This window comes from Pseudomonas sp. ADAK7 (assembly GCF_012935675.1).
Lineage (GTDB): Bacteria > Pseudomonadota > Gammaproteobacteria > Pseudomonadales > Pseudomonadaceae > Aquipseudomonas.
In genome coordinates this window covers 4,242,936-4,350,000 of the sequence record NZ_CP052861.1, presented here as the reverse complement: position 1 = coordinate 4,350,000, position 107,065 = coordinate 4,242,936, and the positions used below count along the sequence as shown (strand labels likewise).

75 protein-coding genes, 4 rRNA genes and 3 pseudogenes (2 of these 82 only partly in view) are annotated in these 107,065 nt (G+C 59.8%); 53 read left to right on the top strand and 29 right to left on the bottom strand.

What is annotated here, in order from left to right:
• From HKK53_RS19910 to HKK53_RS19890, 5 genes are all read left to right on the top strand, one after another.
• Nucleotides 1-108: ribosomal RNA gene (locus HKK53_RS19910) — 16S ribosomal RNA — on the top strand; it begins 1,431 nt to the left of the window's first position.
• Between the two features lie 300 nt (nucleotides 109-408).
• A 23S ribosomal RNA gene (locus HKK53_RS19905) occupies nucleotides 409-3,299 on the top strand.
• A 158-nt stretch (nucleotides 3,300-3,457) separates the two neighbouring features.
• Nucleotides 3,458-3,573, top strand: a 5S ribosomal RNA gene (gene rrf / locus HKK53_RS19900).
• Between the two features lie 108 nt (nucleotides 3,574-3,681).
• A 5S ribosomal RNA gene (gene rrf, locus HKK53_RS19895) occupies nucleotides 3,682-3,797 on the top strand.
• Together the 16S, 23S and 5S rRNA genes form the textbook arrangement of a ribosomal RNA operon.
• A gap of 306 nt (nucleotides 3,798-4,103) precedes the next feature.
• The gene (locus HKK53_RS19890; RefSeq protein ID WP_169372239.1) at nucleotides 4,104-5,984 is read left to right on the top strand and encodes a methyl-accepting chemotaxis protein; all 1,881 of its coding nucleotides are present in this window, start codon (nucleotides 4,104-4,106) and stop codon (nucleotides 5,982-5,984) included.
• A 57-nt stretch (nucleotides 5,985-6,041) separates the two neighbouring features.
• On the opposite strand, the gene HKK53_RS19885 is transcribed toward HKK53_RS19890, so the two are convergent.
• The 5 genes from HKK53_RS19885 to HKK53_RS19865 all read right to left on the bottom strand — a co-directional run bounded on the left by HKK53_RS19885 (nucleotide 6,042) and on the right by HKK53_RS19865 (nucleotide 13,124).
• Nucleotides 6,042-6,509 carry an SRPBCC family protein gene (locus tag HKK53_RS19885; RefSeq protein WP_169372238.1) on the bottom strand — a complete coding sequence of 156 codons (468 nt, stop codon included), beginning with the start codon at nucleotides 6,507-6,509 and terminating at the stop codon, nucleotides 6,042-6,044.
• A gap of 22 nt (nucleotides 6,510-6,531) precedes the next feature.
• The gene (locus tag HKK53_RS19880) at nucleotides 6,532-9,942 is read right to left on the bottom strand and encodes a non-ribosomal peptide synthetase (RefSeq protein ID WP_169372237.1); all 3,411 of its coding nucleotides are present in this window, start codon (nucleotides 9,940-9,942) and stop codon (nucleotides 6,532-6,534) included.
• Between the two features lie 13 nt (nucleotides 9,943-9,955).
• Complete coding sequence (locus HKK53_RS19875) at nucleotides 9,956-10,885, bottom strand: diiron oxygenase (protein ID WP_169372236.1); 930 nt, start codon at nucleotides 10,883-10,885, stop codon at nucleotides 9,956-9,958.
• Nucleotides 10,882-11,658 carry a DUF3050 domain-containing protein gene (locus tag HKK53_RS19870; protein WP_169372235.1) on the bottom strand — a complete coding sequence of 259 codons (777 nt, stop codon included), beginning with the start codon at nucleotides 11,656-11,658 and terminating at the stop codon, nucleotides 10,882-10,884. The genes HKK53_RS19875 and HKK53_RS19870 overlap by 4 nt, the downstream gene beginning before the upstream one ends.
• Before the next feature lie 758 nt (nucleotides 11,659-12,416).
• Nucleotides 12,417-13,124: a GntR family transcriptional regulator gene (locus HKK53_RS19865; RefSeq protein ID WP_169372234.1), complete on the bottom strand. Its 708-nt coding sequence runs from the start codon at nucleotides 13,122-13,124 to the stop codon at nucleotides 12,417-12,419.
• A gap of 267 nt (nucleotides 13,125-13,391) precedes the next feature.
• Between HKK53_RS19865 and lapG the strand changes: the two genes are divergently transcribed.
• Complete coding sequence (lapG, locus tag HKK53_RS19860; RefSeq protein ID WP_169372233.1) at nucleotides 13,392-14,084, top strand: cysteine protease LapG; 693 nt, start codon at nucleotides 13,392-13,394, stop codon at nucleotides 14,082-14,084.
• A 14-nt stretch (nucleotides 14,085-14,098) separates the two neighbouring features.
• Nucleotides 14,099-16,045, top strand: a complete 1,947-nt coding sequence (gene lapD / locus HKK53_RS19855) for a cyclic di-GMP receptor LapD (RefSeq protein WP_169372232.1) — start codon at nucleotides 14,099-14,101, stop codon at nucleotides 16,043-16,045.
• A 163-nt stretch (nucleotides 16,046-16,208) separates the two neighbouring features.
• On the opposite strand, the gene HKK53_RS19850 is transcribed toward lapD, so the two are convergent.
• On the bottom strand, nucleotides 16,209-16,547 hold the full coding sequence (locus tag HKK53_RS19850) for a hypothetical protein (RefSeq protein WP_054050336.1): 339 nt from the start codon (nucleotides 16,545-16,547) through the stop codon (nucleotides 16,209-16,211).
• A gap of 148 nt (nucleotides 16,548-16,695) precedes the next feature.
• Nucleotides 16,696-32,328 carry a LapA family giant adhesin gene (locus HKK53_RS19845; RefSeq protein WP_169372231.1) on the bottom strand — a complete coding sequence of 5,211 codons (15,633 nt, stop codon included), beginning with the start codon at nucleotides 32,326-32,328 and terminating at the stop codon, nucleotides 16,696-16,698.
• 358 nt (nucleotides 32,329-32,686) lie between these two features.
• On the opposite strand from HKK53_RS19845, the gene HKK53_RS19840 reads away from it, so the two are divergent.
• From HKK53_RS19840 to HKK53_RS19790, 11 genes are all read left to right on the top strand, one after another.
• A complete protein-coding gene (locus tag HKK53_RS19840) occupies nucleotides 32,687-34,039 on the top strand; it encodes a TolC family outer membrane protein (protein WP_169372230.1) in 1,353 nt (450 codons plus the stop codon).
• A gap of 42 nt (nucleotides 34,040-34,081) precedes the next feature.
• Nucleotides 34,082-36,238 (top strand): type I secretion system permease/ATPase, encoded by a 2,157-nt coding sequence (locus HKK53_RS19835; protein WP_169372229.1) that lies wholly within the window; start codon nucleotides 34,082-34,084, stop codon nucleotides 36,236-36,238.
• Entirely contained in the window at nucleotides 36,228-37,595 is a 1,368-nt protein-coding gene (locus tag HKK53_RS19830) for an HlyD family type I secretion periplasmic adaptor subunit (protein WP_169372228.1), read from the top strand. Before HKK53_RS19835 ends, HKK53_RS19830 begins: the two co-directional genes overlap by 11 nt.
• A 301-nt stretch (nucleotides 37,596-37,896) precedes the next feature.
• Nucleotides 37,897-38,784 (top strand): TauD/TfdA dioxygenase family protein, encoded by an 888-nt coding sequence (locus HKK53_RS19825; protein WP_169372227.1) that lies wholly within the window; start codon nucleotides 37,897-37,899, stop codon nucleotides 38,782-38,784.
• 17 nt (nucleotides 38,785-38,801) lie between these two features.
• A complete protein-coding gene (locus tag HKK53_RS19820; RefSeq protein WP_169372226.1) occupies nucleotides 38,802-39,827 on the top strand; it encodes an ABC transporter substrate-binding protein in 1,026 nt (341 codons plus the stop codon).
• 5 nt (nucleotides 39,828-39,832) lie between these two features.
• Nucleotides 39,833-40,693: an ABC transporter ATP-binding protein gene (locus HKK53_RS19815; RefSeq protein ID WP_169372225.1), complete on the top strand. Its 861-nt coding sequence runs from the start codon at nucleotides 39,833-39,835 to the stop codon at nucleotides 40,691-40,693.
• Nucleotides 40,694-40,713: 20 nt separating this feature from the next.
• Entirely contained in the window at nucleotides 40,714-41,580 is an 867-nt protein-coding gene (locus HKK53_RS19810; RefSeq protein ID WP_169372224.1) for an ABC transporter permease, read from the top strand.
• A gap of 158 nt (nucleotides 41,581-41,738) precedes the next feature.
• A complete protein-coding gene (locus tag HKK53_RS19805) occupies nucleotides 41,739-42,659 on the top strand; it encodes a LysR family transcriptional regulator (protein ID WP_169372223.1) in 921 nt (306 codons plus the stop codon).
• 139 nt (nucleotides 42,660-42,798) lie between these two features.
• A complete protein-coding gene (locus tag HKK53_RS19800) occupies nucleotides 42,799-44,334 on the top strand; it encodes an MFS transporter (RefSeq protein ID WP_169372222.1) in 1,536 nt (511 codons plus the stop codon).
• A 26-nt stretch (nucleotides 44,335-44,360) separates the two neighbouring features.
• On the top strand, nucleotides 44,361-45,422 hold the full coding sequence (locus tag HKK53_RS19795; protein ID WP_169372221.1) for an HlyD family secretion protein: 1,062 nt from the start codon (nucleotides 44,361-44,363) through the stop codon (nucleotides 45,420-45,422).
• Between the two features lie 119 nt (nucleotides 45,423-45,541).
• The gene (locus tag HKK53_RS19790; RefSeq protein ID WP_429528421.1) at nucleotides 45,542-46,993 is read left to right on the top strand and encodes an efflux transporter outer membrane subunit; all 1,452 of its coding nucleotides are present in this window, start codon (nucleotides 45,542-45,544) and stop codon (nucleotides 46,991-46,993) included.
• Here HKK53_RS19790 and HKK53_RS32670 read toward each other — a convergent pair.
• Nucleotides 46,974-47,240 (bottom strand): annotated as a pseudogene (locus HKK53_RS32670) (NYN domain-containing protein); the annotation flags it as partial. The gene HKK53_RS19790 and the pseudogene HKK53_RS32670 sit on opposite strands and share 20 nt — an antisense overlap.
• Nucleotides 47,241-47,819: 579 nt before the next feature.
• Here HKK53_RS32670 and HKK53_RS19785 point away from each other — a divergent pair.
• Genes HKK53_RS19785 through HKK53_RS19770 form a run of 4 tightly spaced genes read left to right on the top strand, consistent with a single transcriptional unit; the run spans nucleotide 47,820 to nucleotide 52,551 of the window.
• A complete protein-coding gene (locus HKK53_RS19785; RefSeq protein ID WP_169372219.1) occupies nucleotides 47,820-48,602 on the top strand; it encodes an efflux RND transporter periplasmic adaptor subunit in 783 nt (260 codons plus the stop codon).
• A complete protein-coding gene (locus tag HKK53_RS19780; protein WP_169372218.1) occupies nucleotides 48,599-49,918 on the top strand; it encodes an efflux RND transporter periplasmic adaptor subunit in 1,320 nt (439 codons plus the stop codon). Before HKK53_RS19785 ends, HKK53_RS19780 begins: the two co-directional genes overlap by 4 nt.
• On the top strand, nucleotides 49,919-52,015 hold the full coding sequence (locus HKK53_RS19775; RefSeq protein ID WP_169372217.1) for an HlyD family efflux transporter periplasmic adaptor subunit: 2,097 nt from the start codon (nucleotides 49,919-49,921) through the stop codon (nucleotides 52,013-52,015).
• A gap of 17 nt (nucleotides 52,016-52,032) precedes the next feature.
• Nucleotides 52,033-52,551, top strand: coding sequence for a GNAT family N-acetyltransferase (locus tag HKK53_RS19770; RefSeq protein ID WP_169372216.1), 519 nt, complete (start codon nucleotides 52,033-52,035; stop codon nucleotides 52,549-52,551).
• Here the strand turns inward: HKK53_RS19770 and HKK53_RS19765 are convergent.
• Together HKK53_RS19765 and HKK53_RS19760 are read right to left on the bottom strand one after the other, a co-directional pair.
• Complete coding sequence (locus HKK53_RS19765) at nucleotides 52,544-52,855, bottom strand: hypothetical protein (protein WP_169372215.1); 312 nt, start codon at nucleotides 52,853-52,855, stop codon at nucleotides 52,544-52,546. The genes HKK53_RS19770 and HKK53_RS19765 overlap by 8 nt on opposite strands.
• A gap of 53 nt (nucleotides 52,856-52,908) precedes the next feature.
• Nucleotides 52,909-53,532: a phage tail protein gene (locus HKK53_RS19760; RefSeq protein WP_169372214.1), complete on the bottom strand. Its 624-nt coding sequence runs from the start codon at nucleotides 53,530-53,532 to the stop codon at nucleotides 52,909-52,911.
• Nucleotides 53,533-53,727: 195 nt separating this feature from the next.
• Between HKK53_RS19760 and HKK53_RS19755 the strand changes: the two genes are divergently transcribed.
• The 7 genes from HKK53_RS19755 to HKK53_RS19725 all read left to right on the top strand — a co-directional run bounded on the left by HKK53_RS19755 (nucleotide 53,728) and on the right by HKK53_RS19725 (nucleotide 67,900).
• The gene (locus HKK53_RS19755; protein ID WP_169372213.1) at nucleotides 53,728-55,320 is read left to right on the top strand and encodes a glycosyltransferase family 39 protein; all 1,593 of its coding nucleotides are present in this window, start codon (nucleotides 53,728-53,730) and stop codon (nucleotides 55,318-55,320) included.
• Nucleotides 55,321-55,495: 175 nt separating this feature from the next.
• Entirely contained in the window at nucleotides 55,496-56,344 is an 849-nt protein-coding gene (locus HKK53_RS19750; protein ID WP_237150580.1) for a sulfotransferase family protein, read from the top strand.
• Nucleotides 56,345-56,392: 48 nt separating this feature from the next.
• A complete protein-coding gene (locus tag HKK53_RS19745; protein ID WP_169372212.1) occupies nucleotides 56,393-64,030 on the top strand; it encodes an Ig-like domain-containing protein in 7,638 nt (2,545 codons plus the stop codon).
• Between the two features lie 40 nt (nucleotides 64,031-64,070).
• Nucleotides 64,071-65,588, top strand: coding sequence for a TolC family protein (locus HKK53_RS19740; RefSeq protein WP_169372211.1), 1,518 nt, complete (start codon nucleotides 64,071-64,073; stop codon nucleotides 65,586-65,588).
• Nucleotides 65,572-66,177: an adenylyl-sulfate kinase gene (cysC, locus tag HKK53_RS19735; RefSeq protein ID WP_169372210.1), complete on the top strand. Its 606-nt coding sequence runs from the start codon at nucleotides 65,572-65,574 to the stop codon at nucleotides 66,175-66,177. Before HKK53_RS19740 ends, cysC begins: the two co-directional genes overlap by 17 nt.
• Entirely contained in the window at nucleotides 66,174-66,959 is a 786-nt protein-coding gene (locus HKK53_RS19730; RefSeq protein ID WP_169372209.1) for an aspartyl/asparaginyl beta-hydroxylase domain-containing protein, read from the top strand. Before cysC ends, HKK53_RS19730 begins: the two co-directional genes overlap by 4 nt.
• On the top strand, nucleotides 66,947-67,900 hold the full coding sequence (locus HKK53_RS19725) for a sulfotransferase family protein (RefSeq protein WP_169372208.1): 954 nt from the start codon (nucleotides 66,947-66,949) through the stop codon (nucleotides 67,898-67,900). The genes HKK53_RS19730 and HKK53_RS19725 overlap by 13 nt, the downstream gene beginning before the upstream one ends.
• A gap of 48 nt (nucleotides 67,901-67,948) precedes the next feature.
• Here the strand turns inward: HKK53_RS19725 and HKK53_RS19720 are convergent, their stop codons facing one another.
• The 5 genes and pseudogenes from HKK53_RS19720 to HKK53_RS19700 all read right to left on the bottom strand — a co-directional run bounded on the left by HKK53_RS19720 (nucleotide 67,949) and on the right by HKK53_RS19700 (nucleotide 70,369).
• Nucleotides 67,949-68,290 (bottom strand): DUF6124 family protein, encoded by a 342-nt coding sequence (locus tag HKK53_RS19720; RefSeq protein ID WP_169372207.1) that lies wholly within the window; start codon nucleotides 68,288-68,290, stop codon nucleotides 67,949-67,951.
• A 90-nt stretch (nucleotides 68,291-68,380) separates the two neighbouring features.
• Nucleotides 68,381-68,803: a DUF6124 family protein gene (locus tag HKK53_RS19715; RefSeq protein ID WP_442962294.1), complete on the bottom strand. Its 423-nt coding sequence runs from the start codon at nucleotides 68,801-68,803 to the stop codon at nucleotides 68,381-68,383.
• Nucleotides 68,804-68,812: 9 nt separating this feature from the next.
• A pseudogene (locus HKK53_RS19710) lies at nucleotides 68,813-69,037 on the bottom strand (DUF6124 family protein); the annotation flags it as partial.
• A 37-nt stretch (nucleotides 69,038-69,074) separates the two neighbouring features.
• Nucleotides 69,075-69,833 (bottom strand): slipin family protein, encoded by a 759-nt coding sequence (locus HKK53_RS19705; RefSeq protein WP_169372206.1) that lies wholly within the window; start codon nucleotides 69,831-69,833, stop codon nucleotides 69,075-69,077.
• Nucleotides 69,834-69,835: 2 nt separating this feature from the next.
• Nucleotides 69,836-70,369: an NfeD family protein gene (locus HKK53_RS19700; RefSeq protein ID WP_169372205.1), complete on the bottom strand. Its 534-nt coding sequence runs from the start codon at nucleotides 70,367-70,369 to the stop codon at nucleotides 69,836-69,838.
• 196 nt (nucleotides 70,370-70,565) lie between these two features.
• Between HKK53_RS19700 and HKK53_RS19695 the strand changes: the two genes are divergently transcribed.
• The 4 genes from HKK53_RS19695 to HKK53_RS19680 all read left to right on the top strand — a co-directional run bounded on the left by HKK53_RS19695 (nucleotide 70,566) and on the right by HKK53_RS19680 (nucleotide 72,054).
• Nucleotides 70,566-71,027 carry an aminoacyl-tRNA deacylase gene (locus HKK53_RS19695; RefSeq protein WP_169372204.1) on the top strand — a complete coding sequence of 154 codons (462 nt, stop codon included), beginning with the start codon at nucleotides 70,566-70,568 and terminating at the stop codon, nucleotides 71,025-71,027.
• 118 nt (nucleotides 71,028-71,145) lie between these two features.
• Nucleotides 71,146-71,391: a DUF2789 domain-containing protein gene (locus HKK53_RS19690; RefSeq protein WP_133840021.1), complete on the top strand. Its 246-nt coding sequence runs from the start codon at nucleotides 71,146-71,148 to the stop codon at nucleotides 71,389-71,391.
• A 146-nt stretch (nucleotides 71,392-71,537) separates the two neighbouring features.
• Nucleotides 71,538-71,783 (top strand): type II toxin-antitoxin system prevent-host-death family antitoxin, encoded by a 246-nt coding sequence (locus HKK53_RS19685; RefSeq protein ID WP_133840022.1) that lies wholly within the window; start codon nucleotides 71,538-71,540, stop codon nucleotides 71,781-71,783.
• Complete coding sequence (locus HKK53_RS19680) at nucleotides 71,773-72,054, top strand: type II toxin-antitoxin system RelE family toxin (protein WP_169372203.1); 282 nt, start codon at nucleotides 71,773-71,775, stop codon at nucleotides 72,052-72,054. Before HKK53_RS19685 ends, HKK53_RS19680 begins: the two co-directional genes overlap by 11 nt.
• Here HKK53_RS19680 and HKK53_RS19675 read toward each other — a convergent pair.
• Nucleotides 72,051-72,248: a hypothetical protein gene (locus HKK53_RS19675; protein ID WP_169372202.1), complete on the bottom strand. Its 198-nt coding sequence runs from the start codon at nucleotides 72,246-72,248 to the stop codon at nucleotides 72,051-72,053. The two genes, HKK53_RS19680 and HKK53_RS19675, sit on opposite strands and share 4 nt — an antisense overlap.
• Nucleotides 72,249-72,443: 195 nt before the next feature.
• Here HKK53_RS19675 and HKK53_RS19670 point away from each other — a divergent pair, with 195 nt between their 5' ends.
• The 13 genes and pseudogenes from HKK53_RS19670 (at nucleotide 72,444) to pgaD (ending at nucleotide 87,167) form a co-directional block, all read left to right on the top strand.
• A complete protein-coding gene (locus HKK53_RS19670; RefSeq protein WP_169372201.1) occupies nucleotides 72,444-72,872 on the top strand; it encodes a MarR family winged helix-turn-helix transcriptional regulator in 429 nt (142 codons plus the stop codon).
• Nucleotides 72,869-74,941 carry an FUSC family protein gene (locus HKK53_RS19665; RefSeq protein WP_169372200.1) on the top strand — a complete coding sequence of 691 codons (2,073 nt, stop codon included), beginning with the start codon at nucleotides 72,869-72,871 and terminating at the stop codon, nucleotides 74,939-74,941. The genes HKK53_RS19670 and HKK53_RS19665 overlap by 4 nt, the downstream gene beginning before the upstream one ends.
• Nucleotides 74,938-75,147, top strand: a complete 210-nt coding sequence (locus HKK53_RS19660; RefSeq protein WP_054050271.1) for a DUF1656 domain-containing protein — start codon at nucleotides 74,938-74,940, stop codon at nucleotides 75,145-75,147. Before HKK53_RS19665 ends, HKK53_RS19660 begins: the two co-directional genes overlap by 4 nt.
• Nucleotides 75,144-76,031, top strand: coding sequence for an efflux RND transporter periplasmic adaptor subunit (locus HKK53_RS19655; RefSeq protein WP_123516005.1), 888 nt, complete (start codon nucleotides 75,144-75,146; stop codon nucleotides 76,029-76,031). Before HKK53_RS19660 ends, HKK53_RS19655 begins: the two co-directional genes overlap by 4 nt.
• Nucleotides 76,028-77,476: an efflux transporter outer membrane subunit gene (locus HKK53_RS19650; RefSeq protein ID WP_169372199.1), complete on the top strand. Its 1,449-nt coding sequence runs from the start codon at nucleotides 76,028-76,030 to the stop codon at nucleotides 77,474-77,476. Before HKK53_RS19655 ends, HKK53_RS19650 begins: the two co-directional genes overlap by 4 nt.
• Nucleotides 77,477-77,558: 82 nt before the next feature.
• Nucleotides 77,559-78,194: an NADH:ubiquinone oxidoreductase subunit N gene (locus HKK53_RS19645; protein WP_149661548.1), complete on the top strand. Its 636-nt coding sequence runs from the start codon at nucleotides 77,559-77,561 to the stop codon at nucleotides 78,192-78,194.
• 126 nt (nucleotides 78,195-78,320) lie between these two features.
• Entirely contained in the window at nucleotides 78,321-78,584 is a 264-nt protein-coding gene (locus HKK53_RS19640; RefSeq protein WP_169372198.1) for a hypothetical protein, read from the top strand.
• Nucleotides 78,581-78,742, top strand: a pseudogene (locus HKK53_RS19635) (NADH:ubiquinone oxidoreductase subunit N); the annotation flags it as partial. The gene HKK53_RS19640 and the pseudogene HKK53_RS19635, both read left to right, overlap by 4 nt.
• Before the next feature lie 304 nt (nucleotides 78,743-79,046).
• Entirely contained in the window at nucleotides 79,047-80,552 is a 1,506-nt protein-coding gene (locus HKK53_RS19630; RefSeq protein WP_169372197.1) for a YdgA family protein, read from the top strand.
• A gap of 246 nt (nucleotides 80,553-80,798) precedes the next feature.
• On the top strand, nucleotides 80,799-83,279 hold the full coding sequence (gene pgaA / locus HKK53_RS19625) for a poly-beta-1,6 N-acetyl-D-glucosamine export porin PgaA (RefSeq protein ID WP_169372196.1): 2,481 nt from the start codon (nucleotides 80,799-80,801) through the stop codon (nucleotides 83,277-83,279).
• A gap of 12 nt (nucleotides 83,280-83,291) precedes the next feature.
• Nucleotides 83,292-85,289, top strand: coding sequence for a poly-beta-1,6-N-acetyl-D-glucosamine N-deacetylase PgaB (gene pgaB / locus HKK53_RS19620; RefSeq protein ID WP_169372195.1), 1,998 nt, complete (start codon nucleotides 83,292-83,294; stop codon nucleotides 85,287-85,289).
• Between the two features lies 1 nt (nucleotide 85,290).
• Nucleotides 85,291-86,643: a poly-beta-1,6-N-acetyl-D-glucosamine synthase gene (pgaC, locus tag HKK53_RS19615; protein ID WP_169372194.1), complete on the top strand. Its 1,353-nt coding sequence runs from the start codon at nucleotides 85,291-85,293 to the stop codon at nucleotides 86,641-86,643.
• Complete coding sequence (pgaD, locus tag HKK53_RS19610; protein WP_169372193.1) at nucleotides 86,640-87,167, top strand: poly-beta-1,6-N-acetyl-D-glucosamine biosynthesis protein PgaD; 528 nt, start codon at nucleotides 86,640-86,642, stop codon at nucleotides 87,165-87,167. The genes pgaC and pgaD overlap by 4 nt, the downstream gene beginning before the upstream one ends.
• Before the next feature lie 160 nt (nucleotides 87,168-87,327).
• Here the strand turns inward: pgaD and HKK53_RS19605 are convergent, their stop codons facing one another.
• Nucleotides 87,328-88,857, bottom strand: coding sequence for an FAD-dependent oxidoreductase (locus HKK53_RS19605; RefSeq protein ID WP_169372192.1), 1,530 nt, complete (start codon nucleotides 88,855-88,857; stop codon nucleotides 87,328-87,330).
• A gap of 141 nt (nucleotides 88,858-88,998) precedes the next feature.
• Here HKK53_RS19605 and HKK53_RS19600 point away from each other — a divergent pair, with 141 nt between their 5' ends.
• From HKK53_RS19600 to HKK53_RS19580, 5 genes are all read left to right on the top strand, one after another.
• Nucleotides 88,999-89,559, top strand: a complete 561-nt coding sequence (locus HKK53_RS19600) for a YbhB/YbcL family Raf kinase inhibitor-like protein (protein WP_169372191.1) — start codon at nucleotides 88,999-89,001, stop codon at nucleotides 89,557-89,559.
• Nucleotides 89,560-89,648: 89 nt separating this feature from the next.
• On the top strand, nucleotides 89,649-91,358 hold the full coding sequence (locus HKK53_RS19595; protein WP_169372190.1) for a vWA domain-containing protein: 1,710 nt from the start codon (nucleotides 89,649-89,651) through the stop codon (nucleotides 91,356-91,358).
• 17 nt (nucleotides 91,359-91,375) lie between these two features.
• Entirely contained in the window at nucleotides 91,376-91,957 is a 582-nt protein-coding gene (locus HKK53_RS19590) for an RNA polymerase sigma factor (RefSeq protein ID WP_169372189.1), read from the top strand.
• Complete coding sequence (locus HKK53_RS19585) at nucleotides 91,954-92,574, top strand: hypothetical protein (RefSeq protein ID WP_169372188.1); 621 nt, start codon at nucleotides 91,954-91,956, stop codon at nucleotides 92,572-92,574. Before HKK53_RS19590 ends, HKK53_RS19585 begins: the two co-directional genes overlap by 4 nt.
• A 19-nt stretch (nucleotides 92,575-92,593) precedes the next feature.
• Entirely contained in the window at nucleotides 92,594-92,866 is a 273-nt protein-coding gene (locus tag HKK53_RS19580) for a hypothetical protein (protein WP_169372187.1), read from the top strand.
• Between the two features lie 581 nt (nucleotides 92,867-93,447).
• Here HKK53_RS19580 and HKK53_RS19575 read toward each other — a convergent pair.
• The 4 genes from HKK53_RS19575 to HKK53_RS19555 all read right to left on the bottom strand — a co-directional run bounded on the left by HKK53_RS19575 (nucleotide 93,448) and on the right by HKK53_RS19555 (nucleotide 97,121).
• Complete coding sequence (locus tag HKK53_RS19575; RefSeq protein WP_169372186.1) at nucleotides 93,448-93,816, bottom strand: hypothetical protein; 369 nt, start codon at nucleotides 93,814-93,816, stop codon at nucleotides 93,448-93,450.
• A 35-nt stretch (nucleotides 93,817-93,851) separates the two neighbouring features.
• A complete protein-coding gene (locus HKK53_RS19570) occupies nucleotides 93,852-94,103 on the bottom strand; it encodes a hypothetical protein (RefSeq protein ID WP_169372185.1) in 252 nt (83 codons plus the stop codon).
• Nucleotides 94,104-96,218: 2,115 nt separating this feature from the next.
• A complete protein-coding gene (locus HKK53_RS19560; RefSeq protein WP_169372184.1) occupies nucleotides 96,219-96,458 on the bottom strand; it encodes a hypothetical protein in 240 nt (79 codons plus the stop codon).
• A 42-nt stretch (nucleotides 96,459-96,500) separates the two neighbouring features.
• Nucleotides 96,501-97,121, bottom strand: coding sequence for a hypothetical protein (locus HKK53_RS19555; protein ID WP_169372183.1), 621 nt, complete (start codon nucleotides 97,119-97,121; stop codon nucleotides 96,501-96,503).
• A gap of 654 nt (nucleotides 97,122-97,775) precedes the next feature.
• Here HKK53_RS19555 and drt3a point away from each other — a divergent pair.
• Both drt3a and drt3b read left to right on the top strand, forming a co-directional pair.
• Entirely contained in the window at nucleotides 97,776-98,999 is a 1,224-nt protein-coding gene (gene drt3a / locus HKK53_RS19550; RefSeq protein ID WP_169372182.1) for an antiviral reverse transcriptase Drt3a, read from the top strand.
• Entirely contained in the window at nucleotides 98,992-100,977 is a 1,986-nt protein-coding gene (drt3b, locus tag HKK53_RS19545) for an antiviral reverse transcriptase Drt3b (RefSeq protein WP_169372181.1), read from the top strand. The genes drt3a and drt3b overlap by 8 nt, the downstream gene beginning before the upstream one ends.
• A gap of 441 nt (nucleotides 100,978-101,418) precedes the next feature.
• Here drt3b and HKK53_RS19540 read toward each other — a convergent pair whose 3' ends face one another.
• The 8 genes from HKK53_RS19540 to HKK53_RS19505 form a co-directional block, all read right to left on the bottom strand.
• Nucleotides 101,419-101,784: a histone-like nucleoid-structuring protein, MvaT/MvaU family gene (locus tag HKK53_RS19540; RefSeq protein WP_169372180.1), complete on the bottom strand. Its 366-nt coding sequence runs from the start codon at nucleotides 101,782-101,784 to the stop codon at nucleotides 101,419-101,421.
• 69 nt (nucleotides 101,785-101,853) lie between these two features.
• On the bottom strand, nucleotides 101,854-102,042 hold the full coding sequence (locus tag HKK53_RS19535; RefSeq protein WP_169372179.1) for a hypothetical protein: 189 nt from the start codon (nucleotides 102,040-102,042) through the stop codon (nucleotides 101,854-101,856).
• Nucleotides 102,005-102,949, bottom strand: a complete 945-nt coding sequence (locus HKK53_RS19530; RefSeq protein ID WP_169372178.1) for a chromosome segregation protein SMC — start codon at nucleotides 102,947-102,949, stop codon at nucleotides 102,005-102,007. Before HKK53_RS19530 ends, HKK53_RS19535 begins: the two co-directional genes overlap by 38 nt.
• 93 nt (nucleotides 102,950-103,042) lie before the next feature.
• Nucleotides 103,043-105,949, bottom strand: coding sequence for a DUF927 domain-containing protein (locus HKK53_RS19525; RefSeq protein ID WP_169372177.1), 2,907 nt, complete (start codon nucleotides 105,947-105,949; stop codon nucleotides 103,043-103,045).
• Nucleotides 105,946-106,218 (bottom strand): DUF3077 domain-containing protein, encoded by a 273-nt coding sequence (locus HKK53_RS19520; protein WP_169372176.1) that lies wholly within the window; start codon nucleotides 106,216-106,218, stop codon nucleotides 105,946-105,948. Before HKK53_RS19520 ends, HKK53_RS19525 begins: the two co-directional genes overlap by 4 nt.
• A complete protein-coding gene (locus HKK53_RS19515; protein ID WP_123509313.1) occupies nucleotides 106,215-106,499 on the bottom strand; it encodes a hypothetical protein in 285 nt (94 codons plus the stop codon). Before HKK53_RS19515 ends, HKK53_RS19520 begins: the two co-directional genes overlap by 4 nt.
• Entirely contained in the window at nucleotides 106,496-106,657 is a 162-nt protein-coding gene (locus HKK53_RS19510; protein ID WP_169372175.1) for a hypothetical protein, read from the bottom strand. The genes HKK53_RS19515 and HKK53_RS19510 overlap by 4 nt, the downstream gene beginning before the upstream one ends.
• A gap of 376 nt (nucleotides 106,658-107,033) precedes the next feature.
• Nucleotides 107,034-107,065 carry the end of a hypothetical protein gene (locus HKK53_RS19505; RefSeq protein WP_169372174.1) on the bottom strand. It continues 274 nt past the right edge of the window, so the window shows 32 of its 306 coding nt (coding positions 275-306); its start codon lies off the right edge, out of view; it ends in the stop codon at nucleotides 107,034-107,036.

Here is a 107,065-nt window from a genome sequence, read left to right as displayed (position 1 = left end):
GTAGCTAGTCTAACCTTCGGGAGGACGGTTACCACGGTGTGATTCATGACTGGGGTGAAGTCGTAACAAGGTAGCCGTAGGGGAACCTGCGGCTGGATCACCTCCTTAATCGACGACATCAGCTGCTCCATAAGTTCCCACACGAATTGCTTGATTCATTGAAGAAGACGATAAGCCAGCCTTTAAGGTGGCTTGTGTCGTTAGAGTTTAGAAATGAATATTCTGAAATGAATATTGATTTCTAGTCTTTGATTAGATCGTTCTTTAAAAATTTGGGTATGTGATAGAAAGATAGACTGAACGTTACTTTCACTGGTAACGGATCAGGCTAAGGTAAAATTTGTGAGTAATTGCGAATTTTCGGCGAATGTCGTCTTCACAGTATAACCAGATTGCTTGGGGTTATATGGTCAAGTGAAGAAGCGCATACGGTGGATGCCTTGGCAGTCAGAGGCGATGAAAGACGTGGTAGCCTGCGAAAAGCTTCGGGGAGTCGGCAAACAGACTTTGATCCGGAGATGTCTGAATGGGGGAACCCACCTAACATAAGTTAGGTATCTTAAGCTGAATACATAGGCTTAAGAAGCGAACCAGGGGAACTGAAACATCTAAGTACCCTGAGGAAAAGAAATCAACCGAGATTCCCTTAGTAGTGGCGAGCGAACGGGGACTAGCCCTTAAGTGGCTTTGAGATTAGCGGAACGCTCTGGAAAGTGCGGCCATAGTGGGTGATAGCCCTGTACGCGAAAATCTCTTAGTCATGAAATCGAGTAGGACGGAGCACGAGAAACTTTGTCTGAATATGGGGGGACCATCCTCCAAGGCTAAATACTACTGACTGACCGATAGTGAACTAGTACCGTGAGGGAAAGGCGAAAAGAACCCCGGAGAGGGGAGTGAAATAGATCCTGAAACCGTATGCGTACAAGCAGTGGGAGCCCACTTTGTTGGGTGACTGCGTACCTTTTGTATAATGGGTCAGCGACTTATTTTCAGTGGCGAGCTTAACCGAATAGGGGAGGCGTAGCGAAAGCGAGTCTTAATAGGGCGTCTAGTCGCTGGGAATAGACCCGAAACCGGGCGATCTATCCATGGGCAGGTTGAAGGTTGGGTAACACTAACTGGAGGACCGAACCGACTACCGTTGAAAAGTTAGCGGATGACCTGTGGATCGGAGTGAAAGGCTAATCAAGCTCGGAGATAGCTGGTTCTCCTCGAAAGCTATTTAGGTAGCGCCTCATGTATCACTGTAGGGGGTAGAGCACTGTTTCGGCTAGGGGTCATCCCGACTTACCAAACCGATGCAAACTCCGAATACCTACAAGTGCCGAGCATGGGAGACACACGGCGGGTGCTAACGTCCGTCGTGAAAAGGGAAACAACCCAGACCGTCAGCTAAGGTCCCAAAGTTATGGTTAAGTGGGAAACGATGTGGGAAGGCTTAGACAGCTAGGAGGTTGGCTTAGAAGCAGCCACCCTTTAAAGAAAGCGTAATAGCTCACTAGTCGAGTCGGCCTGCGCGGAAGATGTAACGGGGCTCAAACCATACACCGAAGCTACGGGTATCACTTAGGTGATGCGGTAGAGGAGCGTTCTGTAAGCCTGTGAAGGTGAGTTGAGAAGCTTGCTGGAGGTATCAGAAGTGCGAATGCTGACATGAGTAACGACAATGGGTGTGAAAAACACCCACGCCGAAAGACCAAGGTTTCCTGCGCAACGTTAATCGACGCAGGGTTAGTCGGTCCCTAAGGCGAGGCTGAAAAGCGTAGTCGATGGAAAACAGGTTAATATTCCTGTACTTCTGGTTATTGCGATGGAGGGACGGAGAAGGCTAGGCCAGCTTGGCGTTGGTTGTCCAAGTTTAAGGTGGTAGGCTGGAATCTTAGGTAAATCCGGGATTCTAAGGCCGAGAGCTGATGACGAGTGTTCTTTTAGAACACGAAGTGGTTGATGCCATGCTTCCAAGAAAAGCTTCTAAGCTTCAGGTAACCAGGAACCGTACCCCAAACCGACACAGGTGGTTGGGTAGAGAATACCAAGGCGCTTGAGAGAACTCGGGTGAAGGAACTAGGCAAAATGGCACCGTAACTTCGGGAGAAGGTGCGCCGGTGAGGGTGAAGCATTTACTGCGTAAGCCCATGCCGGTCGAAGATACCAGGCCGCTGCGACTGTTTATTAAAAACACAGCACTCTGCAAACACGAAAGTGGACGTATAGGGTGTGACGCCTGCCCGGTGCCGGAAGGTTAATTGATGGGGTTAGCTAACGCGAAGCTCTTGATCGAAGCCCCGGTAAACGGCGGCCGTAACTATAACGGTCCTAAGGTAGCGAAATTCCTTGTCGGGTAAGTTCCGACCTGCACGAATGGCGTAACGATGGCGGCGCTGTCTCCACCCGAGACTCAGTGAAATTGAAATCGCTGTGAAGATGCAGTGTATCCGCGGCTAGACGGAAAGACCCCGTGAACCTTTACTATAGCTTTGCACTGGACTTTGAATTTGCTTGTGTAGGATAGGTGGGAGGCTTTGAAGCGTGGACGCCAGTTCGCGTGGAGCCAACCTTGAAATACCACCCTGGCAACTTTGAGGTTCTAACTCAGGTCCGTTATCCGGATCGAGGACAGTGTATGGTGGGTAGTTTGACTGGGGCGGTCTCCTCCTAAAGAGTAACGGAGGAGTACGAAGGTGCGCTCAGACCGGTCGGAAATCGGTCGTAGAGTATAAAGGCAAAAGCGCGCTTGACTGCGAGACAGACACGTCGAGCAGGTACGAAAGTAGGTCTTAGTGATCCGGTGGTTCTGTATGGAAGGGCCATCGCTCAACGGATAAAAGGTACTCCGGGGATAACAGGCTGATACCGCCCAAGAGTTCATATCGACGGCGGTGTTTGGCACCTCGATGTCGGCTCATCACATCCTGGGGCTGAAGCCGGTCCCAAGGGTATGGCTGTTCGCCATTTAAAGTGGTACGCGAGCTGGGTTTAGAACGTCGTGAGACAGTTCGGTCCCTATCTGCCGTGGACGTTTGAGATTTGAGAGGGGCTGCTCCTAGTACGAGAGGACCGGAGTGGACGAACCTCTGGTGTTCCGGTTGTCACGCCAGTGGCATTGCCGGGTAGCTATGTTCGGAATAGATAACCGCTGAAAGCATCTAAGCGGGAAACTAGCCTCAAGATGAGATCTCACTGGGACCTTGAGTCCCCTGAAGGGCCGTCGAAGACTACGACGTTGATAGGTTGGGTGTGTAAGCGCTGTGAGGCGTTGAGCTAACCAATACTAATTGCCCGTGAGGCTTGACCATATAACACCCAAGCAATTTGTGAACTCGAGAGAGACCAGATTGCGGTGTGTGAAGACGCAATGAACCGAAAGTTCGCAGCAAAAAAACACACAAATCTATCGCATACCCATTCGCTGGAGCGTGAACCTGAAAAGGCAAACGAGCTGGCTACCGAATTTCTTGACGACCATAGAGCATTGGAACCACCTGATCCCATCCCGAACTCAGCAGTGAAACGATGCATCGCCGATGGTAGTGTGGGGTTTCCCCATGTGAGAGTAGGTCATCGTCAAGATTAAATTCCGAAACCCCTATCTGCGTATGCAGGTAGGGGTTTTGTTTTAGTAGAAGTCACCGTTTTTTGCTGGCACGTTACTGCGGTAACGGGCTGGTCACAGAATTTCTTGACGACCATAGAGCATTGGAACCACCTGATCCCATCCCGAACTCAGCAGTGAAACGATGCATCGCCGATGGTAGTGTGGGGTTTCCCCATGTGAGAGTAGGTCATCGTCAAGATTGAATTCCGAAACCCCTGTCTGCTAGCGCAGACAGGGGTTTTGTCGTTTTGGAGCAGATAAAGCGCCGAGCGACAGCAAAGGAATTAAAAGCTAAGCCAGACGCTCTAGTACGCCGTTCGGCGGGAATCTGGCGTGAATGTCATCCATTTCATACAAACCCCTAAGATTTATCCTTCTCGTGCCGAAAAACTGGTGAGACATGCGTGCACCAAAGTAGAGCGGCCTCAGAAAGCCGTCTGCGCTGTTACATGGAATGTTGCAATCCGGAACGCATCCCCACTTTTTGCATAAGAAGTCCCATGAAATGAATCTCAAGTTCAGCCATAAAATCCTGCTGGCCGCTTCAGGCGTCGTGGTGCTGGCTTTCGCGTTGTTCACTTTGTACAACGACTATTTGCAGCGAAACACCATTCGGCAAAACCTCGAATCTTCTGTCCAGCAAGCCGGCGACTTGACCGCCAGCAGCGTGCAGAACTGGATGAGCGGCCGCGTGCTGGTGCTGGAAAACCTGGCGCAGAACGTTGCTCACCAAGGCGCGAATGCCGATCTGCCAGGATTGGTCGATCAACCGGCCTTTACCTCGAACTTCCAGTTCACGTACGTCGGCCAGGCCAACGGTGTCTTCACCCAGCGCCCTGACGCGAAGATGCCGGACGGCTACGACCCACGTCAGCGTCCTTGGTACAAGCAAGCCGTTGCTGCCGACAAAACCATGCTGACCCCGCCTTACATGGCCGCAGTCGGTGGCCTGGTCGTGACAATCGCCATGCCGGTGAAAAAGAACGGCGAACTGCTCGGCGTTGTCGGCGGTGACCTGAGTCTGGAAACCCTGGTGAAGATCATCAATTCGGTGGACTTCGGTGGTATCGGCCACGCGTTCCTGGTCAGCGCCGACGGTCAGGTGATCGTCAGCCCGGACAAAGATCAGGTGATGAAGAACCTGAAGGACATCTACCCAGGTTCCAGCGTACGCATCGAGAAGGGTAATCAGGAAGTCACCCTGAACAAGCAGGACCGCATCCTCTCGTTCACCCCAGTGAGTGGCTTGCCAAATGCCGAGTGGTACATCGGGCTGTCGATCGATAAGGACAAGGCCTACGCCCCGCTGAGCCAATTCCGCACCTCGGCACTGATCGCGATGTTTATCGCCGTGAGCGCCATTGCAGTGCTGCTGAGCCTTCTGATCAACGTGCTGATGCGCCCGCTGACAACCATGGGTCGTGCGATGAAAGACATCGCCCAGGGCGAAGGTGACCTGACCCGTCGTCTGGCCGTGGAAAGCAAAGACGAGTTCGGAGAACTGGGCGGTGCATTCAACCAGTTCGTAGAGCGGATTCACGCGTCGATTTCCGAAGTGTCCTCGGCGACCCGTCAGGTGCACGATCTGTCGCAACGCGTGATGGCCTCATCCAACGCCTCGATCATCGGTTCCGACGAACAAAGCGCTCGCACCAACAGTGTGGCTGCCGCGATCAACGAGCTTGGCGCCGCAACCCAGGAAATTGCCCGCAACGCCGCCGATGCTTCGCAGCACGCCAGCGGCGCCAGCGAGCAGGCCGACGACGGTCGTCAGGTGGTGGAAAAAACCATCCTGGCCATGACCGAGCTGTCGCAGAAAATCAGCCTGTCCTGCACCCAGATCGAAACCCTGAATGCCAGCACCGACAACATCGGGCACATTCTGGATGTGATCAAAGGTATCTCTCAGCAGACCAACCTGCTGGCCCTGAACGCGGCTATCGAAGCGGCCCGTGCCGGTGAAGCCGGTCGTGGTTTTGCGGTGGTGGCGGACGAGGTGCGTAACCTCGCCCATCGGACCCAGGAATCGGCCGAGGAGATCCACAAGATGATCACCTCGCTGCAGATCGGTTCTCGCGAAGCGGTGACCACCATGAACGCCAGCCAGGTCTCCAGTGAAGAGAGCGTTGAAGTGGCGAACCAGGCCGGTCTGCGCCTGGTCAGCGTGACCCAGCGCATCGGCGAAATCGACGGCATGAACCAATCGGTGGCCGCGGCGACCGAAGAGCAGACTGCAGTCGTGGAAACCCTCAACGTCGACGTCAACCAGATCAACCTGTTGAACCAGCAAAGCGTGGCCAACCTCAATGAAACATTGAAGGATTGCGATGCTCTGTCGTTGCAGGCCAACCGTTTGAAGCAATTGGTCGACAGCTTCAAAATCTGATCTATCGATGTAAAAAAGCCCGCTGTGGATCACCTCCACAGCGGGCTTTTTCATGCCTTATGCAAACAGCTTCAACACATTGTTCATCGCGTCATCGGCAAAGCCCTGCACGAAATCCTTGAACCCCGGTAACGCCTCAGCGTCGCCCTGGGCCGGTTCAGCGATGATGGTCCAGGTCGCCCGCGATTTGCCTTCGCCCAGCGATTCCACATTCATCGCCGCCCACAAGTTCGCCACGCCCAAGGTGTTGTAGATGGTCGTCCAGGTCATGCTCAGCGCCTGGTCGTCCCGGGAGTTGAGTTGCTCGACCACCAGGTTGCCGTCCTTGAAGACTTTCTTGCGCAGGGACGACACGCCTTCACCGGTCATCTCGATGTGCGACAGCGCCGGGATAAAGGCGTCGAAGCCGGCAAAGTTGCCGACCACCGCCCAGACTTTCAACGCGTCCGCAGGCACGTCCACCGAGGACGCCACGTGGCAGCCGTGTGGGTTTTTGATCAGGGTATCGGGTTGCAGGGTTTTCATGGTTTTGCTCCAGTGGGGTGGTTCAGATGAAGTTGATTTCTTTGAGGTAATCGCAGCCGCGACGCAGCAGCGCCGGGGACTTTTGCGGGTAGTGCGCGCCCATCTGCCGGACGCCGGCCTGGGCGTTGTCGTGGCCGATCATCGAGATGTCGCCGATGTCTTCCTCAAAGCCGTTGAGGTAGAAGCCCAGCACGCCGAACAGCGCGTTGTCGCTGTCGACCCGGCCCAGTTGCTGCTGCCAGTCGGCGACGCTGACCATCGAGAATTCCCGACCCGCTTCGCGAAACGAATTGACGTAGGCATCCCAGCTCAGCGGCTCGGGGTTGTGCAGGTTGAACACCGCGTGTTCCGGCTGATAACGGCTGGCATGGAAAGCGATGAAGCGAGCGAGGAAGTCCACCGGCATCAGGTCGAAGTTCAGGGTGAACTCCGGCACCTGACCGAGCTGGATCGAACCCTTGAGCATCAGCATCAAGCGATTCTTGTGCGGCTGGCAGACGCCGGTGAGGCTGTTGAAACTGATGTTGCCGGGGCGATACAAGTTGACCCGCACACCACGCTCTCGCGCCCGTTCCAGGATCCGCTCGCCAACCCACTTGGACAGGTTGTAGCCGTTCTTGATGTAGATCGGTGGCGTTTGCGCGGCGGGCAATTCCAGCACCCGGCCATCGTCAGAAATCGTGCTGGACGCCGAAAGCGTGGAGACAAAGTTGAAGATCTTCTTGCTGCGCCCTTCGCACAAACGCAGGCATTCGAAGATCGGCTCGACGTTATCCCGCGCCAGCGACTCGTAATCGAGCACGTGATTGACGTTGGCCGCGTTATGCACCAGTGCGCCAAACTCCCGATCCAGACGCTCGTAGACGTCCTCCGCAAGCCCCAGCATCGGACGCGTGATGTCCGCCGCGTAAACCTGCACCCGATGCAAGTCCAGATGCTCCAGTCGGTTCTCGCGCAACGCCTGGGCAAAGCGCTCAGCCGCCGTTTGCCCACCGCCATCGCGCACCAGGCAAGCAACTTCGGTGGCGCCCCAGGCCAGCAACGCCTCGACGATGTGCACGCCGACAAAACTGTTGGCGCCAGTGACGATCACCTTGTGCACATCACCCATGCGGCTGACCGGCAGCGGCTGGATCTCCAGCTCACGGAAGGCATCGGCCATCGCCTGTTCGCTCAACACTTCTTCTGTGCCCGAGCCGCGCACCAGCGTCGCCAACTTCGCGATGGTCGGCAGTTCGATGAAGCGGTTGATCGAAATGCTGCGTCCGAACTCCTCACGCAGGCGCAACAACATCCGCGACAGCAGGATCGAGTGACCGCCCAGATTGAAAAAGCTTTCATCGGTGGAAATGTCGCTGGCCGGCAGCTCCAGCAACTCGGCCCAGATCTCCAGCAGCAACGCTTCATCGGCGCTGACCGGCAACCGACGGGCACTGTTCTCCAACACCGTCACCGGCAGCGCCAGCAGCGCCTTGCGATCAACTTTGCCGTTACTGGCGAACGGCATGCTCGCCAACTCCGTCCAGGCACCGGGTTGCATGTAGTCCGGCAGGAACTGCACGGCGTGGGCCTTCAACGCTTCGCGCGCGGCACCCGGTTGCTCTTCCTGCGGCTGGGCGAGGAACGCCAGGATCCGTCGCTGGCTGTCGATCACCACCGCCACCTGTCGGTACAACTGACTGTCGCGCAGGCAACGCTCGATCTCTTCCGGCTCGACCCGGAAGCCGCGGATTTTCACCTGATTGTCCCGGCGTCCGCACAGCTCGACACCGTCGCCGGTCCACTTCGCCATGTCGCCGGTGCGGTAGGCCCGCAGGCTTTTAGCGTTCGGCAGTTTCAGGTCCAGATAACGTTCGGCGGTTTGCTGTGGATTGTTCAGGTAACCCAGGCACACGCCCGGGCCGACGATGTACAACTCACCGACGGTCTGTTCCGCCACCGGTTGAAAGTCCTCATCGAGAATCAGCACTTGGCTGTTGGCAATCGGACCGCCGAGGGTGCGGTTGTTGTCGCCGGGCCGCAGTTGCCGCGCGGTGATCAGCACCGTGGCTTCGGTGGGGCCATAGAGGTTGTAGAGGTTGCCCTGGCGGGTCAGTCGCTCGATGACGTAGGGTTCGCAGACGTCGCCGCCGGTCATTACATGATCGAGCACCTGCAACTGATCCAGCGGCAGAATGCTCAACAGCGCCGGCGGCAGGAAGGCGTGGCTCAGTTGCTGATGACGGATCAGTTCGACCAGTTGCAAGGGATCACGCCGCTGATCATCGCTGGGCACGATCAACTCCGCGCCCTGCAGCAGTGTCGGGAAAATATCGATCAGCGAAGAGTCGAAACTCAGCGATGAAAACTGCAACACCCGACTCTGTTCAGTCAGTTGCACGTAGTCCGCATACCACGCGGTGAAGTGCGCGAGATTGGCCTGGCTGAGCAACACGCCTTTCGGGTGCCCGGTGGTGCCCGAGGTGTAGAGCGCCATGCAGGGCGCGTCGAGGGTGGGTCGTCGGTGCATTAACGGTTGTTCGAGATCCGCGTCGTCGATGTCGATACGGCTGATGTCCAGGCCCGGCACCTGACCCGCCAGGGGATGCTCGCCATCATGCAGCAACAACACCGCGCCGGCGTTCTCCAGGATGTATTGCTGGCGTTGCAGCGGATGGCTCGGCTCCAGCGGCAGGTACACCGCACCGCTGCCGAGAATTGCCAGAATCCCCGCATACAACGCGCTGCTTTTCGGCAGGCAGATACCCACCACCAACGAGCCTCGATGCTGATCCAGCAACGGCTGCAAACGCTGCTGGATCGCACGGCTGTAAGCATGCAACTGGCGATAGCTGAGCGAGGTGCCGGCGATGTTCAGCGCGGGTCGTGCGGCGCATTGGATAAAGCGCTGTTCCAGCCGCTCGATCATCGGGATCTGACCCAGTTGCAGTAGCCCATCGTGCGCGGTCATGTTGAGCTGATGGACGAACGCCAGGCGCTCAAGAAACAGCAGATTTTCCACCCGTTCGAAGTGCACGGGCGCCGTCGGCTCAGCGGATAAAAAATACTCGGCATCCCGGGAAAAACGGCTGACCAGCAGCGCCACGTGATCCACCAGTTCCGCCACCGCACGCAGACGCAACGCCTGGCCATTGCCGGACGGTTCCTCGGCAATCGGTACGCGGGTGAACAGCGTTGAACCATAGGTGCACAGCACGTCCAGGGTGGGCAGGCCCGAAGCCCCGCCGACACCCAGCTGCAACGTCAATCGCGGCACCTCACCGAAGTCGGGAAAGACCAGGCTGGCATCGTCGATCACCAAATCGACGCTGCCCAACCCTGGCTCGCTGACATCTGTCAGCCGTACCAGTGAATGTCCATGTTGTTCGAGCTCCAGCGCCAGGTCGGTCAAAGCCTGGCTCTGCCCTGTAAGCGCAATGTCGAGACGTCTCATGATGTTCTCCTCGTTAAACCAGGTAGTCGCCCAGGGCTTGCTGAACGCACGGCGAATCGAGCAACGAACTGCTGCGGAAAAACCGCACGATGTTGGCGACCAGCGGGTGATGGCGATTGATCGGGAAGGCCAACCCCGAGACTTCGCTCTTGAGTGCCCGGCGCGCGGCGTCACTGATCTGCAAGGACTCGATCAGGCGAAAGTCGAAGGACTTCTGGATGTCGTTGGTCAGGTAATGGCTGATGAACACCGGCAGGATCTGCGCGATACACTGACGGTCGGCTTCGCTCGCGGTGTGCCAGTAGATGCGCACCAGACGCGCCCAGAAGCTCGAGTGACGACCCTCGTCCAGCAAGTGATCGGCCATCAGCCCCTTGATCGACTGCTTGACCGTATCGTCCTTGGCGAACGCCGCCACATCGCCGGTGACGGTGTTCTCGGCGATGGCCACGCAGATCAACTCCACGGCGCTGCGCAGGTGTTCCGGTGCCAGGGCCACGGCGGCCGGAATCGCCCGGCTCAGCTCGATTTCATCCGGCAGTTCGATCGGCGTGATGCCGGTCATCGCCACGGTCTGCTGCATGAAATCCATTGCCACCAGCGCGTGGTAATCCTCGTCTACCACCACGGTCATGGCGTCGTAGCGGCAGGCGAACGGGAAAGCCACGGCGAAGCGGTTCTTGGCGATGCTGCGAGCGGTCTTGTCGACGATCTCTGTTTCGAAAATCACCACGTCGTTGATGAATTTGTAGAGCGTCTGCACCAAGGCGAAGTCCCGTTGCTCCGGGCACTCGCGCAGGAAGGTGTCGCTCAGCACCAAAGGTTGGCGGCTCAACGGGTAGATCAGCTTGTCGTCGTTCTCCAGCACGCGCCGGGGCCGGGTGCGGATGGTGGCGCGGCTTTCCCAGGCGTCGGCGAAAGATTGGTAGTCGGCAGCGTTCATGCGCTCACCTCGCCCAAGGATTCGCTCATGCTGACGCGCAAGCCATCCCACAGGGCGATGCGGCTTTCCACGGCGGCGATGGCGCTGGCGTAAACGTCTTCCTGGCGTTGCGGGTCGCCATCGACCAGCCGGGCGAGCAGTTTTTCGGCAGCCGGGCCGTGGTCTTCCGAGTCGACTTCGATGTGGCGTTCCAGGTAGTAGCGGAAGGTCGGTGCCTGTTCGATGCCAATGCCCCAGTCATCGAGAATCCGCTGGAACATCTGCGGAATCACACTCTCGCGACCATGCAAAAACGCGGCGGCGACACTATGGCCGGGGGCATGCAGGGCGGTGTGCAAGGTGTCGCGCACGAATTGCGCGGCGGCCGGATCGACATTCACGCTTTGCAGCGCCACGTCATAACTCACGCCTTCCTTTTGCAGCGCCACGAAGCGCTCGACGGCCGCGGTACTTGCACCGACTTCACGCATCGCATCCAGGTACAACTCGAAATGGCTGTAGTGACCATTGGCGGGACGATCATCGGACTCTTCGCCAAGCACAATCTCGTTGATCAGCCGTGCTGCCTGCGGGTCTCGCGGCGGCAGCCAGGGCAGTTGCACGCAGGTCAGTTCCTGTTGCAGGCGCTTGGTCAGCGACATGAAATCCCAGACCGCAAAGACATGGGTTTCCATAAAGCGCTGCAGAATAGACAGCGAATGTATTTCGCCAAAGATTGGGTGGGCGCTAAGTTCTGCTTTCTTTTGATTGAGACGGTCTTTAGTCGATTTCATGGACGAGCCTATAAGTTAACGGGAATACCAAAAGGGGACGTAATCAATAAGCGACAGTGGGTTAATGTTTTCTGTTGGCGAGCGCAGTCCTCAATCGAATTGATGTGTTTGAGCAATGAGGCATTCTTTGCAGGCCTTGCTGGATCAGGGATGTGCCTGGATCCAATGGCGGCGGAGAAAAACTAATACATCAATAAAGTTCTCGGCAAGTTATTTTTATATTATTTGAAAGTTCAACTTTCGCGGGCGCGACAAGTTCCAATAAAACTTCTGGCTTGAGTTTTATTTGGATGAAGTTGCTCCTTCCGGCTTATATAAGTCAGAATCGAAAAAGAGAGTGAATGCCTCACTCAGAGCAACTTTCAAACTGCAGTCGTTGGTGTGATCTGAGGGGATGGAAGTTGGCCGGGAATATGCCGTTGACTTCCTTTCCCGTGGCAAGACTCCTTCCGTAGGTTCTTGGTGCGTTGACTACGCCGTGGCTGCGGCGCGTCATCCGTCATTGTTGGGTTGGCAGGCCCAAGAGTGAGCGTAAATGACGGCAGCCGCTATCGTTGGTGCGTCATTCGCTGACGGCATTTATCGAGCAGGAAGGGGGAGTTGAAAGCAGGGCTCAGGACTGGCAGGAACGGCATCGCCCGGTCGGCCCGGTAGGTACGAATGAGGGATTTGTAAGAAAGTTATTCGCCGAGTAACCCAGGACGGGGATCAGCCAGACAAGGCGAGCGAAATGGCTCGCCTATGCGCGGGGTTGCGTGCTACTTCGAGGTTTTCTTCTGGGTAGCAGGATTGTCGAGGTAGCGCGTGATGACCTCGACACCGCGGTTGAGGTGATGCTCCAGCAGGGTTACCGCGCGTTCGATATCGCGGTCTTCAACGGCTCGCAGCAGGTCCCGGTGATCGCCCTGGGACAGTTTGCCCAGGCCCATCGCCTCCAGGTTGAAGCGCAGGAAGCGCTCTTCTTCGTTCAACCCGTCTTCCACCAGGCGCAATAGCCGGCGATTGGGTGCCTTGTTGTACAAGGTCATGTGAAACAGGCGATTGAGCCGACCGATTTCGGTGTAGTTGTGCTCGGTTTCCAATTCTTCGATGTAGCGCGCAGCGCGCTCGAAATCGTTAGTGCCAAGCAAGGGAATCGAGCGGCGCAGTGCTTCGGATTCGAGCAGGATTCGCAGCTCATAGGTTTCAGCGGCATCGCCCTGAACCAGCGCAGCGACCACGGCACCTTTGTGGGCGACCACATTGAGCAACGATTGCGCTTCGAGCTGGCGCAACGCTTCGCGCACCGGCATGCGGCTGACGCCGAACAGGTCGGCCAGGTCTTGCTGGCGCAGGGCGGTGCCGCAAGGGATGCGCCCGTCGAGAATGGCCGAACGCAGGGTCTCTTCGATGACCGAGCGCGCCAGGTGAGCGGGAATCGGCCCGTTGACCTTGATGCTGTTTAGAGGATTGGGCTTCTGTGTCACTACTGCGCACCCTGAATGACTGAAGTTGTTTTTGGATCCAAATGGACACTAGTGACTGTTATACACGTTGTCAAACCTTGTAAAAGATCGCTGCAACAATACCTCGACCGCATCACTTTGTAGGATCTGTCGTACGCTGCAATCTTTTTATGATCACTCACATATCAAGTCTAGCGTGGCGGCAGTGATTGCACCGTGCCATTGTCTTTTATCGGGCTAACCTTCACCATCAACCGATTCCCACCTGCCTACCCTGGATGCCTTGCATTGGCGGTACGTTTCGCGATCCCTCGGATGATGCGCTGGCTGTGCTGCGCGCTGCTGCTGGCCGGCGTCATGCTGGGCGGGTTGCATGCCGACTGGGATTTTTCCCTGATCAGTCGTCGTGCCCAGGCCATTTACGGGCCATTGGGCGAGGGGCAGCAACGCATTGATGCCTGGCAGCGTCTGCTGGCCACCCAGAAGCAGGTCGGCGAGATGGAAAAGCTCAACGTGGTAAACCAGTTCTTCAACAAACAGGTGCGCTACGAAGAAGACATCGACCTGTGGCACGAAGTCGATTATTGGGAAACCCCGATCGAAGCCTTGTGGAAAGGCGCCGGCGACTGCGAAGACTACGCCATCGCCAAATATTTCAGCCTGCGTCATCTCGGGGTGTCCAGTGACAAGCTGCGCATCACCTACGTCAAGGCGTTGCGTCTGAACCGGGCGCACATGGTGCTGACCTACTATTCGACCCCCGAGGCGATGCCGCTGGTGCTCGACAGTCTGATCAACGAGATCAAGCCCGCCAGCCAACGAACCGATTTGCTGCCGGTCTACTCTTTCAATGCCGAAGGCTTGTACCTGCCCGGTGCCAAGGGCAACAAGAAAGTCGGTGACACCAAGCGCCTGTCCCGTTGGCAGGATGTGTTGAAAAAAATGCAGGCCGAAGGATTTCCGGTCGAGACGACTAACTAGGAGCACGCGCTCAGATGTCTTTGTTCAAACAGCTGTTGATCGCTATCTGCCTGTTCCTTGTGGTCGCCTTCACCGGCAGCTTCATGGTCAGCCTGGAGAGCTCGCGCACCCAGTACGTCAACCAGTTGCGCTCCCACGCCCAGGACGCCGCCACGGCGCTCGCCTTGTCCCTGACGCCGAATATCGATGACCCGGCGATGGTCGAGTTGCTGGTCAGCTCGATTTTCGACAGCGGTTATTACGCGAGCATCCGCGTGGTCGACCTCAAGACCGACCAGACCATCGTCGAGCGCAGCGGCATTCCGGCGGTGAACAACGTGCCGGACTGGTTCGTCAAAATGATCGGCCTGGAGCCGGCCGGTGGTGATGCGCTGGTCAGCCGTGGCTGGGAACAGGCGGCGCGGGTCGAGGTGGTCAGCCACCCGATGTTCGCCCTGGCCAAGCTGTGGCAGAGCGCGCTCGGCAGCCTCGGCTGGTTGCTGATCTGCGGCGCCGTGAGTGCGGTGCTGGGCGCGCTGCTGTTACGTCGGCAACTCAAACCGCTGGACTACATGGTCAAGCAATCCCACGCCATCGCCCGTCGGGAATTCCTCAGCCTGCCCGAACTGCCGCGCACCCCGGAACTGCGTCGGGTGGTGCAAGCGATGAACCAGATGGTCGAGAAGCTCAAGGCGCTGTTCCAGGAGCAGGCCGAGCGCAGTGAAAAACTGCGGGTCGAGTCTTATCAGGACAACCTTACCGGGCTGGCTAACCGGCGCTATTTTGAAATGCAATTGAACGCCCGGGTGAGCAACCCGGAGCAGGCCAGTTCCGGTTATCTGTTGCTACTGCGGGTCAAGGATCTGGCCGGTTTGAACCAGCGCCTGGGCGGTCAGCGCACCGATGATTTATTGAAAGCGGTCGGCGAACAGCTGTCCCGTGAATGCGCCAAATACCCGGAAACCCAGAACCTCGTCACGCGGATTCGCGGTGGCGAATTCGCCGTGCTGGCGCCGGGTCTGGTGCGCGAAGAAGCGCTGCAACTGGCGCAGAATCTCGATAGCGCATTGGCCAGTTTGCATGCGACCGGCGCCACCGACGTAGCTTCGGTGGCGTCCATCGGGCTGGCGCCGTTTGTTCATGGCGACTCGCCGCAAGCGGTCATCGGCCTGGCGGATCAGGCGTTGGCGCAAGCTGAAGGTCAGGGCGAATCGAGCTGGGCGTGCCTGGATCACAGCGCCTCGGCGAGTGTCGGCGATGATCATCATGCGTGGCATAACTTGCTGGATGGGGCGTTGAATCAGCAGCGGTTCGAGTTGTATTTCCAACCGGTGGTGGCGGCGCAAGACCCCACGCTGGTGCTGCATTACAAAGTGCTGTCGCGCTTGCTCGACGATCAGGGCCAGACCATTCCCGCCGGGCGATTTCTGCCATGGCTGGAGCGCTTTGGCTGGACCGCGCGGCTGGATCGCCTGATGTTGGAATTGGTGCTCGAGCAAATGGCCGGGCATGAAGAATCCCTGGCGCTGAACCTGTCCTCGGCAACGCTGGCGGATCCGCAGGCGTTGAACAGGGTCTTCGAGATTTTGCGTCAGCACTCGAACCTGGGTGAGCGCCTGACCCTGGAAATCGGCGAAGAGCAATTGCCCGAGCAAGCGGTGCTGGAGCAATTGACCCGGCGCCTGCGTGAGCTGGGCTTCTCCCTGAGCCTGCAACGGTTTGGCGGGCGGTTCAGCATGATCGGCAACCTGGCGCGGCTCGGCTTGGCGTACCTGAAGATCGATGGCAGTTACATTCGGGCGATTGATCAGGAAAGCGATAAGCGTCTGTTCATCGAGGCGATCCAGCGGGCGGCGCACAGCATTGACCTGCCGCTGATTGCCGAGCGGGTCGAGACTGAAGGGGAGTTGTCGGTGATTCGCGAGATGGGCTTGTATGGGGTTCAGGGGCAGTTGTTTGGGGAGCCCAAGCCCTGGAAGTAATCCAAAGATCGTTCCCACGCTCTGCGTGGGAATGCCTCCAGGGACGCTCCGCGTTCCAGCCTCAGTGCCGGCGTTGCGCCTGACACCGTTGTGACGCAGAGCGTCACGGGCTGCATTCCCACGCAGAGCGTGGGAACGATCTAACGATGTAAAAAGACCGGGGTTAGATCAACCCCGTCTCATCATCATCGATCAAATGGCTCAACCCACCCAACGCTTCCCGGGCCTGGGTCCGGTCCATCAGTTTGGCCTGGGCAGCGGCCGGCAGGTCGGTGACGCGAATCACGCCTTTGCTGGTCAGCACCTGGATCAAGTCATCGAGTACCCGGATCATTTCCAGGTCGCTCTGCTTGAGCTGCTTGAGGCTGGTTTCCATTACTTCGTTGGCGTACCAGGCCTGGATTTCGTGGTTGTCGGCCGGCAGTGTTTCCGTGGCCTCGGCATAGGCCGCGGCTTCCACGCGCACCAATTGGCCTTGCGCATCGCGTTGCACGTAAAACATTGAGCATCCCTCAGAAATGGACCAGCGTCATGCTGTCAGCAGCATAGGCCAACTGTTGGCGAGTATGCGGTGCGGCGACGAAATCGTCACCGGTGAGATAGGCGCAAACGTAACGGCCGCCCCATAAGGGCGGCCGTTTTGCGTTGGATCAGCTGTTGTTGTGGTCGACTTTGATGGTCGGATCGCTACCGGCAATCAGGTTGTGCAGGTTGGCGGTAGACCAGTTGTTGCCTTCCAGTTTGATCGTCACGTCCGGAGTCGCCGCTGCAGCATCCGCCGAGTTGAACTTGCCGGCCGAGCTGACCTGCAACGACGAGACGCCATCGACGGTGGTGATCTTCAGGAAGTTGTCGATGGTGCTGCCGGTTTCGCCCTGCAACAAATCGCGCAGGTCGATGCGGTCACCTTCGCTGGCCTTGAAGTCCTTGATCACGTCGCTGCCGGTGTCGCCCGCCTTCCAGACGAAGGTGTCGGCACCCGAGCCGCCAATCAGGATGTCGTTGCCCGAACCGCCGATCAGCGTGTCGTTACCGGTACCACCGAGCAGAATGTCATTGCCCTTGCCGCCGTCGAGCAGGTCGTTGCCGCCCGAGCCGAACAGGATGTCATTGCCTGCGCCGCCCAGCAGCGTGTCGTTGCCATCGTGGGCGCCGGACACGTCGAACGCGGTGTAGTGCTCGGTAACGAACTGATGCACGTTGCTGGTGGTGACTTTGCTGACGTCCACGCCGGTCTGCTGGGCGACGAACGCCTGCATGGCCTGGTAACCCTCGCCGGCGATGCCGTTGAAGCTCACCAGGTCGCCGAACAGGATGTCGTTGCCGTCGCCGCCGTTGACCGTGTCGGAACCTGGCAGCGTCGCTTCGGTGTGACCGATGATCGAATTGGCCAGGTCTTTCGGGTCGATGTTGGTTTGTGGCGTTTTGTCCGTGTCGTAAGGTCTCAGATCGGTGAGGCTGACACCGCTGTTGAGGCCGATGGCTTCTACGTTCGACAAGTTGCCCAGCAACGCGAAGCTGCTGTTGGCGTTATCGGTGGTGGTCTGGGTGGTGCTGCTGCCGCTGCCCGCCAGGGCCGACAACTCGTAGGTGCCATCGCCCTGGGCGTGAACGGTGCCGAGGTTGCTGGAGCTCCAGCCCCACCACGAATTGTAGGTTTGCAGCGTCGCGACGCCCGCACTGTTGATGTTCAGGATGTGCGTGCTGTCGATGGTCGTGGAGAACGTATCGCCCGGCTTGTAGTTGCTGGTTTTCACCACGTCGTCGAGTTTCACGTTGCCGAACAGCGTCGGGTTGGTCTGCTCGCCGTTCTGGTAGTAGGTCGGCTTGCCGTCGGTGATGAAGTACGTAAGGTTCTTCGCCCCGGTGTTGGCCACCGCGTCAGCGCTCTGGAACCAGTTGGCCGTGGTCTTGAACACGTCCTCGTAGTTGGTGCCGCCGCCGGACGACATCGAGTCCAGCACGGTCTTGAGCGTTGCCAACGCATTCGGGTCGTTCAGGTTGACCGACACCGACTTGTTGACCTGGGTATCGAAGTCCACCAGGAAGATGTTCACCGTGCCCGAGTTGCCGCCCATGCTTTGCTTGAGGGTGTTGAACACCGAGGTCAGCGAGTCTTTGGCCGCATTGATCGACGACGCGCTCATGCTGCCCGAGCTGTCGACCATGAAGGCGATGTTGTAGTTGGTGCCCGGCACCACGGTCAGGCCGCCGATGTCGGCAACGATGATGTCGTTGCCGTCGGTACCGGTGACGGTGTCGCTGGCCGACGTGGCGGTGATTGCGTTGTAAGTCGCCGGGTAAACGGTGACCGGGATCTGCGCCGTGCTAATGGCCGAACCGCCCAGTGCCTCGGTGGAGGTGGAGGTCACGGTCAGGTTGAACTGGCCGTTGTAGTACGGCGGCGGGGTCACGGTCAGGGTGCCGAGGTTCCAGCCGGTGACATTGGCTTCGCCGGAGGTCGCGGTGGCGGTGAAGGTGTGACCGGCGCCGTCGGTGAGCACCGAGCCTGCCGGGATGCCGCCGATTTTCACGCTCAGGCTTTCGGAGCCGTCGGTGTCGGTCAGGGCCGTCTTGATCGCGGACAGGTGAACGCTGGTGCCTTCGAAACCGGTGTTGAGTTTGTAGCCATCGTAGTAACCCTCACCGCCGGTGCCGTGCAGGTCGGAGACCGTTACGCCGGAAGCGGCCAGATCGGCCACGCCGGTATAGAGCGGCACGCCGGCGCTGCTCAGGTCGACCGCAGCCGCGCCATTGACCGAGAGGTTGACGTCATAGCTGCCCGGGCCACTTTGGTTATGGTGGTAGATGTCCAGGGTGTAGTAGCCGCTGGCGGTCGGGGTGAACGACCCACTCAAGTTGCCGCCCGCACCCCACAAAGCGGACGCGACGTTCTTGCCACCGATGGTCACGAGCAGGCTGTCATCGCCCGAACCGCTGAAGGTGTAGGTCTTGCCGGCTTCGAGGTAGATCAGGCCGGACGTTTTGGAGGCGGTGCCCGCCGCGACACTGCCGTCGGACTGCACGTTGGTCACGGTGCTGCTGGAGTTAGGTGTACCCGCCGCGTCGATGACCGACTTGAGCGTGCCACTCGGCGCGCCGCTGCCGTCGGTGCCGAGGCCCGACAGACCGGTCCAGACTTCCTTGATCAACCCGGTGGATTTGACGCTGTTATCCGCAACAGTCAGGGACGGCGCATCGGCGACTGGCGTGATGTCGATTTTGATCGTGCCGGTGTTGCCCAGCAGTTGACCGTCGGTTGGCTGGAACTTGATCTGCGCGTAATCCGCCTGATTGTTGCCCAGGCCGGTGCCGCCGTAGCCGTTGGTCCCGGATTCGTTGGCGTCCGGGGTGAAGCGCAGCTTACCGGCGTCGATGTCAGCCTTGGTGAAGGTCTGGTTGGTGCTGACGTCGGTCCAGGTCGAGCCGTTCAGGTACTGCAACTTGCCTTCGCCCGGCAGCCCGGTGATTTTCACACCCAGGCTCGCGGCCGGGCTGTCGACATCGCTGACGCCGAAGGTCGACCAGCCGAGGATCAGCGGGGTGTCTTCGGTGCCGGTAACGTTGACTGGCGCAGCGGTCGGCGCGTCGTTGACCGCTACCACGTTGACCGTGGTGGTTGCGACGTTCGAGTAGTTGCCGCCATCGGTCACGGTCACGGTGATGGTCCGCGGCACGGTGCTCGGGTTTTCACTGTTGTTGGTGAAGCTGATGTTCTTGATCGCCTGCATGTAGTCGGCCAGCGTCGCGTTGCCCGACAGGGTCAGCGTCACGGTGCCGTTGGTGCTGTTGGCATTGATGGTGATGCCGTTGACGCTGTTGCCCAGATTCAGCGCATCGCCGTCCTGACGGTTGGTCAGCACGATGGTGGCGCCGGTCAGCATGGTGCTGTCGGGGTCGGTGATTTTCAGGTCGGTGTCAGCAATCGACACGCCCGCGCCCGTGGTGCCTTCGGTGAAGGTGACGTTGTAGTTAGCACCGGTGGCGCCGCTGGAATTGTTGGCGTCCAGGTCGATGACCGGTGGCGCATCGTTATCGATGATCGAGGTGCTGACGCTGCCATTGGTGGTGCTGACTGCCAGGTTCTCGAAGTTGCCGCCCGTGGCCGAGTCGATCTTGACCACGAAGTTTTCGGTGCCTTCGGTGATCTTGTCGTCAATGGTCGCCACGTTGAAGCTGGCGCTGCTGGCGCCGGCCGGAATCTTCACGGTGTACACACCGGTGAAGTCCGAACCGTCGGCGGCGGTGCCGCTGTAGACGATTTTCAGCGTCACGTCGGTTTGCGCCGGGTGGGTCAGGCTGACGGTGTAGCTGGCGGTCTGGCCTTCGGTCACCGAGGTGCTGCCGGTGATGCTGACTTGGGTGGTGTCGAGGGTGTCGGTGACGTTGGTCACGGCTGGCGCGGTGCTCGGCACCAGGTTTTCGAAACTGCCACCAGTGGCGTTGGTGATCGTCGCTTGAACGGTGCCGGCGTCCTTGTACACGTCATCAGCTGGAGCCGGAACGGTCACGGTGCCCGTGGTTTTACCAGCGTCGATGGTGATTACGGAGCCATTGCTCAGGGTCACGGTGACCGGCGAGCCAGCAGCGTTGGTCAGGGTGGCGGTGTAGGTGATCTGGCCACCTTCGGCGACCGACCCGGTGGCGGTCAACGACAGGTTGGTGGTGTCGACAGTGTCGGTGACGGTGGTGCTGACCGGGGTTTTGTCGGCGACGAGGTTTTCGTAGTTGCCGCCGGTCACGTTAGTGATCGAGTTGGTCAGCGGTGCGTGGCCGGTGAGCACGTCGTTTGGCGCGATAGCGGTCACGGTACCGGTGGTTTTACCGATGTCGATGGTGATCGTCTGACCATTGGCCAACGACACGGTAACCGGACTGCCAGTGACTGGCTGGCCGACAGTCGCGGTGTAGGTGACGGTGCCACCCTCAGCGGCGGTGCCGGTCGCGGTCAGTTTGACGGTCGAGGTGTCGATGGTGTCGGTGACGCTGGTCACGGCTGGGACAGTGCTCGGCACCAGGCTTTCGAAGTTACCGCCGGTTGCGGTGGTGATCGTGGCCTGAACGGTGCCGGCGTCTTTGTACACATCATCAGCCGGAGCTGGAACAGTCACGGTGCCCGCGGTTTTACCAGCGTCGATGGTGATTACGGAGCCATTGCTCAGGGTCACGGTCACCGGGGTGCCCGCGGCGTTGGTCAGGGTGGCGGTGTAGGTGATCTGGCCACCTTCGGCGACCGACCCGGTGGCGGTCAACGACAGGTTGGTGGTGTCGACAGTATCAGTGACCGTGGTCGAAACCGGCGTCTTGTCGGCCACGAGGTTCTCATAGTTGCCGCCAGTGACGTTGGTGATCGAGTTGGTCAGCGGCGCGTGGCCCGTCAGCACGTCGTTCGGCGCGACAGCGGTCACGGTGCCGGTGGTTTTGCCGATGTCGATGGTGATCGTCTGGCCGTTGGCCAACGACACGGTGACCGGGCTGCCGGTTACTGGCTGCCCAACCGTCGCGGTGTAGGTGACGGTGCCACCTTCGGCAGCGGTGCCGGTCGCGGTCAGTTTTACGGTCGAGGTGTCGATGGTATCCGTGACATTGGTGACTGCTGGAACAGTGCTCGGCACCAGGTTTTCGAAGCTGCCACCAGTGGCGTTGGTGATCGTCGCCTGGACGGTGCCGGCGTCCTTGTACACATCATCAGCCGGAGCTGGAACAGTCACGGTGCCCGTGGTTTTACCCGCGTCGATGGTGATGACCGAACCATTGCTCAACGTTACGGTGACCGGCGAGCCAGCGGCATTGGTCAGGGTGGCGGTGTAAACAATCGAACCACCTTCAGCAACCGAGTTGGTAGCGCTCAGGCTGAGGTTGGTCGTGTCGACGGTATCAGTGACCGTGGTCGAAACCGGCGTCTTGTCGGCCACGAGGTTTTCGTAGTTACCGCCAGTGACGTTGGTGATCGAGTTGGTCAGCGGCGCGTGGCCCGTCAGCACGTCGTTCGGCGCGACAGCGGTCACGGTGCCGGTGGTTTTGCCGATGTCGATGGTGATCGTCTGACCATTGGCCAAGGACACGGTGACCGGGCTGCCGGTTACTGGCTGCCCAACCGTCGCGGTGTAGGTGACGGTGCCACCCTCAGCGGCGGTGCCGGTCGCGGTCAGTTTGACGGTCGAGGTGTCGATGGTGTCGGTGACAGTGGTCACGGCCGGAACAGTGCTCGGCACCAGGTTTTCGAAGTTGCCACCGGTTGCGGTGGTGATCGTGGCCTGAACGGTGCCGGCGTCTTTGTAGACGTCATCCGCTGGAGCGGCGACGGTTACGTTGCCGCTGGTAGCGCCGGCAGCGATGAGGATAACGGCGCCGTTGCTGAGGGTCACGGTGACCGGAGAGCCGGCAGCGTTGGTCAGCGTCGCGGTGTAAACAATCGAACCACCTTCAGCAACCGAGTTGGTAGCGCTCAGGCTGAGGTTGGTCGTGTCGACGGTATCAGTGACCGTGGTCGAAACCGGCGTCTTGTCGGCTACGAGGTTTTCGTAATTACCGCCAGTGACGTTGGTGATCGAGTTGGTCAGCGGCGTGTGGCCGGTGAGCACGTCGTTTGGCGCTACGGCGGTCACGGTGCCGGTGGTTTTGCCGATGTCGATGGTGATCGTCTGACCATTGGCCAACGACACGGTGACCGGGCTGCCGGTTACTGGCTGCCCAACCGTCGCGGTGTAGGTGACGGTGCCACCTTCGGCAGCGGTGCCGGTCGCGGTCAGTTTGACGGTCGAGGTGTCGATGGTGTCGGTGACAGTGGTCACGGCCGGAACAGTGCTCGGCACCAGGCTTTCGAAGTTGCCACCGGTTGCGGTGGTGATCGTGGCCTGAACGGTGCCGGCGTCCTTGTACACATCATCAGCCGGAGCTGGAACAGTCACGGTGCCCGTGGTTTTACCAGCGTCGATGGTGATTACGGAGCCATTGCTCAGGGTCACGGTCACCGGGGTGCCCGCGGCGTTGGTCAGGGTTGCGGTGTAGGTGATCTGGCCACCTTCGGCGACCGACCCGGTGGCGGTCAACGACAGGTTGGTGGTGTCGACAGTGTCAGTGACCGTGGTCGAAACCGGCGTCTTGTCGGCCACGAGATTCTCGTAGTTGCCGCCAGTGACGTTGGTGATCGAGTTGGTCAGCGGCGCGTGACCGGTCAGCACGTCGTTCGGCGCGACAGCGGTCACGGTACCGGTGGTTTTGCCGATGTCGATGGTGATCGTCTGGCCGTTGGCCAACGACACGGTGACCGGGCTGCCAGTGACTGGCTGGCCGACAGTCGCGGTGTAGGTGACGGTGCCACCTTCGGCAGCGGTGCCGGTCGCGGTCAGTTTGACGGTCGAAGTGTCGATGGTATCCGTGACATTGGTCACCGCTGGAGCGGTACTCGGCACCAGATTCTCGAAGTTGCCACCCGTAGCGGTAGAGATAGTCGCTTCGACTTTGCCCGCGTCTTTGTACACGTCATCGGCCGGGGCCGCGACGGTTACGGTGCCCGTGGTTTTGCCAGCCTCGATGGTGATCACTGCGCCGTTCGACAAGGTCACGGTCACCGGCGTACCGGCCGCATTGGTCAGGGTCGCGGTGTAGGTGATCTGGCCACCTTCCGCCACGGTGTCGGTCGCGGTCAGCGACAGCGTGGTGTTATCCACGGTGTCAGTGACGGTGGTTTTGGCCGGGTCGCCGTTGACGTCCAGTTTTTCGTAATTGCCGCCGGTGGCGTCCTTGATGGTGACGCTCAAGGAGCCGCCGCCCGCCAGGGCATCGTTCGGCGCGACAAAATTGACCGTGCCGCTGCTTTTGCCGATATCGATGGTAATGGTTTGGCCATTGGACAAGGTCACAACGACCGGTGCACCGGTGACCGGTGCGCTCACGGACGCGGTGTAGACGACAGTGCCGCCTTCGGCGACGCTCGACGTGGCGGTCAGCGACACGGTGCTGGTGTCGATGGTGTCGGTGACGCTGGTCACGGCAGCCGATGGATCTTTGACCAGGTTTTCAAAGTTACCTCCGGTGGCGTCCTTGATGGTCGCTTCGACTTTGCCGGCGTCTTTGTAGACGTCATCGGCGGGAGCGGCGACGGTTGTGGTGCCGATGGTGGCGCCAGCCGCGATAAGGATTACCGCGCCGTTGCTCAATGTCACGGTGACCGGAGTACCGGCAGCATTGGTCAGGGTGGCGGTGTAAACAATCGAACCACCTTCAGCCACGGAGCCGGTTGCACTCAGGCTGACGGTCGTGGTGTCCGAAGTGTCGGTCACGGTGGTGCTGACCGGGGTTTTGTCGGCCACGAGGTTTTCGTAGTTGCCGCCGCTCACATCCGTAATCGAGTTAGTCAGCGGAGCATGGCCGGTCAACGCATCGTTCGGCGCGACAGCGGTCACGGTGCCGGTGGTTTTACCGATGTCGATGGTGATGCTCTGACCATTGGCCAGGGTCACGACAACAGGGGAACCGGTCACCGGCTGGCCGACTGTCGCCGTGTAGGTGACGGTGCCACCTTCGGCAGCGGTTTCGGTGGCGGTCAGTTTGACGGTCGAGGTGTCGATCGTATCAGTGACAGTGGTCACCGCTGGAACCGTGCTCGGCACCAGGTTCTCGAAGTTGCCACCGGTCGCGGTGGAGATTGTCGCTTCGACTTTGCCGGCGTCTTTGTAGACGTCGTCGGCCGGGGCTGCGACGGTCACGGTGCCAGTGGTTTTGCCCGCTTCGATGGTGATGACAGCGCCATTCGACAGCGTCACGGTTACCGGAGTACCTGCCGCGTTAGTCAAAGTCGCGGTGTAGGTGATCTGGCCACCTTCAGATACGGAGTCGGACGCGCTCAAGGACAGGTTGGTGGTGTCGGCAGTGTCGGTAACGGTAGTCGAAACCGGCGACTTGTCGGCCACCAGGTTTTCGTAGTTGCCGCCGCTTACATCGGTGATCGAGTTGGTCAACGGCTCGTGGCCGACCAGCGCGTCGTTCGGTGCAACCGCATTGACGGTACCGGTGGTTTTGCCGATGTCGATGGTGATTGTCTGGCCGTTGGCCAGGGTTACAACTACTGGAGAACCAGTGACTGGTTGGCCGACTGTGGCGGTGTAAACCACGGTGCCGCCTTCAGCGACGCTATCGGTGGCCGTCAGTTTGACGGTGGAGGTATCGATGGTGTCGGTGACATTGGTCACTGCTGGAACCGTGCTCGGCACCAGGTTCTCGAAATTCCCGCCGGTCGCGGTGGAGATTGTCGCTTCGACTTTACCGGCGTCTTTGTAGACGTCATCGGCCGGAGCCGGAACGGTCACGGTGCCCGTGGTTTTGCCGGCGTCGATGGTGATTACTGCACCATTCGACAGCGTGACCACAACCGGAGTACCGGCGGCATTGGTCAGGGTCGCGGTGTAGACGATCGAACCGCCTTCAGCAACCGAACCGGTGGCGCTCAACGACAGGTTGGTGGTGTCGGCGGTGTCGGTAACGGTAGTCGAAACCGGTGACTTGTCGGCCACCAGGTTTTCGTAGTTACCGCCGCTCACGTCTTTGATCGAGTTGACCAGCGGCTCGTGGCCGACCAGCGCGTCGTTCGGTGCGACAGCGTTGACGGTACCGGTGGTTTTGCCGATGTCGATGGTGATTGTCTGGCCGTTGGCCAGGGTTACAACTACTGGAGAACCAGTGACTGGTTGGCCGACTGTGGCGGTGTAAACCACGGTGCCGCCTTCAGCGACGCTATCGGTGGCCGTCAGTTTGACGGTGGAGGTATCGATGGTGTCGGTGACATTGGTCACTGCTGGAACCGTGCTCGGCACCAGGTTTTCGAAGTTGCCGCCGGTCGCGGTGGAGATCGTCGCTTCGACTTTGCCGGCGTCTTTGTAGACGTCATCGGTCGGGGCTGGAACGGTCACGGTGCCGGTGGTTTTACCGGCGTCGATGGTGATCACCGCACCATTGGACAGCGTGACTACAACCGGCGTACCGGCCGCATTGGTCAGGGTCGCGGTGTAGACGATCGAGCCACCTTCAGCCACGGAATCCGTCGCGCTCAAGGACAGGTTGGTGGTGTCTGGCGTATCCGTAACCGAGGTTTCAGCCGGTTTGCCATCGATGTCCAGCTTCTCGTAGTTGCCGCCCTTGGCGTCGTCGATCTTGACGCTCAGCGAACCGCCGCCCGCCAATGCGTCGTTCGGCGCAACGAAGTTCACGGAACCGCTGCTCGCGCCGACCGGGATGGTGATGGTCTGGCCATTCGACAAGGTCACGACAACAGGCGAACCAGTAACCGGCGCGCTGACGGACGCGGTGTAAACCACGGTGCCGCCTTCGGCAACGGTCGAGGTCGCGGTCAGGTTGACCGTCGAGGTGTCGATGGTGTCGGTGACATTGGTCACCGCCGCCGTCGGATTGGTCGCCAGGTTCTCAAAGTTGCCGCCGCTGGCGTCCTTGATGGTCGCTTCAACCTTGCCGGCATCTTTATAGACGTCATCGGCCGGAGCCGCGACGGTCACGGAACCACTGGTGGCACCCGCGGCGATGAGAATCACCGCGCCGTTGCTCAGGGTTACGGTTACCGGAGTGCCGGCTGCGTTGGTCAGGGTAGCGGTGTAGACGATCGAGCCGCCCTCGGCCACGGTGTCGGTCGCGCTCAGGCTCAGGGTGGTGGTGTCAGGTGTGTCGCTGACGGCGGTATCCGCTGGTTTGCCGTCGACGTCGAGTTTTTCGTAATTGCCGCCGGTGGCGCCGTCGATCTTCACGCTCAGGGACGTGCCGCCCGCCAGTGGGCTGTTTGGCGCGACAAAATTCACGCTGCCGCTGGTTTCGCCCACCGGGATGGTGATGGTCTGGCCATTGGACAGGGTCACCACAACCGGTGCGCCGGTTACCGGAGCGGTCACGGACGCGGTGTAGACCACGGTTTCGCCTTCGGCGACGTTCGCGGTGGCCGTCAGCGATACGGTGCTGGTGTCGATGGTGTCATTGACGGTGGTGACCGCCGGGGTGTCGCTGGTGACCAGGTTCTCGAAGTTGCCACCGGTCGCGCCTTTGATGGTCGCTTCGATGGTGCCGGCGTCCTTGTAGACGTCGTCCTTCGGCGCATCGACGGTCACGGTGCCGCTGGTTTTACCGGCGTCGATGGTGATCACGGCGCCGTTGTTCAGGGTGACGGTCACTGGCGTGCCAGCGGCGTTGGTCAGGGTCGCGGTGTAAGTGATCTGGCCGCCTTCATCCACGGCGCCGGTCGCGGTCAGCGACAGGTTGGTGATGTCGGTGGTGTCGGTGACAGTGGTCGAGACCGGTGTCTTGTCGGCTACCAGGTTCTCGTAGTTGCCGCCGCTGACGTTGGTGATCGAGTTGGTCAACGGCGCATGGCCGGTCAACGCATCATTCGGTGCAACCGCATTGACGGTACCGGTGGTTTTGCCGATGTCGATGGTGATTGTCTGGCCGTTGGCCAGGGTTACAACTACTGGAGAACCAGTGACTGGTTGGCCGACTGTGGCGGTGTAAACCACGGTGCCGCCTTCAGCGACGCTATCGGTGGCCGTCAGTTTGACGGTGGAGGTATCGATGGTGTCGGTGACATTGGTCACTGCTGGAACCGTGCTCGGCACCAGGTTTTCGAAGTTGCCGCCGGTAGCGGTGGAGATCGTCGCTTCGACTTTGCCGGCGTCTTTGTAGACGTCATCGGTCGGGGCTGGAACGGTCACGGTGCCGGTGGTTTTACCGGCGTCGATGGTGATCACCGCACCATTGGACAGCGTGACTACAACCGGCGTACCGGCCGCATTGGTCAGGGTCGCGGTGTAGACGATCGAGCCACCTTCAGCCACGGAATCCGTCGCGCTCAGGCTCAGGTTGGTGGTGTCTGGCGTATCCGTAACCGAGGTTTCAGCCGGTTTGCCATCGACGTCCAGCTTCTCGTAGTTACCGCCCTTGGCATCATCAATCTTGACGCTCAGAGAACCGCCGCCGGCCAACGCATCGTTTGGCGCAACGAAATTCACGGAACCGCTGCTCGCGCCGACCGGGATGGTGATGGTCTGGCCGTTGGACAGGGTGACGACCACGGGTTCGCCAGTGACCGGTGCAGAAACGGAAGCGGTATAAACGACGGTGCCGCCTTCCGCCACGGTGCTGGTGGCCGTCAGGTTGACGGTCGAAGTGTCGATGGTGTCCGTTACATCAGTCACCGCTGGCGCTGGACTGGTGACCAGGTTTTCGAAGTTGCCGCCTGCTGCGTCCTTGACGGTCACTTCGACTTTGCCGGCGTCTTTATAGACGTCATCGGCAGGCGCGGCGACGGTTACCGAACCGCTGGTGGCGCCGGCGGCGATGGTGATGACTGCGCCGTTGCTCAGGGTTACGGTGACCGGAGTGCCGGCAGCGTTAGTCAGGGTGGCGGTGTAAACAATCGAACCGCCTTCAGCCACAGAGTCAGTGGCGCTCAGGCTGAGGGTTGTGGTGTCCGGGGTGTCGGTGACGGTGGTGCTGACCGGTGTTTTGTCAGCAACCAGGTTTTCGTAATTACCACCGCTCACGTCGGTGATCGAGGTGGTCAACGGCGCGTGGCCATTGAGCACATCGTTCGGGGCCACGGCGTTAACGGTGCCGCTGCTCGCGCCGACGGCGATGGTGATGGTCTGACCGTTGGCCAGAGTCACGATAACCGGGGCGCCGGTTACTGGAGCGCCAACCGAAGCGGTGTAAACCACGGTGCCGCCTTCGGCAACGGTCGACGTTGCGGTCAGGGTCACAACCGACGTGTCGATGGTGTCGGTAACGTTGGTCACGGCTGGCGCCGGATCCGTAGCCAGGTTCTCGAAGTTGCCGCCGGTGGCCTCTTTAACGGTGACTTCAACCTTGCCGGCGTCTTTATAAACGTCATCGGCAGGCGCAGCGACGGTCACGTTGCCGCTGGTAGCGCCGGCGGCGATGGTGATGACTGCGCCGTTGCTCAGGGTTACGGTGACCGGAGTGCCGGCAGCGTTAGTCAGGGTGGCGGTGTAAACAATCGAACCGCCTTCAGCCACAGAGTCAGTGGCGCTCAGGCTGAGGGTTGTGGTGTCCGGGGTGTCGGTGACGGTGGTGCTGACCGGTGTTTTGTCAGCAACCAGGTTTTCGTAATTACCACCGCTTACGTCGGTGATCGAAGTGGTCAGCGGCGCGTGGCCATTGAGCACATCGTTCGGGGCCACGGCGTTAACGGTGCCGCTGCTCGCGCCGACGGCGATGGTGATGGTCTGACCGTTGGCCAGAGTCACGATAACCGGGGCACCGGTCACTGGAGCGCCAACCGAAGCGGTGTAAACCACGGTGCCGCCTTCGGCAACGGTCGACGTTGCGGTCAGGGTCACAACCGACGTGTCGATGGTGTCGGTGACATTGGTCACGGCTGGCGCCGGATCCGTAGCCAGGTTCTCGAAGTTGCCGCCGGTGGCCTCTTTAACGGTGACTTCAACCTTGCCAGCGTCTTTATAAACGTCATCGGCAGGCGCAGCGACGGTCACGTTGCCGCTGGTAGCGCCGGCAGCGATGGTGATCACCGCGCCGTTGCTCAGGGTCACGGTGACCGGTGTGCCGGCCGGGTTGGTCAGGGTCGCGGTGTAGACGATCGAGCCGCCTTCAGCCACGGTGTCTGTCGCGCTCAGGCTGAGAGTCGTGGTGTCCGGGGTGTCGGTGACGGTGGTGCTGACCGGTGTTTTGTCAGCAACCAGGTTTTCGTAATTACCACCGCTCACGTCGGTGATCGAAGTAGTCAACGGCGCGTGGCCATTGAGCACATCGTTCGGGGCCACGGCGTTAACGGTGCCGCTGCTTGCGCCGACCGCAATGGTGATGGTCTGACCGTTGGCCAGGGTTACGATAACCGGGGCGCCGGTTACTGGAGCACCGACCGAAGCGGTGTAAACCACCGTGCCGCCTTCAGCAACAGTCGAGGTTGCGGTCAGGGTTACAACCGACGTGTCGATGGTGTCGGTGACATTGGTCACGGCTGGCGCCGGGTCAGTGGCGAGGTTCTCGAAGTTGCCACCAGTGGCGTCTTTAACCGTGACTTCAACCTTGCCGGCGTCTTTATAGACGTCATCGGCAGGCGCAGCGACGGTCACGTTGCCGCTGGTAGCGCCGGCAGCGATGGTGATCACCGCGCCGTTGCTCAGGGTTACGGTGACCGGTGTGCCGGCCGGGTTGGTCAGGGTCGCGGTGTAGACGATCGAGCCGCCTTCAGCCACGGTGTCTGTCGCGCTCAGGCTGAGAGTCGTGGTGTCTTTCGAGTCGGTGATGACGGTCTGTGCCGGTTCGGTGCTCGGAGTCAATTGCTCGAAGTTGCCGCCAGTGGTGCCGGTGATCGTGGTGCTGACGGTGCTGCCATTGTTGTAGACGTCGTTCGGCGGCGTATCAACGGTGACGCTGCCCGTGGTTTTGCCTGCTTCGATGGTAATGACCGAGCCATTGCTCAAGGTCACGGTCATCGGCGTGCCGGCCGGGTTGGTCAGGGTCGCGGTGTAGGTGATCTGACCGCCTTCGACCACGGTGCCGGTGGCGGTGAGGCTCAGGCCGGTGTTGTCGATCGAATCGGTAATGGTCGTAACGGCCGGCGTCGGGTTCGCCGTCAACTGTTCGAAGTTGCCGCCGGTTACGCCGGAGATCGTGGTGCTAACGGTGCTGCCATTGTTGTAGACATCATTGGCTGGCGTCGGAACGTCCACGCTGCCGGTGGTCTTGCCGGCTTCGATGGTGATGGTCGAGCCGTTGGACAGGGTCACGGTGACCGGGGTTTGCGCCGGATTGGTCAGGGTCGCGGTGTAAGTGATCTGCCCGCCTTCAGTGACAGTGGAACCCGCTGTCAACGTAACGGTGGTGTTGTCGACAGAATCGGTGATCGTCGTCACGGCCGGCGTCGGGTTCGGGGTCAACTGTTCGAAGTTGCCGCCGGTGGCGCCGGTAATGGTGGTGGTGACGATGCTGCCGTTGTTATAGACGTCATTGGCTGGCGTCGGAACGTCCACGCTGCCAGTGGTCTTGCCGGCTTCGATGGTGATGGTCGAACCGTTGGACAAGGTGACGGTAACCGGCGTCTGCGCCGGGTTGGTCAGGGTCGCGGTGTAAGTGATCTGCCCGCCTTCAGTGACAGTAGAACCGGCTGTCAGCGTAACGGTGGTGGTGTCGATCGAATCGGTAATGGTCGTGACCGCTGGCGTCGGGTTCGGCACCAGGTTCTCGAAATTGCCGCCGGTAGCGCCGGTGATCGTGGTGCTGACAGTGCTGCCATTGTTGTAGACGTCATTGGCTGGCGTCGGAACGTTCACGGTGCCGGTAGTCTGGCCGGCGCCGATGGTGATGGTCGAGCCGTTGGACAAGGTGACGGTGACCGGCGTCTGCGCCGGATTGGTCAGGGTCGCGGTGTAGGTGATCTGCCCGCCTTCAGTCACGGTGCCGCCCGCCGTCAGCGTGACGGTGGTGGTGTCGATGGTGTCGGTGACCTGAGTCGTTGCCGGTACGGTCGGCGGCGTCACGATGATGCCGGCGCCGCCCGTGGTGCCGGTGACGGTAACGTCGATCTGGGTCGGGTCGTTATAGACGGTGTCGTTCGGCGCCAGCGGCACGTTGACGGTGCCGGTGGTTTGGCCAGCCTGAATCACGATCACCGCGCCATTGGACAGGGTGATGGTCAGGTCGCTGGTCGGTGCCTGGGTCAGGGTCGCGGTGTAAACCAGTACGCCGCCGGCTTCGGTGATGGTCGGCGTGGCGCTCAGGCTCAGGGTCGACGCCTGCACGATGTTGGCGTTGTTGGTGGTCTGGCCGCCGATGGTGTTCTGCGTGGTCGCCCCGGCAGAGCCGATGCCCGCGGTCGGGAAACCAATGGTCGGATCTACCCGGCCAGCGGTGGCGTCCAACATCACGAAGCTATGGCCACCACCGGCCGCGCCGCCAGTACCGGCAGCGGTCGGGCCGGCTGCGGTGGCTTCGAGGTCTTGAGTCGGGTCGGCGCCGGCAACGATGGCTTGCTGCAGTTCTTCAACCGATGGCGCGGCTTGTGCAGTGGCTTCTGCCAGGTCGGTGCTGGAATCCGGATCGGTGCCACTCCATTGAGTGTCACGGCCCAGGTCCAGGGTCCGGCCATCGGCCAGTTCGAGCGTGACGGCGCCAGCAGCACCAGTGTCTACCTGATCGCCGACCATGAGCCGGTCGCCTTCAACGAGTACGCGGCGGACGCCCTCTGGGGACACCGCGAAAACCTGACCAACAATGCTTTTGACGATGGCAACAACACTGCTCATTGAAGACTCTCCGGGTGTCACGTTCAGTTGACTTCCATGGACCTGATGGCGAATTCGCCAAAGCAGTCTGGACGTACAGATTAAAATTTAGTGCATAAGCTTGACGCTGCAATTCGTCAATAATTTGGCTATATTCTTTCGCTATTTAGTTTATGCCAAACTATTGACCTTATGGGTGCCATCCTAAACAATCGCCCCAGTAATGTCACATTGATATTTAAGCGGCGACCTGTCCTACAGCGTGTGATCCAGTTCCTGTTTTGAACTTTCCGACATACGGTCATTACTGTTGCCATCATCCGACGCAGCGCCCCTATTTGCTGTGACTCAAGACAAGAAGTTCTGGGAAATTTTCTTCATGCGTTCGTACTTGTTCAAAGCCTTACCCTTCGCCCTTGCCGCCAGTTTCGTCCAAGCACAAAGCCTTCCAGAAGCCATGCAGCAGGCGCTGGATGTCCATCCGGAAATCCAGGCTGCGGTGAATAGTCGATTGGCCGCGGATTATCAGTTAAAGGCCGCCAAAGGTGGATACCTGCCACGGGTCGATCTGCTGGGCGGTTACGGTCGCGAAGGCACCGATAACGTCACCACCCGCGCCGACACCGGCAGCAATCATTGGGAAACCCTGAACCGCAGCGAGTCGAGTCTGCGTCTGTCGCAAATGGTTTTTGACGGTTTTGCGACGTCCAGCGAAGTGGGGCGTCAACAAGCCACCGTTAATTCGCGTGCCTATTCCTTGCTGGGGACTTCCGAGCGCACCGCGCTGACCGTGGCCCAGGTTTACCTCGACGTGCTGACCCGCCGCGAATTCGTGCGCCTGGCCGAAGACAACCTGAAGAGCCACGAGCGCATCTTCGACCAGATCAAGTTGCGCACCTCCCGCGGTGTCGGCAGCGGCGCTGACATGGATCAGGCCGAAGCCCGTATGGCCCAGGCCCGCAACAACCTGATCACCGAACAGACCAACCTGGCCGACGCCGAGACCAACTTCCTCAGCGCCGTCGGCCAGATGCCCGATCAGCTTGAGCGTCCTGCACCGTTCCTGGCGCTGCTGCCGGCCAACCTGAATGAAGCCCGCTCGCAGATGCTGGAAAACAGCCCGATCCTGCGCTCTGCCGAATCCGATATTTCCGCGGCGGAAAAACAGTACGAAGCCGCCAAGTCGTCGTTCTACCCGCGTTTCGATGCCGAACTGGGTCGTTCTGCCGACAACGATGTCGATGGCCAGAATGGCCACAGCAACGAATGGCAAGCCATGCTGCGCATGCGCTTCAACCTGTTTGCCGGTGGCAGCAACAAGGCGGATCTGGAGTCCAAGTCGTACCTGTCGAACCAGGCACTGGACATCCGCAACAACGCCCTGCGCGTGTTGAACGAAGAGCTGGGCCTGGCCTGGAACGCCCTCAACAACGCCAACGCCCAAGTGCCGATCGCCCAGCAATATGTCGATCACAGCACCGCGGTGCGTACGGCTTATCAGAAGCAGTTCAGCCTCGGTCAGCGGACCTTGCTCGACTTGCTCGACAGTGAAAACGAGTTGTTCACCGCGTCGCGTCGCCTGGCGGACATTAAAAACACTCAGTTATTTACTCAGTACCGAATCAAGGCGACCATGGGCGAGTTGCTCAAGAGCCAGGGAGTGGTCGCACCGTTGGCATCCGTTGTGCAGAACGACGTGAAGCCAAAGGTTCAATTGCCCGGTATGAATTGAGCAGGACCTTCATTGTTCAATTGTTAGCCAAGAGTGCCGAGCGTGGAATCAGAAGTCAGTCGAGTTCATCTCATTCACGATCCACGCGCGCTGCATGACGATCCGTTACTGGATGGTCTGCTGGCCCTGTGCACGCTGCACCAGAAACCGGCCAGCGCGGCCATGCTCACCACCGGCCTGCCGCTGCCCAAGCAACGCCTGAGCATCGAGTTGCTGCCCCGCGCGGCGGCTCGCGCCGGTCTGCAAGGCCGGGTGCTGCAACGCAAGCTGGAAGATATTCCGGCGATTGCGATGCCGGCGCTGTTGTTGCTCAAGGACGGTCGCAGTGCGGTGCTGCTCGGCTGGCACGGTGACGACCAGGCTCGCGTGTTGCTCAGTGAAACCGATGGCGGCGAAAGCGTGGTCAGCCGTGAACTGCTGGCCGACGACTACATTGGCAAAGTCTTCTTCGCCCAACCGCAACATAAATTTGACGTTAACCACGGCACGCTGATTCCGCGTGCACGTTCGTGGTTCCGCGACACCCTCAAGCGTTCGCGCTGGCTGTACGCCGACGCCATCGCCGCCAGTTTCCTGATCAACATCATCGCCATGGCCGCGCCGCTGTTCGTGATGAACGTCTATGACCGCGTGGTGCCGAACCAGGCCGAATCGACCCTGTGGGTGCTGGCGATCGGCATCACCGGCGCCTACCTGTTCGACCTGATCCTTAAAAGCCTGCGCAGTCTGTGCCTGGACCTGGCCGGCAAGAAAACCGACCTGATCATCTCGGCGACGCTGTTCGAGCGCATCGTCGGCATGGCCATGAAGTACCGCCCGGCCCGGGTCGGCAGCTTCGCCCAGAACATTCACGAGTTTCAGAGCCTGCGCGACTTCCTCGCCTCGCTGACCCTGACCAGCCTGATCGACCTGCCGTTTACCCTGTTGATCTTCATGGTCATCGCGATTCTCGGCGGCCATCTGGTTTGGATTCCGGTGCTGGCGTTCCCGATAGCGCTGCTGATCGGCTACGCCTTGCAGAAGCCGCTGGTAGCGACCATGGAACGCACCATGGCCCTCGCCGCCGAGCGCCAGTCGAGCCTGATCGAAACCCTCGCCGGCCTCGACGCGGTGAAGGTCAACAATGCCGAAAGCGAACGCCAGTACCAGTGGGAACAGACCATCGGCACCCTCAGCCGCCTCGAACTGCGGGTGAAAATGCTCTCCGGCCTGGCGATGAACATCACCTTGCTGATCCAGCAACTGGCCGGGGTGATCATGATCGTCTTCGGCGTGTACCAGATCATCGACGGTCACCTGAGCATGGGCGGCCTGATTGCCTGCTACATGCTCAGTGGTCGCGCGCTGAGCCCGCTGGCCTCGTTGTCCGGCCTGTTGACCCGTTACCAGCAAGCGCGGGTGACCATGGTTTCGGTGGACCAGATGATGGAGTTGCCGCAAGAGCGCAACTTCGAAGAACGTCCGCTGAGCCGCAAGGTCCTGCAAGGCGCCATCGAATGCCGTCAGCTGAACTTCACCTACCCGAACCAGCAGAACCCGGCGCTGAAGAACATCAACCTGATCATCAAGCCCGGCGAGAAAATCGGCATCATCGGTCGCAGCGGCTCGGGTAAAAGCTCCCTGGCCAAACTGCTGGTGGGCCTCTATCAGCCGGACGACGGCGCCTTGCTGGTGGATGGCGTTGATATCCGCCAGATCGACGTCAGCGAACTGCGCCACAACATCGGCTACGTGCCCCAGGACATTCAATTGCTCGCCGGCACCTTGCGCGACAACCTTGTGTCCGGCGCACGCTATGTCGAAGACGAACTGGTGCTGCAAGCCGCCGAACTGGCCGGCGTGCACGAATTTGCTCGTCTGCACCCGCAAGGTTATGAACTGCAAGTCGGCGAGCGCGGGCAGAACCTGTCCGGCGGCCAGCGGCAGAACGTGGCACTCGCGCGTGCGCTGCTGCTCAACCCGCCGATCCTGCTGCTCGACGAACCGACCAGCGCCATGGACAACACTGGCGAAGAACGCCTCAAGCAACGCCTTGCCGCTGTGATTGAAAGCAAAACCGTGGTGCTGGTGACGCACCGGGCATCGCTGCTGTCGTTGGTGGATCGCCTGTTGGTGATCGACCGTGGGCAGATTCTCGCCGATGGGCCGAAAGCCGTTGTGATGGAAGCGTTGAAGAAGGGGCAGATCAGTGTTGCTTAAGTCGGGTGTCAAAGACTCTATCCGCCGCTACTTCAAAGGCTCCGCCTCGCTGCAAGGCCAGCCATTGCCGGAAGTGAACAAAGCGCTGATCGAAGATGCGCCGCGCGTGGTGCGGCTGACCATCTGGGCGATCATCGGCTTCTTCGTGTTCCTGATGCTCTGGGCCAACTTCGCGGTGATCGACGAAGTGACCAAGGGCGACGGCAAGGCGATTCCATCGTCGAAGATCCAGAAAATCCAGAACCTTGAGGGCGGTATCGTCTCCGAACTGTTCGTCAAGGAAGGGCAGATCGTCGAGGCCGGCGCGCCGCTGATTCGTCTGGACGACACGCGGTTCGCCTCCAACGTTGGCGAAACCGAGGCGGATCGCCTGTCGATGTTGCTGCGGGTCGAGCGTTTGAGCGCCGAGGTCGATGACCGTCCGCTGAACTTCCCGGCCGACGTGCTCAAAGCCGTACCGGGCCAGGCGGCCAGCGAAGAGTCGCTGTACACCAGCCGTCGTCAGCAACTGCACGATGAAATCGGTGGCTTGCAGGAACAGTTGATCCAGCGTCAGCAAGAGCTGCGCGAGTTCTCCTCCAAGCAGTCGCAGTACCGCAATGGCCTGGCGTTGCAACGCCAGGAAATCAACATGTCCGAGCCGTTGGTAGCCCAGGGCGCGGTGTCGCCGGTGGAAGTGCTGCGGCTCAAACGCGCCGAAGTGGAAACCCGCGGGCAACTGGACGCGACCACCCTGGCCATTCCGCGCGCCGAGTCGGCGATCAAGGAAGTGCAGCGCAAAATCGACGAAACCCGCGGCAAATTCCGCAGCGAAGCCCTGACCCAACTCAACGAAGCCCGCACCGATTTGAACAAGGCCCAAGCCACCGGCAAAGCGCTGGAAGATCGCGTGAGCCGTACGTTGGTGACATCGCCAGTGCGCGGGATCGTCAACAAACTGCTGGTGAACACCATTGGCGGCGTGATCCAGCCGGGCGTCGACCTGGTGGAAATCGTGCCGTTGGACGACACCTTGCTGGTGGAAGCCAAAGTCCGCCCGCAAGACATCGCCTTCCTGCACCCGGGGCAAGAGGCGACGGTGAAATTCACCGCGTACGACTACACCATCTACGGTGGGCTCAAAGCCAAGCTTGAGCAGATCGGCGCTGACACCATCACCGATGAAGACAAGAAAACCACCTACTACATCATCAAGCTGCGCACTGATCGCAGCCACCTGGGAACGGACGAGAAACCGTTGCTGATCATTCCGGGGATGGTGGCGTCGGTGGACATCATCACGGGGAAGAAGACCGTGCTCAGCTATCTGCTCAAGCCGATCATTCGGGCGCGGGCTGAGGCGTTGCACGAGCGGTAGGCAGATAAACCTTGTGGCGAGGGAGCTTGCTCCCGCTGGGGCGCGAAGCGACCCTAAAAAAAAGGACTGCTGCGCAGTCCAACGGGAGCAAGCTCCCTCGCCACAGGTAGCTCATCGCTAGTTCTGCCATATCGTTATTCACTAACGGTATTTAAATTTCAATTCTTATGACTATAAAGTCACTCTCCTGCGTACCTGCCGACCAATCGGCGCGCCGCACGACACGAACCAACACGGGACCTCCGTGAGTTTCTGATCGACGCGCGCGCCCTTGAGCGTGCCGTGCGTGGGAGTGATTCAAATGTCAGCCGTCTCTACGTCGCAAAGCATCGCACCGCAAACCTTCGACATCCGCCCGTTCAGCGGCGCCGTCGGTGCCGAAATCATCGGCCTGGACCTGTCCCGCCCGATCAATGACCAGGACTTCGCCCGCATCCACCGCGCGCACCTGGATCATCACGTCGTTGTGTTCCGCGACCAGCGCATTACCCCCGAACAGCAAATCGATTTCAGCCGCCGCTTCGGCGTGTTGCAGATCCATGTGCTGAAGCAGTTCCTGCTGACCGGGCACCCGGAAATCCTCATCGTTTCCAACATCATCGAAAACGGCGTCTCCGTCGGCCTCGGTGATGCGGGCAAGTTCTGGCACTCGGACCTTTCCTATAAAGAACTGCCGAGCCTCGGCTCGATGCTGCATGCCCAGGAATTGCCATCCGAAGGCGGCGACACCCTCTTCGCTGACATGCACAAAGCCTGGGACGGCTTGCCCGAGGCGTTGCGTAAAGCCGTTGAAGGTCGCTCCGCCGCGCACTCCTACACCGCGCGCTACAGCGAAACCAAATTCGAAGGCAACTGGCGCCCGACCCTGACCCCGGAGCAGCTCGCCCAGGTCGCCGAAGTCGTGCACCCGATCGTTCGCACCCACCCGGAAAACGGGCGCAAAGCGTTGTTCGTCAGCGAGGGTTTCACCACGCGCATCGCCGGCCTGCCGGAAGATGAGAGCAAACAACTGCTCGACGAGCTCTACGCCCACAGCGTGTTGCCGCAAAACATCTACCGCCATCAGTGGCAGCCCCACGACCTGGTGTTCTGGGACAACCGCTCGCTGATTCACCTTGCCGCCGGTTGCCCCAGCTACCTGCGCCGCAAGCTGTTTCGCACCACCATCCAGGGCGACGCGCCTTTCTGATTTGTCGGAGATCCATCATGTCCAAACGTCTTTCATTGGCACCGCTGGCTGCGGCCATCGGCCTGGGTTTCAGCCTGCTCGCCAGCAGCCTGTTGGCACCGACCGTGGCCCAGGCTGAAGGTGAAATCCGCATCGCCGAGCAGTTCGGCATTGTTTACCTGCTGCTCAACGTGGTCCGCGATCAAAACCTGATCGAGAAGTACGGCAAGCAGGAAGGCATCGACATCAAGGTCGACTGGACTCAGCTCTCGGGCGGCGCGGCGGTCAATGATGCGTTGCTATCCGGTTCCATCGACATTGCCGGCGCCGGCGTCGGTCCGTTGCTGACCATTTGGGATCGCACCCACGGCAAGCAGAACGTCAAAGCCGTCGCTTCGTTGGGTAACTTCCCGTATTACCTGGTGAGCAATAATCCCAAGGTCAAAACCATCGCTGACTTCACCGAAAAGGACCGGATTGCGGTGCCGGCGGTCGGGGTTTCCGTGCAGTCGCGCTTCCTGCAATACGCGGCGGCCAAGCAGTGGGGCGACAAGGAATTCAATCGCCTCGACAAATACACCATCGCCATTCCACACCCGGACGCGACGGCTGCGCTGATTGCTGGCGGCACTGAGCTGACCGGGCATTTCTCCAACCCGCCGTTCCAGGATCAGGCGTTGGAAAACCCTAACGTACATGTGGTGCTCAATACCTATGACCTGCTCGGCCCGAACTCGCCGACGGTGCTATTCGCCACCGAGAAATTCCGCGACGAGAACCCGAAAACCTACAAGGCGTTCGTCGAAGCCCTGACCGAAGCGGCGCAATTCGCGCAGAACGATAAAGGCGCAGCGGCGGACACTTACATCCGCGTGACCAAGGCCAAAATCGACCGTGCGGCGCTGCTGAAAATCATCGACAACCCGCAGTTCGAATTCAGCGTCACGCCGAAAAACACCTACCCGCTGGCGGAATTCCTCTACCGCGTCCGCGCGATCAAAAACAAACCGGATTCGTGGAAGGATTACTTCTTCCAGGACGCCAAACCGCTGCAAGGGAGCTGATCGAGATGAACGCTCCTTTGCAAGGCCACACGGCCAGCAACCCGATCGCGGCAGCCCAGGCGCTGCTGTCGGTCGATCACGTCAGCCTGGAATACCGCACGCCGCAGCGGGTTGTCCGGGCCACCCATCAGGTCAGTTTCGAGGTCGATCCGGCGGACCGCTTTGTCCTGCTCGGCCCGTCCGGGTGCGGCAAATCGACGTTGCTCAAAGCCGTCGCCGGGTTCATTCAGCCTTGCGAGGGTGAGATTCGTCTGCTGGGGCAAACCGTCGACGCACCGGGGCCGGACCGGATCGTGGTGTTCCAGGAATTCGATCAACTGCCGCCGTGGAAAACGGTGAAGCAGAACGTGATGTTTCCACTGCTCGCCTCTAAAACCCTCAAGCGCAAGGACGCCGAGGAGCGAGCGCTGCATTATCTGGACAAGGTCGGGTTGGCGGCGTTTGCCGATGCCTATCCGCATACCCTGTCCGGCGGCATGAAAGCGCGGGTAGCCATTGCTCGGGCGTTGGCGATGCAGCCGAAAATCCTCCTGATGGACGAACCCTTCGCCGCTCTCGACGCGCTGACCCGACGCAAGATGCAGGAAGAATTGCTGCTGCTCTGGGAAGAGGTGCGTTTTACGCTGCTGTTCGTCACCCACTCCATCGAAGAAGCGCTGGTGGTGGGCAATCGCATCCTGCTGCTGTCGCCGCATCCGGGTCGCGTGCGGGCGGAAGTCCACAGTCATCAATACGACTTGCACAGCCTCGGCGGCGTGGCGTTCCAGGAATCGGCGCAGCGGATTCATCGGTTGTTGTTCGATGAAGGTCAATCGCCGGAGACCGAGCGCGAGCTGGATTTCGCCGACATCCGCATCGCTTATTGAGCCATTGAGAGGATTGCCCGATGAGCCAGTTTTCATCTGCGCGTAAAGAGTTCGAAACCGACCTGCAACCGCTGCTCAGCGTGCCCGTGGAGCGTGAACTGCCCCTCGGTCAGCGCCTGTGGCAACAAGGCTGGCTGCGCAAAAGCCTGATCCTGATTTTGCTCGCGGTACTTTGGGAAATCGTCGCCCGCGTCCAGAACAACGACCTGTTGCTGCCAAGCTTCCTGCAAACCAGCAGCGCGCTGTATGACGGCCTGCTCAGCGGCGAATTGCTGGGCAAAGTGTGGATTTCGCTGGTCGTTTTACTGAAGGGTTACCTGATTGGCATCGTCCTGGCCTTTGCCCTCACCACGCTGGCGGTCTCGACGCAGTTCGGTCGCGACCTGCTGAGTACGCTGACCTCGATGTTCAATCCGCTGCCAGCGATTGCACTGTTGCCGCTGGCGTTGCTGTGGTTTGGCCTGGGGCAGAACAGCCTGATTTTTGTGCTGGTGCATTCGGTGCTGTGGGCTTTGGCCCTCAACACCTATGCCGGGTTTCTCGGCGTCTCTGAAACCCTGCGCATGGCCGGGCGCAACTATGGCTTGAAGGGTATGCGTTTCGTGCTGTTCATCCTGATCCCGGCGGCGCTGCCGTCGATTCTGGCGGGGCTGAAAATCGGCTGGGCGTTTGCCTGGCGCACGTTGATTGCGGCTGAGTTGGTGTTTGGGGCCACCAGCGGCAAGGGCGGGTTGGGTTGGTATATTTTTCAGAATCGGAATGAGCTTTATACGGACAAGGTGTTCGCCGGGTTGGCGGTGGTGATTTTGATTGGGCTATTGGTGGAGAACCTGGTGTTCGACACGTTGGAGCGGGTGACGGTAAAGCGCTGGGGGATGCAGCGCTAACCCCCAATCCGTAGGAGCAAAGCTTGCTCGCGATGAACGATAACGCGGTCTACCTGATACACCGCGGCGTCTCAATCGCGAGCAAGCTTTGCTCCTACGGGTAGATTCGCTGCTAGCATTGCGTCTGAATCAATCCTGATCAGCCAAGAGTGCTCAGCATGCAACTCCCGGACATGAACCTGTTGGTCGCCCTCGACGCTTTGCTCGATGAGGGCAGCGTGGTGGGCGCCGCGCGGCGGATGAACCTCAGCCCGGCGGCCATGAGCCGCACCCTGACGCGCATCCGCGAAGCCATCGGCGACCCGATTCTGGTCCGCGCCGGCCGTGGGCTGGTGCCGACCCCCAAGGCGTTGGCACTGCGTGAACAGGTGCGGGACGTGGTTGAGCAAGCGGCGCTGCTGTTCCGCTCGGCGGAAGCGGTGGAACTGAGCACGTTGCGTCGGCGCTTCAGCATCCGCGCCAATGACTTTTTCGTCGGCGTTTACGGCGGCAAGTTGTTCGACACCATGGAGCGTCAGGCCCCGCACTGCGAGCTGCGCTTCGTCCCTGAAGGCGATGGCGACGATGAGGCGCTGCGCGAAGGGCGGATCGACCTGAGCATCAGCAACAATCGCCCGGTGATGCCAGAAGTGAAGATCCAGAACCTGTTTTCCACTCAGTTCGTCGGCCTGGCGCGGGAAGATCATCCGCTGTTCGATGAAGAAATCACCGCTGAGCGCTACGCCGGGTTTGCCCACATCAGCATGTCCCGGCGCGGGATTGCCCGTGGGCCGATCGACACCGCGCTCAACGCCTTGGGGCTGGAGCGCCGCGTGGCGGTGATTGCGCCGAGCTTTCACGCGGCGATGTTTGCCTTGCCTGATTCCGATCTGCTGCTGCCGGTGCCGAAGGAAGCGCTGCTGAGCGTGCGGCGTTTGGGGTTGAAGCTGCGTTCGTTCACGTTGCCGATTCCATTGCCGACGCTGATGCTGACCCAGGCCTGGCATCCGCGGTTCGACAAGGATTCGGCTCATCGCTGGATGCGTGAGACTCTTAAGGCGTGTTGTGATGAGACGTGGTTGGCTGCGCAACCGGTTTGAAGATCAAGAGATGCGATTTTTTGATCTTGTCTTTTGATTGCTGCGTCTGGCGCACTTATAAACTGCCAATAAGTCAATTTTCGTAACGTCCCATCCTCCCTAAAATGCCCCGGTATTCACACACCGGAGCTCGCAGTAAATGACTTCCCTCACGGCCCCGGCCCCTCTCGCCGTGGCCAGCCCTGCCGCCATCACGCCGCCGGTATTCGGTCTGCGGATCATCATCGGTCTGGTGGGCGTGTTGCTGGCGGTGCTGGTGTCCGGCCTGAACGAGATGGTGACCAAAGTCGCCCTGGCCGACATTCGCGGCGCGTTGGCCATCGGCTACGACGAAGGCACCTGGCTGGTCGCCAGCTACACCGCGACCTCGGTGGCAGCGATGGCGTTCGCGCCGTGGTGCTCGGTGACGTTCTCGTTGCGCCGTTTCACCCTCTGCGCCATCGGCCTCTTCACCCTGCTGGGCGTGCTGTGCCCGTTCGCGCCGAACTACGAAAGCCTGTTGCTGATGCGCATCGTCCAGGGCCTTGCCGGCGGGGCGTTGCCGCCGATGCTGATGACCGTCGCCCTGCGTTTCCTGCCGGCCAACGTCAAGCTCTACGGTTTGGCCGGGTATGCCCTGACGGCGACCTTCGGCCCTGGCCTCGGTACGCCATTGGCCGGGTTGTGGACCGAGTACGTCGGTTGGCAATGGACCTTCTGGCAAATCATCGTGCCGTGTTTGATTGCCATGGCGGCAGTGGCTTACGGTTTGCCTCAGGACCCGCTGCGCCTGGAGCGCCTGAAGCAATTCAACTGGCGCGGTTTGCTGCTGGGGTTTCCGGCGATCTGCATGTTGGTGATCGGCATCCTGCAGGGCAATCGGCTGGACTGGTTTGAATCGAGCCTGATCTGCCTTTTGCTTGGCGGCGGGCTGCTGTTGTTGGTGCTGTTTTTGATCAACGAATGGTCGCAGCCGATCCCGTTCTTCAAGTTGCAGATGCTCGGGATTCGCAACCTGTCGTTCGCCTTGATGACCCTGGCCGGCGTTCTGGTGGTGCTGTTGGCGGTGGTGATCATTCCGTCCAGTTACCTGGCGCAAGTCCAGGGTTATCGACCGATCCAGACCGCGCCGATCATGCTGATCGCGGCACTGCCGCAGTTGATCGCGCTGCCGTTGGTGGCGGCGTTGTGCAACTTGCGCTGGGTGGATTGCCGCTGGGTGCTGGGGATCGGTTTGAGCATGCTGGTGCTGTCCTGCCTCGGCGGTTCGCAGCTGACCTCGGTGTGGATTCGTGATGATTTCTACGTCCTTCAACTGCTGCAAATCTTCGGGCAACCCATGGCGGTGTTGCCGCTGTTGATGCTCTCCACCGGCAGCATCACGCCGATGGAAGGGCCGTTCGCCTCGGCCTGGTTCAACACCGTCAAAGGCCTGTCGGCGGTGATCGCCACCGGCATCATCGATGCGCTGACCACCGCACGCCTGCATTTCCACTCGACCATGTTGGTCGACAGCCTCGGCAACTCGCCCCTGGCCGACAGCGACAGCGCCGGCCTTGCCCATCGACTGCATGAGCAGGCCGTGGTGCTGACCGCTTCCGATCTTTATCTGTGCATGGCGGGCGTCGCGGTTGCGCTGATCCTGCTGATTTTCTGGCTGCCGACGCGGATCTTCCCGCCCCGTGCGCCGACTTGAACGCTTCACTGAAACAGAAGGTTTTTATGACGACTTTTACCAAGCAAAAAGTGGCGGTCGGCGTGGCTACCGCGATCGCGGTCGGCGTGCTGATTTACTTGGTCGCACCGGGTCTGTTCGGCAAACGCACGCAACAGAGCACCAACGACGCCTTTGTCTCGGCGGACTTCACCTTGGTCGTACCGCGTGTCGCCGGGTTTATCAAAGAGGTGCTGGTGGAGGACAACCAGCAGGTCAAGGCCGGGCAGTTGCTGGCCTTGATTGATGACCGCGACCTACGCGCCGCCGCCCAGGCCGCAGACGCCGAAACCCTGGTGGCCAGGGCGCAACTGCAAAACGCCCGGGCAACCCTTGAGCGTCAGACCTCGGTGATCGCCCAGGCCCAGGCCACAGTGGTCTCGGCCAAGGCAGAAATGGCTTTCGCCGAGCATGAATTGAACCGCTACAACCACCTCGCTGGCGTCGGCGCCGGCACGGTGCAGAACGCGCAACAGGCGCGTACCCGCATCGATCAGGCGACCGCGCGGCTGGCCAATGCCACGGCGGTGCTCGCGGCGGAGCGCAAGCAAGTGGACATTCTTACCGCCCAGCGTGATGCCGCCGAAGGTGGACTGAAACGCTCGCAAGCGGCGCTGGAAATCGCCAGTTACGAACTGTCTTACACGCGCATCGTCGCGCCGCAGGACGGCATGGTCGGTGAGCGGGCGGTGCGGGTGGGCGCTTATGTCACGCCGGGCAGCAAGATTCTCGCCGTGGTGCCGTTGGCCCAGGCTTTTGTGGTGGCCAATTTCCAGGAGACTCAATTGCGGGATGTGCAGCAGGGGCAGGACGTGCAGGTGCGCGTTGATAGTCTCGGCGGTGAGATGTTGAGCGGTCGCGTCGAAAGCATCGCACCGGCCACCGGGGTGACGTTTGCCTCGGTCAAACCGGACAACGCCACCGGCAACTTCACCAAGGTCGTGCAGCGGATTCCGGTGAAGATCGTCCTCGATCCGGGCCAGCCATTGGCGGAGCGGTTGCGGGTCGGGATGTCGGTGGACGCGCGGATTGATACGGCGACGCCAATGCGTGAGGTGGCCAAGCGATGAACTCTCTCGCAATCCTGTGGCGAGGGAGCTTGCTCCCGCTGGGCCGCGAAGCGGACCCAAAAAAATCGACGAGTGCTGCGCACTCGAGCGGGAGCAAGCTCCCTCGCCACAAAAGCTGCATGCTGTCAGCCGCTATTGTTTTGAGTCTGTTGTCCCTGAGCGCCTGCACCGTCGGCCCGGACTTCCTCAAACCCGAGCCACAGCAAGTCGCCGAATGGTCAAAACCCGCCAACGCCGCGGAAAGCCAAGCGACGACGCAGACGATGGACGAGCGCTGGTGGGAAGTGTTCCACGACCCGAAACTCTCGGCCCTGAGTCAGCGCGCCCTGACCGATAACCTCGACCTGAAGCTCGCCAGCAGCCGCTTGCAGCAAAGCCGCGCCGCACGGCAAGTCATCACCGCCGACCGCTATCCCATGACCGCCGCCACCGGCAGCTACGGGCGTGAACGCAACAGCGGCGAAGGCCTGAGCGATCCTTCCGGCAAAAACGGCCACTCGGCCTTCAACCTCTGGGACGCCGGTTTTTCCGCCTCCTGGGAACTGGATTTCTGGGGCCGCGTGCGCCGCGAAACCGAAGCCGCCGACGCCACCCTCGAAGTCGCGGAAAACGACCGTCGCGGCGTGCTGTTGTCGGTATTGGCTGAAACCGCCCAGGACTACATCCAGCTGCGCGGCGTGCAGAACACCCGCGCTGTCACCGAGCAGAACCTCGACGTCGCCCGGCACAGCCTGAAGCTCTCGCAATTGCGCCTGGCCGACGGCGTTGCCACGGACCTGGACGTCGCCGAAGCCGCCGCGCAAGTGGCAGCCATCGAGTCGCGCCTGCCAGCGTTGGAGCAGCGTCAGTCACAACTGATCAACGCCCTGAGCCTATTGATGGGCGAACCACCGCAAGCGTTGCACGCCGAGTTATCCACAGACGCGCCAGTGCCGCAGACCCCGCGTCAGGTCGCCATCGGCCTGCCGTCGCAACTGGCCGAACGCCGCCCCGACATCCGCCAGGCCGAAGCCCGCCTGCATGCCGCGACGGCAAGCATCGGCGTGGCCAAGGGCGATTTCTATCCGCGGATCACCTTGTCGGGCAACATCGGTTCCCAGGCCATGCAACTGAGCGATTTCGGTTCCTGGAGCTCACGCTCATTCGGCATCGGCCCGCAATTCAGCTTGCCGCTGTTCGACGGCGGTCGCCTGCGCGGCATGCTCAACCTGCGCGAAGCCCAGCAACAGGAAGCGGCCATCGCCTATCAGCAAACCGTGCTACGCGCCTGGCATGAAATCGACGACCAGTTGACCGCCTACAACGCCAGCCAACTACGCCGCGACAGCCTCGCCGAAGCCGTCCGCCAAAACCAGATCGCCCTGCGCACCGCGCAACAGCAATACGTGGAAGGCGTGGTGGATTTCGTCAACGTGCTGACCGTGCAAGGGGAGTTGTTGGCGACTCAGCAGCAATGGGTTGAGAGCTCGACGGGCGTGTCGTTGGCGATGGTGGGGTTGTACAAGGCGTTGGGGGGAGGGTGGGAGTCGGTTTATCCGGTGGCGAAAGTCGCTACCAATAATCCGGTTTGATGGCTGGCGTCTTGCGGGTAGGGACCTTTTCTGGAAACTGGTGTGACTGGAGCTTTTCTGCAGATATGACTCTTCGCATCCAGTGAGCGTTTTCTTTCAACGATCCAGGCGATGGTCGGTTTAACCCTGCTCGATGAGGAAGAATGACTCCAACGGTAATGTCAGGAAAATCTTCACGAATAGCTCTAAGGGCAGGAGTCATGTCGGTGTCGCTGGATACCAGCACTAGCTGTTCGATACGTTCATGAACTTCGAGTGCGGCTTGTATGGAGTACCCGCGAGCAATCCATAGAACACGTTGTAGCCATCAGCAAAGAAAGCTGTACGCACAAACTTGATCCTCAGAAACGAAAAAACCGGCCTAGGCCGGTTTCTTCACCCCAACGGCCAGTGAATTTAATCTCTGCGTACGGGGTTCAGTAGGGCGATCCTAAGTTGTGTGGTGCCAAATACGTCAACCTTCGATTGACTGAGGCTCTAAACGACTGGATGAAATCCCGCACCGGCAACCCAGTTTTGGGTAGGTGCCGGGTTGATGGTCAAGTCACAATTGGCTTCATCTGTTAACGGTTGCGACAGGCAAGCTGCGAAGAGGGGAATAGTGTGCAGGGGCGAAGCGTCCATCCTCCCGCTTCAGTTTCGACTGAAGGCGAGTTCCCGTTTTCGTGTGGGATTTTGTACCCGCTCTCATTAAGTGGGAGAGCAAACGAACACTCTGAAAATTTTGTCCTTTTTGAAACAACACATTTCCACCCAATGCTGGCTATTCGCTTGACGCAACCCCCCGCTGTCGTAGACTCCGGTCATCCGTCAGGGAGTCACGGTTATGCCGCGTTTTGGAAGCTGGGTTATCGGATTGACCTTTGTAACGTGCGCAGTACAGGCGCAAACGCCTGCGCCAGATGATCCGTTGCTGGAAAACAACGCGGCCGGTGGCACCGCGCAGGCCAGCAGTGAAGCCCGCGGCGTTTTGCGGGCGCGGGATCAGGCGGTGCTGGCCAGCGAGTTGCCGGGGCGGATTGTCGAGTTGCCGTTCAGCGAGGGCGAGTCGTTCAAGAAGGGCGATACCCTGGCGAAGTTTGATTGCTCGGGTTTTCAGGCCCAGCTCAACGCGGCGCAAGCCGCCAGCCGTGGGGCCAGTGAAGAGCTGTCGCACAACAAGCAATTGGCCGCATTGAATTCGGTCGGGCGTTTTGAAGTGGCGCGGGCCGAGGCCAAGGTCAGCGAGACTCAGGCGCAATCCCAGGTTTATCAGGTGCAGGTCAAACGCTGCAGTGTGCTCGCACCGTTCGATGGCCAGGTCGTCGAGCGCAAGGTCCAGCGTTATGAAAGCGTGGCGGCCGGCGCGCCGTTGCTGGATGTGGTCGATAACCGCACCCTGGAAATCCATCTACTGATTCCGTCGCGCTGGATGGGCAAGCTCAAGCCCGGCCAGACCTTCAGTTTTGTCCCCGATGAAACCGGCCAGCCGCTGGATGCCACGGTCAAGCGCCTGGGCGCGCGGATCGATGAAGGCAGCCAGACCTTGTTGCTGGTGGCGACGCTGCCCAACGCTAACGGCTTGTTGGCCGGCATGAGTGGAACGGCGCGCTTCGCGGAGCTCAAGTGAACGCGCCGCTGACCGGCGGCGCCGAGCAGGTATTCGCCCGCTTTCTCGACCTCGAACGCCTGACCCGCGCCGCGCGCACCCCGGCGCAACTGGCCTACAGCCTGGTCAACGACGGCCAGGCACTGTTCGGTTTTCGCCATGCGGCGCTGTTGATTGCCGGCAAGGTGCAGGCCGTGACCGGCGTCAGTGCGGTGGACCCGAATGCGCCGTTCGTGGCGTTCGTCGAGCAAGCAGTGGCGCAGCTCTTCAAACGCGAAATCCTGAAACAGGCGCGGGTGATCCCGCACGATGGCCTCAGCGAATCGATCCAGGCCGACTGGCAAAGCCTTAGCGCCGCCCAGGTGTTCTGGCTGCCGCTGATCGATCATCAGGGCGAAGTCTTTGGCGGTTTGTGGCTGGCCCGGGACAATCCCTGGAATCCCTCCGAACAAGTTTTGCTCTCGCAACTCGGCGACACCTACAGCCATGCCTGGCTCGCGCTGCAACCGCGCAAACCGTGGCGGTTGCGCTGGACCCGTAAACGTCAGGTAGCGCTGGTGGCGGTGGCGCTGCTGGCCCTGTTGATCCCGGTGCGCCAATCGGTGCTGGCGCCGGCCGAAGTGGTGCCGTTGGGCGGTCGTGTTGTCGCCGCGCCGCTGGACGGGGTGATTTCAGAGTTCCTGGTCAAGCCCAATCAAACGGTGAAAACCGGCGACCTGCTGCTGCGCTTCGAAAACACCACGCTCAAGGCTCAGGCCGATGTGTCCCAGCGCGCCCTGGGCGTGGCCGAAGCCGAGCTCAAGGCCAATTCCCAACGCTCCTTCGCCGACGCCGAATCCAGTTCGAAAATTGACCTGCTGGCGGCGCGGGTCGAACAGAAACGCGCCGAGCGGGACTACGCCCGCGAGCTGCTTAAACGCAGCGAAGTGCGCGCCGAGCGCGATGGCATTGCCGTGTTTGCCGACGCCGAACGCTGGACCGGCAAACCGGTGCAGACCGGCGAACGGTTGATGGAAATCGCCGACCCGAACCAGGCCGAGTTGCGCATCGAATTGGCGGTGGGCGATGCGATTGCCCTGGAGCCGGGGGCAGAGGTTTCGCTGTTTCTCGACAGCGATCCCTTGCAACGGCATCTGGCCAAACTCGAACGCTCAGCCTACGAAGCGCAGCCCACGGCGGGCGGACAACTGGCTTATCGATTGGACGCAAACTTCGATGCGGCTCCGCCACGTATCGGCCTGCGCGGCACCGCGAAAATTTTCGGCGACCGTGCGCCGCTGGCGCTGTACCTGTTGCGTCGACCACTGGCCGGGTTGCGTCAAAGCGTGGGCCTGTAGATGAACCTGCCGAGCCTGCGGGCAGACTTGCAACTGCAAGCGGCGGCGCCGGCCCTCGACGGCTCGCCGCGCTGGACCCTGGCCGACCCGGTGCGCGGTCGTTATTTCAAACTCGGCGCGGCGGCGATGCGCCTGTTGCGTCATTGGTCCCTGGGCGATCCCGACAAGGTGTTGCAAGCGGCGAACCGCGAGCCGGGCCTGCCGTTGGATGGCACTGAGCTTGAGCAACTGCTGAATTTCCTCCGTGGCCACGACCTGATCACCGCCCTCGATCCGCAACAGCGCGCCAGCTACAGCCTGAAAGCCGCCTCCCAGCGCCAGACGCTGTGGCAGGTCCTGTTGCACCAATACCTGTTTTTCCGCATTCCGCTGTGGCGCCCGGACGCGTTTCTCAATCGCGCCTGGCCGTGGCTGGAGCGCTTCGGCCCGAATGCTTTGCGCTTCGGCTTGCCGGCCACCCTGATGCTGGGGGTGTTCCTGGTGTCCCGGGACTGGCAGCGATTTATCGCGACCTTCCCGCATTTGTTCAGCCTTGGCGGCGCACTGTCGTTCGGTGTGGCGCTGTTCTTTGCCAAGCTCTGTCACGAATTCGGCCACGCCTTCATGGCCAAGCGTGCCGGTTGCCGGGTGCAGAGCATGGGCGTGGCATTCATGGTGATGCTGCCGATGTTCTACACCGATGTCAGCGACGCCTGGCGGGTCAATGATCGGCGCGCCCGGTTGCTGATCGGCGCCGGGGGCGTGATGGCGGAATTGCTGCTGGCCAGCGTCGCGTTGCTGGCCTGGTCGTTCCTGCCCGACGGGCCCGGACGCACAGCGGCGTTCATGCTCGCCAGCGCGACCTGGATCACCACGCTGGTGATTAACCTCAACCCGTTCATGCGCTTCGATGGTTACTTTTTGCTCAGTGACTTCTGGGAAGTCGACAACCTCCAGGGTCCAGCCTTTGCCCTGTGCCGCTGGCGTTTGCGCGAAGCCCTGTTCGGTTATGGCGCGCCGGCGCCGGAGCCTTGGTCGCCGTCGATGCAACGCCGTTTGTTGATCTGGGGCTACGGTTCGTGGCTGTGGCGCGCGGTGCTGTTTTTCGGGATTGCGCTGGCGGTGTATCACCTGTTCTTCAAGCTGTTGGGCATCTTCCTGATGTTCGTCGAACTGGTGTGGTTCATCTTCCTGCCGATCGTGCGTGAATGGCGCGAGTGGTGGACCCGCCGCGATCAGGCCCACGCCCCGCGGGTGTTGCTGAGCACGCTGGGGTTGGTCGCGATTGTTCTGCTGTTGGCGGTGCCGTGGCGCAGTGCGGTGGAGTTGCCGTCGATGCTCGAGGCCGGTCGCGTCAGCACGTTGCATGCGCCGGTGGCGTCGCGGGTCAAGCAGGTGAACGTGCGCGATGGTCAGCTGGTGGCCCAGGGCGAGGTGTTGATTGAACTGGAATCCCCTGACCTCGACTCACGCCAGGCCATCGTCCGCCGGGAAATCCAGATCCAGCAATTGCAGATGCGCCGGCAGGCCAGCCGCAGTGAAACCGTGGCCGACGCTGGCATCGTCGAGCAGCGTCTGGCCGAAGCCGTGGCCGAGTATCGCGGACTGGCCGCGCAGCGCGAGCGTTTGCTGATTCGGGCCCCCCAGGCCGGCAAGGTGCGTGACCTGCTGCCGCAATTGAATGCCGGGCGCTGGTTGTCGCCCAAGGAGCCGCTGGCCAGGGTGGTCGAGGAGGGCGCGCGTTTGCGTGGTTATCTGGCCGAGGCCGAATTGTGGCGGGTCGCGCCCGGGGCTCAGGGGCGGTTTATCGCCGAGGACCCGATGCACCCGGCCGTCGCCGTGCAACTGAGCGAAATCGACACCAACGGTGCCGGGTTCATTGAGCAGGAAGCGCTGACGTCCGACCATCACGGGCCGATTGCGGTGCGCCGCGACCAGAGCCAGCGCCCGGAGCCGATTCAGGCGCAATACGCGGTACGCCTCAGGCCGCTCGACGCTATCGCCACCCCGACGCAACCGTTGCGCGGTGTGGTGGTGGTGCAAGGTCGCAGTGAGTCATTGTTGGGAACGGCCTGGCACCGGATGGCGGCGTTGGGTGTGAGGGAGAGTGGTTTTTAGCCCAGGGAGACTTCGCAATGCTGAACAGCAATTCCAATGACGTGGGTGATCTGGTGGTGCGCCCGTCCTGTGCCACTGACGGACCGTTTTTGCACAGCCTTTACCATGCAGCTCGCCCCGATCTGCAATGGATCGATGGCGAGCAAGAGCTGGTGGAACAGGTGATCGCCCAGCAATTCAAAGTGCAAGAGCAGGGCACCGGCGAGTCCTACCCCGACGCCATGCACTTCGTGGTGGAAAAACTCGGCACGCCAATTGGCGCGTTGACCGCCGATTTCGGCACCAATGAAATCCGCGTTTTGTACTTGGCGTTTATCCCCGCCGCGCGCGGTAAAGGCTATGGCCGCACGGTGCTGCAAGGGGTGCAGAAAGCCGCCGAACAGGTGCGCTGCCCGGTGGCGACGGTGGTCTGGGCCAACAATCCCCATGCACGTAGGCACTATCTGGCGTTGGGGTTTCAGGTCGAGGAAAGCAACGTGGCGGCCGAGCGGCTGGTCTGGTATCCCGGCCAGCCGCAGTCGGCGCTGGTCAGTTGACGGTGATATCGAAGTAGATGTGGCTGGCGTCGCGCCCCAGCTCCGGGGTGCGCGAGACGACGATGCCTTCAATCCGGCCCAGTTCAGGCAGCTCGATCGCGCAGGGGCCGTCGATGAAAGTCGTCTGGACCGGGCTGCTCAGCTCAACACCAAACGGCATGCGACCGCTGGCAGACATACGCGCATTGGGCTTATCCACCACCGACACGATCACCACCGGTATTTCGCTGCCATCGCTCAGGTAGAGCGGCTTGGAGGTGCCGAGCAACTGGCGGAAGTGGTCGCCGGTAATCCGATCAAGCATGGTCCTGCTCCCTGGAAAATGAAGGGTCGGGGCCATCGGCCCCGACACCGAGGTCAATTGCGTGAAGGGAAAAGCCCCTGAAGCGCGACACAGAAGTTCAGCACCAGCACCGGATTGACGATGCCCAGCGGTGTACCGCTGCCGATGGTTTGCGCGGTGGCGGTGACGTTGACGGTGCCGCCGACGGTGCTGTCGACACCCTTGAGTGCAATGGGGTTGGCGCCGAGTGCTGTCGAGAAGATCCCGGCAGAGTTCGGCCCCGTCGCCACGGAGGCACCGATGTAGGCATTGTCATTCGACGGCGCGGTGGTCGGGGTGCTGGCGACACTGGCCAGGTTGACCGTGGTCGAGGCGGTCAGGGCCGAGGTCGCGGTCGCGGTGATGACTGGCGCGTGGGGCGGCAGGTTGCCCACCAGCAGGCTGGTGTTTTCTGTGCCGATGACTTCACCGATCACTCGGTTCGTCAGGTTGACGCCTTGGCCCTGGTGCATCGGCAAGCGTCCGCACAGGTTGGGCAGCATGAAGGTTTGCTGCCCGTTACCGCCATAGATCACACCCAGTAAGGCGAACAAGGCGTTGTACTGGTTGACCGGCAGCGTCTGCCCGTTGGCTTGCATCCAACCGCTGGGAGCATAGGGGAAGCCGAAGGGAAGAATGGTTCCGAGAAACACGTCCATAGTTATTTCATCCATGTGGTTTTTGGAGGAGACCGTACTGGCTCGACGCTACTGTCCGGGCCACTCCTCAGCGTAGACGCAGATGCAAATGTCGCTGGATTGCGTTCTCACCGCGTTGGGGGCAGCATCGAGCGAACTCCCGGGCGTGCTCCAGGCTCCAAGAGTGATCAGCTTTTTTCGACCAGCGGGGAATTCATGAAGTACCGCAGGGAAACAGAAATTGCCGGCCGCCCTGACGGACATGCCGGTCGTACGCGAGCCTCGGCGTTTTCCCCTCTGCCGCAATGGCTGGTCGATTACGGCTTCTGGCTGATTCTGGTGCTGGCCGCGCTGGTGCGTTTCTACGACCTCACTGCTGCCGCCATTTGGGGCGACGAAGGCTCAAGCCTGTTGATGAGCCAATACTCGTTGGGCGATATCTGGTTTCACGCGGCCCATGACGTGCACCCACCGCTGTATTTCATGCTGTTGCACGGCTGGATCGAGCTGTTCGGCGACGGCATTTTTTCTATCCGCAGCTTGAGCGCGTTGCCCGGCATTGCCACGGTAGCGCTGGGGTTTTGGCTGGTGCGGCTGGTGGCCAATCCCCGTGCCGCGCTGCTCGCCGGTTTGCTGCTGGCGCTGCTGCCCACGGCGGTGCGCTACAGCCAGGAAGTGCGGATGTATTCGTGGCTCGGGCTGTGGTTGCTCGGCGCGACCGTTGCGTTGGTGTATTGGGTCAAGCAACCCCGGCATACGCGGCCTCTGGTGATCTATGCGCTGCTGATGACGGCGGGGTTCTACACCCATTACTTCACGGCGCTGTGCGTGATTGTGCATTGGGCCTATTTGCTGGTCTTGCGCCTGCACCCTACTCATCCGATGAAACACATCACGCGGCCGGCCTGGTGGCTGGCCAACGTCGCGATTGTGGCGCTGTTCATGCCCTGGTTGCCCGGCCTGATCGATCTGCTGCAGCACATGGATGAGCTCAAAGCCAATGGCGACGTGGGTTGGGAAACTGCCGTTACTCTCAGCTCGCTGCCGACGATGGTCTGGGATTACCTGATTCAGGACGATGGCGATAACTTGCCAGGGTTGATGTTCGCCGCCCTGCCGCTGCTATTGCTGGCGGTGATTGTGCTGACGGTCATGCGTGATCGCAGCCTCTACCGCTGGAGTGCCTTGCTCGCGATTTACACCGTGGTCCCGCTGCTGCTGGTGTTCGGCGTGTCGTTTATTTCGCCGGTGTTTATCGAGCGCTACCTGACCGCCTATGCATTGGGTCTGCCACTGATCATGGGGCTGGCCATCGACCGCCTGCTGGACGGTTTTCGCGTGTTGGCGCTGGCGTTGCTGGTGCTGTTGCTCGGCACCGAACTGGTGGGCGTGAAGACCAATGCCACGGTGGATGTGGATGACCAGACCAGCGTGATGGTCGAGTTCGTCAACCAGCATTACGTCGCGGGCGATCGCATCGTCATCAGCGACATGCTCTGGTACTTGAGCTATGTCTATTACAACCGCACCGACGCCGCGCCGTTGCTCTACACCCCACCCCTGGCCAATGGCAGCTCCAGCCGCCCGAATGCCTACGGGTTTGGCACCCTGATCGATGACCACGCGGAAAAAATCTACCTCGACCGCCTTACTGAACTACCTTCAGGTACGGGGCGTGTGTGGTTGATCAGCAGCACCGACCAACCCGACGAATTCGCCCCGCTGCCCTCAGGCTGGCAACAAATCAGTGAAAAGGCCGCCGGCAGTAACCGTGCGCGGTTGTTTTTGATGGCCGCCGGCAAGCGCTGAGCCGGACATTCTCTTTCTGGACTGATAATTACAAAAAACGGGTTTAACGCTTCAGCAGGTCTGGCCCGATCCTTTCAAAGGATACGTAGCTTTTTAACTTCGAATTGATATCAAAACACCACTAGTCGTTGCGTGATGCAAAGGATTACGATCGTCCTACAAAAGGAATTTGACGATGGTGAAGGGATTGCAACAGTTCCACTTTATCTCCGGTTTGCCGCGCTCAGGGTCCACCCTGCTGTCGGCCATTCTTTTGCAGAACCCGCGCTTTCATGCGGGGATGAGCAGCCCGGTCGGTACGCTGTTCACCAGCGTCCTGGAACAATGCAGCGCCGGCAGCGAATTCGGTGCAGTGATCGACACCCCGTTACGCCGTCGCCTGTTGCGCGGCCTGTTCGACTCCTTCTATGCCGAGCAGGCTGATAAACCCGTCATCTTCGATACCAATCGCCAGTGGTGCGCACGACTGCCGGCATTGCAGGACCTGTTTCCCCAAGCCAAGACCATCGCCTGTGTGCGCAACGTCGCCTGGGTGATGGACAGCCTCGAACGTTTGTACCGCGCCGACCCGTTCGAGAACACCAAACTGTTCAACGACGAAGTGGAGCGCAACACCGTCTACAGCCGTTGTGAAACCCTGGCCCAGCGCAATCGCCTGGTGGGTTTTGCCTGGACGGCGCTCAAGGAAGCCTATTACGGCGAAAACGCCGACTCATTGCTGATTGTCGATTACGACCTGCTCAGCCAGGCGCCGGAACGGGTACTGCGCCTGGTCTACGAATTCATCGGTGAGCCGTGGTTCGAGCATGATTTCGACAACCTCGTCTACGACGCGCCGGAGTTTGACCAGGCCCTGGGTGTCTCGGGGTTGCATCGGGTCAAACCCAAGGTCGCCTTGCAGTCCCGGCGAACGATCCTGCCGCCGGACCTGTTCGACAAATATGCCGAGCTGTCCTTTTGGCACGATGGATCATCCAGCGCCGCCAATGTCATTCGTATGAAATCAGACGCCGCGATCAATTGATCGCGGCTTTTTATTGGCTGTCATAAAAGTTCGATTTCGGTGAGCAGCATGTGGTGGAACAACGGCAAATCGCAAAAGGCCCAGGGCGCTCGCGTACTGGCATCGCCGATGATCATGTCCCTGGAACCGCGCATGCTGTTCGACGGCGCCGTCGCGGCCACGGTGGCCGATGCGGCCCAGCCCGAGAGTCACCCCACGGCTGAAGCGGCCAAGGCTCCCGCTGCCGATCACCCGGTTGCGAGCAAAGACACCCATGGCCAGGCGGACAACACCTCCGCCGCGACTCCCGCACCTGCGGCAACGCCCACTGCCGTACCTGGCCAAAGCGTGGTGTTCGTCGATTCGCGCATCAAGGACACCGACAGCCTGCTCAACGGCGTGGCCCCCGGCACCGAAGTGGTGACGCTGGACGCCAGCAAGGACGGCTTGCAGCAGATCGCCGCTTACCTCGACACCCACCAGGGCGTGAGTTCGGTGCAGATCATCGCCCACGGCAATGCCGGCGACCTGTGGCTGGGCAACGGCTACCTGTCGGCCGACAACGTCGCCGCCCGTAGCGATGTGCTGGCGCAGATCGGCAAGGACATGAACGTCGGTGGCGACATCCTGATCTACGCCTGTAATACCGGTGCCGGGGAACGCGGCGTGAGTTTTGTCGATTCCCTGGCGCAACTCACCGGGCGCGATATCGCCGCCTCTACCAACCGCACGGGCGTGGGCGGCGACTGGAACCTGGAAATCGCCACCGGCAGTATCGAAAGCCGCAGCGTGCTGTCGTCCGAGTCCATGGCCGGTTACCAGTACAGCCTGGCGACCCTCACCGTGCTCAATAACAGCGACAGCGGCGTGGGCTCTTTGCGTACCGCCCTAAACACTGCCGTGGCCGGTGACACCGTCACCTTCAATACCAGCATGATTATTGGGTTGAACTCGCAACTGACCCTCACCAAGAACGTCACCATTGACGGTGACCTGAATAACGACGGCATTGCCGACGTCACCCTGAACGGCCAGTACAAAACCCGGGTGATACAGGTTAACTCCGGCATCACGGCGACCTTCGATGGCTTGGTCATCAAGCAAGGCATGGTGGCCGGCGTGGGCGCGGCGGCGGGCACCGACGGCGCCGGGGCCATGGGCGGCGGTATTCTCAACTCCGGCAACCTGACCCTCAGAAACGTCACCGTGACCGATAACGCGGCCTCGGGCGGCGGCGGTGGCGGTGGTGTCACGGCGCCTTACGTCGGCGGTGCGGTCGGCGGTGGCGGTGGTGGTGGCGGTGCGCTGGGTGGTCAAATCGGCGGTCATGGCGGCACCGCCAGTTTCGGCACTGGCGTGTATGCCGGTACGGCCGGTGGGGCGGGCAGTGGCGGGAATGGCGGCACCTACAACGTCAATTACATGGGTGGCAAAGGTGGGACCACCGTCGGCGGCGCCGGCGGCATCGGCTCGTCCAACTACAGTAACGGCGGCGCTGGCGGCACGGCGACCAACGGCACGGTGTCCATCGGCGGCGGTGGCGGTGGCTCCGGTTGGGACCATCCCGGCCGGGCCGGCTCTTCGGCATCTGGCGGTATTTACAACGCATCCACCGGCACCCTGACAGTGGTCGGTACGTCCGTCATCTCCAACAACGTCGCGGCCGGTGGCGGCGGTGGTGGTGGCGGTGGCCTGGGCGGTTCCACCGACCCCGGTGGCGCGGCCGGCAAAGGCGTGGGCGCGATCTGGAACAAAGGCACGCTGTTGATGACGGCGGCCAACTTCGGCGCCATGGCCGGCAATGCCGGCGGCAGCGGCGCGGGTGGCCAGGCATCGGGCGGCGGCGGCACCGGCAGCTCTCCAGCCGCGGTGAGCAACATCTTTAACGACGGCGGTACGCTCAATACCAACTACGCGCCAGACGTGACCCCGCCCACCGTGTCCAGCATCGTGGTCGGCACCACCAACCTGAACTCCGGCGGCACCTCGCTGGTGACCATCACCTTCAGTGAGGCCGTAAACAACTTCACCAACGCCGACCTGACCGTGGCCAACGGCACACTGTCGGCCGTGAGCAGCAGCGACGGCGGCATCACCTGGACCGCGACCCTGACGGCGGCGGGCAATATCAACGCGCCGACCAACGCCATCACCCTCGACACCACCGGGGTGCAGGATTTGGCCGGCAACGTCGGCACCGGTTCCGGCACCTCCAACAACTACGTGATCCACGACACCGTGGCGCCGACGGCGAGCATCGTGGTCGCGGACAACGCGCTCAATAGCAGCGAAACCTCGCTGGTGACCATCACCTTCAGTGAAGCCGTGACCGGTTTCACCAACGCCGACCTGACCATCGCCAACGGCACGCTGACCGCGGTGAGCAGTAGCGACGGCGGCATCACCTGGACGGCAACCTTTACGCCGACCGCCGGCCTGACCGACAGCACCAACCTCATCACCCTGGACAAGACCGGCGTGCAGGATCTGTCCGGCAACGCCGGCACCGGCACCACCAATTCCAACAACTACGCAATCGACACCCAGCGCCCGACGGCGACCATCGTGGTCGCGGACACCGCGATGAAAATCGGCGACACCTCGTTGGTGACCATCACCTTCAGCGAAGCGGTGAGCGGTTTCACCAACGCCGACCTGACCCTCGTCAACGGCACCATGACGGCGGTAAGCAGCGCCGACGGCGGCATTACCTGGACGGGTACGTTCACGCCGACCACCAGTATTACCGACACGACCAACGTCATTACGCTGGACAACACCGGGGTCAGCGACCTGGCGGGCAACGCCGGCACCGGCACCACCAATTCCAACAACTACGCAATCGACACCCAGCGTCCGACCGCGACCATCGTGGTCGCCGACACCAACCTGAGTGCCGGTGAAACCTCGCTGGTGACCGTTACCTTCAGTGAAGCCGTGAGTGGTTTCACCAACGCCGACCTGTCCATCGCCAACGGTACGCTCACCGCGGTGAGCAGCAGCGACGGCGGCATCACCTGGACCGCGACCTTCACCCCGACCGCCAGCGTCAGCGATACGACCAATGTCATCACCCTGGCCAACACCGGCGTAGCCGACCTGCAAGGTAACGCCGGCAGCGGCACCACCAACTCGGGCAACTACATCGTCGACACCGTGCGCCCGACCGCCACCATTGTGTTGGCCGACACCGCGCTGAAAATTGGCGATACGTCGCTGGTAACCATCACCTTCAGCCAGGCCGTGAGCGGTTTCACCAACGCCGACCTGACCATCGCCAACGGCACACTGACCGCCGTGAGCAGCAGTGACGGCGGGATTACCTGGACTGCTACGTTCACGCCGACCACCAGCATCACCGACGCGACCAACGTCATTACTCTGGATAACACAGGCGTACAGGCCGCCAGCTCCGGCAACGTCGGCACGGGCGTCACCAACTCCGGCAATTACACCATCGACACCGTGCGCCCGACCGCGAGCATCGTGTTGGCCGACACCGCGCTGAAAATCGGCGACACCTCATTGGTGACCATCACCTTCAGCGAAGCCGTGAGTGGTTTCACCAACGCCGACCTGACGATTGCCAACGGCACATTGACGGCGGTGAGCAGCGCCGATGGCGGCATTACCTGGACCGCGACGTTCACGCCGACCGCCAGCATCACCGACGCGACCAACGTCATCACCCTGGACAACACCGGGATCAGCGACACGGCGGGCAACGCGGGCAGCGGCACAACCGATTCCGGCAACTACGCCATCGACACCCAGCGTCCGACGGCGACCATCGTCCTCGCCGACCCGGCCCTGAGTGTCGGTGAAACCTCGCTGGTCACCATCACCTTCAGCGAAGCGGTCAGCGGTTTCACCAACGCCGACCTGGCGATTGCCAACGGCACACTGACCGCCGTCAGCAGCAGCGATGGCGGCATTACCTGGACCGCGACCTTCACCCCGACCGCTGGCGTCAAAGACACGACCAACGTCATCACCCTGGCCAACACCGGCCTCGCCGACCTGGCCGGCAACGCCGGCACGGGCACCACCAACTCCGGTAACTACACCGTCGACACCGTGGCGCCGACCGCGACCATCGTGGTCGCCGACAACGCGCTGAACATCGGTGAAACCTCGCTGGTGACCATCACCTTCTCCGAAGCGGTGACCGGTTTCACCAATGCCGACCTGACGATTGCCAACGGCACGCTCGGCGCAGTGAGCAGCAGTGACGGCGGCATCACCTGGACGGCGACCTTCACCCCGACCAGCGCCATCACCGATGCGAGCAACCTGATCACCCTGGACAACACCGGCGTACAAGCCGCTGTCTCCGGCAACGTCGGTGTCGGCAGCACCGATTCGAACAACTACGCCATCGACACCGTGCGCCCAACCGCGACCATCGTCGTTGCCGACCCGACCCTGGCCCTCGGCCAAACCTCGGTGGTGACCATCACCTTCAACGAAGCGGTGACCGGCCTGACCCTCGCCGACTTCACGGTCGAAAACGGCAGCCTGAGCGGCTTGACCACCAGCGACAACATCACCTACACCGCGACTTTCACGCCGAGCGCCAGCGTCAACGACGCGACCAACATCATCACGCTGAACAACACCGGGATCGTAGACGTGGCCGGCAACGTCGGCAGCGGCACCACCGACTCCAACAACTACGTGATCGACAGCTTGCGCCCGACTGCCACCATCGTCGTCGCTGACCCAACCCTGAGCGCGGGTGAAACCTCGTTGGTGACCATCACCTTCAGCGAGGCGGTCAGCGGGTTCGACAACAGCGACTTGAGCGTCCCCAACGGTACGTTGAGCGCGGTGAGCAGCAGCGACGGCGGCATCACCTGGACCGCGACTTTAACGCCGACGGTCGGCGTGCGCGATACCACCAACCTGCTCAGCCTGAACAACGGCGGCGTAGCCGACCTTGCCGGCAACGCGGGCATCGGCATCACCAATTCGGCCAACTTCACCATCGACACCGTGCTGCCGACCGCCACCATCGTGGTCGCCGACAGCGCGCTTAACATCGGCGAAACCTCGCTGGTGACCATCACCTTCAGCGAAGCGGTGACCGGTTTCAGCAACGCCGACCTGACGATTGCCAACGGCACACTGACCGCAGTGAGCAGCAGCGACGGCGGGATTACCTGGACCGCGACGTTCACGCCGACCAACGCCATCACCGACACCAGCAACCTGATCACCCTCGACAACAGCGGTGTGCAAAACGCTTCGGGTAACGCCGGCAGTGGCACCACCGATTCGAACAACTACGCCATCGACACCGTGCGGCCAACCGCGACCATCGTCGTGACCGACTCGGCCCTGGGCGTCGGCCAGACCACCCAGGTGACCATCACTTTCAGCGAGGCGGTGAGCGGTTTCACCAACGCCGACCTGACCGTCGCCAACGGTACGCTGACCGCAGTGAGCAGCGCCGATGGCGGCATTACCTGGACCGCAACGTTCACGCCGACCACCAGCATCACCGACGCGACCAACGTCATCACCCTGGACAACACCGGTGTACAGGATCTGGCGGGCAACGCCGGCAGCGGCACCACCGATTCCAACAACTATGTGATCGACAGCCAGCGCCCGACCGCGACCATCGTCATGGCCGACACCGAGCTGCGGCCGGGGGAAACCTCGCTGGTGACCATCACCTTCAGCGAGGCTGTGAGCGGTTTCGACAACAGTGATTTGAGCGTCGCCAACGGCACCTTGAGCAACGTCAGCAGCAGTGACGGCGGCATCACCTGGACCGCGACCTTCACCCCGACTGTGGGTGTGACCGACGCGACCAACCTGATCACCCTGAACAATGCCGGTATCAGCGACATCGCCGGCAACGCCGGGACGGGGGTGACCAATTCGGGCAACTACGCGGTCGATACTGAAGTGCCGACGGCGACCATCGTGATCGCCGACACCGCCCTCAAGGCCGGTGAAACGTCCGGGGTGACCATCACTTTCAGCGAAGCGGTCAGCGGTTTCACCAACGCCGACCTGACCATCGCCAACGGCACCTTGAGCAATGTGTCGTCGAGCGACGGCGGCGTCACCTGGACCGCGACGTTCACGCCAACCGGCAACGTGACGGACACCAGCAACCTGATCAGCCTCGACAACACGGGCGTGACCAATGCGTCGGGCAACAGCGGCGTGGGCGTGACCGATTCCAATAACTACGCCATCGACACCGCGCGGCCGACCGCGACCATCGTCGTTGCGGATAACCGTTTGGGCATCGGCGAAACCACCACGGTGACCATCACCTTCACCGAGGCGGTTTCCGGATTCGACCTGTCGGACCTCAGCGTCGCCAATGGCACCTTGTCCAACCTGCTCAGCAGCGACGGCGGCAAGACCTGGACGGCGACCCTGACGCCAACCGCCAACATCAACGATGCCACCAACCTGATCCTGCTCGACAGCAGCAACGTGGTGGACGCCGCCGGCAATGCCGGCGCCGGGATCGCGATCTCCAACAACTACGCGCTCGATGCCACGCGGCCGACGGCGACCATCGTGGTCGCCAACCCGAACCTGGGCATGGGCCAGACCACGTCGGTGACGATTACCTTCAGCGAAGCGGTGAACGATTTCGACCTGTCGGACCTCAGCGTCACCAACGGCGAACTGGCCAACCTGGCCAGCAGCGACGGCGGCAAGACCTGGACCGCGACCTTCACCCCGACCGCCAGCATCACCGACCCGAGCAACTTCATTGCCCTGGACACCAGCAACGTCAGCGACCTGGCCGGCAACAACGGCGCCAGCGTGGCGGTGTCCAACAACTACGTGATTGACGGCGAGCGGCCGACCGCCACGGTGGTGGTGGCCAACCCGAACCTGGGCGTGGGCCAGACCTCGCTGGTGACCTTCACCTTCAACGAAGCAGTGAGTGGTTTCGACCTGTCGGACATCAGCGTGGCCAACGGCATCTTGTCCAACCTGGCGAGCAGCGACGGCGGCAAAACCTGGACCGCGATGCTGACCCCGACCGGCAACGTCAGCAACGCCAATAACGCGATCAGCCTGAACATCGCCGGCGTCACTGACGGCTCGGGCAATGCCGGCAGCGGCACCAGCCAATCGAACGGCTATGCGATCAACACCGTGTCGGTGCCGTCGTCACCGGTCGTGGTGGTGCCGCCGGATCCGGAGTTCCGTACCTCGCAACCGGTGGTCGTCATCGATCAACCGAACCTGCCGCTGCAACCGGTCATCTTCGCCGCGCCCACCGGCAATCTTGGCTCGCCGCTGACCTTTGCCCCGTTGTTCGAAGACCGGGTGATCGGCGACGGCATCCGGCCGCTGGGCGACATCTTCATCAATCGCGGGGCGCTGTCGCCGAGTTTTATCGCTCAAGTGTTCAGTAGCAGTGACAGCGCGGGCGACGGTTCGGGCCACGGTTTCCTCGGGTTTGGCGGCGGCGATGGCGGGGTGTTCGGCACCAGTACATTGTCCAGCTTGTTCCATCAGGACGGCGGCGCCGAGCGCGACTCGCTGAACTCCTTTGGCAATCATTCGATCCGGGCCGGGGATGTTTCCCAAGGGCTGCGCGGGGTGTTTGGCGCGCCGTCGCTGGTCCAGCAACTGCAAGAACTCAAAGACACCGAGCAACGGCAGGTCAACCGCCTGGCCGCCGCTTTGCAACAGGTCGGCATCAGCGAAATGCAGGCTTGAAAACACACAAATCTGTGCGTCACCCAGGGGCAATCCAAGGATGAAAAGAAGTCATAAGTTGTTCGGAGCCAGCCTTCTGGCATTGGCGATCAGCGGATGTGCAGTCAAGAGTGAGCCGATTGAACGCAGCGTCAGTGAGCAACGCGCCAAAAGCGACATGCAGAACATGTTCACCGGTCAGGAGCCCCTCAGCGGTCCGTTGACTCTGCACCAGGCCATGGCCCGTGCGGTGAAATACAACCTCGAAGGCCGGCTCAAGATCATGGAAGAGGCCCTGGCCAAGCGCCAACTCGACCTGGCCAGTTTCGACATGCTGCCGCGCATGGCCCTCGATGCGGGTTACGTCGGGCGTAGCAACGTCGGCGCCTCCAGCAGCCAGAGCGTGCTGACCGGCACCCAGTCTCTGGAACCGTCGACCTCCCAGGACCGCGACCGTCGCGTCGCCGACCTGACCATGGTCTGGAACGTCCTCGACTTTGGCGTCAGCTACATCAGCGCCAAGCAGCAGGGCGACCAGCGTCTGATCGTGCAGGAACGCCGGCGCAAGGTGATCAACACCATCGTCCAGGACGTGCGCTCGGCTTATTGGCGCGCGGTGGCCGCCGAACGTTTGCTGACGCAGATCGACAGCCTGATGGCGCGGGTCGATACGGCGCGCAAAAACAGCCAGAGCATGAGCGATCAACGCATCGGCGATCCGGTGGTTGCGTTGGGTTATCAGCGCTCGCTGATTGAAGCGACGCGTCAGTTGCAAGAGCAGCGCCGCGCGTTGTCCCTGGCCAAGACCGAACTGTCGACCCTGATCAACCTGCCGATGGGCACCGACCTGAAACTGGCGACCCCGGATGACTACGCGATACCGCAATTGAAAGTCGGCATGGCCAGCCTCGAACACGAAGCCCTGGCCAGCCGTCCGGAGCTACGCGAGCAGGATTATCAGACGCGCATCAGCACCGCCGAAACCCGCAAAGCCATGTTGCGGCTGTTGCCGGGGCTGGAATTTTCGGCCGGCGGGCATTACGACAGCAACTCGTTTTTGGTCAACGACAAGTGGGCCGACTACGGCGTGAAGCTGACCTGGAACCTGTTCAACGTGATCTCCGCTCCGGCCGCAATCAACGTGGCCAAGGCCGGCGAAGAAGTGGCCAAGGCGCGGCGTCAGGCGATGTCCATTGCCGTGCTGGCGCAGCTTTACGTGGCCAACGCCAACTACCAGGAAGCGCTGCATCAGTTCCAGACCAACCAGGAACTGTCGAGCATCGACGGGCAGATTCTCGGCCAGTTGCGTAACCGCCATCAGGCCGCGGGCCTCGGTGAACTGGACCTGATCCAGGGTGAACTCAACACCTTGCAGGCGGATTTGCGTCGGGACCTGTCTTACGCCGATCTGCGTAACGCCTACGGCCAGATCTTCGCCAGCGCCGGGCTCGACCCGATGCCGGATGAAGTGCAATCCACCGAAGTCCAATCCATCGCCACCGCGTTGGCCAACCGTGAAGCGGCGTGGGCGTCGGGCAACATTGCGCTGCCGGTGGCTGCACATGACCCGGCCCAGTAATTTGCTGGCGCCGACCGCCAGCATCAGCCGTGCACAACGCGAGGCCCGCAACGGCCATCGTGGCACGGCGATTTTGCTCACCGGCCTGCCAGCGGCGGGCAAGTCGACCCTGGCCCAGGCGCTGCACGCCGAGTTGTTCGAACGCGGGGTGCAGAGCGTGGTGCTCGATGGCGACGGGCTGCGGGTCGGACTCAATCGCGATTTGGGCTTTGCCGACAGTGATCGTCAGGAAAACATTCGCCGTGCCAGTGAACTCGCGGCGTTGTTGGTCGAGAACGGGCAGATCGTGATCCTGGCGATGATTGCGCCGCTGGTGGAGCTGCGGCAGATGTTTGCCCAGCGCCTGGGCGAGGATTACCACGAAGTCTGGTGCAGCGCCTCCCTGGCGGTGTGCGAGCAGCGCGACCCGAAAGGTCATTACGCCCGCGCCCGTCGCGGTGAGCTGGCGGGTTTTACCGGCGTCTCCGCGCCTTACGAAACACCGCCCTCCGCGTCGCTGGTGCTCGACACCGGCGTGCAGTCGGTCGAGGCCTGTCTCGACCGCTTGCTGACCTGGCTCGGCGAATGCGCGGTGCTGCCAAAACGATGAGCCGAGCCGCGTTCTCGCGCTTGCCGATAACGGTGGATTTGCCGTTGCTGTTGCAGGCGTTGGCGGCGATTGGCGAGGACGAGTGGCACGGCCATTTCAACAGCGCTTACTACGCCGGCGAGTGGAGCGGCGTGGCGCTGATTTCGGCGGCGGATGCGTTGACTGAACTGTCGCCGGGCCTGGGTGAACCGCAGTTGCGGGCGCCGTGGTTGCGCGATGGCCGATGGCAGCAAGCCTTGCGCGATTTGCCGTTGGAAATCGTCTCGGCGCGCCTGTTGCGGCTCGGGCCGGGCGGAAAAATCCATGAACATCGCGACTTTGACTTGGGCGAGCCGGACGCTGACTTGCGTCTGCACATTCCGCTTTTAAGCCCGCCTCAGGTGGATTTCCTGCTCGATGGTCAGCGCATGCCGATGGAGGCGGGGGAATGCTGGTTTCTCGATTTGTCGCGACCCCATCGCGTGGACAATCGCGACCGTTCGGCGCGGGTGCATTTGGTCCTCGATTGCCGTCCTGGTGTGTGGCTGGAGCAAACGATTATCGATGGGTTGCCGACGACGCCTTCACCTGATGTCGGGGAGGGTGCTTTGCAGCAATTTCAGCGGTTAGTGGCGGGGGATGCCGGGCTTTCGAAAGCGTTGCAGGGCTTGGCGGACACTGAGGTTTTTATCGCTCGTACTTTAGAACTGGCGGCTGAGCGAGGCCTGGTGGTTTCCCGGGAGGAACTGCGGGCGGCGATGCGCAGCGGCCGCCGTCAATGGAATGAACAATGGAACGCCTGAACCTGGAAGGCTGGTTGCCGATTCGGATCTGGCAGCAGGCCGGGGAGTGGCAGGTGGATTGGTGCTGGTTTGGTGATACGCCGTTGCATCAGCCGTTTTTTCGCGAGGCGGTGGACGATGCGTTGCGGCTGCCGTTTAACCAGGCGTTTCGGCGGCAAACGCCGTTGGCTGTGCTTGGCGACTGGCAGGCCGAGAGTCCGGGGTTGGCGCCGAGTGCGTTTATCTTTCACGCTTCGCGGTGCGGCTCGACGTTGATCAGTCAGATGCTGGCCCGGCTCGATAATCACATCGTTATCAGCGAACCGCCGCCGTTGGATGCCTTGCTGCGCGGTGATTTGCCGGCGGCTTTGCGGCGGGTTGCGATTGAAGGTTTGTTGTCTGCGTATGGCCAACGTCGGTGCGGTTCGGAGCAACGGTTGGTGATCAAACTCGATGCCTGGAACATTGCTGAATTGCCGCTGCTGCGCGAGTGTTTTCCTGAAACGCCGTGGCTGTTTTTGTACCGCGATCCACTGGAAATTGCCGTTTCCCATATGCGCCGCCCGGGCATGCACATGGTGCCGGGGATGATTGGCGTTAGTGGGCTGGATGACGAATTGCCCTTTGATAGTCGCGAAGATTACATCGCGCGGCGGTTGGAGCGGTTGCTGTCGATGGGGTTGGCGCATTGCCGTGAACTGGGTGGGTTGGCGGTCAATTACCGCGAATTGCCGGGGGCTATGGCGGGGCGGTTGGCTGGGTTTTTTCGGTTGGATGACGTGCAGCGTGAGCAGGTGTTTGCGGCGGTGGGGCGGCATGCGAAACAGCCGTCGGAGGTGTTTGTCGGGGACAGTGACAGCAAGCGGCGCGAGGCTTCGGCGTTGTTGATTGAGCGGGTAGAGCGTTGGGCGCGGGGGCCATACCAGGCACTGGAAGAATTACTCGTCGCAGCAGGCCTATAGCCCACTGATCGTTTCCACGCGGAGGGTGGGAACGATCAGGTGTAACGGCTAAACCTTGGCTTCGGCCTTCGCCTCGTGGTGATCCAGCAATCGTTCCACCAACAGATGCACGCCATCGGTCAGTCGGCTGATCGCCAGGGCTACAGAGCGGCGTGTGCCATCCACTTCGTCTGCCAGGCCAGCCGCGATGGCGCTGATGGACAGCAAGTCTTCGGAAGCATTGGCCAGCAGGGCTTCGGGGTCGTCGATGTCCGGGGCGACGGCGAAGAGCTGGTATTTACGGCGTTTGGCTGGTTTTGCATCAGCCGGGGGGAAGTAATGGGCGAAGGCGCGGTCGGCGGCTTCTTTCATTTTTTGATCGTTCCCACGCTCTGCGTGGGAATGCCTCAAGGGACGCTCCGCGTTCCAGCTCTCGAATGGGACGCTGAGCGTCCCGGGCTGCATTCCCACGCGGAGCGTGGGAACGATCAGGTGTTACGGCTAAACCTTGGCTTCGGCCTTCGCCTCGTGGTGATCCAGCAATCGTTCCACCAACAGATGCACGCCATCGGTCAGTCGGCTGATCGCCAGGGCTACAGAGCGGCGTGTGCCATCCACTTCGTCTGCCAGGCCAGCCGCGATGGCGCTGATGGACAGCAAGTCTTCGGAAGCATTGGCCAGCAGGGCTTCGGGGTCGTCGATGTCCGGGGCGACGGCGAAGAGCTGGTATTTACGGCGTTTGGCTGGTTTTGCATCAGCCGGGGGGAAGTAATGGGCGAAGACGCGGTCGGCGGCTTCTTTCATTTTTTGATCGTTCCCACGCTCTGCGTGGGAATGCCTCAAGGGACGCTCCGCGTTCCAGCTCTCGAATGGGACGCTGAGCGTCCCGGGCTGCATTCCCACGCGGAGCGTGGGAACGATCAGGTGTTACGGCTAAACCTTGGCTTCGGCCTTCGCCTCGTGGTGATCCAGCAATCGTTCCACCAACAGATGCACGCCATCGGTCAGTCGGCTGATCGCCAGGGCTACAGAGCGGCGTGTGCCATCCACTTCGTCCGCCAGGCCGGCCGCGATGGCGCTGATGGACAGCAAGTCTTCGGAAGCATTGGCCAGCAGGGCTTCGGGGTCGTCGATGTCCGGGGCGACGGCGAAGAGCTGGAAATCTCCGAAGGGATTGCCGGATTTTGATCTTTCCTCAAGGTTTCGAAGACAAATCCGCCATCCCCTTCAACAACTCAATCGGCAACGGAAAGACAATCGTCGAACTCTTGTCCCCGGCAATCGAACTCAACGTCTGCATATACCGCAACTGCATCGCCCCCGGTTGCCGCCCCAGCATTTCTGCGGCTTGCATCAGTTTCTCCGACGCCTGCAATTCACCCTCCGCGTGAATCACCTTGGCGCGCCGTTCCCGCTCGGCTTCGGCCTGTTTGGCGATGGCGCGGATCATCGATTCATTGAGGTCCACGTGCTTGATTTCGACGTTGGCAACCTTGATGCCCCACGCGTCGGTCTGGGCGTCGAGCACTTGCTGGATATCGACGTTCAACCGTTCGCGCTCGGCCAATAACTCATCGAGCTCATGCTTACCCAGCACCGCGCGCAACGTGGTCTGGGCCAATTGGCTGGTGGCCATGAGGAAGTCTTCAACCTGGATAATCGCCTTCTGCGGATCAAGCACACGAAAATACAGCACGGCGTTGACCTTCACCGAGACGTTATCCCGGGTGATCACGTCCTGGGGCGGTACGTCGAGAACGATGGTCCGCAAATCCACACGAACCATTTGCTGCACCGCCGGAATCAGCAGGATCAAACCGGGCCCCTTGACCTGCCAAAAGCGCCCGAGCTGGAACACCACCCCGCGCTCGTATTCGCGCAGGATGCGGAAGGTCGACCCCGCCAGTACGATCGCCAACAGCAGTAGCGCGGCAAAACCCAGTTGCAGGCCCATGGTTATTCTCCACCCGGCGCCGCGTCAGCCGCGGCCACTTCCAGCAGTAATCCCTTGCGCGCCACCACCCGGACCCGTTGTCCGGGTTGCAGCGGTGTGGCGCTCTGTACTTGCCACTTTTCGCCTTGCAGGTGCACCCAACCGTTGAAGGCACTGCCGGCCTGCAACGTCATAACCGGCGTCACGCTGCCAACGAGTCCGGCATCGCCACTGACGTTTTCACGCGGTCGGGTTTTCAGGGCATGGATCACCAGGAAAACCAGCAACAGGGCGCTGACCAGTCCCAGGCCGATTATCAACGGCACCGGCACGTCGGTGTTGGTCAGAATCACCGCGCCGGCGACAAACATCACCAAACCGCCGAGGCCGATCACGCCGTAATTGGGCAACGTGGCCTCGGCCACCAGAAACGCGATGCCAAACACGATCAGCCACAGGCCGAGAGGGTCGGGCACAAACAGCACAACGGCGTCCGCCGCGAAAACCGATCCGCTCAGCGCCAATAACAGCGCAACCGCACAACAACGAATGTTCACGTGACCCTCCGGGAGAGTCGGGGTGTTCTGTATACAGTCTAGCTGAGCCCCGAATTGTACGAATTTTGACCAGTTGTTGACGCTGCTCCGGCCAGCAGATTTCCCGCGCGCTGGCGCCAGCGGGCCTAGACTTTCAAGGGTGAAAAGCGGTTTAACCATCGTCCGCGAAACGTTGTTGCGGACACCGAGGTGCATCATGCGTATGGCAAGAACGGTGCAGGACAGCCTGGACAAGGCTCACTGCGAATTCGACATCGTCACCCACCCGCACTCGGCCAGCAGCCTGGAAACGGCTCGCGTGGCGAATATTCCTGCCGAACGGGTGGCCAAATCGGTGATCCTCGACGACCACCACGGCCATTACCTGATGGCCGTGCTCCCCGCCAGCCGTCACCTGGACCTGAGCAAAGTACGCGGCAGCGGCGAATGGCAAATCACCCGGGAAAGCACCCTGGCGCACCTGTTCAACGACTGCGAACGCGGCGCGGTGCCGGCGCTGGGCGAGTCCTATGGCCTGGACATGGTCATCGACCCGTTGCTGACCCGGCAGAAAGACATCTACCTGGAGGCCGGTAACCACAACAACTTGCTGCACATGAGCATGCCGGAATTCCTGAAAATGGTGCCGCATGCGGAGGTTTGCGAGTTGAGTCGTTAGGTTTACGGTGTCAGTGATATCGCCTTCGCGGGCAAGCCTCGCTCCTACAGGGGACTGCGTTCTCCTGTAGGAGCGAGGCTTGCCCGCGAACAATTTCCAACCACCCAGGAGCCCCAACATGGAATCCCCAACCCACAGCCTGCCGTCCCTGTTCAAACAACTCGGCCTGGATAACGATCCGGTCAGCATCGACCAATTCATCGCCACCCATTCACCACTCAAACCGGAACTGCACTTGGCAGACGCGTTTTTCTGGACCGAAAGCCAAGCTGCCTTTTTGCGGGACGAGATTCTGGATGATGCGGATTGGGCGGAGGTGGTGGATCAGTTGGATGTGTTGATGAGAAAGGGGCGGGGGGTGTAAAAAAATCTGGGAGAAAAGGGCGAAATGAAAAAAAAATCTGGTGAGTGGTAAAAAAATCTGAGGCTAAGGCCGTGCAGTAAGTTTTTTCTGAGTTGCTCAGCGGCGATCAATAGACCAGAATAACGACCTTAATTGAGGTCTTAATTATGCAAAATGTTCTGGCCGACATTGCTGTCAGCGTGTCTGAGTTAAAGAAAAATCCATCAGCGGTACTGAACGGCGCCCATGGTGGGCCTGTGGCAGTGCTGAATCACAATCGCGTCATGGGTTATATGGTTCCGGCCGATGTTTTCGAATCCATGATGGAACGCCTCGATGATCTTGAGTTGGCGGAAATTGTTCGCTCACGTAGGCATGAAACACCGATCCCGGTAAATCTGGATGACCTATAAGCTTGAGTTCCTGCCGTCCGCACGCAAGGAGTGGGACAAACTGGGTCATACGCTGCGCGAACAATTCAAAAAGAAACTGGCAGAGCGACTCGAACTCCCGCGAGTGCCGTCGGATTCGCTACACGGCATGCCTGACTGCTACAAAATCAAGTTGAGGTCGGCGGGGTACAGATTGGTGTACGAGGTTATTGATGAGCGTGTGGTGGTTTCCGTGGTGGCAGTTGGCAAGCGTGAGCGCAGCGCTGTCTACGACCGAGCAAAACAGCGCTAACTAGCCTGACCTGCTGACTTTGCCGCTTGCGCCCGTCTCGCGGCAAATTCACTTTCGATCTCTTCATTGCTGAAGCATTCGCCCTTCAGCGATAACCTTGCCTTGTCTACTTTCCTTTGCAGGAAACTGAGGTAGTGCTTTGAAACTGCGGGATCCAAGGTGTTATCGAGTTTTGATGCAGAGATTTTAGTCATTGATTCAGCCTCGGTCGGGACGTAGGGCGTTATGCGGTTCCGAATGCTACGGCGATTCATGCCTGGACCATGCGTGATGCCCTTCCACGAATTTGTTTCAAAACTTGACCACCCTTTCCCTCGAATGCGATATTGATAGTTAGCAAACTAACAGTGTGTCATTCCCCCGTGCCAAAAAACCTCGACGCTCTCCAGATGAACATCAGCAGTGCCATGGTGGTGGCCGCCAGGCATTGGCGGAAGATCTGCCAGACCACGCTGGTCAATTATGGAATCTCCGAAGCCTGCGCCGTCCCGTTGTTGATGATCGGGCGTTTGGGGGAGGGTGTGCGGCAGGTGACGGTGGCGCAGGCGGCGGGGATGGAGAGTCCGTCCCTGGTGCGGTTGCTCGATCAGTTGTGCAACTCCGGCTATGTGCGCCGCACTGAAGACGCCCACGACCGGCGCGCCAAATGCCTGAGCCTGACCGACACCGGTCGCGAGCTGGTGCAAGCGGTGGAAGTCGAGTTGGTGCGTTTGCGTCATGAGGTGCTGGAAGGCATCGACCAGAGTGATCTGGAAGCGGCATTGCGTGTGTTGCGAGCCTTTGAAGCCGCCAATCCACCGCTGGTGATCCACCCTTGAGCGGTTTCTGGACAGGCGTTCCCCCGGCGCGGGACTGGTTCTACGGTGTGCGTACTTTCGCCGCGTCGATGATCGCGTTGTACATCGCCATGCTCATGCAGATGCCGCGTCCGTATTGGGCGATGGCCACGGTGTATATCGTTTCCAGCCCGTTTGTCGGCCCGACCAGTTCCAAGGCGCTGTACCGTGCGGTGGGCACGTTCATGGGCGCGGCGGCGGCGGTGTTTTTTGTGCCGATGTTCGTGCAGAGCCCGTGGGTGCTGGTGGTGATTATCGCGTTGTGGACCGGGACGTTGCTGTTCCTGTCCCTGCACTTGCGCACCGCCAACAGCTACGCCTTGATGCTCGCCGGTTACACCTTGCCGCTAATCGCTTTGCCGGTGCTGGATAATCCGCTGGCGGTGTGGGACATCGCCGAAGCGCGGACCGAAGAAATCTTCCTCGGCATCGCCGTCGCCGCGGTGGTCGGCGCCATGTTCTGGCCTCGGCGGCTGGCGCCGGTGTTCAACGATTCGGTGAATAAATGGTTCACCGATGCCTCGACCTACAGCCTGCGTTTCCTCACTCGCGAGGTGAAACCGGAAGAAGTCAGCGCTTTGCGTTCAGCCATGGTCACGACCTTCAACAGCCTGGAATTGATGATCGGCCAGTTGCCCCACGAAGGCGCGCGGCCGCAAACGGTACGCAACACCAAGGAACTGCGCGGGCGAATGATCCACCTGCTGCCGGTGATCGATGCCCTGGATGACGCGCTCTATGCCCTCGAACGCCGCACTCCCGAGCTTGTGGATAAGTTCGCGCCGCTGCTGACCGCGACCACCGAATGGCTTGAACACAAAGATGCTGATCTCGAACGCTGGCAAGCGCTGAAGGATCAAATCGACGCGTTGCAACCGAGTGCCGAGGCGCTGGACGATCGCAAGCAGTTGCTGTTTTCCAACGCCTTGTATCGCCTCGGCGAGTGGATCGATTTGTGGCAGGACTGCCGCAGCCTGCAATACGCCATCCAGTGCGAAAGCCAGGACAGTTGGCGCGCGGTGTATCGGCACTGGCGCCTCGGTCGCCTGACGCCGTTTCTCGACCGTGGGCTGATGCTCTATTCGGCCTTGTCGACAGTCAGCGCAATCATTGTCGCCTCGGTGCTGTGGATCCTGCTCGGCTGGACCGACGGCGGCAGCGCGGTGATTCTGGCGGCGGTGGCGTGCAGCTTCTTCGCTTCGATGGACGACCCGGCGCCGCAGATCTTCCGGTTCTTTTTCTGGACGGCGATGTCGGTGTTGTTCGCCAGTCTTTATCTGTTTCTGGTGCTGCCGAACCTGCACGATTTTCCGATGCTGGTGCTCGCGTTTGCGGTGCCGTTTATCTGCATTGGCACGCTGACGGTCAAGCCGCAGTTTTACCTGGGAATGCTGCTGACGCTGGTGAACACCTCGTCGTTCATCAGCATCCAGGGCGCCTACGACGCGGACTTCCTCAGTTTCTCCAACTCCAACCTGGCCGGGCCGATTGGCTTGTTGTTCGCCTTTGTCTGGACGTTGATTGCCCGACCGTTCGGCGCAGAACTGGCGGCCAAACGCCTGACCCGTTTCAGCTGGCGCGACATCGTCAGCCTCACCGAACCGGCGACCTTGTCCGAACACCGCAAGCTTGGCGTGCAGATGCTTGATCGGCTGATGCAGCACTTGCCGCGTCTGGGCCTGATCGGCCAGGACACTGGCGTCGCCCTGCGCGAAGTGCGCGTGGCGCTGAACCTGCTCGACCTGCTCGCCTATACCCCGCGGGTGCTCGGCGTGCCGCAAGTGCTGTTGCATCAAGTGGTGGCGGAAGTCGGCGAGTACTTCAAGGCCTGCCTCAAGGCTGGCGAGCGTTTGCCGGCACCGAGCCCGTTGCTGATGACCCTCGACCGCACCCGTCGCGCCCTCAACAGCGAGTGCGATGACGAAGCCCGGCTACATTTGCTGCACGCCTTGAGCGGACTGCGCCTGGCCTTGTTGCCCGGGGTTGAATTCGTCGGCACGGGCGCACTCGAAGAACCGCTTCCCCATGGCATCGATGGAGCGCCTTTATGATCGGTGATCTGGATATCAGCGGGGTGTTCCTGCCCACGCTGCTGGTGCTGATGGGCATTACCTACCTGTTTTACCTGTTGGTGCACGGGGTGCTCACGCGCCTGCACTTTTACCGTCTGGTCTGGCACCGGGCATTGTTCAACGTGGCTCTCTACGCTTTGCTGCTCGGCGCCGTGGACTCACTCAGTCGATACCTGATGACATGAAAAAACCTTTTTTGACCATTGGTCGCGTGCTGCTGACCCTGCTGATCGTGTCCTTCGCCGTCGTCGTGGTCTGGCGCATGGTGATGTACTACATGTTCGCGCCCTGGACCCGGGACGGCCACATCCGTGCCGACATCGTGCAAATCGCCCCGGACGTGTCCGGGCTGATCCAGCAAGTGCAAGTGCGCGACAACCAGTTGGTGCAACGCGGCCAAGTGCTGTTCAGCATCGACCAGGACCGTTTCAAACTGGCCCTGCGCCAGGCGAAAGCCGCCGTGGCCGACCGCGAAGAAACCCTGGCCCAGGCCCAGCGCGAGGCCAAGCGTAACCGTGGCCTCGGCAATCTGGTGCCGGGCGAGCAACTGGAAGAAAGCCTGTCGAAAGTCGCCCGCGCGCAATCGGCCTTGTCCGAAGCGCTGGTGACGGTGGACAGCGCCCAGCTCAACCTCGACCGCTCGACCATCCGCAGCCCGGTGGACGGCTACATCAACGACCGTGCGCCCCGCGCCCAGGAATTCGTCACCGCCGGGCGCCCGGTGTTGTCGGTGGTGGACAGCAACTCGTTCCACATCGACGGCTATTTCGAAGAAACCAAACTGGACGGCATTCACGTTGGCCAAGGCGTGGATATCCGGGTGATCGGCGACCGCGCTCGCTTGCGCGGGCACGTCGAAAGCATCGTCGCCGGTATTGAAGACCGCGACCGCAGCAGTGGCAGCAACCTGTTGCCCAACGTCAACCCGGCGTTCAGTTGGGTGCGGCTGGCGCAGCGGATTCCGGTACGGATCGCCTTCGACGACGTCCCTGCGGATTTCCGCATGATTGCCGGGCGCACCGCGACGGTGTCGATCATTGATGACAAGACCGAGGAGCCGGCGAAATGAGCAAAGCCTCGGCTTTGGCGGTGGCCGGGTTAGGCCTGTTGCTGTCGGCGTGTCAGGTGGTCGGGCCGGATTATCATTTGCCGGACGACGCCGCTGTGCACCGCGAAGATTTGCAGGGCAATCTGGCGGCAAACGGCAAAGATGTCGTTTCAGCGCCGGTGCCTGGCGATTGGTGGCGCTTGTATCAGGATCCGCGTCTCGATCAATTGGTGCAGCAGGCCATGACCACCAACACCGATTTGCGCGTGGCAGCGGCGAACCTGTCCCGGGCCCGTGCGCAGGTCGATGAAGCGCAAGCAGCGGGCGGCTGGAGCGGCGGCGTGAAGATGGGCGCCCAGCGTTTGCAGGAGTCCGGCGAAGCGTTCCTGCTGCCGGAAAAAGTACCGGTGGCCAACGTCGGGGACATTGGCATTACCACGTCTTATCAATTCGACCTGTTCGGCACCTTGCAGCGTGGGATCGAGGCGGCCAAGGCCAACGCCGACGCCACGCAAGCCGCTGCGGATACGGCGCGCATCACGCTGGTGGCCGACGTGGTTCGGGCCTACACCCAAGTCTGCGCAGCTAATGAAGAGCGGGAAATCGCCCAGCACTCCCTTGATCTGCAAGCCCAGAGCACCACCCTGACCCAACGTCTGCGTGATGCCGGGCGTGGCGATGAAACCCAGGTCACTCGCTCGCAAACCCAATTCAAATCCTTGCGCGCCGACATGCCGCGCTATGAAGCGTCCCGTCAGGCCGGGTTGTTCCGTTTGTCGATGCTCTTGGCCACACCGCTGGATCAACTGCCGGCAGGCACCGACAGCTGCGCCGAACTGCCGAAGATTGCGCAATTGTTGCCGGTCGGTGACGGCGCCACGCTGCTCAAACGCCGGCCGGATGTGCGTCAGGCCGAGCGCCGTTTGGCCGCCGCGACCGCCGGCATCGGCATCGCCACCGGCGAGTTGTACCCGGACATCAGCATCGGCGCGTCCATCGGCACCGTCGGCCTGCTGGAAAACCTCGGCAAACCGTCGGCCAATCGCTGGGGCTTCGGCCCATTGCTGAGCTGGACCGTGCCATCCAACGGCTCCCGCGCCCGAATCCGCGAAGCCGAAGCCTCGACCCAAGGCGCGCTGGCGCACTTCGACGGCGTGGTGCTCAACGCGATCCGCGAGACCCAGACCGGCCTCGCCCAGTACTCCGCGCTGCTGCAACGCCGGGATGCCCTAGCCGATGCCGAGCAGTCGGCACAACTGGCGGCGGACCAGACCCACCGCTTCTTCCAGGCTGGCCGCGCGTCGTTCCTGGCCGACCTGCAAGCCACCCGCACCTACACCGATGTCACAGCACAACTGGCAGCGGCCAACACCCAGGTTGCCATGAGCCAGATCGATTTGTTCCTCGCACTGGGCGGTGGTTGGGAAAGCGGACGAACGCAAGCGTCACAGCCCGGCAAACCCTGAGGCCGTTGCTATGCTTTGAGTTGACGGGGTCGCGTGACGATCCCGTTAATCAAGGCTCGCGTTGGTCATGGGGACTCTAATAATGAAAAACCCATATGCTCCCGGCTTCTGGTGCGCTATTGCGGCATTGGTGTTGCTGTCGGCCACCTATTTCTACGGCATCATGCTCGCCCACCAGATCGACAAGGCGCTGGTGTTCCTCGACAGCGCGGCGGCACTGATTGCCGTGATGTCCATCGTCGTGGTCGCCTGGGCTTCGGTCCAGGGCACGCGCATCAAACGAAGACACCTCGAACAAGGCAAAACCCTGGTGCTCATTTGGGACACCAAGGTCGCGCTGCGCCGGGTCGAAACCGTGTTCGACCGCTATTTCTGGGGCAGCTACTGGCAACCGGGGCGCACGTTCCAGGAAGTTATGGGCGAACTCACCGGCACGCCGCTGGAAAAAAGCCTCGAAGCCCTGAAAACCCAATGCCTGGCCCTCGATAAGCAAGTCACCGAAGAAGGCTGGCACTGGCTCAACAACGCCCGCGAACTCTCCGACGTCGCCAACGCCATGGCCCGCGAACGCTATCAACTGGACTTCTGCGACCCACGTGCGGAAATCACGGGCGGGGCAGTGATCAATCGGGATTTTGAAGTGCTGGTCTATACGTGGACGGCGCGGCTTAAAAGCTTTGATCATCAGTTGGATGAGATTGAAGTGCAGTATTCATGAGTAATTCCGGAATAGGGAATGAACCTTTAATTAGAAAAAAATATAAAAAACTGTCAAATATGACAGATGATTACTTTTTTACAGAAAGTGATCATGTACGCTCCTAACCACGCAGGAGCAATTATCATGGCTTTCAGTGACAATTCCTTCAAAAATGTCTCATCAGGCGCTGCTCTGGAGCTTCACGAAGTTGCGAGTACGAGGCCTGGCGATACCGGTTCAAAACGAACTGGAACATTTGTCTCCGCAGCCAATGGAACATTAACTATTTATTGGACTACTTATTCAAAAAACCTTTCGATTTCCTATTCAAAGTTACTGGATGTAACTGTAGGTCGTAAGATACTCAATGAGGACGGGTCCTTAACAGAGAAACCGTTTTATTATTGATCCGCGAACGCTATCAACTGGACTTCTACGACCCGCGTGCGGAAATCACGGGCGGGGCGGTGATCAATCGGGATTTTGAAGTGCTGGTCTATACGTGGACGGCGCGGCTTAAAAACTTTGATCATCAGTTGGATGAGATTGAAGTGCAGTATTCATAATTTTTGTCGGCTGGACTGACGCCTTCGCGGGCAAGTCGCACCGCTCGCTCCTACAGGGGATCGCAATCTTCTGTAGGAGCGAGCGGTGCGACGATTCGACTTGCCCGCGAAGGCGTTTTCATGACTGCTGAAACTCTCGACCCCCGCCACCTGTCCATAGACACTCTTTCACCTTTAATCATTAAGCCCTCCCGCCCAGCAAATGCTAATCTCCACCGCACTTTTGCGCAGTCGTGACCACGACCCGTCATGGGTTCAGGGAAGACGACCACTTTTTCAACAACGGACATTGATCGGGTAATTCATGAATAAATCAGCAGGCGTGCTTCTTGGGATTGTCGTCGCCATAGGTGCCATCAGCGCCGGCGGTGCCTGGTACACCGGCACTAAACTGGAAGGCGTGCTCAACGCCTCGGTTGTAGACGCCAACAAAGAACTGCAAACCGCGCTGGTCGGCTCCAATGGCACGGCGACCCTGGAACTGGTGTCCGTGGAACGTGGCGTGTTCAGCAGCACCGCGCATTACCGCCTCAAGGGCGAAGGCGAGATGTTCGGCGGCGCGCCGGTCGAATTGCTCTTCGTCGACCGTGTCGAACACGGCCCGCTGCCGTTTTCGCGCCTGGCTTCGTTGAAATGGTTGCCGGTCATGGCCACCAACCACTTCGAGCTGGAAAAGACCCCGACCACGGAAAAATGGTTCGCCGCGGCTAACGGCCAATCGCCGGTCAAAGGCGTGGTCAACATCGGTTACGACAACTCCACCAACGGCAATTTCGAATTGCTGCCGCTGGAAGTGGCGCTGGATGACAAGTCCAGCCTGAAGTTCTCCGGCCTGAACATGGACGTCGACGCCAGCGCCCAGGCCCAGAAGGTCAAGGCCAACGGCTACATGGACAGCCTGAAGCTGACCACAGTGTCTGAAGATCAGGCGCCGGTGACGGTCGAGCTGAACGGTCTGACCCTGGCCAGCAACCTGGTCAAAAGCACCTACGGCTACTACACCGGTGAAAACACCCTCGAGCTGACCAGCAGCAAGACCACGTTCGGTCCCAAGCAGTCGATCGTCGGCGTCAACAAATTCGAAATGAAGAACCACACCGAAGAATCGGGCACCAGCGCTTCCGGGCGTGCCGATTACAAGGTGGGCGAAATCACGTTCAACGGCAAAACCGTCGGTTCGGCACAGATGGCCATGAGCCTGAAGAACCTCGACATCCCGTCGACGATGTCGCTGATGCAGATTTACCAGACCAAGCTGCAGCCGTATGAGAAGGCTGCCACTGAAGCCGCTGCCGCCGGTCTGCCGGCCCCCGAGCTGAACCTGACCCCGGAAGAAGAAACACAGGTCAAGGCCGGCCTGGAAAAACTGCTGGCCGCCGGTCCGCAGTTTGCGCTGGAAAACCTGTCGTTCAACACCGCCAACGGTGAAAGCCGCGCCAACCTGGTGGTCGACCTGACCAAGCCAGCTTCCATGGACCTGCCGCCGGATCAATTGGTCCGTCAGTTGATCGCGCTGCTGGACCTCAATCTGCAAGTGTCCAAGCCAATGCTCGTTGACCTGCTCAGCGTCCAGGCGCAAGCCGATGGCCAGACCGACGCCAAGGTCATCGCCGATCAGGCCACGGCCACCAGCGACATGTTCAGCAGCATGGCCGTGGGCACGCAACTGGCCAAACTGGACGGCACCAACGTCGTCACCAAACTGCATTACGCCAACAATCAGGTGGAATTCAACGGCCAGAAGATGACCGTCGAGCAGTTTGTCAGCTTCGTGATGAGCAAACTCGGTGGTGCTGGGCAAGTCCAGTAAAACCAAGGGCTGTACCCCGAACGCCCGGCCTCTGCGCAACGCAGACGTCGGGCGTTTTGCTGTCCGGCGTTTGATCAGGGCCAAGTGATATTACGATTCTGAATAAATATTGCGTTCTTAAGAGCGGGCTCCCTACGCGTGCAAGACTGCGCCCCGACAAGCTGGCTGGGTCCTGTCGATCCGGCTTTCCGTACGAATGGGCAAGGGGGCATTGCGACCCGGCTGGCCGTGGAAGGATGCTGACGAATGCCGCGTTTTGCAGGTCCCTTTATTCATCGTGGCTTACGCCCGTTGTTTCGCGTGGCGCTGTGCAGCCAGTTGCTCTGGCCGGCGCTGGCGTTTGCCGACACGCCTTACGACCAGATGGTCCGCGATGCCCGGGCGGGCAATTACGCGCCTGCACTGACCGTACTGCGTCAGGTGCCGCTGAACCAGGCCACTGCCGGCCAGGTCAGCGATCACTTGCAGATCGCCAATTGGGCCGGCCTGGACGCCGAAGTGGTGCAGGTCTATGAAACCCAGGGCCGCAACCGGGCGCTGCCGATTCAGGCACTGACCGCCACCGCGCGGGCCTATCGCAACCTCAAGCGTTGGGACTCGGCGACCAAGGTCTACAACAAGGCCCTGGCGCTGGAGCCACAGAACCCGGACCTGCAACTCGGACTGGCCCTGACCCAGGCTGACGCCGGCAAACCCGACGAAGCCGTGACTCGCACCAAAGCCCTGGTGGCCGCCAAACCGGACGACCCTGCCCGGCGTCTGGCGCTGGCCTATGCCTTGACCCGTGCCGGCAAACATTACGACGCACTGTTTGAATACGACCAGGCCTTCATCCGCGCCGGCAGCAAGCCTGACGTCGCCCGCGAATACGTGTTTGCCCTGCAACGCGCGCGCCTGCCGGAACCGGCCTTGCGCCTGGCCAAGCAACGGCCGGGACTGATCGATCCGGTGCATCTGCGCCTTATCGAAGGCGACCTGGCTGCCGAGCGCGTGCGCCTGGCGGAACTGGCCACCCGCAGCGAAAAAGAACGCTATGTCATCGCTGATCGGGCACTGGCCGACTACGACCAATTGCTCGCCACCTGGACCCCGAACCCGACAGCCCACGACGACGTCACCCGCTGGCGCATCGACCGCATGGGCGCGCTCAAGGCCCGGGCGCGCACCGCCGACGTGATCAGCGAATACCAGACGTTGATCGGCGAAGGGGTGAAGATTCCGACCTATGCCCTGCGCTGGGTGGCGTCGTCCTACCTGGACCAGCGTCAGCCGGAAATCGCCGCCGACCTCTATCGCCAGGTGCTGGTCGCGTCGGACGCCGATGTCGGCGATCGCCTCGAAGACAGCACCGCGCTGTATTACGCGCTGCTCGAAAGCGATAAGGCCGACGAAGCACGCAAGGTCGCCGAGGACCTGGCAAAAGCCCAGAAACCACGGGTCGAACTCAAGGGTTTGCCGGTGGGCAATCCCAACGATGAATGGATGGACGCGCAGCAACTCGCCGCCCAGGCCGGGACCTACGGCGCCGACCTGCCGTCCGGCGAGCAGCGCTTGCAGACCTTGGTCGATCAGGCGCCGGGCAACATCGGTTTGCGCCTGGCCCAGGCCGATCTGTACCTGGCCCGGGACTGGCCACGCCGCGCGGAATTGCAACTCAAGGAAACCGAGAGCATGGTGCCCCGGGACACGGGCCTCGAAGTGGCCCAGGCCCACACCGCGATGGATTTGCAGGAGTGGCGGCAGATGGATGCGTTGACCGACGACGTGGCCGCGCGTTTCCCCGACAACCGTCAAGTCCAGCGTTTGCAGCGTCAGCGTGAGGTGCATGACATGGCCGAGCTGCGGGTGCAGAGCTACGGCGGCAAGAGTTATGGCGGTGGCAGCAGCGGCGCCGGTGCTGTATCGGGCAGCAAGGATTTCGGCATCGAAACCGTGCTCTACAGCCCGCCTATCGAAGAAGACTGGCGCGTGTTTGCCGGTGTCGGTTACGCCACCGGTGATTTCCAGGAAGGCACCGGGCGTGATCGCACCCAACGGCTCGGCGTCGAGCGCCGCACCCGTGACATGACCCTGGAAGCGGAAGTCTCCAATCACAACTTCGGCTACGGCAACAAGCAGGGCGCGCGGCTGTCGATTGCTCGCGATATCGATGACCACTGGCAGTACGGCGGCAGCGTCGCTTATCTCTCGGCGGATACCCCGTTGCGGGCCTTGAACAGCGACGTCACGGCCAACGGCGGCAGCGGGTTTATCCGCTGGCGCGCCAATGAAAGCCGCGAATGGAAACTGGCGGTCAGCCCGTCGCATTTCAGCGACGGCAACAATCGCGTTGAAGCGTTGTTGACCGGGCGCGAGGGCGTCTATACCGCGCCGAAAGTGCAAGTCGACCTCGGCCTGGAAGTCGGCACCAGCCACAACTCCGCGTCCGAAGACGTGCCGTACTTCAACCCCAAATCCGACTTCAGCGTGCTGCCGACGGTGAACGTCAACCACGTGCTGTATCGCCGCTACGAAACGGCCTGGAGCCAGCAATTCCAGGCCGGTGCGGGTACCTACAGCCAGCGCGATCACGGTACTGGCGGCATTGGCCTGCTGGGCTACGGCCAGCGCTACAGCTGGAACGACGTGTTCGAGGTGGGCGGCTTGTTGACCGTGATCAACCGGCCCTACGACGGCGACCGCGAAACCGATCTGCGCCTGCTCGTCGACCTCACTTACCGCTTCTAGAAGAGTTTGAAGATGCCTTTTATCTCGCGTTTCATCCTTCTGCTGGGAGCGCTGCTGGTCAGCGCCTGTGCCCAGCAAGCCCCGGCGTTTACACCGCCGTCCGAGCGCCCGGTGCCGGCCAACGAAAAGCCGTGGCCGAAAAACCATGTGCTGGGGATTGCCTACCACGACGTCGAAGACCGCGACCCCGATCAAGCCGTGGTGGCCGTGCGCACCGAACGCATGATCGAGCAGCTTGCCTGGTTAAGGGAGAACAACTACAAACCGGTCACCGTCGACCAGATCATCGCCGCGCGCAACGGTGGTCCGGAGCTGCCGCCCAGGGCGATTCTGCTGAGTTTCGACGATGGTTATTCGAGCTTCTACACCCGCGTGATGCCGGTGCTGCGCGCCTACAACTGGCACGCGTTACTGGCGCCGGTCGGGGTGTGGATTGATACGCCGCTGAACCAACCGGTGGATTTCGCCGGCACACCACGCCAGCGTTCGGACTTCCTGACCTGGGAGCAGATTCGGGAAATCTCCAAATCCGGGCTGGTGGAAATCGCCGCGCACACCGATGCCAGCCACAAAGGCGTATTGGCCAACCCGCAAGGCAACCTGCAACCGGCCGCCGCGACCCGTCGCTACGACGCGCTCGCGGGTCGCTACGAAACCGAAGCCGAGTTCCAGGCGCGGATGCGCAGCGACGTCGCGGCGATCACCGAGAAGATCCGCAAAGTGACCGGTTACAAACCGCGAGTCTGGGTCTGGCCTTACGGCGCGGCGGACGGCACTTCGCTGCAAGTGGTCAGCGAGCAGGGCTATAAAATGGCCCTGACCCTGGACGACGGCCTCGATGCCCTCGACAACCTGATGAGCAGCCCGCGCTTCCTGGTGGCCTCGGACCCGGACGGCGAGCATTTCGCCAACAGCATCGTCTCGGTGCAGGCCGAATCGCCGATGCGTGTAGTGCATGTGGATCTGGATAACGTCTACGACGCCGACCCGGCGCAGCAGGAAATCAACCTCGGCAAGCTGATCCAGCGCATGGCCGACATGGGCGCCAACACCGTATTCCTGCAAGCCTTCGCCGACCCGCAAGGCGATGGCCTGGTGCACTCGCTGTACTTCCCCAACCGTCACTTGCCGGTACGCGCCGACATCTTCGACCGCGTGGCCTGGCAGTTGCGCACCCGCGCTCACGTCAAAGTGTTTGCCTGGATGCCGGTGCTGAGTTTTGCCCTGGATGCGAACCTGCCGCGGGTGACGCGTTGGGACCCGAAAACCGGCACCACATCGGTGGACCCGGACCAGTACAAACGCCTGTCGCCATTCGACCCGAACGTGCGCCGAATCATCGGCGAAATCTACGAAGACGTGGCGCGCCTGACCTCGGTCGACGGCATTCTTTATCACGACGACGCGGTGCTGTCGGACTTCGAAGACGCCGGCCCCGAAGCGCTCAAGGTGTACGCCGCCAACGGCCTGCCAGGCTCGATAGCGACGCTGCGCGACGACCCGGCCACGCTGCAACGCTGGACGCGGTTCAAGAGCCGCTACCTGATCGATTTCACTAAAGAACTCACCGCCAAGGTCCGCGCCATTCGCGGTCCGCAGGTGCTGACCGCGCGCAATATCTTCGCCGAGCCGATGCTCAATCCCCAGAGCGAAGCGTGGTTCGCGCAGAACCTCGACGACTTCCTCGGCACCTACGACTGGACGGCGCCGATGGCCATGCCGCTGATGGAAAAACAAAGCCACGCGCAATCCGGGCCCTGGCTCGAAGCGTTGGTCGCGACGGTCAAGGCCCGCCCCGGCGCGCTTGAGCGCACGGTGTTCGAGTTGCAGGCCAAGGACTGGACCAAGCAAACCGATTCCGACATCGACGGCGCGCAGCTGAGCGACTGGATGGGCCGCCTCAAGCGTCAGGGCGCCACCAGTTTCGGCTACTACCCGGACAACTTTCTCGAGAACCAGCCGGACCTGAAAGCCGTGCGGCCCGCGCTCTCCAACAAGTGGAATCCATAACATGCTGGATAGACTGCTGGCCCTGCTGGTTCTGGCGATCGTCCTGGGGATTCCCCTGGGGCTGATCTTCCTGGTCACCGGGCAATTCCTGATGGACTTCGTGTTCTTTTATCCCCTGTTCATGTCCGGGCTGTGGATCGCCGGCGGCCTGTATTTCTGGCTGCACTGGGAGCGGCACTGGCCGTGGAAGGACGACACCTTGCCGCCACCGCTGGCCGGCGAACCGCTGATTTCGATCCTGATCCCTTGTTACAACGAAGGCGACAACGCCGCCGACACCATTCACGCGGCGCTGGCCCAGCACTACCCGAACATCGAAGTGATCGCGATCAACGACGGCTCCAAGGACAACACTGCCCAAGTGCTCGATGCCTTGGCGGCGCAGGATCCGCGCCTGCGGGTGCTGCACCTGGCGGAGAACCAGGGCAAAGCCGTTGCCTTGCGCATGGGCGCCATCGCGGCGCGCAGCGAGTATTTGGTGTGCATCGACGGCGACGCACTGCTGGCGCCGAACACGGCGGCGTATCTGGTGGCGCCAATGCTCGATAACGCGCGCCTCGGCGCCGTCACTGGCAACCCGCGAATCCGCACCCGTTCGACCCTGGTGGGTCGGGTTCAGGTCGGTGAATTCTCGTCGATCATTGGTTTGATCAAGCGCACACAACGGGTGTTCGGGCGGATTTTTACCGTCTCCGGGGTGATCGTCGCGTTCCGCCGCACGGCGCTGAACCGGGTAGGTTACTGGAGCCCGGACATGATCACCGAAGACATCGACATCAGCTGGAAGCTGCAACTCGATCACTGGAGCATCTTCTACGAGCCTCGTGCGTTGTGCTGGATCCTGATGCCGGAAACCCTCGGCGGCCTGTGGAAGCAGCGTCTGCGCTGGGCCCAGGGCGGCGCTGAAGTGTTGTTCAAAAACATTCGCGGCATCTGGCAGTACCGCCATCGCTACCTGTGGCCGCTGTTGTTCGAATACTGCTTGTCCACCGGTTGGGCCTTCACTTTCCTGCTGTCAGTGATTTTCTGGGCCGTGGGCAAATTTGTCGAAATGCCCGAAGCCATCGCCGTGCACCACCTGCTGCCGCCGGCCTTTACCGGGTTGCTGCTGGCGATGGTCTGCCTGTTGCAGTTCGCGGTCAGCATCCTGATCGACCGGCGTTATGAAAAGGGCCTGGGCAAGACCATGTTCTGGGTCGTCTGGTATCCCTTGATGTTCTGGTTGGTCAGCTTGTTTACAACGCTGGTCAGTTTTCCAAAAGTGCTGTTCGGTCAGCATCAGAAACGTGCGCGCTGGGTCAGTCCGGACCGGGGTATCAAGCCGTTGGACGATGAGGAAGAGGTCATCAAATGAAAATCATCAGAACCCGTCAGCGGCCTTTTCTGGTCGTGATCGATGCCTTCTTCACGGTGCTGGCCTGGATCGGTCTGCTGTATTTGCTGGTGCGCGGCTTGTGGCCGCTGATCGATACTCACGACGGCCCGCGTATTGATGCGTCAGTGTTTGACGCCCTCGGCACGTTGCAGATTTATCTGTGGGTGGCGCTGTTGAACGCGGTGATCCTGATTACCTGGGCGCGTTACCAGCATCGCAAAAGCAAGAGCTACGCCCAGCGTCGCCTGCCGGCACCGGTGGTGGACGATCATGGTTTGAGCAAGAGTTTCAAGTTGACTGGCGATCGTCTGGAAAAGCTGCGCACCCTGGGCTCGATGACGATTCACAATGATCAGGAAGGCGATGTCAGCCATGTGGTCACTCACTACTTCCCGATGGATCCGGCGCTGAAATCCGCACCGCTGGCGCCGCTGGAACATCCGTTGGTGATTCGTTTGCCGGCGGAAGATGACGAAAACAGAGAGCCGGTGAGTCATCTCTAACGCTGGCCTGCACTCACCTGTGGCGAGGGAGCTTGCTCCCGCTGGAGGCCGAAGGACTCCCAATCTCGACAATCGCGCTCTTTCTGATAGAACGCGGTCACCGATTTTGCGTCTGCTGCGCAGACGAGCGGGAGCAAGCTCCCTCGCCACAAGGTCGTTGTTAGCTCAGGTCTCGCACCAACTGCCACGCCTCATCCACCGGCAACGGCTGTTTCATCCGCTCCGCCAACATCGCCATCGCCCGCTCTTCATCGCAGGCCACCGCCGCCACCACCACCCCGTGCTTACCAAACAACCCGATAAACGGCGGATGATTGGGATCACCCTTGAACTCAACCTCATCCCAACTCTCGGCATGGCCCAGGTAGTCGTAGTTCTTGCCGAAATGCCAGGTCCAGAAATACGGCACGTCGAGGTAATGCTCATCGCCGCCCAGCATGTTGGTGGCCGCGATCCGCGCCTGTTGTTGCGCCAGGCGCCAGTGCTCGATCCGTTGCGGCTGGCCGTTGAGCGGGAAGGTGGCGATATCGCCGACGGCCCACAACCCATCGCTCACACGCATGCCGCCGTCGACTTTCAGCGATTGGTCTTTTTCCTTGGCCAGCTCGGTAAACACTGCGGTGGCCGGGGTGACGCCAATCCCGACCAGCACCAGATCCGCCGATAAACGCTGGCCATTGTCCAGAATCACCGCTTCGACCTTGCCTGAGCCTTCGATGGAAGCGACCTCGCCGTCGGTATGAAAAACCACGCCATTGGCCACATGCCGGGCGCGGATCGCCTTGCCGACGGTTTCACCAAATTGCGCCGCGAAAGGCACGGCATGGCGAGCGAGCACGGTCACGTCCAAGCCGTAGGTGCGCAGGGCCGAAGCCGATTCCAGGGCAATAAAGCTGTCACCGATGATCACGGCTTTTTGCCCGGGTTTAGCTGCGTCGAGAATCCGTTCTGCCTGATCTTTCGAACGCAACAGAAAGACCTGCGGCAAGTCAGCGCCGGGCAACTCCAGAGGTTTGGGGATACCGCCAGTGGCCAGCAATGCGGCGTCGTAGTTCAGGGTTTGGCCGTCGGTCAGTTTTAAGCTTTTGTCTGGCGCATTGAGGCTGGCCACTTCACCGCGGATGCGTTCGATGCGTTGTTTGCGATAAAAATCTTCGTCGCGCAGGGGCGGGATTTCTTCCGGCGGCATCTCCCCGGCGATCACGAATTTGCTCAGCACGGTGCGGTCGTAGCCGGCGTCGGCTTCCCGGTCGATCAGTTGTATCCGGCCGCCGAAGCCTTTTTCGCGCAAGGCCGCCGCTGCGGCGGTACCTGCGGCGCCCGCACCGACGATGACAAAGGTTCGCTCATCGTCTGCGGGCGGCGTATGGGCGTCGACCATCGGTTGATCGTCGACCCAGACCTCGTCGTCGCGTATTTCCAGCGGGTAGCGCATGAGGCCATCCAGTGACGGCGGTTCACACAGCGCCCCGTCCTCGATCCGATAGGCTGCCTTGTGCCACGGACAGATCAGCCGCCCGTGACACAACGCGCCCTCGGCCAGCGGCGCCCCGGCGTGAGGGCATTCGCCCTGGAAGGCGCGCAACTGATCACCGACCCGCAGCAAAACAATTTTGGTGTCATCGATCCGGACTTCCAGACCCCGGTTTTCCGGCACATCGGCGAAACGGGCGACACGATGCAGGGCCATGAGCGCTCTCCAGGCAGGTGTTTCTCTATTGAGTTTGGCCCTTATCCCGAGGTTCAGCCCAATTCCCACTGCCACCGCGCGAACGGTACGGCTATAGTCTGCGAGCCGACGACGGCCTAACCCGCACAAGGTGCTCCGGTAATGACCCGATTGACCTCTCTGAACCCTTGGCTGGCGGCCGTTGCAGTCGCCCTTTGCGTGCAAATGCCCGTGCAGGCCCAGGAACGTTTCACCCTCAATATCCCCGGTGTCACGGACGATCGATTGTTCACTTCGGCAGCCGCCAGCGATGCGCCCAATTGTGGCGGGCACAACCAGTCGCCAGCCCTGAACTGGAACGCCGGCCCGGCGGGCACCCTCAGCTACGCCATCGTCATGCACGACCCCGACGGCGCGAAAGGCCAGGGCGTCGATCACTGGGTGCATTACGGCATCAAGCCGACCACCCATCAGATTGCGGCCGGTGTCGGCGCCAAATCCGCACTTGAAGGCGTCGGCGGCACCAACAGCAAAGGCACCACGACCTATATCGGTCCTTGCCCACCGATTGGCGACAGTGCGCACCACTACATCATCCAGATTTACGCCCTGGACCTGGCGCCGGATGCCTTGCCCGCCGGCCTGACCCGCGCGCAATTGCTGGAAAAAATCAAAGACCACGTGCTGCGAAACAGCAGCGTGGTGCGGCGTTATCACCGCTGAAAATTCTTTTTCCAGCGGTTTAACCCGAACCGGATGGGCTGACCGTCTCAGAGGATGAATGGATCATTTTCCTCCTGAGGTCAGCCCCCATGTTCCTCCCTCTGCATTTCCTCCGTCCGGCCGCTCATGGTTTCGCCATTGGCTTGTTGCTGGCCGCTGCCGGTTGCGGTGTTTCGTCCAAGCCTGATTCGGCTGTGGTTGCGCCGCCGTCACCGTCATCGGCCCAAGGTGAGTTGAAAACTGAAGCGGTGGCGCCGAGTCAGGCGGTCATGGCGGATGCGACGATGGCCAAGCGCAGCGTGCGTGCGGCGCCGATGGCAATGTATGCACCTGAGCCTTCGGCACCGGGCTATCAAGATGAGCAGCGCGAGCAGTATCAAGCGTTGGCCGACAACCCGATCCACAGCGTGGCCGAAGCGCCGGTCTCGACCTTCAGCGCCGATGTCGACACCGGCGCCTACGCCAACGTCCGCCGTCTGCTGAATCAGGGACGCTTGCCGCCTGAAGGTGCGGTACGGCTGGAGGAGATGGTCAATTACTTCCCCTATGATTACGCCTTGCCCACCGATGGCTCGCCGTTCGGCGTGACTACGGAGCTGGCGCCGTCGCCGTGGAACCCGCATACCCGGTTGCTGCGTATCGGCATCAAGGCCTCGGACCGCGCAGTGGCAGAGTTGGCCCCGGCGAACCTGGTGTTTCTGGTCGACGTGTCCGGCTCGATGGACCGCCGTGAAGGTCTGCCTCTGGTTAAAAGCACGTTGAAGTTATTGGTCGATCAACTGCGCGAGCAGGATCGGGTGTCATTGGTCGTCTACGCTGGCGAGTCTCGTGTCGTGCTTGAGCCTACCTCTGGGCGGGACAAAGCGAAAATTCGTACAGCCATCGACCAATTGACTGCGGGCGGCTCCACCGCCGGAGCATCGGGCATCGAACTGGCCTATCAGATGGCACAACAGGCGTTCATCCCCAAAGGCATCAACCGCATCCTGCTGGCCACCGACGGTGACTTCAACGTCGGCATCAGCGACTTCGACAGCCTCAAGCAAATGGCGGTGGATAAACGCAAGACCGGCATTTCCCTGACCACCCTGGGGTTTGGTGTGGATAACTACAATGAACACCTGATGGAACAACTGGCCGATGCCGGCGACGGCAACTACGCCTACATCGACAACCTGCGCGAGGCGCGCAAGGTGTTGGTGGATCAACTCGGCTCGACCCTCGACGTGGTGGCGAAGAACGTGAAGCTGCAAGTGGAATTCAACCCGGCGCAGGTCAGTGAATATCGACTGTTGGGCTATGAAAATCGCGCGTTGAAGCGTGAGGATTTTAGTAATGACAAAGTCGATGCCGGGGAAATCGGTGCAGGGCATACGGTGACGGCGTTGTATGAAATTGTCCCTGCTGGTGAGAAAGGGTGGTTGGAGCCGTTGCGTTATGGCAATTCTCCGTCAGTCTCTTCCGGGAAATCCGGGGAAATGGCCATGCTGCGAGTGCGATATCAGCTGCCGGAAGGTGGGAATAGTCGCTTGATCGAGCGGCCGATCACCTCTAGCTCAGCGCCTGCCAGTGATGACCTGCGTTTTGCGGCGGCCGTGGCGGCGTTTTCCCAGCAGTTGAAGGACGGCCGCTACACCGGAGATTTCAGCCTCAAAGACACCGAAGCCCTGGCCCGTGGCGCTCGGGGCGATGACCGCTTCGGCCTGCGCGCGGAGTTTGTGCAACTGGTTGAGTTGGCGCAGAGCTTGCGGACTTCGACCGCATCGAATCAGGTGTCCAATGCCAACCGTATCGAGTGAAAGGGACCATCGTTGATATGACTGCTCCTGAAATGAGCACCGACGCCGGCAGCGACGAATCGCTGCTGGCGCGCTATCGATCCGGCGACGGGCCGGCGTTCGAGATCTTGTACGCCCGCCACCGTCAGGGACTTTATCGATTCCTCCTCGGCCTTAGCGGCAAAGCCGAACTGGCCGAAGAGGTCTACCAGGACACCTGGCTGAGCCTGATCCGCAGCACCAGTCAGCCACAAGGCCGGGCGAACTTTCGTACCTGGCTCTACCAGATTGCCCGCAACCGACTGATCGACCACTGGCGCAAACATGGCATCCACAACCCCCTGCACGACAGCTACGACGAACAGGCCCATGCCGTGATCGACAACACCGCCGACCCCGAACAACTGCTGAGCCTGAACCGCGACTCCCAGCGCCTCGAAACCGCCCTGCAAACCCTGCCCGCCGACCAACGCGAAGTCTTCCTGCTCCGCGCCCACGGCGACCTCGACCTGCCCCAAATCGCCACCCTCACCGAAACACCGCTGGAAACCGTCAAAAGCCGCTTGCGCTACGCCCAGCAAAAACTGCGTCGGCTGCTGGCCGAGGAGGTACTGACATGACTGACGCCCGCTCTAACAAAGATGACGAAGTGTTGAAGCACTATCGCGAACACAGCAACGATGGCCCGCCGTCGCATCTCGACGCGTTCATCCTCGCCACTGCCCATCGGGAAGCGCCCGTGCGTAAACCGAGCCTGTGGCAGCGTTGGGTCCAGGCCTGCCAGAAACCCCGTTGGCAGGTGGCGTTTGCCAGCCTCGTTGGCGTCGCCCTGATGTTGGCGCTGGTGCAACGCACGCCCGAGCAAGAGCCGCAGTTCGACTCCGCCCCGGCGCCCAAAACGTCATCCTTTGTAGCCAAGAAAGAAGCCCCGTCACCGATTGCACGTTCGTTGTCCGCCCCCGCCGGCGCGTTATCCGCCCCTGCACCCGCCGCGCCCATGGCTGATTACGCCGCGCCCGCCCAGAGCGAATCCATCAACGCGGAAATGGCCGACGAAGCCAAAGTCAGCAAACGCGCCGCTGCTCCGGTGAAAAACCTCGACGATCAACTGCGTGAAGTCCTGCGCCTGCAAAACACCGGTCAAACCCAAGCCGCCGATGAACTGCTCAAGACCCTGCACAAACGCTACCCCAACGAAAACCTCACCACCCGACTCAAGGCCCTGAAGAAAAACTGAGCCCCGACCCTCCACCCATTTGGCAACCAGCCCCGAAAGCGCGCACTATCGGGGCATAGCCGATGCGTTGGAGGAAGCCGTGGCGAAAAAAATCGATCGCATCGCCCAAATGCTCAACTGCCCGAAGAAAGGGGAAGAGTTGAGGCGGGGAATTATTGAGAGTCGTAAGGAATTTCTGCTGAACAAGCAGGAAGGAGGCGTTCCTGAGGAAGATGCCGGGGAGGATGAGGTGTTGGAGGAGGGGGACGAGGACGATGAGGAATATGACGAGTTTGATTGGACGACTGAATGATAAAAAAACCGCTTAGGCGGTTTTTTATTGGCTTCAGTTATTCGGCTAAACCGAACAACTGAATCTTTCAGCATCTTGCTCGTTCTGAGGGATCGAGCACCCACAAAAAAGCCCCAAACCCTACGGGCCTGAGGCTTTCTCGTTTCTTCTATATGGTGCCCAGGCGTCGTTTGAACTGGAGGCTGTGAAGCCCGGTTTATAAGGGTGCGGCTGGTAGCATTTTGGGTAGGCATACACGTGGGCATACAGGGTGCATCGCGCTGCTTCCTTTGACGTTCTTTGAAAGGCTCGATCATTAGTCATGGTGACGAACGGTTGTAGGCACGTCCTGGTGATTCTCCAGCACGGCATATCCACCTCTATTCGTAACAAGAGAAATGGGCTGTGAGGATTCGCCGCCATCTATGGAGATGCGAACCTCCAGACTTTGATCCTCGAAAGAACGAAGCTCTTGTATCAATTGTGCGACGGTTTTGCCGCGACCGATCCATTCTGGGGTCATACGTATTCCAAACAAAGGTATGCATTGGTGGGAATATCAGAGGTTTTGTTGAGCGAAGGCGTTACCGGGGTAAGCAGGATCAAGTGCGAAAAATCCCATGATCCTCGGCCCATTTGCCGTACGCGCTAGCACCCATATTCTCAAAGTCTGGGAAAACGCCGAACTCGACAGATTGAAAAAAGCCAAGGCAATGACTCCAATCGGAGTCGCTCGGATCGTCCACGATCCAGCACTCGTAACCCAACGACTTCCAGTCAAGCTTAGGGTCTGAGTTGGATACCCGCAGGAGTTCCTCGGCAATACGCTCTGTCCACGCAATTGCTTCACCTGCAGTGGAGGCCGCGACGTAAATACCTGTGGATGACTCGCAGTCTTCAATGATGCCTTTTTGAAACAACGTCCAGCGTTCGGGTTCGTGGTAGGTGAATCCTATGAGGAATTTATTCATGTTGAATCCTTTTGGTTCTGCCGCTGCCAGCAGCGTTACCGTGCTTTCGCGGACCTCAGTAATCGGGTAAAGCTGGAAATTGCGAGATGTATGTCATCTTGGGTATCTCCGTCCCACTCCTCAACCGTTTCCAGCTCTGCTCGTAACCTGGCAATACGCTGTTCGATCTCTTCGATTTCAGGGGCACCACATTGCTTAGCGATTGCCTGCCAACCGTCATCAGAGATTTTTTCCTGAACAGATAAGCCGGACCGGGCATCTGCGATTAGCTTATGGAGGTTACTCATCTGAAATCTCGGGTGGGTTACAGAAAAAGGCGCTGGGGACCCTGACGATATCCTGAGGATACGGGGTCGGAAACCCGCGACATCTTGGTAGCGACAGTTTCATCAGCTTACTGAAATTTCAACGTTGAAATTGAAAGGATATTGAAGAGAAAAGGGCATCGTTACCGCAACGGTAAAGATGGGCTTACGTGTTGTTGATAGCGAACGGTTGCGCCTCGTCAACCTTGGGGATGGTGTCGACTACGTCAACCTGTCAACCAACGTAGAAAACCTGGCCGCTAACACGATTTGGCGGGTTCTTTGCCCCGTACCCATTCGAAATGACCAGGGGCCCCGACGAGGTACCAAGCGATAGGGCAAATGCACAGGTAAACAGCAGTTCACCAGGTTCACCTGTTCACTAAGCTGTGCACTTTTCCGCTAACACGATCACGCGGGTTTCCGACCCCGTGCGTGTCTCATCGCCTCAGGGGCCCCCCTGCTCCCGTTTTGAATCTCCTCGCTGGTGGAAGTCAATTCTCATGGGGAGTGGGGCAGGTACCTGTCAAATGTGGTGTAACTCGTGTTACAGGTGTAACGGTTCTAGTTAACTATTTGAATTTAAAGATAAATATAGGGTTACACGCCCTGATAGCGTTCCGTGTTCATGGTGTAACGAAGACGAATTCGTGTAACGCTTTCTGTAGCGAAGCCAAGGAAAATCAGCGCTACTTAATCCGACAGCGCGGCGCGGGAATAATGAGGTCGGACCGGATGTAGTGGGCATGTTGCAAATGGCCTTGAAGCTGGCACCGGTTACTGCTCTACACTGAATCTGCCAATGCCAGCGGTCTCGGCAAAGGGCTATTAACGTCTGGCTTTCCCAAGTACGCAGCACGCACAACTGCCGTTGCATACTAGGCGGGGTTTTTTGGACCAAAAAAAACCGCCTCGGCCGAAGCCGAAGCGGCATACCTCTCAGCCATTACTGACTTTTGAAATAGTCTCGCAGCAGTTCAAAGACGTGATGCACACGTACACAAACCACCACGATATCCCATGCATGCTTCAAATGTTTCAACATGCTAGGCCCTCCCGTAGTTGGGCCATACCTCCAGCGCGCTTATCCCGGAACACGCGCGCCTTTTGGAAACACACCAAGCGTTCCCTGTGAGATGGCTAAGCCGATGGCCTCTTATTTCATCCGGCACAGATTCCTAGGCCCGTGTTGAGAGGTCCAGATTCACGCTCAGATGAACGCGGATCTGGCCCGATGTTAACGAATTTTTTTCGGCCGTGGTGGGACGAATCGGCGCATTGAGCGGTTAGGAGGGTGGGTTTTTCGCTGGAAGCGAGGGATTACAGGGCTTTGGCTGGAGAAGATTATTTTCAGGATTTTTTGGTTAAAGTTTTTTTTGCTCAAAAAACAGACAAAAAGCCGCCAGCCCTTGTCCGCCGCCGCCTCTGCGCGCCGCCGTCAAACTGACGGCAGGGTGACGTCACACCGCTAATCGTTAATTATTGCGCGAGGTGGCACCAGCTTGTAATCTCTTGTGCACACCAAGCGTTCCCTGTGAGCGAGCCAGCCCGGCCCCTAACCGGACTGGCATGAAAAGCCGCCCTCCTAAGGCGGCTTTTTTTTTGCCTGTCGTTTGCCTGCGTGACATCTAACAACTCGACGACAATCCCCCTAAGGCCCACAGCGTCGGCGTACTTGGCCAGGGCCTAAGGCTTTTCCAGATCCGCAATGGTTCACGCCGCGAGCGCGCCGGAATCAGCCGTGCCGTGGGGCCACCCAGGCACACGACAGCACCTACTGCTGATCATCTCCAGCCACCCGGCCGACCACCACGTCACAAATCACGTGCTGGCTGACCAGGGCTTTTAAGGTGTAGTCGTGGATCGCTTCGCCAGTCATGCACCGAGCGCCACCGAGAGCGGCTGGAAGGCCCGGTCAAATACCAGGTACAGTCATTCAATGTCGCCCGGGTGGAGGTCTGGACGGCAAACCAGAGGGCCGGGTCTTGGTAGACCAGTCCTGGCCTTTATGATTGCCGCGCCGCCCCAAAAAGGCCTCCGCACTGGGACAAAGTGTGGGGGCCGACTCACCATAAGCGGCGTTACTCGAACGCGGCATCACTCGCCCGGCTCTAGCCGATCCTCCGCGTCCCGTTCGGCCTGTTCAACTGCGCGCGCCAGTTCGGTTGCCTCGCTCTTGTCAATGGCGCCGACGGCTTCTAGGGCGGCGAAATACCCAGCCGCGTAGGTCTTGCCCCACACCACGTCATCCAGCGACTCAGACAGGGCAATGTCTTCGACCTGCTCGCGGGCTCGCGCCAGGATGCGGGTACGTTCTTCGTAGGTATAACTTGGCATGGCGAGGGTTCCGTTGTGTTGGCTACTTTGGGCCTGTTTGACTCAGCCGAGAGTGGGCTCTCGCAAGCGACTTTTCCTTTCCAGCTCATCTAAATGGGCTATCACTTCGCTCATGTTCTTATCCCTGTCCCATTCATCTGGCAGAGGTTCGCCAACTGGTAGCCCTGCATATGAACGAAGTTTCTTCACTATGTCAGATACGTGCAGTCCCAATACGGCATACCCCCGCCTCCTTGTCCAAAAATATTCAGGGTGATCCGGCGGATCGTAATTGAAGTCTTGGATCCCTCGAAGCTTTCCATGAAGCTGATCCTGTTGATCGGGAATCCTAAGAATCGAATACATCAAATCTTTGGGTAACAGCCTCCAATCAACATCAAGCTCCAGCGGACGAAATATTGGGGGGGGAGTAGTGGCTTGAGAGTGACCATCTTGGCCCGCCGGTTGCCCGTGCCAAGTGCCATCGTCGATGCAAACGTCGAAGCATTCAGTTGCGAACCGATCCAAATGGGAAACAACGATAATTCCTAGATAAGTCGTGGCTTGGTTAACGCTCTTACGCTTGACCCACCACTCTTTAATCAGAACGAAGGAGTTACCGAGCAACACGCCACTGATACCAGCCACAGCCGAAATGATTGCTGAAACGTTCCCTGGATCCATAAGTCCTCTCCGTGGATTGAGTGTAATAAACCCCGATTGTGGGACCCACCGATCAACAAGGTGCGGGTGCGCAACTCTACGCCACAAAAAAGACACTCTAGTCCCAAATCTGTCCCATATGGAGGGGGTTAGGACTCCAAAAACCACAAGACTAGACTTTCTCTAAAAAAATCAAGAGCTTGCGTTTGCTAAATGTGGCGGTAAAGGAGAGATTCGAACTCTCAATTTTTATAAGTTGTAGCGGTTAACTCCACCCTGACGCCCTACGACGCTTTAAATCCTTAGTCGCCTACACAAATGTATTGATTCGAGCGCACATTCGTAGCTGAGCGCTTACTGACCGATTGCAGGTGTTTACGGTCGGCGGCTATCGGCCAAATGCAGCCGTCAATCTCGACTCTGAATCAGAGGGCGCTCACTATTTGCCCACTTCGACACCCCTAGCTTCTGCAGTCAGAAGATCTGCACTGATAGGTCGAATTCATTTAAGTTTTGAGGTTGGCGCGTAGATATCTGTTGCTTCGGTATGTCATTATCGAAGGGCTCGGAGCTTTCATACCCTCATCTCGATATGCCTCTCCTGACGTTTTCTCTGATTGGCTACCAAGCGTCATAGAAATTTTCGGGAAGAATATCCACAGCATGGAGCTTGGCATGTTAAATCAACATTTTTCTTCTAAAAATTTCATGCGACTACTAACAAGACAGGATATTTTTAGATATAACATGGGGGCGGGAGGCGATGATTATCGAGCGAAGTTAGTTTGCGTTGAGGAGTCTATAGCAAAACCTGCATATACATTTTCAGATTTCAGAAGAAAGAAAATGGCGCACGGCGAAGTTGTTTCGCCGCAAAATATAACTGACGAATTTGCACTGAGGAAACTGAACGATAATATTAAGCGTGTCTTCAATATAAAAACAACTGATCGAAACAGTATACTGCCTCAGATAAAGGTGTTATTAGCTGAGGGTGGTGAGTTCTGGTTGCAAAAACTTGATATCACCAGATTTTTCGAATCTATTCCTCGTGCTAGTGCGTTAGAGCTTGCATATAAAGATCATAGACTGTCATTTGAGTCTAAAAAAATTCTCGAAAAGCTCTTTTCTACTCAAGAGCTTTCTAAGCACCCAGGGTTACCTAGGGGGATTTCGCTAAGCTCCACGCTATCTGAGTTATATATGAGAGAGTTTGATAGGTCTTGTCGTATACTGACTGGATGCTATTTCTACACTAGATATGTTGATGATATATTCATGCTGTTTTGTGAGGATCCAGGTAGTATCGAAAAACAATTGCACCTACCTGAAGGCCTGTCGTTCCACCCTGACAAAAGCCTTTCCCTATACCACGCTCATAAGGGGCCTGTGAGGACTAGTGATGGGGGAAGCAGTGTCACATACTTAGGATACGAATTTAACTTCTTGTGCGTAAACAAGGATAAACCAACAAAGTTGCAAGTTGGGATAGCAACAAAGAAAATAAAAAAAATAAAAACACGAATAATGCTTGCGCTATTCGAATACTGCAATACAAAAGACTTTCTTCTGCTTAAGTCGCGACTTACATTTCTGGCAAGTAACTATAACATAGGCAAAGACTCCTCAAGAGGCAAGCTATATGCGGGAGTGCATTTTAATCATTTGCTGATTGATAAGGAGCGTCACTGCGACCTTAATGGAATCGATAACTTCTTGCAAAAAGCGCTATGTAGCAAACGCGGTTCTCTGGGGCGGAGACTTGTCTCCCTTCTGTCAGCAAACCAGCGCCGAGAGCTCCTGAAGATATCACTCATGCAAGGCTTTCAACAAAAAATAGTCAGACCTTTTAAACCTGAGCACCTTTTAGAAATCAAGAGAGTTTGGGCGCATGTATAAGACTATTAATAACAAAGTTAGAATTAGAAAGAACGACGAGTATAGGGCCCTGCTCACCGAAACTCTTCCTTACGAAGTGCCAATGTTGTTTTCAAATGAAGGCCTATATCTAGCAGCTAAAGATAAGTTGATTAATAAACTAAAAGATGTGCATGGATTAGATATTTTCAAGAGTCAGCCTACTATTCCATACAAATACAAAATACGAAAGAACTCGTTCGAGTCTCGCGGACTTGCAATTATGCATCCCGCCCAGCAACTCGAAACGGGAATTTTTTACTCACAGTATGATCATTTAATCGTAGGCTTGTGTCAGAGAAGCCCCTTCTCTCTTAGGGCTCCTGCGTCTATCGCCAGCTATTACGTCGAACGTGATCGCTCAAGTGGCAATGCTTCGAGCAAGGATATACAAATAGATGCCGATGGGTTCGAGTCAATTCCAAATACAGGCACCTCATACTTTGCATATAAGAAGTTTCCGTTTCTATTTCGGTTTTACGACTCATTAGAGTTTTTGAGACTGGAAAAAAAATTCAAACAGCTAACCAAGATGGATATTTCGGACTGTTTTAATAGGATTTATACCCATACGATAGCTTGGGCAGTAAAAAGCAAGGGGCACGCAAAGAGAAACAAGACTCAGCACTCATTTGAAAACAGTTTTGATAAACTTATTCAGAACGCCAATCATGGCGAGACAGCTGGAATTATAATTGGACCAGAAGTATCGCGGATCTTTGCTGAAATTATTCTCCAGCGAATCGATTTAGAAATAGTAAGCAGATGCGCTCAACTGAATTTGCGCTTGGATATTGACTATACGATACGAAGATATGTTGATGATTATTTTATTTATACGAATCAAATTAGTGTTCAAGAAACACTAAAAAAGCTTATTCCCGATGCTCTATTGGAATATAAGCTAGCGGTGAATCACGCGAAGACATCTGACCATGTTCGGCCCTATATCACTAATACATCAATATCTCGTCACAGCATTTCCCTAAACGTAGCTGCGTTTTTTAATAAGTATGTCGAAACAAAATCAGAGACATGCGAAAAAACAGGTAAATTGTCCACGGCAATTTACCTTAAATCGATCGATAACGTTACAGCTGCGGTGGTGCAGACGATCGCCGCCGTAAAAAGATCGATAGGTGAAATTGGATCTTATGATGCAACCGCTAACTACTTTTTAGGGATGTTCAAAAAATTCTTATCCCGAATGGTAGGAAAGAAATTAAAATCTGAAAAAGCCAAGCCTGATAATGATCTTTATTTTTTTCTAACGGCTGTTATTGATATAGTGTTTTTCTATTATTCTATGACTTTGCGGGTCAGACAGACATATCAGATATCAGAGATAATACTCATGATATCAAAAATAATGAAATCCCTTCCGGCAGACCTTCAGGATTCTCTCATCAGGAAAATTGTCGATGAGTCTCGCCTGATAATTCAACAGGCTAACTCAGATTTTCCTGAGCATAAAATAGAAGTTATGAATTTACTGATCGTGCTTCGGAGTCTAGGCGATAACTATATATTCGACTCAAAACTATTATCCAAGATATTCGACTTTGAAATCGAAATAGATAACAAAGTCACGCTTAAAAGTAATTTTGATTATTTTCAGCTGGTGTTCCTTATATCATACGTGGGGGGTGTTCCAGCTCTGGAAAATATGGTGCGCGCAGCAGTCATTTTCTCCACAGTTCGGTTCACACTAAAAAATTGGGCGGATGAAGCTGAAAATGTGTTCTTGTTTTTTGATCTAATATCATGTCCATACGTGTCAAGTTCAGAGAAGCAGAATCTTGCCAAGCTTGTATTGAAGCACGTATCAGAAAAAAACCTAAATGACCGTGCTAATGAACTGCTCACTGACGTTAGTAATAGATTATGGTTTTTTGGATGGAACAAAACAGCAGATCTTGGAATGGTATTGAAGAAAAAAGAATTGCGTACCCCATACTGACTGGATAGGATTAAGTCGGGAGCATGCAGGTCAGCTTGACCCAGGCCAGAGCTTACGAAATATTTTGCGAATACGTTGAGTAGGGTTCAGAGGGAGTCGCGAGATTGTCATTGAATGTGAAAGACGCACCTAGACCGTCTAAGCAACCAATATGGCGCCTGGCACCATAGACGTAGCTGGTCGAAGGACACACGATGGGCCGTGCGTGTTCCCCCCTTCGGGGCTCTTCATTTTCCAATGGACGTCAAAATAGTCAAATGGCACTTCTATAGCTGAACGTCTGCATTTGGCCGAAAGCGGCCTTCGATCCCGTTACTAATGCAACGTTATATGGAGGAGATTCGCCGTTCTGCTTTGAGCTGACGACGAGATTTTTTATCTTTACCGCCGAGCGTCCTTACCAAAAAGGGCCCGCTGGGCCCTTTTTCAGGTGAGGCTGGATTAATTCTTCAACCATCCTTCGACTACGTCGGCACCGTGTTCAGCTTTCCATTCCTTCAGCACTTTGTGATTTCCACCCTTGGTTTCGACGACTACCCCTGTGTTCGGGTTTTTGTACACCTTGAGTTCGCGTGGTTTGCGTGTGCTGCCGGCCGGGGGCGTAGTTTGACGCCGGGTAGTGGTTTGCGGATCGAGCAGATCAATGATGTGCTTCAGGCTGAAGCCATAGTGCTCAAGCAGCTTGCGCAGCTTTGTTTCGAATTCGATTTCTTTCTTCAGTCCATCATCACCTTTTAATGCTTCAAGTGCTTGGAGCTGCTCGGCGAGATGTTTTTCCAGCTGGCGGAATTCTGCGAGTTTGGACATTGTGTTTCCTTTACTCAGTGTGGTCGTGCGTGGTTATTAAGATAGATTATGCTGGTTACAAGTTCATCACTATTTTCGGCGATTCAGTTGGCTTTCAATATGCGCCATTTCCGCTTTAATCGCGTTGATGGTCAGTGTTTGTATCTGGCTGGTTTTACCCGCTCCCGCGTTGATGGTCTTTAGCAGGGTATTGAGATAGGCCTTCCGAGTTTTGAGTGTGTCAGACCAGCTCGCGCTGTTCTGTAGTGGCTTGTTCATTGTGTTCATCCTTGCGTTGTTCGGGATTGCTCTGATCTTCGGGCGGTTGCGGTATTGGCAGACTGTTGAGCTGGACTAAGTCCCGCGCGCTGTATTGACGAGAGCGATCTATCAGCTCGTGCCATGTCCATAGACCATAGGTTTCGCCTTGCTCAGGCACCGCCAGTTTCATCAGGGCTACGTGATCAAGACCGAGCAGGTTGTAGTTGGCCCACAGCTTGCCACCCACCTCGAACAACGCTTTGGCGGCCTCGTTCCATTGCTCCTCCAGGACCGTCTGCGAGAGCCAGAGGGCGGTGCGTTCTATCCCTTTATGCTTTTCTTGTGCTTCGGCGATGTATTTATCTACGGTGACCAGCTCTTGTTCCAGAGCAGTCATCATCAGTGTTTGCCGACGGTTATGTTCGGCGGCCGCTGTCAGATTCTTCGCGGCCTTTTGGGCATCGGCGTTGGCGGTCTCCTCGCCTTCGGTGTCGCCCCATGCGACGGCCTGCGCGTACGCAGTGGCTGCGTCCGATTCGGCCTGACGGGCTTTGGCCATGTCCTCAACCGCCTGTTGTTTGATCTGTGCCAGACGGGTGCTGAGGCTCTGGCGCTTTTCGTTTAGCTCCTGCTCATCCGCTTTCCAGTTATCCATCGCCTCGAAGTAACCCACCATCAAGGAATCGCAATTGGCGAGGTTCTCACGGCGACTGATCTTTCTATCTAATAGGTCGGCATTGATATCGCGCGATTGGAAATTCCTTTTCAGCTCGTTGTATTTATCCCGCAGTTCGCGTTTCCGATCCGGCTCGATGGGGTCTTCACTTTCCAGCACGGCCTCAAGGAGCAGCATTTCGGCGTGTAGTTGTTCTGCCTCGCTGCGCAGTTGGTCGCGGCGGTCTTTCAAGTTTTGAATATCGTTCATCTGTTTAGTCCCTGTTCAATTCGATTGTGGGTTGGTTGAGTGGCTGGCGAGGCCGGGAAAAAGCCGGCGCTACCTCAATCAGCAGAGATGCCCTCAGGCAGCCCGAGCCTCGCTCTCATCCATTCCCGGAATCGTCTTCACGATGTAGCAGCGTTGCTGACCGAGGCCGGGCAACCGGACCAGACTCGACGCCTTGCCGTCGCTACTCGGTTCCAATACACCGCGCTGCAGCAGCTCCTTATTCACCGCGTTGATGTTCATGCCCCGGAAGATCTCCGAGCGCCATGCCTCGGGCAGCACGTAATAGGTGTTGGTGGTGTGCAGCGCATCACCCAGGCCGTGCTCCAGCGTCTTGCGAAAGCCGAGACGGTCGATGGTGCGCGGGCCGTGTTCGTCGATCTTTGCGGCCGCCGATTCCCAGCGGGTGAACCGGCTTTCGCCGAAGCGCTCGATGACCTGGCGCAGCCGCGCCAAGATCGCATCACCTTCGAAGTTACCGGCGCCGCCACGCTCGTTCATCCAGGCGTTGAGGCACACGCGAGCGGCGGTGGTGGCGGTTCCATCGGGCCAGCCAGTGATCCCCATCGCGGTGGCCAGCTCACCCGCTGCGGCCGCAAGACCGAAGCGAGCGGCCGCACGGTGTGCCTGCCCGCTGGCCGAGGCCGGTAGCGACTGGGCGATAAAGCCTTCCAGTGTGCGGCGCAGGATGGCGGACCAGCCGTGGCGTTTGCCCGGTTCGCACAGCGCGGCGAGGAACGCAGTGATCGGTGTGCCGTAATACTTCGCTACCCTAGCCTTGAGTGCGTCCGCCAGTGCCGCCGCATCCTCAAAGCCGTTGAGCGAGTCGAACATGCCGAGCCCTTTGCTCGCATCCGCCGGGACTGCGAGCATGCGTACCTCCATGCCCGCTTTCAGTTCCTTGTTGGCTTCGGCCATGTGCTGAGCCAGCGTCTTTTCGCCGGTAGAGAGAAACAGCAAGCGCCACTCCTGCACCTGTCGGCCTGCTTGTCCTCGATCATTGGCGCGAGCCTTGCCGGTGCCGTTGCCGAGCATGTACACCGTTTCGCCAATGATGCGTGGATCGCACATGCCGATTTCATCCAGCACCAGAAGGCCGTCGGAATGCGCGGCGGCGATGGATTCCAGAGCGTTGTCGGTGGAGCGCCACGAACGCACCAGACGGGGCCCGCCGTAGATCGAGGCGGCAACTTGCAGGTGCGTGGTCTTTCCGCCCGAGCTGTCGCCGTACAAGTGAAAGCCGCCCGACTCATGGCCGAGCATGTGCAGCAGTGGACCCGCAAAGGCCACGCCGACGACGAACGTCAATCGATGATTGCCGACGCACAGGGCGCCGATCTGCTCCTGCCACTGCTCAAGCGTGCCTTCTTCACTGATCGGCGGAAGCTGAGAGCCGGCCTCGTAGAAGTGCAGGTGTTCGCTGTGTGCGCCGACCTGCTGCTCGGGCAGCAGAAAGGCGCTGTCGTGCCAACCCAGGCGGGTGACCAGTCGTGCCCGTTGCGCACTGTCAAAGCCGCCGAGGTAACTCTGCAGGTCGTTGCGTGCATTACGTCCCGAGCGACTACCGGCGAGACGCAGGCCCATATCCACCAACGGCCCCAGCACGTCTTTGCCGAAGTCGCCGGTCATGGTGCGCGCCGGGATATTCCAGCGTTTCTTGGCGCCGTCGGGATCGTCGAACTCGACCAGCAGGCCCCAGTTCTGGCCTTTGTCGTCGCGGGTGCGAGCCAGGATTTCCAGAGGCGAACACACCGGGCGCGCTTCGCCGTCTTCGCCGGAATAAAACACACCTTCGGACGTGAGGCGAAAGCCACCGGGCATCAGGTCATTCTTCGGTTTTGCTGGTCGCTTGGACGGTGCTTTTGTTTTAGGTTCCGGCTTGGTCTGGGCCTGCTCAGGCTCTGGCTTTTCGACAACTACACCAAACAGTTCACCGCTGCTTTCCAGCTCGGCGAAGTGCGCCGCCTTCCAGCCTTTGTTGAGTGCATCGGCGGCGTCGTCGCCGTCGTCCCATTGACCACCTTTGGCGAAGGCGGCGCGTTCGTTCTTCAGCGTGGGCTTGCGTTTGAACACCTCCAACGCGATGACTCGAGCCGAGGCGGCGCCGATTTCACGCAGCTTTTCGGCGACGGCTTCCATGCACGCTTTGCCGCTGGCGTCGTTGTCTGGCCACAACAGCACGTCGCGACCTTTGAGTGGTGTCAGGTCGGCTTTGTGCCAGGAGTTGGAGCCGTTCGGCCAGCAGGTGGCCACGTGACCCGGCAACAGTTCGGCGGCGGCGTCGGCAGCTTTCTCGCCTTCGCAGAGAACAACCGGTGCGTCAGCGCGTTGGGCCAGTTCATCCAGGCGCAGCAGTGGTCGAGGATCGGGCAGACCCTGCCAACGCCATTGCGTGGTCTGGCCATCGGCGCGCTGGCACCACGTCAGGGGGGCAAAGACCTTCTTCGGCTTGCCGTCTTCATCGGGGCCGAGGTCGAAGCGGTAGAGCGCCATGAGTGGCTGGCCCTGTGCATCACGATAGATCCACACCTTGGATGGCGCTCCCTGCTGCCGGTGCTTGGCCGGGCACTTGTTCATGGCCTCGGCCGGGATCGGCTGAATGGCTATCCACTCAGGTGCTTTTGTCTTGCCTGGCGCTGGCTTCGACTGGGCGGTGCCGGGCGATACGTTGAGCAGATCCGCGAGTTTGTTACAGGCTTCGACGTCGGTGCCGCCGTCCAGATAGCGCACCAGATCGATCAGGTCGCCGCCTTTGTCGCCAGTGGCGAAGTCGGACCAGGTGCCCTTGCTCAAACTAATTTTGAGCGAACCGGCGCGTTTATCGCTTCGGGTCGGATTCGGGGCGGTGTATTCCTTGCCGCCGTCCACGCGCTTACCATTGGGCAGCCAGTGCGTCAGAACCCGATTAATGTCTTTCAGTGCAGCGGCTTTCACGTCGGCGAAGCTGGGACGTTTCGCGGAGTTACTTGGGCGTTGGCTCATGCGTCAGCCCTCGGCAAAAACAGCGCGTCGTTGATGTCGTCGATCAGGGCTTTGGCCATCTCGCCCAGGCACAGAGCTGGCCAACTGAAGCGCTCGCCGCTGTCGCTCATGGCGGCGTCGAAGGTGAGCTGGTTGGCGTGATGCTGCAGCAGGGAAACCATCTCCAGTGCGTCTTCGACCGGTACTCCGGCATTGACCCGGAACAACTTCAAATCGGTGGCATTCACGCGAGTAAATGTGGCGTTACCAAGGGTGGTGGATGTGGTCATAGCGCACCGCCTTTCTGCGCTGCAGGAATCGAGGTGGTGTCACCGTGCAAGGCGAGGGTTTTGATCAGGCCGAGAGTGCCGCGTACATCCCAAAGGACGGCTGCGATCACATGATTGGCGAGGCGCGATGATTCGCTTTCGAAGTGATCTTCAAGCAGCATTAGCACCGAGTCGGCGCGAGCAATGGCGCAGGTGATAGCGTCGATCGGCACACCGGTTTCTACGGTTGGATTAACGCATAGCAAATCTTCGGGGAGTGAAAAGCTCAGGGCGTTGTTCATTGGGCACCGCCTGCGGTTTCGAGAGCGCGGGCTTTGGCCATGTGGTTGTTGAATCGGGCAAGACGAGTGGCGAGACTGGAGTTGGCGTGTAAAGCGGCGAGAGCCATTGCACGATGTGCAGCGGCGCGATTTTTGAACGGATTGAGGGCGTGTTGCATTTGTGAAGGCTCCTTGTACTGAGGAACCGCCACCGTCTGCCGCCAAGCAGATTAGGGTGACGGATTGCGCAGGATTGGCGGACCGGCGTACAAGGAGACCGGCGCACCCGAGGGTGCTCCTACGCAACCCGCCATAACACGGGAATGCGGGCACAAAAAAAGCGCCTGCAATCGTAATGGGGGCGCTGTTGCGCCTTGTACTGTTTGGACCGCCAAGCCCAATCGCTGAATTTGCAGCGACGGCCAGAGAGTAACGTCCGTTTTTTGAAAGTGCAACTGCGTTGATGACTTGCGGAATTTTCAGGTGCGGCATAAATTGTTCGTGCATGTAGATTTACCTCAACGCCTCCGGATCGCTCCCGGAGGCGTTTTCGTTTCAGGCATGGGCTTCCCAGCGCAGGGACAGGA

Excerpts from the sequence above, each read along its gene's own strand:
- HKK53_RS19605 (WP_169372192.1), bottom strand. The coding sequence starts at position 88,857 with ATGGCCCTGCATCGTGTCGCCCGTTTCGCCGATGTGCCGGAAAACCGG.
- pgaD (WP_169372193.1), top strand. The coding sequence starts at position 86,640 with ATGAAAATCATCAGAACCCGTCAGCGGCCTTTTCTGGTCGTGATCGAT.
- HKK53_RS19800 (WP_169372222.1), top strand. The coding sequence starts at position 42,799 with ATGACTTCCCTCACGGCCCCGGCCCCTCTCGCCGTGGCCAGCCCTGCC.
- HKK53_RS19870 (WP_169372235.1), bottom strand. The coding sequence starts at position 11,658 with ATGAAATCGACTAAAGACCGTCTCAATCAAAAGAAAGCAGAACTTAGC.
- HKK53_RS19810 (WP_169372224.1), top strand. The coding sequence starts at position 40,714 with ATGAGCCAGTTTTCATCTGCGCGTAAAGAGTTCGAAACCGACCTGCAA.
- HKK53_RS19790 (WP_429528421.1), top strand. The coding sequence starts at position 45,542 with ATGCTGTCAGCCGCTATTGTTTTGAGTCTGTTGTCCCTGAGCGCCTGC.
- HKK53_RS19695 (WP_169372204.1), top strand. The coding sequence starts at position 70,566 with ATGCGTATGGCAAGAACGGTGCAGGACAGCCTGGACAAGGCTCACTGC.
- HKK53_RS19660 (WP_054050271.1), top strand. The coding sequence starts at position 74,938 with ATGATCGGTGATCTGGATATCAGCGGGGTGTTCCTGCCCACGCTGCTG.
- HKK53_RS19850 (WP_054050336.1), bottom strand. The coding sequence starts at position 16,547 with ATGTTTTACGTGCAACGCGATGCGCAAGGCCAATTGGTGCGCGTGGAA.
- HKK53_RS19515 (WP_123509313.1), bottom strand. The coding sequence starts at position 106,499 with ATGAACAACGCCCTGAGCTTTTCACTCCCCGAAGATTTGCTATGCGTT.
- HKK53_RS19675 (WP_169372202.1), bottom strand. The coding sequence starts at position 72,248 with ATGACTAAAATCTCTGCATCAAAACTCGATAACACCTTGGATCCCGCA.
- HKK53_RS19535 (WP_169372179.1), bottom strand. The coding sequence starts at position 102,042 with ATGAACAAGCCACTACAGAACAGCGCGAGCTGGTCTGACACACTCAAA.
- HKK53_RS19845 (WP_169372231.1), bottom strand. The coding sequence starts at position 32,328 with ATGAGCAGTGTTGTTGCCATCGTCAAAAGCATTGTTGGTCAGGTTTTC.
- HKK53_RS19785 (WP_169372219.1), top strand. The coding sequence starts at position 47,820 with ATGCCGCGTTTTGGAAGCTGGGTTATCGGATTGACCTTTGTAACGTGC.
- HKK53_RS19590 (WP_169372189.1), top strand. The coding sequence starts at position 91,376 with ATGACTGCTCCTGAAATGAGCACCGACGCCGGCAGCGACGAATCGCTG.
- HKK53_RS19770 (WP_169372216.1), top strand. The coding sequence starts at position 52,033 with ATGCTGAACAGCAATTCCAATGACGTGGGTGATCTGGTGGTGCGCCCG.
- HKK53_RS19540 (WP_169372180.1), bottom strand. The coding sequence starts at position 101,784 with ATGTCCAAACTCGCAGAATTCCGCCAGCTGGAAAAACATCTCGCCGAG.
- HKK53_RS19530 (WP_169372178.1), bottom strand. The coding sequence starts at position 102,949 with ATGAACGATATTCAAAACTTGAAAGACCGCCGCGACCAACTGCGCAGC.
- cysC (WP_169372210.1), top strand. The coding sequence starts at position 65,572 with ATGACCCGGCCCAGTAATTTGCTGGCGCCGACCGCCAGCATCAGCCGT.
- HKK53_RS19885 (WP_169372238.1), bottom strand. The coding sequence starts at position 6,509 with ATGAAAACCCTGCAACCCGATACCCTGATCAAAAACCCACACGGCTGC.
- HKK53_RS19645 (WP_149661548.1), top strand. The coding sequence starts at position 77,559 with ATGAAAAACCCATATGCTCCCGGCTTCTGGTGCGCTATTGCGGCATTG.
- HKK53_RS19840 (WP_169372230.1), top strand. The coding sequence starts at position 32,687 with ATGCGTTCGTACTTGTTCAAAGCCTTACCCTTCGCCCTTGCCGCCAGT.
- HKK53_RS19805 (WP_169372223.1), top strand. The coding sequence starts at position 41,739 with ATGCAACTCCCGGACATGAACCTGTTGGTCGCCCTCGACGCTTTGCTC.
- HKK53_RS19815 (WP_169372225.1), top strand. The coding sequence starts at position 39,833 with ATGAACGCTCCTTTGCAAGGCCACACGGCCAGCAACCCGATCGCGGCA.
- HKK53_RS19630 (WP_169372197.1), top strand. The coding sequence starts at position 79,047 with ATGAATAAATCAGCAGGCGTGCTTCTTGGGATTGTCGTCGCCATAGGT.
- HKK53_RS19750 (WP_237150580.1), top strand. The coding sequence starts at position 55,496 with ATGGTGAAGGGATTGCAACAGTTCCACTTTATCTCCGGTTTGCCGCGC.
- HKK53_RS19670 (WP_169372201.1), top strand. The coding sequence starts at position 72,444 with ATGAACATCAGCAGTGCCATGGTGGTGGCCGCCAGGCATTGGCGGAAG.
- HKK53_RS19760 (WP_169372214.1), bottom strand. The coding sequence starts at position 53,532 with ATGGACGTGTTTCTCGGAACCATTCTTCCCTTCGGCTTCCCCTATGCT.
- HKK53_RS19560 (WP_169372184.1), bottom strand. The coding sequence starts at position 96,458 with ATGCCAAGTTATACCTACGAAGAACGTACCCGCATCCTGGCGCGAGCC.
- HKK53_RS19510 (WP_169372175.1), bottom strand. The coding sequence starts at position 106,657 with ATGCAACACGCCCTCAATCCGTTCAAAAATCGCGCCGCTGCACATCGT.
- HKK53_RS19880 (WP_169372237.1), bottom strand. The coding sequence starts at position 9,942 with ATGAGACGTCTCGACATTGCGCTTACAGGGCAGAGCCAGGCTTTGACC.
- HKK53_RS19820 (WP_169372226.1), top strand. The coding sequence starts at position 38,802 with ATGTCCAAACGTCTTTCATTGGCACCGCTGGCTGCGGCCATCGGCCTG.
- HKK53_RS19600 (WP_169372191.1), top strand. The coding sequence starts at position 88,999 with ATGACCCGATTGACCTCTCTGAACCCTTGGCTGGCGGCCGTTGCAGTC.
- pgaB (WP_169372195.1), top strand. The coding sequence starts at position 83,292 with ATGCCTTTTATCTCGCGTTTCATCCTTCTGCTGGGAGCGCTGCTGGTC.
- HKK53_RS19655 (WP_123516005.1), top strand. The coding sequence starts at position 75,144 with ATGAAAAAACCTTTTTTGACCATTGGTCGCGTGCTGCTGACCCTGCTG.
- HKK53_RS19575 (WP_169372186.1), bottom strand. The coding sequence starts at position 93,816 with ATGAATAAATTCCTCATAGGATTCACCTACCACGAACCCGAACGCTGG.
- HKK53_RS19690 (WP_133840021.1), top strand. The coding sequence starts at position 71,146 with ATGGAATCCCCAACCCACAGCCTGCCGTCCCTGTTCAAACAACTCGGC.
- pgaA (WP_169372196.1), top strand. The coding sequence starts at position 80,799 with ATGCCGCGTTTTGCAGGTCCCTTTATTCATCGTGGCTTACGCCCGTTG.
- HKK53_RS19525 (WP_169372177.1), bottom strand. The coding sequence starts at position 105,949 with ATGAGCCAACGCCCAAGTAACTCCGCGAAACGTCCCAGCTTCGCCGAC.
- HKK53_RS19875 (WP_169372236.1), bottom strand. The coding sequence starts at position 10,885 with ATGAACGCTGCCGACTACCAATCTTTCGCCGACGCCTGGGAAAGCCGC.
- HKK53_RS19680 (WP_169372203.1), top strand. The coding sequence starts at position 71,773 with ATGACCTATAAGCTTGAGTTCCTGCCGTCCGCACGCAAGGAGTGGGAC.
- drt3b (WP_169372181.1), top strand. The coding sequence starts at position 98,992 with ATGTATAAGACTATTAATAACAAAGTTAGAATTAGAAAGAACGACGAG.
- HKK53_RS19570 (WP_169372185.1), bottom strand. The coding sequence starts at position 94,103 with ATGAGTAACCTCCATAAGCTAATCGCAGATGCCCGGTCCGGCTTATCT.
- HKK53_RS19650 (WP_169372199.1), top strand. The coding sequence starts at position 76,028 with ATGAGCAAAGCCTCGGCTTTGGCGGTGGCCGGGTTAGGCCTGTTGCTG.
- HKK53_RS19775 (WP_169372217.1), top strand. The coding sequence starts at position 49,919 with ATGAACCTGCCGAGCCTGCGGGCAGACTTGCAACTGCAAGCGGCGGCG.
- HKK53_RS19640 (WP_169372198.1), top strand. The coding sequence starts at position 78,321 with ATGGCTTTCAGTGACAATTCCTTCAAAAATGTCTCATCAGGCGCTGCT.
- HKK53_RS19585 (WP_169372188.1), top strand. The coding sequence starts at position 91,954 with ATGACTGACGCCCGCTCTAACAAAGATGACGAAGTGTTGAAGCACTAT.
- HKK53_RS19730 (WP_169372209.1), top strand. The coding sequence starts at position 66,174 with ATGAGCCGAGCCGCGTTCTCGCGCTTGCCGATAACGGTGGATTTGCCG.
- drt3a (WP_169372182.1), top strand. The coding sequence starts at position 97,776 with ATGTTAAATCAACATTTTTCTTCTAAAAATTTCATGCGACTACTAACA.
- HKK53_RS19740 (WP_169372211.1), top strand. The coding sequence starts at position 64,071 with ATGAAAAGAAGTCATAAGTTGTTCGGAGCCAGCCTTCTGGCATTGGCG.
- HKK53_RS19685 (WP_133840022.1), top strand. The coding sequence starts at position 71,538 with ATGCAAAATGTTCTGGCCGACATTGCTGTCAGCGTGTCTGAGTTAAAG.
- lapD (WP_169372232.1), top strand. The coding sequence starts at position 14,099 with ATGTCTTTGTTCAAACAGCTGTTGATCGCTATCTGCCTGTTCCTTGTG.
- HKK53_RS19890 (WP_169372239.1), top strand. The coding sequence starts at position 4,104 with ATGAATCTCAAGTTCAGCCATAAAATCCTGCTGGCCGCTTCAGGCGTC.
- HKK53_RS19765 (WP_169372215.1), bottom strand. The coding sequence starts at position 52,855 with ATGCTTGATCGGATTACCGGCGACCACTTCCGCCAGTTGCTCGGCACC.
- HKK53_RS19520 (WP_169372176.1), bottom strand. The coding sequence starts at position 106,218 with ATGACCACATCCACCACCCTTGGTAACGCCACATTTACTCGCGTGAAT.
- HKK53_RS19745 (WP_169372212.1), top strand. The coding sequence starts at position 56,393 with ATGTGGTGGAACAACGGCAAATCGCAAAAGGCCCAGGGCGCTCGCGTA.
- HKK53_RS19595 (WP_169372190.1), top strand. The coding sequence starts at position 89,649 with ATGTTCCTCCCTCTGCATTTCCTCCGTCCGGCCGCTCATGGTTTCGCC.
- HKK53_RS19555 (WP_169372183.1), bottom strand. The coding sequence starts at position 97,121 with ATGGATCCAGGGAACGTTTCAGCAATCATTTCGGCTGTGGCTGGTATC.
- pgaC (WP_169372194.1), top strand. The coding sequence starts at position 85,291 with ATGCTGGATAGACTGCTGGCCCTGCTGGTTCTGGCGATCGTCCTGGGG.
- HKK53_RS19725 (WP_169372208.1), top strand. The coding sequence starts at position 66,947 with ATGGAACGCCTGAACCTGGAAGGCTGGTTGCCGATTCGGATCTGGCAG.
- HKK53_RS19755 (WP_169372213.1), top strand. The coding sequence starts at position 53,728 with ATGAAGTACCGCAGGGAAACAGAAATTGCCGGCCGCCCTGACGGACAT.
- HKK53_RS19825 (WP_169372227.1), top strand. The coding sequence starts at position 37,897 with ATGTCAGCCGTCTCTACGTCGCAAAGCATCGCACCGCAAACCTTCGAC.
- HKK53_RS19795 (WP_169372221.1), top strand. The coding sequence starts at position 44,361 with ATGACGACTTTTACCAAGCAAAAAGTGGCGGTCGGCGTGGCTACCGCG.
- HKK53_RS19705 (WP_169372206.1), bottom strand. The coding sequence starts at position 69,833 with ATGGGCCTGCAACTGGGTTTTGCCGCGCTACTGCTGTTGGCGATCGTA.